101 protein-coding genes, 1 tRNA gene and 2 riboswitches (1 of these 104 only partly in view) are annotated in these 115343 nt (G+C 69.7%); of the genes, 54 read left to right on the top strand and 48 right to left on the bottom strand.

All coding sequences use genetic code 11. The features are described from left to right. Both AS029_RS04190 and AS029_RS04185 read left to right on the top strand, forming a co-directional pair. On the top strand, positions 1 to 367 hold the final stretch of the coding sequence (locus tag AS029_RS04190) for a hypothetical protein (RefSeq protein WP_058231347.1). It extends 569 nt beyond the left edge of the window; the window shows 367 of its 936 coding nt (coding positions 570-936); the start codon falls outside the window, past its left edge; its stop codon occupies positions 365 to 367. 71 nt (positions 368 to 438) lie between these two features. Next, positions 439 to 1779, top strand: a complete 1341-nt coding sequence (locus tag AS029_RS04185) for a maltokinase N-terminal cap-like domain-containing protein (protein ID WP_058231346.1) — start codon at positions 439 to 441, stop codon at positions 1777 to 1779. A 99-nt stretch (positions 1780 to 1878) separates the two neighbouring features. Here the strand turns inward: AS029_RS04185 and AS029_RS04180 are convergent, their stop codons facing one another. Then, on the bottom strand, positions 1879 to 3423 hold the full coding sequence (locus AS029_RS04180) for a S1C family serine protease (protein ID WP_058231345.1): 1545 nt from the start codon (positions 3421 to 3423) through the stop codon (positions 1879 to 1881). 148 nt (positions 3424 to 3571) lie between these two features. On the opposite strand from AS029_RS04180, the gene AS029_RS04175 reads away from it, so the two are divergent. The 3 genes from AS029_RS04175 (at position 3572) to AS029_RS04165 (ending at position 5535) form a co-directional block, all read left to right on the top strand. Next, entirely contained in the window at positions 3572 to 4777 is a 1206-nt protein-coding gene (locus AS029_RS04175; RefSeq protein WP_058231344.1) for an aminotransferase class I/II-fold pyridoxal phosphate-dependent enzyme, read from the top strand. Between the two features lie 122 nt (positions 4778 to 4899). After that, positions 4900 to 5205 (top strand): Pepco domain-containing protein, encoded by a 306-nt coding sequence (locus AS029_RS04170; protein ID WP_058231343.1) that lies wholly within the window; start codon positions 4900 to 4902, stop codon positions 5203 to 5205. Between the two features lie 102 nt (positions 5206 to 5307). After that, positions 5308 to 5535 carry a hypothetical protein gene (locus AS029_RS04165; protein WP_058231342.1) on the top strand — a complete coding sequence of 76 codons (228 nt, stop codon included), beginning with the start codon at positions 5308 to 5310 and terminating at the stop codon, positions 5533 to 5535. A 27-nt stretch (positions 5536 to 5562) separates the two neighbouring features. On the opposite strand, the gene AS029_RS04160 is transcribed toward AS029_RS04165, so the two are convergent. Together AS029_RS04160 and AS029_RS04155 are read right to left on the bottom strand one after the other, a co-directional pair. Then, positions 5563 to 6369: a carbon-nitrogen hydrolase family protein gene (locus AS029_RS04160; RefSeq protein WP_058231341.1), complete on the bottom strand. Its 807-nt coding sequence runs from the start codon at positions 6367 to 6369 to the stop codon at positions 5563 to 5565. Beyond that, on the bottom strand, positions 6366 to 6863 hold the full coding sequence (locus tag AS029_RS04155; protein WP_228375876.1) for a DUF6328 family protein: 498 nt from the start codon (positions 6861 to 6863) through the stop codon (positions 6366 to 6368). The genes AS029_RS04160 and AS029_RS04155 overlap by 4 nt, the downstream gene beginning before the upstream one ends. Before the next feature lie 83 nt (positions 6864 to 6946). Here AS029_RS04155 and AS029_RS04150 point away from each other — a divergent pair. Further along, a tRNA-Met gene (locus AS029_RS04150) sits at positions 6947 to 7020 on the top strand. 461 nt (positions 7021 to 7481) lie between these two features. After that, positions 7482 to 8555 (top strand): glycosyltransferase family 4 protein, encoded by a 1074-nt coding sequence (locus tag AS029_RS04145; protein WP_167345228.1) that lies wholly within the window; start codon positions 7482 to 7484, stop codon positions 8553 to 8555. A gap of 381 nt (positions 8556 to 8936) precedes the next feature. Here the strand turns inward: AS029_RS04145 and AS029_RS04140 are convergent, their stop codons facing one another. From AS029_RS04140 to AS029_RS04120, 5 genes are all read right to left on the bottom strand, one after another. Continuing rightward, positions 8937 to 9149, bottom strand: coding sequence for a hypothetical protein (locus AS029_RS04140; RefSeq protein WP_058231339.1), 213 nt, complete (start codon positions 9147 to 9149; stop codon positions 8937 to 8939). A gap of 545 nt (positions 9150 to 9694) precedes the next feature. Further along, positions 9695 to 9976: a Dabb family protein gene (locus tag AS029_RS04135; protein ID WP_058231338.1), complete on the bottom strand. Its 282-nt coding sequence runs from the start codon at positions 9974 to 9976 to the stop codon at positions 9695 to 9697. Beyond that, a complete protein-coding gene (locus AS029_RS04130) occupies positions 9977 to 10960 on the bottom strand; it encodes a GDP-L-fucose synthase family protein (protein ID WP_058231337.1) in 984 nt (327 codons plus the stop codon). Further along, complete coding sequence (gene gmd, locus AS029_RS04125; RefSeq protein ID WP_058231336.1) at positions 10957 to 12006, bottom strand: GDP-mannose 4,6-dehydratase; 1050 nt, start codon at positions 12004 to 12006, stop codon at positions 10957 to 10959. The genes AS029_RS04130 and gmd overlap by 4 nt, the downstream gene beginning before the upstream one ends. Before the next feature lie 31 nt (positions 12007 to 12037). After that, positions 12038 to 13294, bottom strand: coding sequence for a glycosyltransferase (locus tag AS029_RS04120; protein WP_058231335.1), 1257 nt, complete (start codon positions 13292 to 13294; stop codon positions 12038 to 12040). A 54-nt stretch (positions 13295 to 13348) separates the two neighbouring features. Between AS029_RS04120 and AS029_RS04115 the strand changes: the two genes are divergently transcribed. The 6 genes from AS029_RS04115 (at position 13349) to AS029_RS04090 (ending at position 19836) form a co-directional block, all read left to right on the top strand. Continuing rightward, on the top strand, positions 13349 to 13924 hold the full coding sequence (locus AS029_RS04115; RefSeq protein ID WP_228375875.1) for an LbetaH domain-containing protein: 576 nt from the start codon (positions 13349 to 13351) through the stop codon (positions 13922 to 13924). Between the two features lie 14 nt (positions 13925 to 13938). After that, on the top strand, positions 13939 to 15045 hold the full coding sequence (locus AS029_RS04110; protein WP_167345227.1) for a glycosyltransferase: 1107 nt from the start codon (positions 13939 to 13941) through the stop codon (positions 15043 to 15045). A gap of 67 nt (positions 15046 to 15112) precedes the next feature. Beyond that, positions 15113 to 16252: a glycosyltransferase family 4 protein gene (locus AS029_RS04105; RefSeq protein ID WP_058231332.1), complete on the top strand. Its 1140-nt coding sequence runs from the start codon at positions 15113 to 15115 to the stop codon at positions 16250 to 16252. Beyond that, positions 16249 to 17253, top strand: coding sequence for a hypothetical protein (locus tag AS029_RS04100; RefSeq protein ID WP_139168013.1), 1005 nt, complete (start codon positions 16249 to 16251; stop codon positions 17251 to 17253). The genes AS029_RS04105 and AS029_RS04100 overlap by 4 nt, the downstream gene beginning before the upstream one ends. 1 nt (position 17254) lies before the next feature. Continuing rightward, a complete protein-coding gene (locus AS029_RS04095) occupies positions 17255 to 18592 on the top strand; it encodes an oligosaccharide flippase family protein (RefSeq protein WP_058231330.1) in 1338 nt (445 codons plus the stop codon). Next, complete coding sequence (locus tag AS029_RS04090; protein ID WP_058231329.1) at positions 18589 to 19836, top strand: O-antigen ligase family protein; 1248 nt, start codon at positions 18589 to 18591, stop codon at positions 19834 to 19836. Before AS029_RS04095 ends, AS029_RS04090 begins: the two co-directional genes overlap by 4 nt. Positions 19837 to 20155: 319 nt before the next feature. Here AS029_RS04090 and AS029_RS04085 read toward each other — a convergent pair whose 3' ends face one another. Beyond that, positions 20156 to 20797, bottom strand: a complete 642-nt coding sequence (locus AS029_RS04085; RefSeq protein WP_058231328.1) for a CPBP family intramembrane glutamic endopeptidase — start codon at positions 20795 to 20797, stop codon at positions 20156 to 20158. A gap of 221 nt (positions 20798 to 21018) precedes the next feature. Between AS029_RS04085 and AS029_RS04080 the strand changes: the two genes are divergently transcribed. From AS029_RS04080 to AS029_RS04050, 8 genes are all read left to right on the top strand, one after another. Beyond that, complete coding sequence (locus tag AS029_RS04080) at positions 21019 to 21642, top strand: arsenate reductase/protein-tyrosine-phosphatase family protein (protein ID WP_280520948.1); 624 nt, start codon at positions 21019 to 21021, stop codon at positions 21640 to 21642. Positions 21643 to 21809: 167 nt separating this feature from the next. After that, on the top strand, positions 21810 to 23315 hold the full coding sequence (locus AS029_RS04075; protein ID WP_058231326.1) for a tyrosine-protein kinase domain-containing protein: 1506 nt from the start codon (positions 21810 to 21812) through the stop codon (positions 23313 to 23315). 49 nt (positions 23316 to 23364) lie between these two features. Further along, complete coding sequence (locus AS029_RS04070; RefSeq protein ID WP_058231325.1) at positions 23365 to 25167, top strand: DUF4012 domain-containing protein; 1803 nt, start codon at positions 23365 to 23367, stop codon at positions 25165 to 25167. 215 nt (positions 25168 to 25382) lie between these two features. Then, complete coding sequence (locus tag AS029_RS04065; RefSeq protein WP_058231324.1) at positions 25383 to 25964, top strand: LPXTG cell wall anchor domain-containing protein; 582 nt, start codon at positions 25383 to 25385, stop codon at positions 25962 to 25964. Positions 25965 to 26078: 114 nt separating this feature from the next. Further along, positions 26079 to 26567: a cupin domain-containing protein gene (locus AS029_RS04060; RefSeq protein WP_217630057.1), complete on the top strand. Its 489-nt coding sequence runs from the start codon at positions 26079 to 26081 to the stop codon at positions 26565 to 26567. 49 nt (positions 26568 to 26616) lie between these two features. Beyond that, complete coding sequence (locus AS029_RS04055; RefSeq protein ID WP_058231322.1) at positions 26617 to 27534, top strand: SMP-30/gluconolactonase/LRE family protein; 918 nt, start codon at positions 26617 to 26619, stop codon at positions 27532 to 27534. Positions 27535 to 27730: 196 nt separating this feature from the next. Further along, the gene (locus AS029_RS17505) at positions 27731 to 27868 is read left to right on the top strand and encodes a hypothetical protein (RefSeq protein WP_167345226.1); all 138 of its coding nucleotides are present in this window, start codon (positions 27731 to 27733) and stop codon (positions 27866 to 27868) included. A 647-nt stretch (positions 27869 to 28515) separates the two neighbouring features. Next, positions 28516 to 29160, top strand: coding sequence for a formylglycine-generating enzyme family protein (locus AS029_RS04050; RefSeq protein WP_058231321.1), 645 nt, complete (start codon positions 28516 to 28518; stop codon positions 29158 to 29160). Between the two features lie 188 nt (positions 29161 to 29348). Here AS029_RS04050 and AS029_RS04045 read toward each other — a convergent pair whose 3' ends face one another. Continuing rightward, positions 29349 to 29819, bottom strand: coding sequence for a MarR family winged helix-turn-helix transcriptional regulator (locus AS029_RS04045; protein ID WP_058231642.1), 471 nt, complete (start codon positions 29817 to 29819; stop codon positions 29349 to 29351). 72 nt (positions 29820 to 29891) lie between these two features. Here AS029_RS04045 and idi point away from each other — a divergent pair, with 72 nt between their 5' ends. The 7 genes from idi to AS029_RS04010 are packed head-to-tail and all read left to right on the top strand — an operon-like array spanning position 29892 to position 35584. Then, positions 29892 to 30443: an isopentenyl-diphosphate Delta-isomerase gene (gene idi / locus AS029_RS04040; RefSeq protein ID WP_058231320.1), complete on the top strand. Its 552-nt coding sequence runs from the start codon at positions 29892 to 29894 to the stop codon at positions 30441 to 30443. Beyond that, on the top strand, positions 30440 to 31510 hold the full coding sequence (locus AS029_RS04035; RefSeq protein ID WP_228375874.1) for a polyprenyl synthetase family protein: 1071 nt from the start codon (positions 30440 to 30442) through the stop codon (positions 31508 to 31510). Before idi ends, AS029_RS04035 begins: the two co-directional genes overlap by 4 nt. Continuing rightward, positions 31507 to 32376: a phytoene/squalene synthase family protein gene (locus AS029_RS04030; RefSeq protein ID WP_058231319.1), complete on the top strand. Its 870-nt coding sequence runs from the start codon at positions 31507 to 31509 to the stop codon at positions 32374 to 32376. The genes AS029_RS04035 and AS029_RS04030 overlap by 4 nt, the downstream gene beginning before the upstream one ends. Beyond that, the gene (gene crtI / locus AS029_RS04025; protein ID WP_058231318.1) at positions 32373 to 33929 is read left to right on the top strand and encodes a phytoene desaturase family protein; all 1557 of its coding nucleotides are present in this window, start codon (positions 32373 to 32375) and stop codon (positions 33927 to 33929) included. The genes AS029_RS04030 and crtI overlap by 4 nt, the downstream gene beginning before the upstream one ends. Position 33930: 1 nt before the next feature. Then, positions 33931 to 34383 (top strand): lycopene cyclase domain-containing protein, encoded by a 453-nt coding sequence (locus AS029_RS04020; RefSeq protein ID WP_139168012.1) that lies wholly within the window; start codon positions 33931 to 33933, stop codon positions 34381 to 34383. Continuing rightward, a complete protein-coding gene (locus AS029_RS04015) occupies positions 34380 to 34694 on the top strand; it encodes a lycopene cyclase domain-containing protein (protein WP_058231317.1) in 315 nt (104 codons plus the stop codon). The genes AS029_RS04020 and AS029_RS04015 overlap by 4 nt, the downstream gene beginning before the upstream one ends. Further along, entirely contained in the window at positions 34691 to 35584 is an 894-nt protein-coding gene (locus tag AS029_RS04010; RefSeq protein WP_058231316.1) for a prenyltransferase, read from the top strand. The genes AS029_RS04015 and AS029_RS04010 overlap by 4 nt, the downstream gene beginning before the upstream one ends. A 274-nt stretch (positions 35585 to 35858) precedes the next feature. Here AS029_RS04010 and AS029_RS04005 read toward each other — a convergent pair whose 3' ends face one another. Together AS029_RS04005 and AS029_RS04000 are read right to left on the bottom strand one after the other, a co-directional pair. Then, positions 35859 to 38807, bottom strand: a complete 2949-nt coding sequence (locus AS029_RS04005) for a UPF0182 family membrane protein (protein ID WP_058231315.1) — start codon at positions 38805 to 38807, stop codon at positions 35859 to 35861. A gap of 43 nt (positions 38808 to 38850) precedes the next feature. Then, positions 38851 to 39978 (bottom strand): YlbL family protein, encoded by a 1128-nt coding sequence (locus AS029_RS04000; RefSeq protein ID WP_058231314.1) that lies wholly within the window; start codon positions 39976 to 39978, stop codon positions 38851 to 38853. A 127-nt stretch (positions 39979 to 40105) separates the two neighbouring features. On the opposite strand from AS029_RS04000, the gene AS029_RS03995 reads away from it, so the two are divergent. Then, entirely contained in the window at positions 40106 to 41548 is a 1443-nt protein-coding gene (locus AS029_RS03995) for a zinc-dependent metalloprotease (RefSeq protein WP_058231313.1), read from the top strand. Positions 41549 to 42486: 938 nt separating this feature from the next. On the opposite strand, the gene AS029_RS03985 is transcribed toward AS029_RS03995, so the two are convergent. Together AS029_RS03985 and nudC are read right to left on the bottom strand one after the other, a co-directional pair. Then, a complete protein-coding gene (locus tag AS029_RS03985; RefSeq protein WP_058231311.1) occupies positions 42487 to 44238 on the bottom strand; it encodes an ATP-dependent helicase in 1752 nt (583 codons plus the stop codon). Further along, complete coding sequence (nudC, locus tag AS029_RS03980) at positions 44235 to 45272, bottom strand: NAD(+) diphosphatase (protein ID WP_058231310.1); 1038 nt, start codon at positions 45270 to 45272, stop codon at positions 44235 to 44237. The genes AS029_RS03985 and nudC overlap by 4 nt, the downstream gene beginning before the upstream one ends. 106 nt (positions 45273 to 45378) lie before the next feature. Between nudC and AS029_RS03975 the strand changes: the two genes are divergently transcribed. Beyond that, positions 45379 to 46881, top strand: coding sequence for a phosphotransferase (locus AS029_RS03975; protein WP_058231309.1), 1503 nt, complete (start codon positions 45379 to 45381; stop codon positions 46879 to 46881). 205 nt (positions 46882 to 47086) lie between these two features. On the opposite strand, the gene AS029_RS03970 is transcribed toward AS029_RS03975, so the two are convergent. Both AS029_RS03970 and AS029_RS03965 read right to left on the bottom strand, forming a co-directional pair. Continuing rightward, the gene (locus tag AS029_RS03970; protein ID WP_058231308.1) at positions 47087 to 50374 is read right to left on the bottom strand and encodes an ATP-dependent helicase; all 3288 of its coding nucleotides are present in this window, start codon (positions 50372 to 50374) and stop codon (positions 47087 to 47089) included. After that, a complete protein-coding gene (locus tag AS029_RS03965) occupies positions 50371 to 53517 on the bottom strand; it encodes an ATP-dependent helicase (RefSeq protein ID WP_228375873.1) in 3147 nt (1048 codons plus the stop codon). Before AS029_RS03965 ends, AS029_RS03970 begins: the two co-directional genes overlap by 4 nt. Positions 53518 to 53704: 187 nt before the next feature. Between AS029_RS03965 and AS029_RS03960 the strand changes: the two genes are divergently transcribed. Both AS029_RS03960 and AS029_RS03955 read left to right on the top strand, forming a co-directional pair. Next, positions 53705 to 53929, top strand: coding sequence for a DUF3107 domain-containing protein (locus AS029_RS03960; RefSeq protein ID WP_058231307.1), 225 nt, complete (start codon positions 53705 to 53707; stop codon positions 53927 to 53929). 10 nt (positions 53930 to 53939) lie between these two features. Further along, positions 53940 to 54227 (top strand): hypothetical protein, encoded by a 288-nt coding sequence (locus AS029_RS03955; protein ID WP_058231306.1) that lies wholly within the window; start codon positions 53940 to 53942, stop codon positions 54225 to 54227. 243 nt (positions 54228 to 54470) lie between these two features. On the opposite strand, the gene AS029_RS03950 is transcribed toward AS029_RS03955, so the two are convergent. Beyond that, complete coding sequence (locus tag AS029_RS03950) at positions 54471 to 55187, bottom strand: ferritin-like fold-containing protein (protein WP_058231305.1); 717 nt, start codon at positions 55185 to 55187, stop codon at positions 54471 to 54473. 149 nt (positions 55188 to 55336) lie between these two features. On the opposite strand from AS029_RS03950, the gene AS029_RS03945 reads away from it, so the two are divergent. Continuing rightward, positions 55337 to 56794 (top strand): DEAD/DEAH box helicase, encoded by a 1458-nt coding sequence (locus AS029_RS03945; RefSeq protein WP_058231304.1) that lies wholly within the window; start codon positions 55337 to 55339, stop codon positions 56792 to 56794. Positions 56795 to 56986: 192 nt separating this feature from the next. Here AS029_RS03945 and AS029_RS03940 read toward each other — a convergent pair whose 3' ends face one another. Continuing rightward, entirely contained in the window at positions 56987 to 57847 is an 861-nt protein-coding gene (locus tag AS029_RS03940; protein WP_058231303.1) for a PHP domain-containing protein, read from the bottom strand. Positions 57848 to 57963: 116 nt separating this feature from the next. Here AS029_RS03940 and AS029_RS03935 point away from each other — a divergent pair, with 116 nt between their 5' ends. From AS029_RS03935 to AS029_RS03905, 7 genes are all read left to right on the top strand, one after another. Beyond that, the gene (locus AS029_RS03935; protein ID WP_058231302.1) at positions 57964 to 58995 is read left to right on the top strand and encodes an endonuclease/exonuclease/phosphatase family protein; all 1032 of its coding nucleotides are present in this window, start codon (positions 57964 to 57966) and stop codon (positions 58993 to 58995) included. Between the two features lie 158 nt (positions 58996 to 59153). Continuing rightward, positions 59154 to 60587 (top strand): aminopeptidase P family protein, encoded by a 1434-nt coding sequence (locus tag AS029_RS03930; RefSeq protein WP_058231301.1) that lies wholly within the window; start codon positions 59154 to 59156, stop codon positions 60585 to 60587. Further along, complete coding sequence (locus tag AS029_RS03925; protein WP_058231300.1) at positions 60584 to 62359, top strand: gamma-glutamyltransferase family protein; 1776 nt, start codon at positions 60584 to 60586, stop codon at positions 62357 to 62359. Before AS029_RS03930 ends, AS029_RS03925 begins: the two co-directional genes overlap by 4 nt. Before the next feature lie 96 nt (positions 62360 to 62455). Further along, positions 62456 to 62803: a DUF6507 family protein gene (locus tag AS029_RS03920; protein ID WP_058231299.1), complete on the top strand. Its 348-nt coding sequence runs from the start codon at positions 62456 to 62458 to the stop codon at positions 62801 to 62803. Further along, a complete protein-coding gene (locus tag AS029_RS03915; protein WP_058231298.1) occupies positions 62800 to 64518 on the top strand; it encodes a PspA/IM30 family protein in 1719 nt (572 codons plus the stop codon). Before AS029_RS03920 ends, AS029_RS03915 begins: the two co-directional genes overlap by 4 nt. A 41-nt stretch (positions 64519 to 64559) precedes the next feature. Further along, positions 64560 to 65033 (top strand): hypothetical protein, encoded by a 474-nt coding sequence (locus AS029_RS03910; RefSeq protein ID WP_058231297.1) that lies wholly within the window; start codon positions 64560 to 64562, stop codon positions 65031 to 65033. 296 nt (positions 65034 to 65329) lie between these two features. Then, positions 65330 to 65842, top strand: coding sequence for a hypothetical protein (locus AS029_RS03905; protein WP_139168011.1), 513 nt, complete (start codon positions 65330 to 65332; stop codon positions 65840 to 65842). Positions 65843 to 65848: 6 nt separating this feature from the next. Here AS029_RS03905 and AS029_RS03900 read toward each other — a convergent pair whose 3' ends face one another. Together AS029_RS03900 and AS029_RS03895 are read right to left on the bottom strand one after the other, a co-directional pair. Then, entirely contained in the window at positions 65849 to 66517 is a 669-nt protein-coding gene (locus tag AS029_RS03900; protein WP_058231295.1) for an alpha/beta hydrolase family protein, read from the bottom strand. Continuing rightward, on the bottom strand, positions 66514 to 67221 hold the full coding sequence (locus AS029_RS03895; RefSeq protein ID WP_058231294.1) for a YflT domain-containing protein: 708 nt from the start codon (positions 67219 to 67221) through the stop codon (positions 66514 to 66516). Before AS029_RS03895 ends, AS029_RS03900 begins: the two co-directional genes overlap by 4 nt. A gap of 71 nt (positions 67222 to 67292) precedes the next feature. Here AS029_RS03895 and AS029_RS03890 point away from each other — a divergent pair, with 71 nt between their 5' ends. Genes AS029_RS03890 through AS029_RS03880 form a run of 3 tightly spaced genes read left to right on the top strand, consistent with a single transcriptional unit; the run spans position 67293 to position 70284 of the window. Then, positions 67293 to 68612: a magnesium transporter gene (locus AS029_RS03890; RefSeq protein WP_058231293.1), complete on the top strand. Its 1320-nt coding sequence runs from the start codon at positions 67293 to 67295 to the stop codon at positions 68610 to 68612. Continuing rightward, positions 68612 to 69139: a DUF1003 domain-containing protein gene (locus AS029_RS03885; RefSeq protein WP_058231292.1), complete on the top strand. Its 528-nt coding sequence runs from the start codon at positions 68612 to 68614 to the stop codon at positions 69137 to 69139. Before AS029_RS03890 ends, AS029_RS03885 begins: the two co-directional genes overlap by 1 nt. After that, entirely contained in the window at positions 69136 to 70284 is a 1149-nt protein-coding gene (locus tag AS029_RS03880) for an Mrp/NBP35 family ATP-binding protein (RefSeq protein ID WP_058231291.1), read from the top strand. Before AS029_RS03885 ends, AS029_RS03880 begins: the two co-directional genes overlap by 4 nt. A gap of 345 nt (positions 70285 to 70629) precedes the next feature. Here AS029_RS03880 and AS029_RS03875 read toward each other — a convergent pair whose 3' ends face one another. After that, entirely contained in the window at positions 70630 to 71001 is a 372-nt protein-coding gene (locus tag AS029_RS03875) for a twin-arginine translocase TatA/TatE family subunit (protein WP_058231290.1), read from the bottom strand. Between the two features lie 72 nt (positions 71002 to 71073). On the opposite strand from AS029_RS03875, the gene AS029_RS03870 reads away from it, so the two are divergent. Next, entirely contained in the window at positions 71074 to 71712 is a 639-nt protein-coding gene (locus AS029_RS03870; RefSeq protein ID WP_058231639.1) for an O-methyltransferase, read from the top strand. Positions 71713 to 71992: 280 nt separating this feature from the next. On the opposite strand, the gene AS029_RS16820 is transcribed toward AS029_RS03870, so the two are convergent. From AS029_RS16820 to dapE, 3 genes are all read right to left on the bottom strand, one after another. Next, positions 71993 to 72163 carry a DUF3117 domain-containing protein gene (locus AS029_RS16820; protein ID WP_074615842.1) on the bottom strand — a complete coding sequence of 57 codons (171 nt, stop codon included), beginning with the start codon at positions 72161 to 72163 and terminating at the stop codon, positions 71993 to 71995. Between the two features lie 89 nt (positions 72164 to 72252). Continuing rightward, positions 72253 to 73473, bottom strand: coding sequence for a hypothetical protein (locus tag AS029_RS03865; RefSeq protein WP_058231289.1), 1221 nt, complete (start codon positions 73471 to 73473; stop codon positions 72253 to 72255). Continuing rightward, positions 73470 to 74546: a succinyl-diaminopimelate desuccinylase gene (gene dapE / locus AS029_RS03860; protein WP_058231288.1), complete on the bottom strand. Its 1077-nt coding sequence runs from the start codon at positions 74544 to 74546 to the stop codon at positions 73470 to 73472. The genes AS029_RS03865 and dapE overlap by 4 nt, the downstream gene beginning before the upstream one ends. A 44-nt stretch (positions 74547 to 74590) precedes the next feature. Here dapE and dapD point away from each other — a divergent pair, with 44 nt between their 5' ends. Then, positions 74591 to 75508, top strand: a complete 918-nt coding sequence (gene dapD, locus AS029_RS03855; RefSeq protein ID WP_058231287.1) for a 2,3,4,5-tetrahydropyridine-2,6-dicarboxylate N-succinyltransferase — start codon at positions 74591 to 74593, stop codon at positions 75506 to 75508. Positions 75509 to 76001: 493 nt separating this feature from the next. Here the strand turns inward: dapD and AS029_RS03850 are convergent, their stop codons facing one another. The 6 genes from AS029_RS03850 to AS029_RS03825 all read right to left on the bottom strand — a co-directional run bounded on the left by AS029_RS03850 (position 76002) and on the right by AS029_RS03825 (position 80490). Further along, complete coding sequence (locus AS029_RS03850; RefSeq protein ID WP_074615841.1) at positions 76002 to 77297, bottom strand: citrate synthase; 1296 nt, start codon at positions 77295 to 77297, stop codon at positions 76002 to 76004. A gap of 225 nt (positions 77298 to 77522) precedes the next feature. Beyond that, positions 77523 to 78626, bottom strand: coding sequence for a succinyldiaminopimelate transaminase (dapC, locus tag AS029_RS03845; protein ID WP_058231286.1), 1104 nt, complete (start codon positions 78624 to 78626; stop codon positions 77523 to 77525). A 3-nt stretch (positions 78627 to 78629) separates the two neighbouring features. After that, positions 78630 to 78950 carry a ferredoxin gene (gene fdxA / locus AS029_RS03840; RefSeq protein ID WP_058231285.1) on the bottom strand — a complete coding sequence of 107 codons (321 nt, stop codon included), beginning with the start codon at positions 78948 to 78950 and terminating at the stop codon, positions 78630 to 78632. A gap of 52 nt (positions 78951 to 79002) precedes the next feature. Next, positions 79003 to 79401, bottom strand: coding sequence for a hypothetical protein (locus AS029_RS03835; RefSeq protein WP_058231284.1), 399 nt, complete (start codon positions 79399 to 79401; stop codon positions 79003 to 79005). A gap of 49 nt (positions 79402 to 79450) precedes the next feature. Continuing rightward, complete coding sequence (locus AS029_RS03830; protein WP_058231283.1) at positions 79451 to 79765, bottom strand: AzlD domain-containing protein; 315 nt, start codon at positions 79763 to 79765, stop codon at positions 79451 to 79453. Beyond that, positions 79762 to 80490 carry an AzlC family ABC transporter permease gene (locus tag AS029_RS03825; RefSeq protein WP_058231637.1) on the bottom strand — a complete coding sequence of 243 codons (729 nt, stop codon included), beginning with the start codon at positions 80488 to 80490 and terminating at the stop codon, positions 79762 to 79764. Before AS029_RS03825 ends, AS029_RS03830 begins: the two co-directional genes overlap by 4 nt. 65 nt (positions 80491 to 80555) lie before the next feature. On the opposite strand from AS029_RS03825, the gene AS029_RS03820 reads away from it, so the two are divergent. Beyond that, positions 80556 to 81107, top strand: a complete 552-nt coding sequence (locus tag AS029_RS03820; protein WP_058231282.1) for a helix-turn-helix domain-containing protein — start codon at positions 80556 to 80558, stop codon at positions 81105 to 81107. A gap of 262 nt (positions 81108 to 81369) precedes the next feature. Next, a complete protein-coding gene (locus AS029_RS03815) occupies positions 81370 to 81738 on the top strand; it encodes a DUF2200 domain-containing protein (protein WP_058231281.1) in 369 nt (122 codons plus the stop codon). A gap of 445 nt (positions 81739 to 82183) precedes the next feature. Here AS029_RS03815 and typA read toward each other — a convergent pair whose 3' ends face one another. The 10 genes from typA to AS029_RS03765 all read right to left on the bottom strand — a co-directional run bounded on the left by typA (position 82184) and on the right by AS029_RS03765 (position 96134). Next, positions 82184 to 84097 carry a translational GTPase TypA gene (typA, locus tag AS029_RS03810; RefSeq protein WP_058231280.1) on the bottom strand — a complete coding sequence of 638 codons (1914 nt, stop codon included), beginning with the start codon at positions 84095 to 84097 and terminating at the stop codon, positions 82184 to 82186. 160 nt (positions 84098 to 84257) lie between these two features. Next, positions 84258 to 85934 (bottom strand): ABC transporter family substrate-binding protein, encoded by a 1677-nt coding sequence (locus tag AS029_RS03805; RefSeq protein WP_058231279.1) that lies wholly within the window; start codon positions 85932 to 85934, stop codon positions 84258 to 84260. Positions 85935 to 85938: 4 nt separating this feature from the next. Beyond that, on the bottom strand, positions 85939 to 88131 hold the full coding sequence (locus tag AS029_RS03800) for an ABC transporter ATP-binding protein (RefSeq protein WP_082642143.1): 2193 nt from the start codon (positions 88129 to 88131) through the stop codon (positions 85939 to 85941). After that, a complete protein-coding gene (locus AS029_RS03795; RefSeq protein ID WP_058231278.1) occupies positions 88124 to 89047 on the bottom strand; it encodes an ABC transporter permease in 924 nt (307 codons plus the stop codon). Before AS029_RS03795 ends, AS029_RS03800 begins: the two co-directional genes overlap by 8 nt. Position 89048: 1 nt before the next feature. Then, positions 89049 to 90029 (bottom strand): ABC transporter permease, encoded by a 981-nt coding sequence (locus AS029_RS03790; RefSeq protein WP_058231277.1) that lies wholly within the window; start codon positions 90027 to 90029, stop codon positions 89049 to 89051. A 220-nt stretch (positions 90030 to 90249) separates the two neighbouring features. After that, positions 90250 to 90798 carry a PH domain-containing protein gene (locus tag AS029_RS03785; protein WP_058231276.1) on the bottom strand — a complete coding sequence of 183 codons (549 nt, stop codon included), beginning with the start codon at positions 90796 to 90798 and terminating at the stop codon, positions 90250 to 90252. Between the two features lie 38 nt (positions 90799 to 90836). Then, positions 90837 to 92501 carry a dipeptide ABC transporter ATP-binding protein gene (locus AS029_RS03780; protein ID WP_058231275.1) on the bottom strand — a complete coding sequence of 555 codons (1665 nt, stop codon included), beginning with the start codon at positions 92499 to 92501 and terminating at the stop codon, positions 90837 to 90839. Continuing rightward, a complete protein-coding gene (locus AS029_RS03775) occupies positions 92498 to 93448 on the bottom strand; it encodes an ABC transporter permease (protein ID WP_058231274.1) in 951 nt (316 codons plus the stop codon). Before AS029_RS03775 ends, AS029_RS03780 begins: the two co-directional genes overlap by 4 nt. Next, entirely contained in the window at positions 93438 to 94367 is a 930-nt protein-coding gene (locus tag AS029_RS03770; RefSeq protein ID WP_058231273.1) for an ABC transporter permease, read from the bottom strand. The genes AS029_RS03775 and AS029_RS03770 overlap by 11 nt, the downstream gene beginning before the upstream one ends. A 147-nt stretch (positions 94368 to 94514) precedes the next feature. After that, positions 94515 to 96134, bottom strand: coding sequence for a peptide ABC transporter substrate-binding protein (locus AS029_RS03765; RefSeq protein ID WP_058231272.1), 1620 nt, complete (start codon positions 96132 to 96134; stop codon positions 94515 to 94517). Between the two features lie 165 nt (positions 96135 to 96299). Between AS029_RS03765 and AS029_RS03760 the strand changes: the two genes are divergently transcribed. Then, positions 96300 to 97154 carry a CPBP family intramembrane glutamic endopeptidase gene (locus AS029_RS03760; protein ID WP_082642142.1) on the top strand — a complete coding sequence of 285 codons (855 nt, stop codon included), beginning with the start codon at positions 96300 to 96302 and terminating at the stop codon, positions 97152 to 97154. Between the two features lie 10 nt (positions 97155 to 97164). On the opposite strand, the gene AS029_RS03755 is transcribed toward AS029_RS03760, so the two are convergent. From AS029_RS03755 to AS029_RS03720, 8 genes are all read right to left on the bottom strand, one after another. Then, positions 97165 to 98910 carry an ABC transporter substrate-binding protein gene (locus AS029_RS03755; RefSeq protein ID WP_058231271.1) on the bottom strand — a complete coding sequence of 582 codons (1746 nt, stop codon included), beginning with the start codon at positions 98908 to 98910 and terminating at the stop codon, positions 97165 to 97167. A gap of 104 nt (positions 98911 to 99014) precedes the next feature. Beyond that, the gene (gene gcvP, locus AS029_RS03750) at positions 99015 to 101894 is read right to left on the bottom strand and encodes an aminomethyl-transferring glycine dehydrogenase (RefSeq protein WP_058231270.1); all 2880 of its coding nucleotides are present in this window, start codon (positions 101892 to 101894) and stop codon (positions 99015 to 99017) included. Beyond that, positions 101891 to 102265 (bottom strand): glycine cleavage system protein GcvH, encoded by a 375-nt coding sequence (gene gcvH / locus AS029_RS03745; protein WP_058231269.1) that lies wholly within the window; start codon positions 102263 to 102265, stop codon positions 101891 to 101893. Before gcvH ends, gcvP begins: the two co-directional genes overlap by 4 nt. Next, complete coding sequence (locus AS029_RS03740; protein WP_058231268.1) at positions 102262 to 103686, bottom strand: glycine cleavage system aminomethyltransferase GcvT; 1425 nt, start codon at positions 103684 to 103686, stop codon at positions 102262 to 102264. Before AS029_RS03740 ends, gcvH begins: the two co-directional genes overlap by 4 nt. A 48-nt stretch (positions 103687 to 103734) precedes the next feature. After that, a riboswitch (glycine riboswitch) is annotated at positions 103735 to 103837 on the bottom strand. Then, positions 103838 to 103932, bottom strand: a riboswitch (glycine riboswitch). Between the two features lie 106 nt (positions 103933 to 104038). Further along, complete coding sequence (locus AS029_RS03735) at positions 104039 to 104530, bottom strand: hypothetical protein (protein ID WP_139168010.1); 492 nt, start codon at positions 104528 to 104530, stop codon at positions 104039 to 104041. Next, positions 104527 to 106239, bottom strand: coding sequence for a serine/threonine-protein kinase (locus tag AS029_RS03730; RefSeq protein WP_058231266.1), 1713 nt, complete (start codon positions 106237 to 106239; stop codon positions 104527 to 104529). The genes AS029_RS03735 and AS029_RS03730 overlap by 4 nt, the downstream gene beginning before the upstream one ends. Further along, entirely contained in the window at positions 106236 to 106574 is a 339-nt protein-coding gene (locus AS029_RS03725) for a DUF6507 family protein (RefSeq protein WP_058231265.1), read from the bottom strand. The genes AS029_RS03730 and AS029_RS03725 overlap by 4 nt, the downstream gene beginning before the upstream one ends. Positions 106575 to 106651: 77 nt before the next feature. After that, positions 106652 to 107827 (bottom strand): MarP family serine protease, encoded by a 1176-nt coding sequence (locus tag AS029_RS03720; protein ID WP_058231264.1) that lies wholly within the window; start codon positions 107825 to 107827, stop codon positions 106652 to 106654. A gap of 248 nt (positions 107828 to 108075) precedes the next feature. On the opposite strand from AS029_RS03720, the gene AS029_RS03715 reads away from it, so the two are divergent. From AS029_RS03715 to AS029_RS03690, 6 genes are read left to right on the top strand one after another with little or no spacing between them, the layout of a single operon-like run. After that, positions 108076 to 108801: an NUDIX hydrolase gene (locus AS029_RS03715; protein ID WP_058231635.1), complete on the top strand. Its 726-nt coding sequence runs from the start codon at positions 108076 to 108078 to the stop codon at positions 108799 to 108801. Positions 108802 to 108812: 11 nt separating this feature from the next. After that, positions 108813 to 110144 (top strand): quinolinate synthase NadA, encoded by a 1332-nt coding sequence (nadA, locus tag AS029_RS03710; RefSeq protein ID WP_058231263.1) that lies wholly within the window; start codon positions 108813 to 108815, stop codon positions 110142 to 110144. After that, the gene (nadB, locus tag AS029_RS03705) at positions 110141 to 111934 is read left to right on the top strand and encodes an L-aspartate oxidase (RefSeq protein WP_217630056.1); all 1794 of its coding nucleotides are present in this window, start codon (positions 110141 to 110143) and stop codon (positions 111932 to 111934) included. The genes nadA and nadB overlap by 4 nt, the downstream gene beginning before the upstream one ends. Then, a complete protein-coding gene (nadC, locus tag AS029_RS03700; protein WP_058231262.1) occupies positions 111928 to 112785 on the top strand; it encodes a carboxylating nicotinate-nucleotide diphosphorylase in 858 nt (285 codons plus the stop codon). The genes nadB and nadC overlap by 7 nt, the downstream gene beginning before the upstream one ends. Then, entirely contained in the window at positions 112782 to 113912 is a 1131-nt protein-coding gene (locus tag AS029_RS03695) for a cysteine desulfurase family protein (protein ID WP_074615839.1), read from the top strand. Before nadC ends, AS029_RS03695 begins: the two co-directional genes overlap by 4 nt. Then, positions 113909 to 114805: a glycosyltransferase family 2 protein gene (locus AS029_RS03690; protein WP_058231261.1), complete on the top strand. Its 897-nt coding sequence runs from the start codon at positions 113909 to 113911 to the stop codon at positions 114803 to 114805. The genes AS029_RS03695 and AS029_RS03690 overlap by 4 nt, the downstream gene beginning before the upstream one ends. Positions 114806 to 115343 lie beyond the last annotated feature (538 nt).

Below are 115343 nucleotides of genomic sequence, written 5' to 3'. Positions count from 1 at the left end.
GAAGACCTCGTTCGTGCGGCAGTTCGCCACCCGCGGCGGCGCATCGTGGCTCGGCAAGGCGCTGCCCTTCGGCGTGGGTGCCGTCGTCGGGGGTACGGGCAATCACATCCTCGGCCGCCGCGTGCTGGTCAACGCCCGACGGGCGTTCGGTGCACCCCCGCTCACCCTCCCCGCCGATCTGGAGCCGCGCCCCGGCAGCGCACCGGTCGAGCGCAGCGCCGCCGACGGCGTGCGCCGGGCCTTCGGCGAGGCCGGGCGCCTCACGGGGTCGGTGGTCCGCAAAGCCCTCCCCCACCGGCGCACGCGCGACAGCGACGGGTCCCGCGAGAGCGGCGACGGTCACGGCGGCGCGCCCTCAGCATCCTGACTCTCTCTCATCGAGACGGCCCCGCGCGCAAGTCCCGCGCGATCGTCATGCGGGCGCGTTAGCCTCGCGGCATGGGCGACCTCCTCGATCTCCTCGCTGTCTGGATGCCGCGTCAGCGGTGGTACGGCACAAAGGGCCGCGACCCGCGTCTGACCGTCGTGGCCGACTGGCCGCTCGACGACGATGCCCGTCTGCTGCTCGTACGCGACGAAGCGGTGCAACCCGCCATCGTGTACCAGGTGCCGATCGTGCAGCGGCCCGAGGGGTCGGTGCCGCCCGGCAGCCTGATCGGCGCGTGCGGCGAGGGTCACGTGTGGGCGGATGCCACGACCGACGCCGGCTTCACCGATCAGCTCTACGCCTGGATCACCGAGGGCGGCGCGGTCGGGACGCCGGAGGACGGCTTCGTCGGCTTCACGCTCGCCCGACCGGCGGGCAAGACCCCGGCTCCGCGGGCGGTCGCGAGGGTGCTGAGCGGTGAGCAGTCGAATACGTCGCTCATCTTCCGCCCCGATGAGGGCGCCGACGGTGTGCCCGTCATCTGCAAGCTGTTCCGGCAGGTGAACCCCGGGATCAACCCCGACGTGGAGCTGCAGTCGGCGCTGGCCGCCGGTGGCGCGCAGTTCGTCCCCGCCGCGATCGGCGAGGTTCGGGGGGCGTGGATCACGCCCGAGGGCGTGCCGGTGAGCGGCTCGCTCGCCTTCGCCCAGGAGTTCTTCGAGGGTGTCGAGGACGCCTGGCGGGTCGCGCTCGACGCGGCCGCGGCGGGCGACGATTTCGCCGCACGCGCTCACGCGCTCGGCGCCAGCGTCGCCGGCATGCACGTCGCCCTGGCCGCGCAGTTCCCCACGCGCGATCCAGATGCCGACGACCGCGCGGCCGTCGTCGGCGCGTGGGATCGCCGGCTCGCCATCGCCCTCGCCGAGGTGCCGGCGCTCGCTCCCTACGCCGATCGCATCCGCGAGGTGTACGCCACCGCTGCCGCCGCGCCCTGGCCGGCGCTGCAGCGCGTGCACGGCGACCTGCATCTCGGGCAGGTGCTGCACACGCCGAGCAACGGCTGGGTGCTGCTCGACTTCGAGGGCGAACCCCTGCGTCCGATCGAGGAGCGACTGATGCCCGACGTGGCAGTGCGCGACGTCGCTGGCATGCTGCGCTCGTTCGACTACGTCTCGGGTGCCGTCGCTGACGACGACGGCGACGCCGTGCGCGCGTGGGTCATCGCGGCGCAGCAGGCGTTCCTCGCCGGCTACGCCGAGACCGCGGGCGCGCAGCGCACCGACGACGACCCGCTGCTCGCGGCCTTCGAGCTCGACAAGGCTGTGTACGAGGCGATTTACGAGACGCGCAACCGTCCGGACTGGATCGGCATCCCGCTCGCCGCGATCGGCCGTCTCGCGCCTCTGGACTGACCCCGTTCGCGAACGTGCCCGGCGCCGAGCCAGGCCCGCACACGCGAAGACGCCACCCCGCGATCCTGCGGGGTGGCGTCTTCGTCGTGAAGCGCGGGATCAGCTGGCGGGCATCGATCCCAGCGTGACCTCGGCGGTCTTCTGCTGACCGCCGCGCAGGTAGGTGACCTCGGCCTTCGCGCCCGCGGCGAGCGCGCGCACCTGGGCGGTGAGGTCGATGGAGTTCGTCACGGGGATGCCGTTGAACTCGGTGATGACGTCGCCCTTCGTCAGGCCCGCGGCCTGCGCGGCGCCGCCGCTGACGGCCTCGGCCACGAGAGCGCCGGTGGTGGTCGCACCCTGCTGGGCTGCGGCATCCTGAACCGACGCACCCAGCAGACCGTGCGTGGCGGAGCCGTTCTCGATGATCTCCGACGAGATGCGCTTGGCGATGTCGGAGGGGATCGAGAAGCCGACGCCGATGTTGCCCGACTGCCCGCCCGATGACGATCCGCCCGCGCTCGCGATGGCGACGTTGATGCCGATGAGCTTGCCCTGGTCGTCGACCAACGCGCCGCCGGAGTTGCCGGGGTTGATGGCGGCGTCGGTCTGGATGACGGCGATCTTGATGGTCTGGCTCGCCGACTGCGACTGCTGGCCCTGACCGAAGTCGAAGCGGAAGGGGCTCTCCTGCCCCGGCTCCTGCTGCTGCTCGTCGGAACCGTCGCTGGGGGCGGCCGATGAGGCGACCTGGATCGACCGGTTGAGCGCGCTGACGATACCCGTGGTGACCGTGTTCGGCAGGTCGAGCGGCGCACCCACGGCGACGGTGGCGTCGCCGACGTTGAGCTTCGACGAGTCGGCGAACTCGATGGGGGTCAGACCCGTCGCGTTCTGCAGCTTGATGACGGCGAGGTCGTAGGTGGGGTCGGTGCCGACGACGGTCGCGGCGTACACCTTGCCGTCGGAGGTCGTGACCGAGATCTTGGCGTTGCCGGTCTGCCCGTCGAGGGTGACGACGTGCGTGTTGGTGAGCACGTACCCGTCGTCGTTCAGCACGACGCCCGATCCGGTGCCGCCGCCCTGGGTGCCGGTGGCGCTGATGGTGACGACGCTCGGCACCACCTTCGAGGCGACCGCGGCGGTGGCGTTGACGTTCTGCGGGTCGTTGACGGTGATCGCGGTCGGGCCCGACACGCTCGACGCGTTCTCGCCGCCCCACAGGCTCAGACCCGCGTAGGTGCCGCCGAGGCCCGCTCCCCCACCGACGAGGGCCGCGGCCACGAGCAGCGCGGCGATGCGCGGTGCCGAGCTCTTCTTGCGGGGAGGGGTGGATGCCGACTCGGGCATCACGAGCGTGGGGTGTGCGCTCGTGGCGCCCGGGCCGAACGCCTGACCGCTGGGGGCGCTGGCGCCGGAGGGGGCGGAGGCGTACGCACCGTGGGTCGAGGGGCGGGGCTGCGGCGCGGCGGTGCCGGCGGCGGGCGGAGGCCAGGCGGCGGCGGCCGCGGCGGGCGAGCGCGTCGGCATCGGCGGCACGTCGGAACGCGGGGTCGAGGCGGGCGGCGTCTGCGCGGCCGGCGTGATGTTCTCGTGCTGCGGCGAAGGCTCGACGCGGTCGCTACGGTCGTTACCCTCGGGACGGTTGTCCGTGGTGTCGCTCATGGGATGCTCCTTCTTCCAGGCGCTTCTACGATGACCACGGTTGCTGTGGGTCACCTATGACAGAAGTGAGCCGCCTCTATGGGTCTAGCAGCAACGCACCGCGAAGCATTCCCCCTTGCCCTCGCGACACGTGCGGCATGCTGGGTGCATGCACCAGCTTCCCGGCGCTTGGCAGCGCGCGGCCCGCGGCGCGGGACTGCTCGCCCCTGACGGCACCTCCGTTCCCACGATCTTCGCCGAGATGAGCGCGCTCGCCGCCTCGACCGGCGCGCTGAACCTCGGTCAGGGCTTCCCCGACGAAGACGGTCCCGAGCCGGTTCTCGAGGCGGCTCGGGATGCCATCGCCCGCGGCGTCAACCAGTACGCACCCGGACGCGGCTTCCCCGACCTGCTGTCGGCCGTCGCCGAGCACCAGAAGCGCTTCTACGGCATCGAGCTCGACCCGCAGCGCGAGGTGCTGATCACGGTCGGCGCGACCGAGGCGCTGGCGGCGACGCTGCTCGCCCTCATCGACTCCCCCGACGACGAGGTCGTCGTCTTCGAGCCCCACTACGACTCCTACGCCGCGTGCGTCGCGCTGTCGGGCGCGAAGCTGGTGCCGGTGCCCCTGCGGTGGCCCGACTTCCAACCCGACCTCGAGCAGTTGGCATCCGCGGTCACCGATCGCACGCGCGTGATTCTCGTGAACGATCCGCACAATCCGACCGGCAGCGTGTTCTCGCGCGAGGTGCTCGACGAGGTGGTGCGTCTGGCCCACCGGCACGACGCGATCATCGTCACCGACGAGGTGTACGAGCACCTCGTCTTCGACGGCCCGCACGTGGCGATCGCCACACTGCCGGACGCGGCCGAGCGCACGCTGTCGATCTCGTCGGCGGGCAAGACGTTCTCACTCACCGGCTGGAAGACCGGATGGGTGACCGGCCCCGCCGACCTCGTCACCGCCGTGCTGGCCGTCAAGCAGTTCCTCACGTACGTGGGGGGCTCGCCGTTCCAGCCCGCGATCGCGGTGGGACTCCGCCTGCCCGAGGCGTTCTTCGCGTCGGTCGCATCGGAGATGGCCGCCAAGGCCGCCCTGCTGGGCACGGGGCTGCGTGCAGCCGGATTCGACGTGTCATCCCCAGGGGGGTCGTACTTCACGGTGGTGGATGCCGCTCCGCTCGGCGCCACCGACGCCGACGCGTTCTGCCGCGAGCTGCCCGCCCGCGCCGGAGTGGTCGGCATCCCGCTCACCGCCTTCGTCTCGCCCGCTCATCGCGCGCAGTACGCCACGCTGGTGCGCTTCGCGGCGTGCAAGCGCGTCGACGTGCTCGCCGAAGCCGCCCAGCGCCTCGCCGCGATGACGCCCGCCTGAGCCGCTGTTGAAAGGCGCGCACCGAGGTGGCTGAGCCCGTCGAAGCCACCGCACTCCGCACCGCAGCCCCAGGCGGCTGATCCCCTCGAAGTCATCGCACCCCACGACCGAAGGAGCCTCGCATGACCGACGACTGGACCGTGCAGATCCTCGTTCCCTCCGCCGAAGCCGGCGCCGGTGCGCCCGGTCTCCGCGACCGCGGCGGACGCGTCGTCGACGCCAGCGTCGAGACCCTGCGCGAGAACTGGCGCGAGACCGTGCAGAAGCTCATCGAGATCGGTGACGGGGTGCAGGATGCCGGGTCCGACTGGGGCGTGTCGGAGATCGAGGTGGGTCTCACCCTCAGCGCGAAGGGCCAGCTGCTCTTCATCGCGGAGGCGGGCGCCGAGGCGTCGGTCAAGATCACCCTGACGCGCCGTCGCCCCTGAGGCGCCCGCGCCGCGAGGATGCGGCCCGTTACATCAGCGTGATACTTTCGGCGCGGATCCCCCGAATCCGCCCGGCGTTCCGCCGCCGACCGAATGGGAAACATGTCTCGCCGACGTTTCGACCCTGCCGTTCGCCCTGCCCGCATTCTCGAGCTGTACGGCACAGATCTGCGCTGGACCGACGCCGAACGCGGCCTACGTCTCGACGCCGACACGGCGTCGCGTCTGCACGACGAGGGCTACACCATGGTGACGATCCGTACCGGCCCGTGGCGTACCGAGCGTGTGTCGCTCATCCGTTGGGCGCAGAGGGACTCCGCCGGACGCTGACCGGGTGACCCGCCCTGCGACGGCGCCTCAGCGCGGGGTCACGCGGAAGCGCCGCAGCTGCAGAGCAGGGTTGACGCGGCGCACGCGAGCGATGGCATCCGGATCGATGTGCGCGACGACGACATCGGTCGCGGTTCCGATCTGCGCGACCGTCACCCCCTGAGGGTCGATGACCATCGAATGCCCGACGCCGAGGGGCGGCGGGTGGTCGGCCGCGGCGACGAAGAACGTGTTCTCGATCGCGCGCGCCTGCAGCAGCGTGCGCCAGTGGTGCTCTTTGAGGGCGCCGCGCACCCACTCCGCGGGCACGAGGGCCACGTCGACACCCGCGTCGGCCAGCGTGCGCGCGACCTCGGGAAAGCGCAGGTCGTAGCAGGTCATCAGCCCGAAGCGCAGACCGCCCGCCTCGAACGTCTGCGGCGGGGCGATCTCGCCGGGTTCGACCCAGTCGGACTCCCTCTGGCCGAAGGCGTCGTACAGGTGCAGTTTGCGGTAGACCGATCGGATGCCCTCGGCGCCCACCGCGACGACCGCATTGCGCACTCGGCGGCCGTCATCGGCCTTCTCGAGCAGGCCCGCCACGATGACCATGTCGAGCTCGCCTGCGAGCTCGGTGAGCGCGCGCACGAACGGCCCGTCGAGATCTTCGGCGTTCTCGGCGAGCGTGTCGTCGAACGGGTCGACGAAGTAGCTCGAGTATTCCGGGAACACCGCCACACGGGCGCCGCGGGCAGCGGCGGTGCGGGCGGCAGCGGCGATGTCGACGAGGTTGTCGGCGCGGGAGGCGACGGGTGCGAACTGCGCGACGGCGATGCCGACGGTGTCATGACTCATCGAGAGCTCCTCCTGCCGCGGCGCCGGACGAACAGCGGCACCACGATCCACAGTACGAGGATGATGACGCCCAGCACGACACCGGCCGTCACGGCCGCCCCCAGACTTACCACGACGTCGAACACGAAGACGACGACGCCGACCAGGAGCAACGAGACCAGTGCCAGCGCTCCCCGCAAGGCCTCGTGCGCCACGCGAACGAGCTCGGGCTTCACCTGGCGACCGAAGACCGCGCGGTGCAGCGCCACGGGCGCCAGGGCGACCACGGCGCTCAGGGCGGAGAGCCCGATGAGCGTCAGATACAGCACACGCTGGCCACCGTCGAGGTCGGCGAACGAGGGCTGGAACGCCAGCGCGAGCAAGAAGCCGGTGAGGATCTGCGTGCCCGTCTGCAGCACGCGCAGTTCTTGCAGAATCTCGTTCCAGTTGCGATCGGCACGTTGCGCCGGCGTCTCGGGTCGTCCGTCATCGAGATCGTCGAAGGTGTTGCTCACCGGGATATTCTCTCGCGACACTCCCGGGCGGTGCGCCCGGATTTGCCATGTCGCCCATCTCGGCGTAATGTTTTCTCTTGTGCCGCGGGGTGGAGCAGCTCGGTAGCTCGCTGGGCTCATAACCCAGAGGTCGCAGGTTCAAATCCTGTCCCCGCAACAATAAGAAGGCCCCGGATCGCGAGATCCGGGGCCTTCTGCCTTCTGCCTCACCATGCGCGCCACCGCGTGCGGCCCGCAATATTGACAGGGCCGCCCGAACTCGTTTTGCGCACCGCCGGGCTACGCGCAGGCCCACCAGCGCGGCATCTCTCCGCAGACGCGCGGGCGCCCCTCGGCGTCCGCGCGTCACCTGATGCGCATCTCCGCTGGTACCGCAGGTGTCGCGCCGCCGTTGTTCCTAGACGCATCGTTTTGGCACGCCTTGAAACGCATTGGCGGTGAGGCGGGGGAGCATTCCCGTAATCTTCAAAGAGTGACCCGGTCTTTGTCTCAGCGTACTCGCGGTTCATATGGGCGCGATCAGTCCCATTTCGCCGAGGCGCCAATCGATTCTGCCAACGAATGCGGCACTGCCAACGGCGGTGGGTCATGACCAGGCTGTCTATCATTCAGCCGTACGTGCCCCAGTACCGAGTGCCCTTTTTCGAAGGTCTCCGGCGGGAGCTCGCCCTCGACGGCGTCGACCTCGAGGTGGTGTCCGGCCAAGCGACGGACGCGCAGAAATTGCGAGGGGACGCGGCGGATGCTCCCTGGATCACGGGCACTCGAACGCGCGAGTTCAGATTCGGGGCTCGAACGCTCTCGTTGACCTACTCGCGCCGACTATGGTCGGATTCTGATGCGGTCATCGTGCCGCATCAAGGCACCTCACTTGATGCGATGTCCGCGCTGGCGTTTCGGCGCGGCAAACGAGTCGGAGTTTGGGGACACATTGCCTCATACACATCGCCGCTGAACCCGGTGGACGGCGCGGTGGAGGACTGGCAGCTGCGCAGGGCCGACCACGTGTTCGCCTACGTACCCAGCGGCACGGAGTACGCACTGGAACGTGGGGTGTCGCCTCGCGAGGTGACGACGGTGATGAACACAATCGACACGACATCGCTGGAAGATGCTTTGACGAGCACGACGGCCGAGGAGATCGACCGGTTCAGACGCGAAAAAAGAATTCCCGATGGCCCATTCTTGGCGTACGTCGGGGGCCTCGACAGCAGCAAACGTGTTGATCTCCTGGCGGACGCACTCGACATCCTGCACTCGAGCGGAAGTCGCGCTCACATCGTCATCGCGGGCCGCGGCGAACAGGAGACTCTCCTCAAACCCGCGCTCGAACGGGGCCAGGTCACACTTATCGGCTACGCCTGGACGGGACGGAAGGCAATCCTTCTCAAGGGCGCGACAGCGATCGTCAATCCGGGGCGGGTCGGACTCATCGCTGTCGATGCGCTCGCGTCGAAGCGAATGCTCATCACGACAGATTGGCCGTGGCATGCGCCCGAAATCGAGTATCTGAAGCGTGGTGAGTCGTTGACCCAGAGCGGCAGCTCCGCCGAAGAATTCGCCCACGCATTGCAAACCGCGCTCGAAGAGCCGCCGCACACTGACCCCGCCGTGACGTGGCCCGAACCGCCACGATTGGATGCGATGATCGCCAATTACAAGGACGGCGTGATCACGATGCTGAACACCTGATGGCATGAGCCATGGTGGCCTGAAAGGTTTGCATCGAACTGGGCCGACCCGCAGAGTTGCGAGCGCCGGATCATTCCGACTCAGGGGTCGATCGCTCTGGTGCGAGGGCTTGACGACGTCGATGCGACACGTCGCAAAATGACCTCAGGATGCTATGCCGCTCCGCGCAACGTGGACCCTCGACAAACATCGACAAGGCCGACTCTACGCGAACAGCCCGAACTCAACTGCGTACCAGGCTCAGGCCCGTCTCTGTCGGCCCTGAGATCGGGAGAACCTGTCGGCGAGGGTGCGACCGGCTGATGAATTTGCACCCCTCTCGTTTGGGCGCCGGCGTCAGCATTGTGCGCTGAGCCAGCGCCCAAGCGAGGTGTAGAACCCTTAGTGGTAACTGCGGTAGCGGCTCGCGGCGGCCGCCGGAGCAGCCACGATGAGGGCGGCGACGAGGAGGAGGATCCCCGCGTCTCCGTGAGTGACGGTCATAACGGTGCCCGCCACCGCGAGCGCGACGACCGCCGTCCAGAGGACGACCGTCGCGAGAGGGCTCGCCCACACCGGCTGGTGGGCGACGGGATGCGCGTAGTGGTGTTGCATGGCTCCTCGCCTTCGAGTTGCTATGTAATGCCTGTCCAGGGGGTGCGACAGGATCGAGCCGGGGGATGACTCGACTGCGCTAATGGTATGACGTCTTTTCGTGTAATTGTCAACCGTTGCGCGCTGTGTCGCGCTTCCATAAGAATATTCGCCTACGACGGATCGCGAGCGTCCCACCGTCTTAGATAAACGCCCCCGCACCGGGGCGTCAACCCCGGTGATTTCTTCACGCGCTGTCGTTTTGGATAGGCGCATGGAATCGCGCCGCATCGGTACACGCGCTCTTCGTCTCCCCCGCTCGTCGTCACGACCGTCTGCACGGCCGGTGTCGCGCGTGAGGGCATTCCCGGCACCGTCCGTGCGCCTCGGGGCGATGACGGTTCCCCTGGAGCGTCTGAGCGTCGCTGCCGCGCACGTGGTGTTCGGCGGGTCGCGCGTGGCCTGCGAATGCTGCGGCGCAACGGAATTGGTGCAGGCGGCGGTATGGAGGGGGCGACGGCCGTACTGCTCCGCTGAGCACGAGCACGCCGACTTGCCCTAGATCATCAGGTGTGGTGGTCTCCCACCCACCAGTCGGCGATCTCCGCCATGCGGTCCGCGACCTTTCGATGGTGCTCGGAGGACCGCCAGTCGCGGAAGGATTCGGCGTCGGCGAAAGCACCGTCTTCGATGATGATCCGGCCTTTGCGCGTGTCTGTCGACAGCGCGACCGTCCATTCCACCACGGCGGAATGCTCCCCGAGTCGTCGAAGATCCGCCATTGCAGCGCCGATCCGCGCGTCTGTCACGTCATCCCACACGCGAAAGAGCACGATGTGCCGGAACATCTACCCGCGGATCGTCCCGACGTGGTCGCGGTACCACCGCACCGTGCGCTCCATGCCCTCCTCGAGGGAGATCTTCGCCCTCCAGCCCGCGTCGGCGAGTTTGGAGACGTCGAGCAACTTCTGGGGCGTTCCGTCGGGCTTCGAGGTGTCCCACCGCGTCTCCCCCGTGAAACCGGTGACGCGCGCGATGGTGTCGGCGATCTCACGGATGGTCACGTCGGAGCCCGTGCCGACGTTGACCTGATCAGGACCGTCGTAGTGCTCCATCAGGTGCAGGCACGCATCGGCCATGTCGTCGGCATGCAGGAACTCGCGACGCGGAGTGCCGGTTCCCCAGTTCGTGACGCTCTCGGCGCCCGACGTCGCCGCTTCGTCGTACCGGCGGATCAACGCGGGAAGCACGTGCGATCCAGTGGGTGAGAAGTTGTCGTTCGGACCATAGAGGTTGGTCGGCATTGCGCTGATCCACGGAAGCCCGTACTGGCGTCGCACGGCCTGCGTCTGCAGGATGCCGGCGATCTTCGCGATGGCGTACGCGTCGTTCGTCGGCTCGAGGTGGCCGGTGAGCAGCGAGTCCTCGCGGATCGGCTGCTCCGCGAACTTGGGGTAGATGCACGACGACCCGAGGAACAGCACGCGTTCGACGTCGTTGGCGAGCGCGGCATCCAACACGTTCACCTGGATGCGCATGTTGTCGCTCAGGAAGTCGACCGGGTAGGTCGAGTTGGCCAGGATGCCACCGACCTTCGCCGCGGCGAGCACGACGTACTTCGGCCGGGTCTCCCCCACGTAAGCGAAGACCGCGTCGCGGTCCTTCAGGTCGAGTTCGGCCGAGGTCTTGCCGACGACGTTGCCGAACCCCGACGCCTGCAGTTTGCGGACGATGGCGGATCCGACGAGTCCGCGGTGCCCCGCGACGTAGAAGGTGGCATCCCGGTCGAGCTCACCGGGCGTGTACTCGACCCCGTCGACGGCGGTGGTCACGCGTGCACGCCGAGGAGGTCGTGATTGCTCCAGCTGGGCAGAGTGACCGTGTCGATCCACTCGGAACCCTTTTCGAGCAGTGTGATGTCGGCATCCACCATGAGCTTGGCGAGCTCGCCGCTGTGCACCGAGGGCACCCAGCCGAGCTTGTCGGCTGCCTTGGAAGGATCGCCGATGAGTGCGTCGACCTCGGTCGGGCGCAGGTAGCGCTCGTCGAACTTGACGAACTCGGCCCAGTCGAGGCCGACGTGCCCGAACGACACCTCGAGGAAGTCCCTGATGGTGACGCCCACCCCGGTCGCGAGCACGAAGTCTTCGGGTGTGTCGGCCTGCAGCATGCGCCACATTCCCTCGACATACTCGGCGGCGTAGCCCCAGTCGCGGATGGAGTCGAGGTTGCCGAGGTAGAGGTCGTTCTGGAGTCCGGCCTTGATGCGTGCCACGGCGCGGGTGATCTTGCGCGTGACGAAGGTCTCACCGCGGCGGGGCGACTCGTGGTTGAACAGGATGCCGTTGACGGCGTACATGTCGTACGCCTCGCGGTAATTCTTGGTGATCCAGTAGCTGTAGAGCTTCGCGGCCGCGTAGGGAGAGCGCGGATAGAACGGCGTCTCTTCGTTCTGCGGGGGCGGCGTCGCCCCGTACAGCTCCGAGGTCGACGCCTGATAGAACTTCGTCTGGATGCCGGAAAGGCGGACCGCTTCGAGGAGCCGGATGGTGCCGGTGCCGGTGGTATCGGCGGTGTGTTCGGGCTCGTCGAACGAGACGCGCACATGGGACTGGGCGGCGAGGTTGTAGACCTCATCCGGATCGATCTGGCTGAGCAGGGTGACCATTCGCGCACCGTCGGACAGGTCGCCGTAGTGGAGGAAGAGCTTCGCTTCGGGGTCGTGCGGGTCGACGTAGAGGTGGTCGATGCGGTGCGTGTTGAACGTCGATGCGCGCCGGATGAGGCCGTGCACCTCGTAGCCCTTGGAGAGAAGGAGCTCGGCGAGGTAGGAACCGTCTTGTCCGGTGATGCCGGTGATGAGTGCGCGTTTGGTCACTGTGGTCGTGCCGATCTCGTTGGGGGGCAGATCAATGAACGCGCTCGACGCTCGCCGGCGCGGTCAGATTGTCGAGAAGACTATCGAACCGATCGATCGCGATTGTTTCGTCGAGAACCGTCTCTTTGTAACGTTTGCCGTTGCGGCCGAGTCTGTCGCATTGTTCGCGGTCGGCTGCGAGGCGTCTTGCGCCGTCGAGAATGGCCTCGGCGCGACCCGCTTCGACGACGATTCCCGCCTCGGCGGCGACGACTTCTTGCGCCGTGATGCCAGTCGCGTCCGTTGCCGCGAGAACCGGTCGTCCCGACGCGAAATACGACGTCAGCTTGCTGGGCACGGCCATTTCCGCGACGCCGGGAAGCTCATTCACTAACAACACGTCGGCGGCCTGGAGCACTTCAGCGAATTCTTTGTCCCCCAAAGGGGGGACAATTTGCGTCGTCGTCGGTGATTCGTCTATACGCCGCTGCAGTTCGTCGCGCTGCGCACCATTTCCGACGAGCACGAAACGTACACGCTCGCCACGCTCATGCGCGACACGGCCTGCGTCCACGACATGCTGCAACCCCTGCTTCACGCCCATGTTGCCGGTGTGGACGACGACCACCTCGTCATCGGCCCAGCCGTGCGCACGCCGGACAGCGCCGACGTCCGCCACCGGCATCGGCGGCAGGTGCGTCCAGTTGCGCACGACGGCGATGCGCTCGCGAGGGATTCCGAAGTCCTCGTGCACGCGGTCCGCGAAGCGGTCGTGGATGACGACAACGGTCGACGCAGACCGCAGCAACCAGGCTTCGATCCCCCGCAACGCGCGGGCTGCGGCGCCGCCGCCCTGCCCGGTCTCGACGACGCCGATGCCGTAGAGATCCTGGACCCAGACGACGAAGGGCGTGCCCCGGTGCGTGGCGAGCGAACGCAACCGCACGATGGCCGACGAGAGCAGCGCGGGCGACGCCGCGACGATGGCACAGGGCCGACCCCAGCGCGTGAGCGCCTGACGCAGTCCGAGGGTGACTTCCGCCAGCGCGCGCGGCACGAGGGTCGGACGCTCCGGGACGAAATGGCGAACACGGTGGACCATGACACCGTCTATTTTTTCGCGGAGCGACCACTGCCCGTAACCGGGCGAGATCTTCCATTCCGGATAATGTGGGTGCGCCACGACGGCGCGAACCTGACGCCCGCGCCGGGCGAGCCCGGTGGCCATCGCACCGGTGTACGGGGAGATTCCCGTAGTCTCCGGGGGGTAGTTCAAACCGAAGACGAGAGTTTGAGAAGATTGGCCCACAAGACCCAATCATATGGCCCGCACGAAATGACGAGCGACGAAGAAAGAGCCCGCATGAAAAGCACCCCGGTGATCGATCTTTCGAAAGCCCCCGGGGAACGCGCCGCATGGGACCAGCCGACCTGGAAGGTCTATCTGTGGGCGGTTTGCGAGCTCATCTTTGTGACCAACCCTTGGCAGATCAGTTCGGGCCTGCGCATTCGTGTGCTGCGAGCCTTCGGCGCGGAAATCGGCGATCGGGTCGTTTTCCGTCCCCGCACCCGGGTCAAGTTCCCATGGAAACTCCACCTCGGCGACCGTTCCTGGATCGGCGAAGGCGTCTGGTTCCATAATCAGGATCACATCTACATCGGCCACGACGTGGTGATCTCGCAGGAAACGTTCTTGACGACGGGATCGCACGCCCATCGGCGGGACATGGCGCTCATCACCCGCCCGATCACCATCGAACCGGGTGCGTGGGTGACCTCGAGGTGCGTCGTCCTCGGCGGGGCTCGAATCGGCCTGAATTGTCTCATCACACCACTCAGCGTCGTCGACGCCCGCGCGGTGCCCGACGGCGAGATCTGGGGCGGGAATCCCTTCGCCTTCGTCTCCGAGCGCATGCTCGATGGGAGTCGTCTCTCATGAGGATCGCGCACATCGTGACTTTCACCTCGACCGACGGCGCGTTCGGTGGTCCCACTCGCGTCGCTTTCGGTCAGGCCAAGGCGCTCGCTGCACTTGGCCACGACGTGACCGTCTTCGCGGGAACACCCGCCGGCGAAGAGACCGACACCGATCAAGATGGCTACCGTCTGCGCACCTTCCCCGTTCGCAGAATCGCTCCGTTCGGCGGTTTCGCCACGCTCTGGCCGCGGGGATTGCGGGCGGCACTCAAAGCCCAGGCACGCGAGTTCGACGTCGCTCACATCCACCTAGCACGCGATCTCGCCACCCTCCCGGCGGCGTTGCTGTTCGCACGGATCGGTGTGCCGTACGTCACGCAGAGCCACGGCATGATCGACCGCTCAGACAAGATGCTCGCCGCCGTCCTCGACCGCGTCGCCACGCGTCGCGCGCTCGCGGATTCTCAGAGCTGGCTGCTCCTCACGGCGGCGGAGCAGAAGGATCTCGCTGCGATTTCCTCTCCACGGCGTCTCACCTCGATACGCAATGGCGTCGAGGCGCGGGAAGCGACGCCGCTGGACGGCCGAGCGGACACGGTTTTGTTCCTGGCGCGGCTACAACAGCGAAAGCGACCGGTCGCTTTCGTCCGCATGGCACAGCTGCTCGCCGAGCGCCTCCCCGAGACCTCTTTCGTCCTCGTGGGGCCTGACGAGGGCGAGGCCGAGAACGTGACTCGCGCCATCGAGGAAGCGTCACTCGGCGACCGCATCCGGTGGGTCGGCGCGCTCCCCCCCTCCCAGACGCTCGCCGCCATGGAGGACGCTCGCGTGTACGTCCTGCCCGCCGTTGACGAGGTCTTCCCCATGTCGATTCTCGAGTCCTTCTCGGCGGGTACGCCGGTCGTCACGACGTCTTCACTCGGTATCGCGCCGGATTGCGAGCGGCACGGAGCTGCTCTCATCACGGATGGGAGCCCCGATCAGTTGGCCGAAGCCACTTTTCTCGCCCATCAGAGTCGGGAGACAGCCGAAGCGCTGCGCGAGGGCGGGCTCGCCTACATCCGCTCCGAGCTCGACGTGAGCGAGGTTGCCCGTGAGCTCGTGTCGGAGTACGGAGCTGCCGCCGAAGGGCGCGTCGCATGATCGTCGACGAGGTCCGAAGCCGGCCTACGATCTTTGGGCGCTCGACCGGAGTCTTCCTTTCGAAGAGGTGGGCGACGCGGTGATCGGGGCCGAATCACGCATCCTCATCCTCTCCCCGTGGGGCGCTTCGGGTGGCTACAGCGGACCATTGACTCTGATGAACCGCATGTGGTCGGAGGTGGTCACTCGCCACCCCGAAAAACGGGTCACCCTCATCTACCGGGATCGCGGCGAGGACACCGTCCCGAAGTGGGTAGAAGCCGCCATACCCGCGCTTCGGTCGCAAGGTTTCGGTCGGCTGGCTCAGCTGTGTTGGATGCTGTCGGCGGCTTTTTGGGTGGCGCGTCATCGCCGGTCGGCGGACATCGTCCACCTGCAGGGCGCCTACCTGACGAACCTCGTCCCCGCGCTAATCGCGCGGCGTGGAAGCGTCGTGATGCTGCCTGTCCTCGAGAACGGTGATCTCGGCGCGCTCCAACGCTCTGCGATCAAGCGGTGGGTTGCCCGCCGCGTCGGTGCCCACGCACGATCGGGGTTTGCGCTGTCCGATGGTATTGCGAGTGAACTCGAGGCCATCGGGCTGGCCCCTGGTCGTGTCACACGTCTGTCCAATCCCGTCGACCCGAGAATGATCGCGTGCGACCGGGCAGATCGTCGGCCGCGCGGTCCGGTACGGCTGGGCTTCGTCGGCAAGCTCGGTCCGCTGAAGAACCCGCACCTCCTGGTCGAAGTGGCAGCCGCCCTTCGCGACGCCGGTGAACCATGCGAGGTCCACTTCAACGGTCCTTTCGCATCGGCCGAGATGGAGACTCGCTTGCGCGGTCTCGTCAGCGACCTCGGGGTGGACGAGCTCGTCCGGTTCCACGGGTTCCAGAGCGACATCCTGCCGGCGTTCGGGCTGTTCGATATCTTCGTCCTGCCGTCGGCGCAGGAGGGGCTGCCCGGCTCGCTGATGGAAGCCTTCGCGATGGGCACACCCGTCATCGTCACCGATGTCGGTTCCATGGCGGAGTTCGTCCGCCTCGCCAACGCCGGTCGTGTCGTCCGCGCGGAGCGAGAAGAAATCGTTGCGGCGGTCCTCGACCTCCTTGTCGGAGGAACCTGGACGACCGCCAGCAGGAACGCCCGCCTCTTCGCCTCGGAACATCTTGACCCCAAGGTTGTTGCCGACCACTACGTTCGCCAGATTGAAGGACCGCTCCGATGAGCACGAAGCCGCCTACTCCTATCCACACCTCATTCCCGACACTGGGAGCCCTGACCGCCAGGCTGAGCGCCTGGACAGGAGCCCGCGCCGTCGTCGTCTCCATGGCCGACTCGGAGGGTCGTGCCCTGGGCAACAATGGCGACGACCTCATGCATGCGGTGTTCTACAAGATCCTCGAGCAGTTGGGCATCGTCGTCGTCGACGCCGACCCTGACGTCGTGATCGTCCCGCCCTCGGGCGCGCTCCTCGAGGTTTACGCCTTTCCCACGTACCTCGCGGAGCGTTTGAGAGGGTACGAGGACGTGCCACTCGTCATCTTTCCCTCGTCCGTCTTCTTCCCCGATCGCGACCCGAGTTTTATGTTTGAAGGGCGCGATGCACCGACGTTGCTCTTTCTCCGTGAGGATGAATCTCGAGCTCATCTCGCGGAGCGCTGGGCGGAGCCGCTTGCCAACGCCGGCGTGGAAATCGTCCTCGACCACGACGTCGTGGCTTCGGGTCACGCTTTCGTGCCAGCGATTCTCGGCGCGACCAAGCGACGCCCTGTGACGCGCCTCGTCGCGGCGCGCATCGACCGGGAGGCGTCACCCATGCGCGCTTCGGCCGCCCGTCAGGGCGCGACGCCCGCATCGCCCATCTTGCACGCCGTGGCATCCAGAATCCCGTACGGACCGGTGTACACGGCTGCTTCCAGGTACGCGCGCCGCGCGCGAAACCGCGCCGCAGCGGAGCGTCTGGCGTCTCGCGCCGCCTCCACGATCGACGACGCGGCATGCATCGACATCAGTGCGCGACAATTCGCGACCTTCCACGAATACCGCACAATGATCCTCCGCGCTCAGTCCGTGATCACCGACCGCCTGCACGTTGCTCTTCCCGCAGCGATCATGGGCAAGGATGTGACAATGGTCGAAGCGGGATATTTCAAGCTCGGCGGCGTGTACCGGCGCTCGCTCGCCGGAGTGGCCAACGTGCACCTGGTGAGTACGGCGGGCAACTGAGGTGCTGGGGGGAATCCTCCGCCTCTCGATCGGAACCGCGGTCGCCCGGGCTCTGGCCGCGATCGGGCAGCTTCTGCTGGCGGTCTGGCTCACGCCGACCGATTTCGGCTACTGGGCCGCCGCCACTTCGATCATCTCGGTCTTGACGGGCCTGGCGAACTTCGGCGAGGTGAACGGGTATCTGAGCGGGCAGGGCGGAACGTTCACCCAAGCGCGCCGTGCGATCCTGCGCGTCAACGCTGTGCTCGCGGGCAGTGGTGCGATCGTCGCGGCACTGTACTGGCTCGACGGCAACGTGATCGTCGCAGCCCTCGCCGCGATCTCGGCGCTGAGCATCCCACTCATTGGCGACGCCGAGTTGATGTACTCCACCGGTGTGAAATACAAGGCGTACGCTCGGGTCGTTGGGGCGCAGATTGTCGCAGCCGTAGCGAAGATCACCGTCGGTGTCCTGATCGCCGCGCTCTTCGCATCGCCGCTCGCATTCGCCGTGTCGACCGTCGTCTTCTATCTGCTGATGGACGCTCTCATCCTCCGCCGGGTGTCGTCGCTCACCGCCAGCGAAGTCGAGTTCGCTCGACACGTGTCCGCCCGCACACGGATCACCTGGGGCGTGAACTCCCTGTTCGTGACTCTGCCTATTCAGGTGGGGTTCATCGTGGCCCAGTTCGGTGCGAGCGCCGAGGTGCTCGGACTGTACTTCCTGGCCTATCAGGTCAGTCTCGGGCTCAGTGGTCTCGTGTCCGTTCCCCTGGCCCGCGTTGCGCTCAGCTCGCTCGCACGCGAAAACCCGGAGCAACGCGTCCAACTCAGCATGGAACTCTGCCGCCTCTTCGTCTTCGCGGTGTCGGGACTCGCCGCCCTCGTCTCACTGATCACTCCTTTCATCGGGACGGTGCTCGGGGACGAGTGGACCGCCGCAGCTCCGGCCGTCGTCATCTTGCTCGCGAGTCTGGCCGTGCGGATGATGAGCCCGATCCTTGACGGGCTGCAGCAGGCGAACAACCGTTGGTGGCAGAGCACCGCCTTTAACGCGGTGGACACCATCGGCACCGCCGCCGCGGCCCTCCTCTCGTTCACAGGCGATCTTCTCCTCCTCGTCAGCGCGGTGGCGCTGTGGAAGGTCCTGTTCGGTCTCGTCCGAGCTGCGTGGCTTCTGCGGTCCGCACGTCGAGGCCCCCTTCTCGCGACGCTCCTGCCTGCGCTGGTGATGAGCCTCCTCATCGGAGGGTCGTCGTTCTTCCCTCCGCCGGCCTCGACCATGATCCTCGTAGGTGCCGTGGCGATCTCCGCTATCGGCACCCTGATCATGGCGCGTGCTCGAGGGAGGCGCTCGTGAGAACCAACGGTCCGCTTCTGCGGGGGATCATCTTCACCGCCGGCTACGTCGTCGTGGTGCAAAATGCCGGCATCCCGGTCGCTCTGAAGCTGGCGTTCCTCGGACTCACCCTCGTCATCGCGGCGGTCAGTTGCGCCCGGCTCATCCGCGGATCGGACCGCGTTCCCTGGGGTATCGGGATGGGCGTCGCTCTATCCGTGACGGTGCTCGCCGTCGGGTTCATCTCGCTCGTGTGGACGCCTTCGACCGACCCGCAGGACTGGCTGCGCGACGCGCTGACCTACATCTTCTTCCCAGCTGCGGTGCTGATCGGGCTTGAATTCGGCCTCGCCGCCACACGCCGTCAGGTCTTCACGCTCCTGTGGGTGATCGGTGCCTTCGGTGCACTCGCCTTCACCGTCACGTGGCTGCAGCGACGCGGGGCCGAGGGTGTCGACATCGAGTCGTTCGGACTGGCCTCGAGCTTCGTCCCCATTCCGGCCATCGCTCTCGGTCTCGGCCTCTTCTGTACCTCCGTGAAGGTGCGTGTGCTGGCGCTGGTCGGTACCCTCGTGCTCTCCGGCGTGCTGGTCCTCTCCGGCGGACGGACGATCTGGGTGTACCTCGCGGTCGGCTTCTTCGTTGCCTGCAGCATCACCCTGCTGTACCGCGGGCGGGCGCTGCGAATCGGCGTCCTGCTCGCGACCGCTGTCGTCTCATCGATCGGGGCACTCACCCTCTCTGCCGGCCTCGCGGGGGGCATCGCCGCCAACCGAGTCCAGTGGTTCTCACGGGTCGTGGAGAACGGCTGGATGGCGTTCACCAACGACGGCTCCGCCATCGAACGGGTCCGAGCCCAGGAATGGGCTCATCAGCTCTGGATGGCGGACCCCGTGTGGGGCCGCGGGTGGGGCCAGCCGTTCCAGTCCGTCTCAACCGGCGTCGTGACGGGCTCGATCTTCACGCTTGATTCACCTTTGATCGTGCTGGTGAAGGTGGGGTTGGTCGGAACCATCCTCCTCGTCGCCGCACTCCTCATGGTGTTCGGATCCTCGGTACGTCTCGCTCGGACGGACCCTCAGATACGCGCGTCGTTGCTCATCGCCTTGGCGATGGCCCTCGTGCTGACACTGAATGGGTTCCCCCTCGAAAACCGGGGGTTCCCGATCTTCGTCTTCAGTCTCGCCGCGCAGGCGGCCGTCGCGTCACGGCAACAAGTGGAACTGTCCGCCCGTCCTCACCTCTTGGGAGCCTCGCCCGCATGACCACGACCCGGGGGCACTGGTCGTCAACGAGGCACTGGCGAGTGGCGTCCCTGTGATCGGCACCGACCGCGCTGGAGACATCCGCTGGCGCCTCGGGCCAGTCACGCGGTCGCGTCCTGCCCACGGACGCCCTCGAAAAATGGGCCACCGCCATCGTCGCGTATGCCGAAGACCGCGAACTCGTCGAACGGGAGTCTGCGGCGGCGGTGTCGTTCAGCAGAGGGCACGGGACCGAACGGTAGGTTCGGGAGCTCCATCAGTGGGTGCGACTGACTGCTCCGGAACGTGCTCGGGGGCGCTCGCGCTCCCGAGCATGAAGTCAGCTCGCGAAGCTGCCGATCAGGCCGAGTCCCAGAAAGGTCACGTTGTACACCACATGCGCCAAGACGGCACCCCAGATTCTTCCCGTCAGCAGCACGACCGCCGCGCACAGCGCACCGACCAACAGCAGCTGGACCGCCGCCGAAACGGACAGCGGCGCGAAAACCTGATGGATGAGCACGAAGCTGCCCGCGGAACACAGCAACGCCGCCACCGATGCCGCCACAGCTCCGGTCACGCGCCGCAACAGACGGTAGACCAACACGAGGATCACCGCACGGAAGAAGAACTCCTCCACCATTGGCCCGACGACGCCGGCGGCGAGGCCCTGCTCGATCCACCAGGCTCCCGAGAACGGCCCGCCGGCGGCGGAGACCGTCGGGAACGGCTGAAGGTCGGCTCGTTCCGATGCGCCTTGGATCAGGCGCAGCAGCAGGCCCAGGCCGAGACCCCACATGAGATCGGTCGCCCGGAATCGCACGATACCCGTCGGGCGGGCACGCGCGAGGAGCAGGGCGACCGGCGCGATCAGTCCCGCCCACAACGGGAGGAGGGATGCCACCGAGCCTGTGGACGGTACGAGTCGGGCGAGGAGGGCACCGGTGCTCGCCGCGATCACCGCGAAGGCCAGAAGCTGCACGTCACCCGCCCGGAGGGTGCGACCTCCCGATCGCCAGTCACCTTCGCGACGAGTCGTTCGTCGTCCGGCACTCGATCGGCCCGCCCCAGGAGCACTTGGCCCAGTGTTCGTCGAGGAGACGAAAATCGAGGGCGTCGAAAGGGGCGATCGGTCTGTCACATAGTCACGCTATCGAGCGGCCGGCATCTTCCCCACGCCCATCACCGATGAGAGGAGAAACCGTGCTGAGAATACTCACGGTCTGCACCGGCAACATCTGTCGCTCCCCGCTCGCCTCCACCGTTCTGGCATCACGGCTGACGGACGCCGATGTGCAGGTGGAGAGCGCCGGCACCCGCGCGCGCGACGGTATCCCCATGACAGAGGAGGCGATCGACCTCGCCGCGGAGCGCGGCGTGGACCGGTCGTTCGCGCTCGCCCACCGCGCTCGACTCCTGACCACCGCTCACCTCCGAGACGTCGATATGGTCGTCGCGATGACGCGGGAGCACCGCCGCGCCGTCGTCGAGCTGGATCCCGCTCGTCTGCGGATGACGTTCACCGCACGGGAACTCGTCCGGATCTTGCAGGACGTCGGCGAACCCGACCTCGCGGCCGTCGCCGCTGCGGGAGACGAGAGCCCGGACCCACCCCGTGCGCGATTCGCCGCGATGGTGGCGGCGCTTCGAGCACGACGCGGACTGGTGCCCTCCCCGTCCGAGCCCGACGAGGACGACGTCATCGACCCGTTCGGTAGGTCGGTGGCGACGTACCGGAAATCTGCAGCACAGCTCGATCCCGCTCTCGCCGCCGTGGAGCGGCTCGTCCGGCACGCCGCGCCGACACCCCGGGAAGTGAACGCGTAGCGCTACGGGCGCTCTCGCGAGATGGCGTCATCGTCGTTTGCGGGCGGTCCGTTCTCCGGAACATGGAACCGACGCGGAATGCGTCAGTTCGTAACATTCGATATGTCAGACTTGAGTCAATTGCGCAGGTTCTTACCCTGGGCCGAAACGCGTCTTCGAAAGGCATGATGGAGCTCAGCGACTACATCCGAATCCTCCGCAAGAATTGGCTCGTCATCCTCACGCTAACCCTCGTGGGCTTGTGCGCGACGACGGCATTCACGCTCACGCGGACGCCCGTCTACGAGTCCTCCAGCACCATCTTCGTGTCCACTCAGGCCGGAGGCACGGCAGCCGAACTGCAGCAGGGGTCGAGTTTCACGCAGGCCCGCATCAACACCTACGTCGGACTGGTGCGCACTCCCATCGTTCTCGAGCCGGTGATCGCGGAGCTCGGAAGCAGCACGACACCGGCGTCGCTTTCGGGACGGGTCAGCGCCACGGCGGCCCTGAACTCGACCCTCATCACCATCACGGTGTCCGATCCCGACCCGACTCGCGCGGCGTCGCTGGCGAATGCGATCGCCTCGAGCCTCTCGTCCGTGGTTCCCCAGCTCGAGCCCGAGGCGAACGACGGTTCCAGCCCCGTCCGCCTGAGCCGCGTCAGCGAAGCGCAGCCGGCCGTCGCCCCCTCCAGCCCGAACACGCCGCTCAACTTGGCGATCGGACTGATCGCCGGCTTGATCCTGGGCCTCGGTGTCGCCGCACTGCGCACCAGTCTCGACAACAAGGTGCGCACCCTGCGCGAAGCGGAGACCATCACCAAGGCCCCGGCGATCGGGGCGATCGCGTACGACGTGAAGGCACGGGAACGTCCGCTCATTGTCCACGCCGACCCGCTGAGCCCGCGCGCAGAATCGTTTCGCGCCCTGCGCACGAATCTGCAGTTCCTCGATATGGGCGGCCGCTCCAGCTTCGTCGTCACCAGTTCGATCGCGAGCGAAGGAAAGTCGACGACCACGATCAACCTCGCCATCGCTCTGGCCGACGCCGGCAAGCGCGTCGCGCTCGTCGACGCCGACCTTCGCAAACCCGCCGTGGCGAACTACCTGGGCATCGAGGGCGGTGCGGGTCTGACCGACGTCCTGATCGGGCGGGCGGCCGTCGATGATGTGATGCTCCCCTGGGGAGGCCGGAGCCTGTTCGTCCTCCCCGCCGGCAAGATTCCCCCCAACCCGAGCGAGCTGCTCGGCTCCCACAAGATGGGATCGTTCCTCGCCGCACTCGAAGAGGACTTCGATGTCGTGCTCTGCGACGCTCCTCCCCTGCTTCCGGTGACGGATGCCGCGATCCTGGCGCGGTTGACCAGTGGCGCCATCATGGTCGTCTCGGCCGGCCGCGCGACCAAGCATCAACTGGCCGGGTCGACGGAAGCGCTCAACACGGTCGGCGCGAAGCTCGCGGGGTTCGTCCTGTCGATGGTGCCCACTCGGGGTCCGGATTCCTACTACTCCGCCTACGGCTACGGATACGGCGGCTACGGCTCGGGCTACCGCCAGGAGCCCGTAAAGAAGAAGAAGGCGCCCCGTCGCGGCCCGTCGAGTCCCACCGCGCCGAAGCAGCGCGACGACGACGCCTACGACGGCGCTCCGTACTCCCGCCGGGCCACACGAGAAGCGCAGCGGGAAGAGTGAATTCGACGATCGTCCTTCGGGCGGCTCGTCAGCAGGGGGTACTCTCGTCGTGAGTGCGCGAGGCACCACCTTCTCCCCGCGGCGCGCGGGCAGGATCGCTGTGTGGGTCGTCGGGGCGCTTCTCGTCGTCGGGACGCTGATGGCCCTGTGGGTGGGAGTGCGCGGAGCGCTCGCGTATCAACACCTCTCCACGATCCGCTCCCTCGGGCCCGAGGCGGCATCCACGTTGGCCGCCGATCCCGCTGAGGCGACTTCCGTGATCGAACGGCTGGCCACCGAAGCGGATGCTGCGCACGACCTCACCTCCGACGTCGTCTGGTCGGTCGCAGAGCGCGCCCCGTGGATCGGCCCGCAGCTCGAAGCGCTCGGCACGATCGCCTCCGCGTCCGACCGCTTGTTCGGAGACAGTCTGCTCCCGCTGGCGACCGCAACCACGAGCGATTCGCTCAACGCGCTGCGGCCGAAGGACGGCCGCCTCGATACCGCCGCCTTGAGCCGCCTGGCCGCGCCCACCGAGTCGGCCGCCGCAGCTTCGGCCCTCGCCGCGCGCGACGTCGATGACCTCGACCCCACGCCTCTTCTGGGAACGGTCGCGTCCGCGGTCGACCAAGCCCAAGAACTGTTCACGACCTCCGCGCACGCCATCGACGCGCTGCACCGCGCCACGAAGCTCCTCCCCACGATGCTGGGCGAGAACGGCCCGCGCACCTACCTGCTCCTCGTTCAGAACAACGCCGAATGGCGCTCGCTGGGCGGCATCTCCGGCACCACGATTCTGCTCCGCGCGGAGGGAGGCGCGGTGTCCCTGTCGGCGACGCGGTCCGCCACGGAGCTCTCGCGCGGTCTGACGCAACCCGTCGTCGCCCTGCCTTCCGAGATCACCGAGATCTACGGGACCAGACCCGCGCAGTTCGTCCACAATCTGACAGAGATTCCCGACTTCACGGTCGACGGCCCCCTCGCCCAGGAGATGTACCGCGCACAGACCGGCGCGATGGTCGACGGGGTCATCGCGGTCGACCCGGTGGCGCTGTCGTACCTGCTGGCGGCCACCGGGCCCGTCGCCCTCCCGGACGGCGAATCCTTGGCATCCGACAACGCCGTACCGCTGCTCCTGAGCGCCGTCTACGAGCGCTTCCCCGACCCCGCGGCCCAGAACGCATACTTCGCGGGGGCCACCGGAGCCGTCTTCGAAGCGCTGATGGAGGGACGGGGCTCCACTCCCGGTCTGCTCGCGGCCCTTGCTCGCGCGACCGAGGAACGACGGATTCTCGCATGGTCGGCCGACGAGAGCGAACAGGCCCTCCTCGACGACACCGTGATGGCGGGGCGACTTCCCGTGACCGACGAGCACACCGCGCGATTCGGCGTGTACCTGAACGACGGCACGGGGTCGAAGATGAGCTATTACGTGGAACCGACGGTCACCCTCGACTGGGGATCCTGCGGCAGCGACGACCGGGAACTCTCGCTGACGGTGGAGCTGACCAATACCGCCGCCCAGGATGCCGCGACGACCCTGCCGACTTACGTGACCGGCAACGGCGTCTACGGCACGGCGCCGGGTGCCGCGACGGTCGTCGGCAACATCTACATGCCCGAGGGGTGGGATCTGGTGTCGGCGACGACCACCAGCGGCAACGGCTACACGCAGGCGACCCTCGAGGGGCGTCAGGTGCTCACCTTCGGTCCCGTGCTGCCGGCACAATCGTCGACGACCATCACCGTCACGGTCGCCTCCCGCTCCTCCGCGAGGGACGCCGAGGCCCTCGTCACCCCGACGGCGGACGCTTCCCTCCGGCCGACGGTGCAGGCGAGTTGCGTACTGAACGCACGTGCCGGCCTGCAGTGAACGCGCGCTCGGGTCTCGGACCGAAGAAATGGGCCGTATGGCGATATTTAACGTCCCAGAAACCCTTTCCGGTTTGCGTAAGGAATGCACCTAGGCGATACTCAGATTGTCTTAGTAGCACCCGCTTCAGCGTTGTCCTCCCCTTACATCACCGCCGGGATAGCACGAGCGCGGACCACCTCCCACCGGTAGCCCGGATTCGAAAGCAGGCATTCATGAAGCTCAACTTTGCAAAGGTCGGCGCCTCCGCCGTCCTCGCCGGCGCGCTGCTTCTCGCGGCGCCGCTCGCTGCGCAGGCAGATCCTCAGGAGTACGTCCCGACAAGCCCCGGCACGCAGTCCCGTGAGATCACAGAAGACGGCCCGCAGGGCTTCGGCGGCTACGCGCCGGGTAGCCCCGTCGACTTCACCCTGATCGGTGTCGGCGTGACCGGCTCGAACATCGCGACCGCGGGCCTCCCCGTCACCTCGGCGTCGGTGACGAAGTTCGCTGACGCGACCGGTGCCGCGACCGCCGTCATCACCCTCCCCGATCCGCAGGTCGGAACATACCTCCTCACCGCCTCGGGCACCTTGGCCGACGGAACTCCCGGCACCTCGACCACCGTCGTCGGTAGCGGCACGAGCACTGGCGGAACGAGCGCCGGCGGCACCACCGACGCGAGCGGCTCGCTGCCCGCCACCGGTATGGACGCGAACTCGCTCCTCGGCTTCTGGGTCGGCGGTGGCGCCCTCGTGCTCGCCGGCGCGACCGTCGCCGTCGTCGCCACGGCACGCCGCAACCGCAGCAAGGCCTGACGCACCGCGTCACGAAGGGCGTCGCCGACCAAAGTCGGCGGCGCCCTTCGTCGTCGTCGTCACCGCCACGTCAAGCCTCGGCTCCTGCTCGGCATGCGTCTGTTGACTCGACGCATGCACACCACAACGACCACCCCCGTTCGCAGTGACGGAAAAGACGCCGAGAATGCGCCGACTCTGCCCTTCGTCCACATGTGGACGGGGCTAGACGGAAAGAGCCGTCTCGACGAATCCGTCATGCGCGGCTTCGGCTTGCAGAGCGTCGGCGGCGGCGCCGATCCGCAATGGATGCGCCCATTCCCGGGCGAGGTCGCGGCGGTGCTTTTCGCCGTCCTCCCCGTCGACTGGGTGGGCGATTGGCATCCGTCTCCGCATCCGCAATGGGTCATCCCCCTCCGCGGACGATGGTTTCTTCAGACGCAAGACGGCTCACGCGTCGAGATGGGGCCCGGAGACATCCATTTCGGCCAAGACACCGAGACTGACGAGATCGACGGCGAGCACGGCCACCTTTCGGGGACGGTGGGCGACGAACCGTGCTGGCAGATGCTCATCCAGTTCGCCTCCTCCCCCGGCGCGCCCACATCCCACCCCTTCGGATGAAGGCGTCAACCCGCTCGGCGCCGACATACCGAGCCGTTTGACTGGAGACATGCCCCTCCCTCTCGACGGCCAGATCCTTCAGACCCCCCGCTCCCCCGAGGTCGTCGAGGTGTCACCGCCTCGCGTGTGGGACGAGCGCCTCGCTGCGGTTCTTCCCCCGATGTCGCGGTTGCTCTCGCTCTACGCCGACGCCACATGGGCGGAGGGACCCGTTTGGTGGCCCGAAGAGCGGTCGCTCATCTTCAGCGACGTCATCGGACGCCGCACGCTCGCCTGGCGTGAGGACGGCAGCATCGTCACCGTGCGTGACAGATCGAACTTCGCGAACGGCAACGCGATGGATGCCGACGGCCGCCTCGTGCAAGCCGAGCACGGGCGCCGCGGCATCAGCCGTACCGACGCCGACGGCACCGAACTTCTCGTCGACGCCTATGAGAGCGAACCGCTGAACTCGCCGAACGACCTCGTCGTTGCATCCGATGGGGCGATCTGGTTCACAGACCCCACATACGGCATCTCCGACCCGCGCGAGGGCTACCCGGCCGAGCCCGCACTCCCCCACCAGAGCGTGTACCGCTGGCGCGACGGCGAGGGCCTGCGGCGCATGATCGACCTCGACCAGCCGAACGGCCTCGCCTTCAGCCGCGACGAGAAGACGCTGTACGTCGCCGAATCGAACGCCGACGGGCTCCCCCGCGTCGTCGCCTGCCCCTGGGACGGCCACGCGCTCGGGGCCCCGCGAACCTTCGCCACGGTGGATGCCGGCATCCCCGACGGCTTCGTCGTCGACAGCCGCGACTGGCTGTGGATCTCGAGCGAAGCAGGTGTCGTCATCGTCGACGACCACGGGCGGCGACTCGGAGTCATCCCCACCCCGCACGTCGTCAGCAACTGCACCTTCGACGCCGACGAGAAACGTCTCTTCATCACCGGTGACAGCGACCTGTGGATGGTGGACCTCTCCTGAACTCCGCAACCGCGGGTACCCCTTCGTCGAACCCTGGAATCTCAAGATCACCCCAATAAACGGCAAGTCGCTTGTCCCCCATGTGGGGGACACGTAAGGTCGGACATCAAGCCCGCTCGATCCGGGGGTCACGAGCAACCGGGCTCTGTCTGTGGGGAGCACCATGAGGATCTTGCCGGCCCGTATTCGAAACGGCGTGAACACCTTCTTCTACGGCCGCGCCGTCGTCCGCTGCGAGACGTGCGGAACGGCCGTCCGTCCCAGCCGCGCTGTGTGGCGCGGCGCCCGTCCCTACTGCTCCGCGGCGCACGAGCACGCCGACTTCGCGATCTGACTCTTCTCCAGTCCCGCGTTCATCGCGGCCCTCGCGGTTCGCGCGCGACGCGGCGCACTGTGGTCGCTGCGTGTGGCGGGGACGCACCCCCGACCGTCCCGTCGCTCGTCTCGTCTGCAAGTTCCCGGCAAGTGAATGCGAAGACAACGACCCGAAACGCAAGATCCCGCGAGGACTCCCTGAAGCACGGTGTCCCCCACCCGGGGGACACGTATGGTCGGGAACCGAGCCGATCGCATCCGGAGGGTCCGGGGCCGGACGAGGAAGCAGGGGAACCCCATGAAGACCATGCCGAAGCGCGTTCGAGGCAGCGTCAGCTCTTTCCTCTACGGCCGGCCGACCGCCCGGTGCCAGACGTGCGGGTCGACCGTCCGGTCCAGTCGCGCCGTGTGGCGAGGCGCGCGGCCCTACTGCTCGGCGCGCCACGAGCACGCCGATCTCGTCGGCTGACCCTGCAGCGCTCGACAGTCGACACGTCATTCGGCGCAGCGGTCGTGCACCGTCACGGACCGTACGACGAGGCACGAATCGTCACCGTTGTCACCCCGGGCGCATAAGCCGCCGATGTCCGTCACTCTGGATCATCGAGTCTTCGCGCGGCCCATCGCCGCGCCCGGAGCTCCCTGACAGATGAGTGGTGACCACCGTTGAGTGACGTTGAGATGGCATCCATCCCCGCCGGCCGCGTGATGCGCGGCGATCTGCGAGGCGCGGAGCGGCGAGAGATCGTCGTCGACGCGTTCGAGATCGGCGTGTACCCCATCACCGAGGAACAGCTCGCCGAACTGCTCGGCATCCCGTCGCGTCATCCCCGTCGCCCGGCGACGCAGATCAGCTGGCTGCGCGCCATCCGCCTGTGCAACGCGCTCAGCGAATGGGAGGGACTCGATCCGGTGTACTCGTTCGACGGAGAAGTCGTCGAGGGGGATGCCGAGGCCGACGGCTTCCGCCTCCCCACCGAAGACGAGTGGGAGTACGCGTGCCGCGCGGGCTCGGTCTCGTCGGCGTACGGGCCGGTGCGCGAGGTCGCATGGACGGCCGCCGACGGCGTCGGTCACCCGTCCGACGTCGGCGCACGCCTGCCCAACCTGCACGGACTGTTCGACACCCTCGGCAACGTTTGGGAGTGGTGCATGGACCCTTTCGATGCCGACAGTGACGGCGACGCGCGCGTCTTCCGCGGCGGCGGTTGGTCGGACGCACCGGCTCTGGTGCGGGCGACGGCGCGGCGCGGCGGGCGGCCGCGAGATGCGTTCGACGACGTCGGGGTGCGGGTGGCGCGCACGCGGTGATTCGGCGGGGGTGACTGGCGGCGGATGGTCGGTGCCGGACCCTTCGACAGGCTCAGGGGCCTCGGCTGGCGCGGGCGAGAGTGAGGGGCGGGCCCTTCGGCAGACTCAGGGGCCTCGGCTGGCGCGGGAGAGAGCGGGGACCGGACCCCTCGACAGACTCAGGGTCCTCTGCGCGGGAGGCGGCGCGGTCAATCTTCGGTCGTGATGGCCTCGGTAAGCTCGTCCATGAAGCGCGTCACGGTCTCGAGCTCCGCGTCGTCGAAACGGTCTGCGATCTCGCGCATCGCGCTGAGGTGCACGCCGAAGTGCCGGAAGAACTCGCGGCGCGACTTGTCGGTGAGCACCACCACGCGTGCCCGGCCGTCGGAGGGATGCGGACGACGCTCGAGGTGACCCGACGCGACGAGGCGGTCGATGAGCTTCGTCGTCGACGCGGTCGAGATGCGCAGATGAGTGGCGACGTCGTGCGGACTCACCATCTGGCCGCGGTGTTCGCGGATCGTCAGCATGCGCAGTGTGGCGAGGTCGCTGGCGTTCATGTCCATGTCGCCCTTCATGCCGCTGTGCATGCGATCGAGGGCGTCGCTCAACGTCTGCACGGCGCGCAGCGACTGGGTCACGGCGGCACGCCTATCAAACGTCGATACGGGGTCTGCCACGGTGGACACCCTCTTTCCGCCTGGGTATAGTCAGGCTCACATCGCTAGCTAAACTAGCAAACAGGAGGCACGATGAGCGAGACCGAGTATGTCGTCCTCCTGGACGACTTCGGAAACGAAATCGGCACCGCGCCCAAGGCGAGTGTGCACGGCACCGAGACCCAGCTGCACCTCGCCTTCTCGTGTCACGTCGTGAACAGCGCCGGGCAGGTGCTCGTCACGCGCCGCGCGTTGCACAAGAAAACCTGGCCCGGCGTCTGGACCAACTCGTTCTGCGGACACCCCGCCCCCGCCGAGCCCGTGCTGGCCGCCGTGCACCGCCGCGCCGAGTTCGAGGTGGGCCTGCGCGTGCGCGACCTCGAGCTCGCCCTCCCCCTCTTCCGCTACCGCGCGGTGGATGCCAGCGGCATCGTCGAGCACGAGATCTGCCCCGTCTACGTCGCCCGCACCGACGACGAGCCGCAGCCCAACCCCGACGAGGTCGCCGAGTACCGCTGGGTCGACCCGCTCGACCTCGCCGCCTCGCTCGCCGCCACCCCGTGGGCGTTCAGCCCGTGGCTCGTGCTGCAGGCGCAACAGCTTCACCTGTTCGAGGCCCCACCCGCCGTGAGGAGAGCATCGTGATCGTCGCCGTCCCGTCCGCGCCCACCGCCCGGCAAGAGATCGAAGACGCGATCGAGACGGCCCTCGAACGCCTGGAGTACCGCGTCGTACCGCTCGGCGAAGGCGCCCGCGCCCTGGCATCCGCCATCCGCCGCGCGACCACCGGGGGCAAGCGCTTTCGCCCGCTGCTCGTGGCCGCGGCGTACGACACCCTCGACGGCGACGGCGTCGAGCTGTCCGCCCTCTGGCAGGTCGCGGCGGCCTTCGAGCTGCTGCACACCGCGTTCGTCGTGCACGACGACGTCATCGACCACGACCTCGAGCGCCGTGGCATCCCGAACATCGGCGGCGAGTTCCGCCAGCGTGGTCTCGAGAAGGGCGCCGATGAAGACGGTGCCGCCCTGCTCGGCAACGCCGCTGGGATCCTCGCCGGCGACATGCTGCTGCACGAAGCCGGACGCCTCGTCGCCCTCGCCGACGTGCCCGCCGCGATGCGCGCCGAGCTCATGCGACTCGTCGAGGACGCCGTGATCGTCTCGGCCGCGGGCGAGTTGGCCGACGTCGAGAACGCCGTCTCGGCCGGCGACGTCGACGTGATGACCGTGCTCAAGGCGACGCGCGACAAGACCGCCGTCTACTCGTTCTCGGCACCGCTCCAGGCAGGGGCCGTCATGGCCGGCGCGAGCGAGGCCGCGATGCACGCGCTGGAGCGCTTCGGCGAACGCCTCGGCCTCGCCTACCAGCTCATCGACGACCTCATCGGCGCGTTCGCCACGACCGCCGTGTCGGGCAAAGAAGAGGGATGCGACCTTCGCGAGGCGAAGAAGACGCACCTCATCTCCCTGGCTCGCGAGACCGCGGACTGGCCCGAGGTGAGCGTCGCCCTCGCCCAGGCGCACACCGGCCCTGTCGCCATCCGCGCCGCGCAAGCCGCACTCTCGGCATCCGGTGCCCGTAAAGCTCTCGAGCGCATGGTGTACGAGACGCTCGAAGAGGCGACGATGATCGTCGATGGCGCGATGCTGCCATCGGCCTGCAAGGCGATGCTGCTCGAGCTCGTCGACACGGTGGCGGAGCGCGTTCCGTGACCACCGCCCACACGGGACTCGAACTCTATTCGCAGACAGCCGATGACGTCGCCGCGGCCGTCATCAACCGCTACTCCACCTCGTTCGGCGTCGCCACGCGACTGCTCGGCGCGCGGCCGCGTCCGCACGTGCGAAACATCTATGCGCTCGTACGCGTGGCCGACGAGATCGTCGACGGTCCCGCCCACGACGCGGGGCTCACCCCCGAGAAGGAACGCGCGGTCCTCGACGCCCTCGAGGCCGAGGTGATGGATGCCATCGCCACCGGCTTCAGCGCCAACCTCGTCGTGCACGCCTTCGCGCGGACCGCCCGCGAGTGCGGCATCGGCGCCGACCTCATCGCCCCGTTCTTCGCTTCGATGCGCACCGACATCGACACCGCCGCCCACGACGACCTGTCGCACGACGCGTACGTCTACGGCTCGGCCGAGGTCGTCGGGCTGATGTGCCTGCAGGTGTTCCTCAACGCAGGACTCTCGGCCCCGGCCCGCCCCGCCGCCGATCTGGTCGACGGGGCGCGGCGACTGGGGGCGGCGTTCCAAGACGTCAACTTCCTCCGCGACCTCGCCGACGACGCCGACCGTCTCGGCCGCGACTACCTCGACGGCGCCGCCGACGACGACCGCCGCACCGAGGTGCTCGACCGGATCGATGCCGACCTCGCCGCCGCGGCATCCGTCATCCCGCACCTGCCGCCCGACTGCCGCGCCGCGGTCACCACGGCGCACGACCTGTTCGCCGAACTGTCGCGTAGGCTCCGCTCCTCCCCCGCCGGCGCTCCGCGCGTGCGGGTTCCCGACGGTGTCAAAGCCACCCTCGCCGCCCGCGCCCTCCTCGGGCGTCCACCGAAAGGTTCCCGCTCATGAGCGCCCAGCGCATCGTCGTCGTCGGAGGCGGAATCGCCGGTCTCGGCACTGCCGCACTGCTCGCCGATCGCGGACACGACGTCCACCTCTTCGAAGCCCGCGACGCCCTGGGCGGACGCGCCGGGTCGTGGGAGAGCGACGGATTCCGCTTCGACACCGGGCCCAGCTGGTACCTCATGCCCGAGGTGTTCGACCACTTCTTCCGGCTGCTGGGCACCAGCGCCGCCGAGCAGCTCGACCTCGTGCGCCTCGACCCGGCGTACCGTGTGTACGGCCCTCCCGGAAAGGGCGAGCCCATCGACATCGTCTCGGGCCGCGAGGCCGTGCGCGCACTGTTCGAGGAGCACGAGCCCGGCTCGGGCGACAACATCGACGCCTACCTCGACTCGGCGAAAGACGCCTACGAGCTGTCGACCTCGAAGTTCTTGTACGACCCGTACTCCTCCAGCAAGGGGCTTCGCGATCCCGCGCTCGTGAAGCGCCTGCCCACGCTCATCCCGCTGCTGACGCGAACCCTCTGGAACCGCGTCACCACCGACTTCAAGAACACCCGTCTGCAGCAGATCCTCGCGTACCCCGCGGTGTTCCTCGGCGGCTCCCCCTTCGAGGTGCCGAGCCTCTACCACCTCATGAGTCACCTCGACCTCGGCGACGGCGTGCTGTACCCCAAGGGCGGCATGACCGAGATCATCACGGCGATCGAGAAGCTCGCGCGCGAGCGCGGCGTGCAGATCGAGACCTCGTCGCCCGTGGACGCCATCATCACCGAGGCGGGTGTCGCGCGCGGCGTGCGCCTGGCCGACGGACGGGTGATCTCGGCGGATGCCGTGGTGTCGGGCGCCGACCTGCACCACACCGAGAACGAGCTGCTCGAGGCGAAGGACCGTCAGTACCCCGAGAAGTGGTGGAAGGACAAGGTGCCGAGCCCCGGCGCCCTGCTGCTGCTGCTCGGTGTGAAGGGCGAGCTGCCGCAACTCACCCACCACACGCTGCTGTTCACCGACGACTGGCACACGAACTTCGATGCGATCTTCGGCGAGAACAAGAAGATCCCCGACCCCGCATCGATCTACATCTGCCGCCCGAGCGCGTCCGACGACTCCGTCGCCCCCGCGGGCCACGAGAACCTCTTCGTGCTCGTCCCCGTGCCCGCCGACCCCGACAGCGGTCGAGGCGGAGTGTCGGGTGCCGGCGACGACCGCATCGAGAAGGCGGCCGACCGGGTGATCGCGCAGATCGCCGAGTGGACCGGCATCCCGGATCTCGCCGAACGCATCGTCGTGCGCAAGACCATCGCCCCGGAGGACTTCAAGGAAGACCTGCACGCGTGGCACGGCAACTCGCTCGGGCTCGCGCACACGCTCACCCAGAGCGCGATCTTCCGCCCCAAGAACCGGTCGCGCAAGGTCAAGAACCTCTACTACGCGGGCACGTCGGTGCTGCCGGGCATCGGCCTGCCGATGTGCCTCATCTCGGCGGAGCTCGTCGTGAAGCGCCTGACCGGCGACACCACCGCCGGCCCCCTGGCGGAGCCCGCACGCGCGGCGGTCTGAGGTGCCCGGGCTCTACCTGGGCGCGATCCTGTTCTCGATGGTCGGCATGATGCTGATCGACGGGAAATACTCGCTCGCGCTGCGGGTCGCTCCGTGGCGCACGGCGCTGACCGTCGTGGTGGGCACGGTGTTCTTCCTCGCGTGGGATCTCGTCGGGATCGTCACGGGCGTGTTCGTGAAGGGCGAGAGTCCGCTCTTCGTCGGCATCGTGCTCGCCCCGCACCTGCCGCTCGAGGAAGTGTTCTTCCTGCTGTTCCTGAGCTACCTGGCGGTGGTGATGTTCGCGGTGTTCGAGCGGCGTTCGCGTGCGCGGAGCCGGAACGCGGATGCCGCGGGCTCCGGCGCCGCGGGGCGCACGGGCTCCGCTGACGCGGGGCCGTCTGCCTCGGATGCCGCGGGGCGCACGGGCTCCCGTGCCGCGCGGCGTTCCGGTTCCGAGGGGCGGGGCGCGTGACGTACCCGCTCATCGTGCTGCCGTTCGTGGCGCTGACCGTCGTCGTCACCCTCTCGACGCTCACGCGCCCGCGGTTCCGCGAGCGCATGGCATCCTCGGGGCTCACCGCCCTGGTGCTGGTGGGCCTCACCCTCGTCTTCGACAACATCATGATCGCCGTCGATCTGTTCTCGTACCCTCAGGAGCACCTGAGCGGGCTCAAGCTCGGCCTCGCGCCGATCGAGGACTTCGCCTACCCCCTGTGCGCCGCGTTCCTCTTGCCCGCGCTGTACACATTGCTCACACCCCGGCCCTTGAAGGACACCGTATGACCACCCCCGCCGCCCTCACCCCCGGACGCGTGCTGCGGGAGCTGTTCGTGTCGTCGCGGCCGGTCAGCTGGATCAACACCGCGTTCCCGTTCGCCGCCGCCTACCTGCTGACCACGCGGCAGATCGACGCGACGCTGATCGTCGGCATCCTGTTCTTCCTCGTGCCGTACAACCTCGCGATGTACGGCGTGAACGACGTCTTCGACTACGAGAGCGACCTGCGCAACCCGCGTAAGGGCGGCACGCACGGCGCCGTGCTCGACAAGCGCATGCACCCGATCACGCTGTGGGCCTCGGCGCTGACGTGCGTGCCCTTCGTGGTGTACCTCGTGATCGTCGGGTCGCCGCTGTCGTGGCTCGTGCTGGCGCTGAGCCTGTTCTTCGTCGTGTTCTACTCCGCTCCGCCGCTGCGACTGAAGGAGCGGCCGTTCGCCGACTCGATGACGAGCAGCATCCACTTCTTCTCGCCCGCCGTGTACGGTCTCGTGCTCGCCGGGGCCACGTGGACGCCGCAGCTCGTGTTCGTCTTCGTCGCGTTCGCGCTGTGGGGCATCGCCTCGCACGCCTTCGGCGCCGTGCAAGACGTCGAAGCGGATCGCGCCGCCGACATCTCGTCGATCGCGACCGCCCGAGGCGCGCGGTGGACCGTGCGCTTCGCGCTCGTCGCCTACACGCTGGCGGGTGTCGCGATGCTGTTCACCGCGTGGCCGGGGCCGCTGGCCGCCGTGCTGGTCGTGCCGTATCTCGTCGTCTGCTGGCCGTACCGCAACGTGACCGATGCCGACTCGGACCGTGCCACGGCGGGCTGGAACCGTTTCTTGTGGCTGAACCAGATCGCCGGCTTCGGAACGACGATGCTGCTGATCTGGTGGTGGTTCCTCAGCGCGTAGCGCGGGGCGCGGGGTGCACGCCTGCACCGGCCCCGGTGGCTTCGACGGGCTCAGCCACCTCCACCGCGGCCCGAACCCAGGTCCCTGAGCCTGTCGAAGGGACCGGCACCCGCCGCGCGCGGGCACCACGCCGCCGGTGGCTTCCACGGGCTCAGCCACCTCGACCGCGGCCCGAACACAGGTCCCTGAGCCTGTCGAAGGGACCGGCACCCGCCGCGCGCAACGACGACGCCGGCGCCCCGCGGAAGCGGAGCGCCGGCGTCGGTGAAGGGTGTCAGCCCGCGGGCGTGGCCTCGGGCGTCGGGGCCGGGGTCGCGGTCGACCCGCCGCCCTGGCCCTCAGCCTCCAGGGCCAGCAGACGCTGGACCGCCGCCGTCAGGCGCGCGTCCTGTTGGGCGAACGCCGCCAGGTCGCCGCTGGTCAGCGCCGCCTGTCGGGCGGTGAGTGCGTCACCGGCTTCCTGCAGCGCCGCGGCGTAGTCACCGCTCGGGGCGACCGTGCCGCCGCCATCGGTGCTTCCGCCCTCGCCCTGGTCGCTCGGCGTGACGGTCTCGTCGCCCGTGTTCGCACCGGAATCACCGCCGAACAACGTGTCGAGCGCTTCGCTGAGGGTGTTCTCGAACGCGATCTCGTTACCGAAGGCCACCAGCACGCGCCGCAACTGCGGCAGCTGGGTGTCACCGGACGACTGCACGAACACCGGCTGCACGTACAGCAGACCACCGCCGACCGGCAGGGTCAGCAGGTTGCCGTTGAGCACCTCCGACTGTCCCTGCTGCAGGATGTTGATCTGCGAAGAGACCGCGGTGTCGGAGTCGAAGGTGTTCTGCACCTGACCGGGCCCGGGCACCGTCGTCGCCGAGTCGATCACGAGCATGCGCAATCGGCCGTAGTCGTCGCGCTTCGTGCCCTTCTCATTGCCCGCGTTCGAGTCCACCGCCAGGTAGCCGGTGAGCACGTTGCGTGCCTGACCGCCCTGCGACGCCGGGATGAAGCTCGTGAACATCGAGTACGTCGGGTCGTCCTGACTCGGCATCTTCATCGTCAGGTAGTACGGGGGCTGGAAGGTCGCCGGGTCCTGCGGGTCGTTCGGGGTGGTCCAGCGGTTGTCCTGCTGGAAGAACGAGCGCGGGTCGTCGACATGGTAGACGCCCAGCATCGAGCGCTGCACCTTCATGAGGTCGGTCGGGTAGCGCACGTGGCTCATCAGGTCGGCCGACATCTCGCTCCACGGCTGCAGCGACGACGGATACACCTTCTGCCAGGCCTGCAGCAGCGGATCTTCGTCGTCCCACGCGTAGAGGTCGACCGAGCCGTCGTACGCGTCGACCGTCGCCTTGACCGAGTTGCGGATGTAGTTGATGTCATCCAGCGCGTAGGTGGGAGCCGGGTTGTTCGAGTCGGCGATGGCACGCGAAAGCGAGACGCCCGTGGAGTAGGGGTAGTTCGCGCTCGTGGTGTAGCCGTCGATGACCCACTTGATGCGACCGTCGACCACCGTCGGGTAGGGGTCGCTGTCGAGCGTCAGGTACGGGGCGACCTTCTGCACGCGGTCCTTGGGGCTGCGTTCGTACAGGATCTGCGAGTCGGCGTTGACGCTGTCGGAGAAGAGGATCTGCTCCGACTGGAACTTCAGCGCGTAGATGAGGCGGTTGAAGACGTTGCCCACGCTGGGGCCGCCGTCGCCCGAGAACGTCGTGCGGGTGTCGGAGCCGCCGTCGGCACCCAACGGGTAGTCGAGCTCGATCGGGTCGGTGCCCTCGGGCGCCCCGACGATGGAGTACGTCGGCGACGTCTCGCCGAAGTAGACGCGCGGTTCGTACTTGAGGTCGGTGAGGAAGCCCGTGCCGGGGATGGCCTGCTCGAGGAAGACCGGGTCGCCGTCGGCGGTGCGCTCGTTGCCGGCGGCCGCCACCATGCCGTACCCGTGGGTGTAGACGAGGGTGGTGTTCTGCCACGACGCGGCATCGCCCAACTGGCTCATGTTGAGCTCGCGCAGCGACACGACGGTGTCCTGCGTCTGTCCGTTGATCGTGTACCGGTCGACGTCGAGGGGGTTCGTGAACTGGTAGTAGGCGCGGTACTGCTCGAGCTGTCGCACGGTGGGCCCGATGATCGCGGGGTCCATGATGCGCAGCTGGGCGGTGGACTCGGCGTCGTTGCGCAGCTGACCGGCCTCGGCCTCGGTGGTGGCCTGGAAGTTCTCTTTCTCGACCTTGTCGATGCCGTATGCGGCCTTCGTGCCCTCGAGGTTGCGCTCGAAGTACTGACTCTCGAGCTGCAGCTGGTTGGGGCGCACCTGGAAGGTGGTCACGGCCCACGGGATCGCCGCGCCCACCACGATCGCCGAGACGACGAGCAAGGCGGTTCCGATGAGGGGGTAGCGCCAGCGGCCGAGGAACGCGGTGACGAAGAACGCCAGAGCGACGATGACCGCCGCGATCGCGAGGATCGTCTGACCGGGGATGACGGCGTTCGCGCCGACGTATCCCGGACCGGTGATGCGCTCCGACGGCTCGACGAGGCTGCGGAAGCGGTCGAGCCACAGGCTCGCGCCCTGCAGCAGCAGGTAGATGCCCGCCAGGATCGCGAGCTGGATGCGCGCGGCCTTCGAGATGCGCAGCTCCCGCTGTCCGACTCGGACGGAGCCGTAGAGGTACGACACGACGCCGGTCAGCAACAGGCACACCAGCACCACGGCGGAGGCGAAGCCCAGCGCGGCGGCGTAGAAGGGCATGCCGAACAGGTAGAAGCCGGTGTCGAGACCGAACTGGGGGTCGGTCACCGAGGTGGCGACGCCGTTGACCCACAGCCACGTGGTCTCCCACTGCGCGGAGGCGGCGAAGCCGGCGAAGAAGCCGAAGAAGATCGGGATGCCCCACATCGCCAGGCGCCGCAGGGGCTCGACGACCTCCTGATAGCGGTCGAGCTGCGAGCTGAGACGCGCGTACACCGGGCGCAGGCGGTAGGCGAGCTGGATGACGCCCCACACCGGCACCGCCATCGCCAGGAACCCGACGACGAACATCACGCTGCGGCCGATCCACTGGGTGGTCAGCACACCGGTGAAGCCCAGCTGCGCGAACCACAGCCAGTCGGAGTACAAGTTGGCGAAGACGAAGAACGCCACGACGAGCGCTGCGATCACCGCCAGAGTGATGGAGACGATCCGTCGGGAGCGGTTAGGGGGCGTGGCCTGGTTCGGCGCTGAGGTCGTGGTCACCCCTTCATCCTAGGCGCGCCCTTCTCGGGGTTCGCCGTGAATGCTACGATCCCGAGCCACACGTGGGCAGGGCGTCGAGATCGCCCCCGTCACGCACCGTTTCGAGCACTGTCAGCGACTGCTCGAGCGTCGACGTCGAGAAGACGCGGATACCGTCGGGCACGTGGCCCACGACCTCGTTGCAGTTCGCCTCGGGAGCCAGGAAGTAGGTCGCACCGGCATCCCGTGCACCGTACAGCTTCTGACGGATGCCGCCGATCGGACCCACGTTGCCGTCGGCGTCGATCGTGCCCGTGCCGGCGAAGTGGTTGCCGCCGGTGAGGTCGCCCGGGGACATCTTGTCGATGATCCCCAGCGCGAACATCATCCCGGCGCTCGGACCGCCCACGTCGTTCAGCTGGATTGTCACGTCGACGGGCAGGTCGAACGAGATGCCCAGGCCCACGCCGAGCAGGTACTGCGTCTGACCGTCGGAGGAGGTCTCGCGCGGGGTGACCTGCACGGAATCCGGGATGCCGCTGCGCTCGAAGCCGACGGTGACCGGGGCCCCCGCGGCATCCTGGACCTTGGAACGGATGGATTCGACGCTGGTGACGTTCGCGCCGTCGACCGATGTGATGATGTCGCCCCGCTGCAGCAGACCGGCGGAGGCACCGGCGTCGTCGACCGTCGCGACCGAGATCTGCTGCGGGACGTCGTATCCGAGCTCGCGCAGCGCGGCGGCGCTGGCCTCGTTCTGCGAGTCGGTCATGAGAGCGGCGTTCTCACTGTTGCGCTGCTCGGTGCTCTGCCCGGCCGGGAAGATGCGGTCAATGGGCACCACGGCGCGCGAGCGGTCGAACCACGCCAGTGCGAGCTCGAGCCAGGTGGGCGTGCGTTCGCGGTTGCCGCTGACCTGCACCGTCAGCAGATCGAGCTGGCCGGTCGAGGTGGAGTCCTTCTCGTCGGGGACGGAGATGAGGGGGACCTCTTCACCGTCGGCGTTGGTCGAGGTGCCGAGGGTGTCGAACACCGGACCCGGCTGCTGGATGACGTACGCCGACGGCAGGAACGTCAAGGCGAACAGGATCAGGGCGGCGAGGGCGATCGACCACACCCCGACGACCGTGCTGCGGCGCCACGGCTGGCGAGGAGCGGGCTCGACGGAGACGTTCTCATCGAACAGGGTCACGGTGGGGAGTCCTTTGCCGGGTCGTTCGCGCGCGGCGTAAGCGGCACGGGGCCGGGCCGGTGGATGCGGGGAAGCGTGCGACTAGCGTAGGACTCGTTCCCCCAGACCTGGCTGAAAGGCGGCCGTAATGGCAGACGAGAACCGCGGGCCCGACGACCGGAGCCCCGAGGAGGAGTTCCAAGAACTCATGCGCCGCCTGATGTCGGGCGACACCAGCGGCATCGACCCCGAGCAGCTCTCGCGCCTGTCGGGTATGCAGATCGATCCGGCGATGCTGCAGCAGGTCATGAACCAGCTGCAGGGCGCCTTCGCCGGCACGCAGGAGGGCGTCGACTGGAGCCTGGCCGAACGGCAGGCCCTGCACATCGCCAACCAGGACGGATTGGGCGTGACCACCGGTCAGCGCACCGATCTCGACCAGGCCTTCACCCTCGCGGGGCTGTGGCTCGGCGAGGCCACCACCATCCCCGACCTGCCGCGGCCGGCTCGCGCCGTCACGCGCGGCGCCTGGGTGAGCGCGACGCTGCCGGTGTGGCAGGAGCTCGCCGAGCCCGTCGCCACGAGCATCGCCGACGCGCTCACCGCGGCTCTCGGCCAGCAGGCCCCCGACGACATGCAGGAGATGATCGCCGGCGCCGGTCGCCTCATGCGCACGGTGGGCGGGTCGCTGTTCGCCACGCAGCTGGGGCACGTCGTCGGTCGACTGTCGACCGAGGTCGTCGGCGGCGGAGACGTCGGCATCCCGGTCATGCCCGACGGCGAGGCGGCGATCCTGCCGCAGAACTTCGCCGACTTCGGTCGCGACCTCGAGATCCCCGACGACCAGCTGGCGCTCTACCTCGCAACGCGCGAGCTCGCGCACGCGCGCTTGTTCCGTCACGCGCGCTGGCTGCGCCTGCACGTCATCTCGCAGGTGCGCGACTTCGCCCACGGCATCCGGGTCGACACCGACGCCCTCGAAGACCTGGCGTCGCGGTTCGACCCGTCGCAGCCCGAAGAACTGCGCGGCGCGCTCGAGAGCGGCGCGCTGCTGCCGGAGCGCTCCGAGGAGCAGACGGCGGCCCTCACCCGCCTCGAGAACCTCCTCGCCACGATCGAGGGCTGGGTCGACGTCGTCACCGAAGACGCGACCTCGCGTCTTCCGGCCGCCGTCCGCATCGCCGAGGCCGTGCGACGCCGTCGCGCCGTCGGCGGGCCCGCCGAGCAGGCCCTCGGCTCGCTCGTCGGGTTGGAGCTGCGTCCGCGCCGCATGCGCGAAGCAGCGGCCCTCTGGCGCCAGGTGACCGACGCGGTCGGCGTCGAGGGGCGCGATGCGTTGTGGGACTACCCCGACCTGATGCCCACCGCCGACGACATCGACGACCCGGCCGCCCTGATCGCCCGCCTCACCGCCGCGTCCCGTGGCGAGGCGGCCCCCGCGGATGCCATGGACGACGCGCTCGCGCAGCTGCTCGCCGAAGAAGCGCAGGGCGGGCGCGGTGCGGATGCCGTCGAACCGGGCGCCGGCCGTCCGTCGGATGACGAGACGCCGGACGACGACGCCGCGCCGGGCGATCAGCGACCGGTCTGATACACGGCATGCGCGCCCGGGGTGGTGATCACCCCGGGCGCGTTCCTGTTCTCGGGCGGCTCTGTCGTGAGGGCGTTCGGATGACGGACGGCTCCTCGTCGGCGTCGCGGTGAGGGCTCGGATGGCGCCCTCGGACGGCTCCCGGGGTCACGGCGTAGGCGCGGGCAGCGGCGCCGCGGGGGCTGTGCGGGGTGATGGACCGCTCCTCCCCACCCGCGCATTCCGTGTCAGCGCTGGGGACAGTGGCATCCGGTGTCGGCGCGCCCGACATGATCGGGCGATGATCAAACTCGATCCCTCCGCTCCCCCGCTGTGGCACGACGACGGCCGCGTGCAGTTCGGCGCCCCCGCTGTGGCATCCGCCCCCGTCGTGGCCCCGTGGGTCGACGTCGTCGTCGCCGCGTTGGTGACCGGCACGACGCGCCCCGAAGTGCGCGCTCTCGCCCGCGTGCACGGCGCGGCCGCGGGCGAGAGCGACGCCCTGCTCGACGCCATCGCTCCCGCCCTCGCGAGAAGGAAGCAGCAGCCGCCCATCGCCGTGCAGGTCGCCGACGATCTCCCTGAGCGCGCCATCCGCGCCGTGCTCGCCGCGCTGCCCGCACGGGCGAGCGTCTATCCCTGGGCGGGTACCGCAGGCGCGAGTGTCCCGACCGGGACGCGTGTGATGATGCTCGCCGCGCACCGCGTCGACCCGCGGCGCGCGGCGGGTCTCGTCCGCGACGACGTCACACACGTGCCTCTCACCCTCGACGGTGGGAGCGCCACGATCGGGCCTGTCGTCGTGCCCGGCCGGACGGCCTGCCTGGCGTGTCTCGACGCGGCGCGCCGTCTCGACGATCCGCATTGGCCCACGATCGCCGCACAACTGCTGGGACGCCCCCGACCCCCGGTTGACGTCGCGCTCGCCGCCGAGGCCGGGCGCGCGGCCCGATTCCTCCTCAGCGCGCCGATCGCGGCGACGACGAGGTCGTTGCGCCTGCGCGCCGATTCGTTCCGGCGGGTCTGGGAGACGCATCGGCCGAGCGAAGACTGCCACTGCCGATCTCTCGGAGGAAGCGCGATGGCGAGCGTTCCGCTCGGCCGCGGCCCCGCGACCAGCTCACCGAGAGCGTCCGCGCCGCCCGCGTGACACCGACGTACGCGAGTCGACGCTCCTCGTCGACCGCCTCAAACGTCTTGGCATACGAGATGGGCAGCAGCCCCTCGCTCACCCCCACGAGGTACACGTGATCCCACTCCAGACCTTTCGCCGCGTGCAGCGTGGCCAGGGTCACCGTGCGCGTCGTCGGTTCGTGCTGATCGCGGGCGCGTGCCTGCAGGTCGTCCGTGAACGCGCGCAGGTCGGTGCCCGCCGGTGCCTCCTCCGCGAGACGCAGCAGAGCCGCCCGGGCCTCCCACGCCTCGCGGAGGGCGCCGCCCGCCTCGGGCGGATCGTCGGTCAGGCCGACCCCGCGCAGCACATCGCGCACCGTGGCGAGGAAGCCGGTCTCCATCGGTGCCACCGATGCGGCCCGGAGCGCCATGAGAGCCTGCCGCACCTCGGGCAGGTCGAAGAACTTGCGCCCGCCGAGCACCGACGCGGCCACGCCCACGGCCGACAGCGCCGTGAGCAGCGCGGCAGACTGCGCGTGCGAGCGGTACAGCACCGCGATGTCGTGCGGGTCGATCCCCCGGGCCAGCGAGTCGGCGACGGAGCCAGCGACGGCCGCCGCCTCCTCCTCGTCGTCGTCGAAGGCCCGAACGGTGGGAACGGGCGTGTCGAGGCTACTGGCCGCGACGAGCTCGAGAGCGCCGGCGCGGCCGCGCATGAGGTCGTTCGCTACCGCGAGCACGGGCGCCGTGGAGCGGTAGTTGCGTTCGAGTCGCACCACGCGAGCGTCTTCATGGGTACGCTCGAACTCGAGCAGGTAGCGAGCGTCGGCCCCGGTGAACGAGTACACCGTCTGACTCGCATCGCCCACGACGCAGAGGTCGCGACGGTCGCCCAACCACAGCTCGAGCACGCGGTTCTGTAGCGGCGAGACGTCTTGGTATTCGTCGACGGTGAAGTGTCGGTACTGCTCGCGCACGGCCGCCGCGACGCGCGGCTCGGCCTCGATCATGCCCGCGCACGTGAGCAGCACGTCTTCGAAGTCCATCTGGCGTCGCTCGTCTTTGAGCTTTTCGTACGCGCGCTGCAGTGCGACCACCTGATCCACGCCCAGCCGCCCCACCCCCTCGGGACGGTCCGCCGCGTACTGGTCGATGGAGCGCAGCGTCACCTTGCGCCACTCGATTGCGGCGGCGACATCGCGCAACGTCGCGGTGTCGGGCGCGAGTCCCACGCCGTCGGCCGCGTGCGCGAGCATGCGCACCTTATTGTCGATGATCGACGGGGCCTGATCGCCGGCGAGCGTGGGCCAGAAGTAGTTGACCTGCGCCAGCGCGGCCGCGTGGAAGGTCCGTGCCGACACCCCCGACACCCCGAGGGCGCGCAGACGGCCTCGCATCTCGCCCGCCGCCTTCGCGGTGAAGGTCACCGCCATGACGCGCTGCGGCGAGTAGGCCCCCGTGTCGACGCCGTGGGCGATCCGGCGCGTGATGACGCGCGTCTTGCCCGTCCCTGCTCCCGCCAGCACGCACACGGGACCGCGCAACGCGCGCGCCGCCTCGAGCTGATGGTCGTCGAGACCCTCGAGCGGGCCCGTCATGCGATACCCCGATACCACTCGTCGATGAGGCGTCGGGCGATGGATGCCGCCCCCGGCAACTGCACCTCGGCCTCGCCCCGCAGGGCCGCACCGATCTCGTCACGGGTGAACCAGCGCACCTCGACGATCTCCTCTCCGTCCGGGCGGGCGTCGTCGTCCGCCACGACCCTGGCCCGGAAACCGAGCATGAGCGAACGCGGATACGGCCACGCCTGCGAGTCCCGGTACGCGATGTCGCGCAGGCGCACACCCGCCTCCTCCTCGACTTCGCGGACGACCGCGTCTTCGAGCGACTCCCCCGCTTCGGCGAACCCGGCGAAGCAGGAGTACCGCTGGCCCGCCCACGCCGCGTTCGCGCCGAGCAGGATCCTGTCGTCGGACTCCGCCGAGGTGACCAGCACGATGACCGCCGGATCGGTGCGCGGGAAGTGCTCGCGTCCGCACGCAGGACAGTGCCGTGACCATCCGGCGTGGCGCAGCTGCGTGCGCGCACCGCACGCCGGGCAGAAGGGCGCGTCGCGCAGCCACCCGGCCAGAGCGACGGCGGTGGTGAGCAGTTCCGCCTCCACGTCGACGAGGTCGCCGCCCGCGGCGCGCAGAGGTGCCCAGGTGGCATCCGCGACGATGGCATCGGGAGCGTCGTCGGCGAGAACGGCGAGCACGATCGCCGCCCCCTCGCCGTCGCGTCCGAGGAACGCCCATTCCCGCACGTCGGAATGGGGGCCGACGCCGACGGTCGCCGTGGTCCCGGCCTCGCGGAGTTCATCGGCGCCGACGGTCGCCGCGGCCCCAGCGTCGCCGAGCTCGTCGGCGCCAGCGGGCGCCACGGTCCCCGCCTCGCGGAGCTCATCGACCCCGAGAAGCAGCAGGTGCCCGTCGGCGAGAGGTGTGGCGTCGCGGCGCACCGCGACGACCCGGGTGCGCGGGTCGGCCAGGACGCGATCCAGCAGCCGGTCGTCCTCACGTTCTGCGCCCGACCGGTCGAAATGCAGGACCGGGTCCGCTGCGGACGGCGAAGACGCGGGACGCGGCATCGAGCACCTCTCTGACGGGTCGGCGGGGCGGGCGGTTGCGCTCGACCTCCCCGCTCAAGGGCGTGGCGTGGAGGGCGGGGCGAGGGGCCCGCCTACCCTGGGGGGCATGGCACGCTCGCCCCTCATTTTAGCCGCGTCGGCGACGACGGCCCTGCCCGGCACCGTGTTCACCAGCGCTCGCGCGCTGACCGAGAACGCGGGCGGACGGTTCGACTCGGCCCTCGCGCGCACCGACGACGGCCGCGAGGTCGTCGTGCGCATGCCCGCCGGCGAGGAGGGGGCTCACGACCTCGCCGCCGAGTCTCGAGCGCTGCATGCCCTGACCGCCGGCGTGCGCGCGCTGCTGCCGTTCGCCGTCCCCGAGGTTCTGGGTGAGAGCGGCTCCGGCACGCAGCGCGTACTGGTGGTCGACCACCTCGACGGGTACCGCATCGACCCGGCGCACCTGCCGAAGGGACCGGGGTACGCCTCCGCCATCGGCGGCGCGCTCGCGGCGGTGCACGGCCTCCCGGCATCCATCGTGCGCACCGACGGGCTGCCCGTGCGCACGGCGGAGCAGGTGCGCGACGACGTTCGACGCCTTCTCGACCGTGCCGACGCGACCGGTCGTGTCAGCGACGATCTCATGCTGCGCTGGCGGCGCGCCGTCGATGTCGACGACCTCTGGCGCTTCGAGTCCGCGGTGGTCCTCGGTGGCGCGAGCAGCTCGTCGATCGTGCTCGTCGACGATGAAGACGGCGTGCCGCATGTCGTCGGCATCCTCGACTGGTCGGGGCTGAGCGTCGGTGACCCCGCCGTCGATCTGCGCTGGCTGGCCTCCGCGCCGGCCGCGGCCGACGACGTTCACGAGGGGTACGCCGCGGCGGGCGACCGCTCCCCCGATCCCCTCCTGCGCGAGCGTGCACGCCTGTACGCCGAGCTCGAGTTCGCCCGGTGGCTGGTCCACGGTCACGACGCCGGCGAGGCCGAGGTCGTCGCCGACGCGGTGGCCCTGCTCGACGCCCTCGCCGACGGTGTGCGCGGCGACCACATCGTGCCCGACACCCGCAGCGACATCGACGACGCGATGGCCCTCGTCGAGAGCGTGCCGCCGGTCACCGCGCCCGGTGGTGTCGACACGTCGATGCAGACCGACGCGTACGACCCCGAGGCGCTGTCGCTGTACGTCGCGGCCGAACGCGACCGCGCGGCGGCTGCAGAGGCGCTCGCTGCGGCGCTCGATGAGCGCACGAATCCGGATGCCGACACCGGCGCCATCCACGTGGACCAGCTCCCCCGACCCGACGACGTCGACCACGACGCCACCGCCCCGGTGGACCTGGACGGGTGGACGGCTCCGCCGTCGTCGATGCCGGATTCGGCGGAGAGTGCCCCCGGGGCTTCCCCCACAAGCGCGGAGCAGAACCCGTGGAGCCGCCGGCAGGCGCGATCAGGCGACGAGATCGACTCGTCGCGCGTCGACCAGCACCGCTCGGGAGACGATCGCTCGCACGACGATCGCTCACACGACGATCGCTCGCACGAGACGGTCATCGACGACGAAGAGGACGCCGCCCGCGCGAGTCGCGCCGCGCTCCGCCGGTGGGGCGTATCGGGCGACACCGCCTGAGCCGCTGAACGGGCGGAGCGCCGTGCCTCGCGCGGGCGGCACCGTCTGAGCCGCCCGTTGGGTGCGCGCCGCGTACAGGCGACGCCGGCTGAACCGCTCAGCCAGCGCCGCATCGCGCCGTACGCCGGCAACACCATCTGAGCCGCTCACCAAACGCCACGCCGTGCGCGGGCGACACGCAGGGCGCGGGCAACCCGCGCGCGGCTCAGCCCCGCAGCACGAGCTCGTCTCCGACGTAGAACAACGCCACGTCGATCAGGTCGAGGTCGACGCCGTGCTTTGCGTGATACGCCTCGCGGTACAGCTCGAGCTGCAGCATGCGCGCCCGACGGTCGGCCTCGGTCACGGGCGGGCGACCCGTCTTCCAGTCGACGATCTCGTAGCGATCGCCACGGCGGTACACGGCGTCGAGCTTGCAGATGACGACGTGCTCGCGCCCGTCGAGCCGTGTTGTCACGAAGTCGATCTCGGTCTCGACCTCGAGCGGCCGCAGACTCGCCCACTCGGACCGCTCGAAGCACTCCCGCAGGCGTTGCAACTCTGCCGCGTCTGCGGCCGAGGCGCCGAACTCGTCGTCATCCCACAGGCCGTCGTCGTCGAGGCCGACACCGGCACCCACCTGCCCCGACCGCTGTTCGACCCAGGCGTGGAACAGCGTGCCGAGCCTGGTCTGCCGGTAGGGCCGCTCGGGCATGGGCCGACGCAGGTCGTCGACCGCGCGAGCGTAATCGGCGACGAAATCCTTGAATCGCGACGCCGGGATCCGCGTCGGCGCCGGGGCGTGCGACGGTCGCAATCGGTCGGCGCGCTCGGCGAGCAGCAGCTCGAGGTCGGGATCGGCGCGTACCTCGTCGTCGGTGCGCGCCGTCTCGGCTGCGGCGACAGCCGCCATGATCGCCGGCCGGCGCGAACCGAGCGGATCGAGCGGCCAGTGCAGCAGCCGACGCTCGCCGTCGTAGGGATCGTCACCGGGCTCGCCGAGCGCGAGGTCGATCTGCAGGGCGTCGGCGGCCTCTTCGAGGAACACGCTCGGCCGCCGCGGGCGCTTGGTCCCCGACCAGCTCGAACCCGACAGCAACAGGTGATCGCGGGCGCGGGTGAACGCCACGTACGCCAGACGACGGTCCTCGTCGAGTTGACGCGCGCGGTTGTCGGCGACGAACGCCTCGATCGCCGCTTTCAGATCCTGCTGCGTCTCGGCGCCCCGCCACCCCAGAACGGGCAGCCAGGCCGAGTCCCCGCGGAACTCCGACGGCAGGATGCCGAAACCCAGCCAGCCCTTCGTGTCGCGCGGCAGGGACGGCAGCTCGTCGGTCACCAGTCGCACCACCGCCACGGCATCCCATTCGAGGCCCTTCGATCCGTGGATGGTGAGCAGCTGCACGACGTCGGCTTCGGGAGGTTCCGTGCGCGGCGCGAACTCGTCGGCCTGTTCGGCGTGGTCGAGCCACGCGAGCAGGCTGCTGACCGATCCCGATTCGTCGGCGGCGAGGAAGCCGCGGATTTCGTCGACGAACGCGCGAAGCTGTGCCGAGGCGATGCGGGCGGGCCCGCGGGACTCGTTCGCGGCGAGCTCGATGTCGAGCCGCAGCTCCGCCTCGATGAGCCTGATCACTTCGGGGATGGGCGCCCCGACGCTGCGACGCAGCCCCGCGAACACGGCCCCCGCTTCGCGCAGTCGGGCCCGCCCCTCGGGCGTGAAGTCGGTCAGCCACCCGTGACCGTCGGTCTGACGCGCGACGAAATCGAGGGCGTCGACCAGCGATGCTCGATCGGCGCCCGGTGTCGACCGCAAGCGATCCACCACCTCGGCACCGAGGGGCTGCAGGGCGACGTCGTGCGTGGCGAGGCGTCGAGCCAGTTGCGCGAGCGCGCGAAGGTCGGCGAGTCCGATCGCCCACCGCGGCCCCGACAACAGCCGGATGAGGGCGGACCCGGCCTCGGGATCGCTGATGACCCGCAGCGCCGACACCACGTCGACCACCTCAGGGGTCGTCAGCAGTCCGCCGAGACCGAGGATGCGGTGAGGGATGCCGCGTCGTCCCAGCGCGTCGCCGAAGCGCACCATGTGCTTCTTGCTGCGGAACAGCAGCGCCCCGGTCGTCGCGCGACCCTCGGCGGCCCGCGCGGCGCGCACGCCCACGAACCACGACGCGACGCGATCGGCCTCGGCGTCGAGGTCGTTCTCGAAGACCGTCTCGACGACGCCGACCGGCGCACCCGGTCGCGGGCGAAGCGCCTCGACGCTGACGGCCGCGCGGGCGGCGAGCGGCGCCAGCACCGCGTTCGCGGCATCCAGGACGCGCGAACTGTTGCGCCAGCTGGTCAGCAACGAGAAGTGTTGGCATCCACCGTCGGGCGCGAATGCCGCGGGAAACCCGCCGAGATTTCCCGCGCTCGCGCCGCGCCAGGCATAGATCGCCTGGTGCGGGTCGCCCACGGCCATGACCCCCGTGCCGCCGAAGAGGGTCGCCAGCAGGTCGGTCTGAACGACGGAGGTGTCTTGGTACTCGTCGAGCAGCACGACGCGGTACCGCGCCCGCAGTTCGTCGACGACGGCCGGGTGCTCCTGGGCGATGCGAAGCGCGCCGGCGACCTGGTCGGCGAAGTCCATGACGCCCAGCCGTGCTTTCTCACGGTCGTAGGCCGCCGCGAGGCTCGCGAGCAGTGACAGCGCCGATACCTTCGCCGCCGCGTCGCCGACCTCTTTGTAGACGTCGACCCGCGCCGACGTCGACGGGCGTTCGACGATGCGGCCGAACTCCTCGGGGAACGCGGCCAGCCGGTCGAGGTCGACGAGGTTGTCGACACCATCGCGGGCGATGCGAAGCGCCGCATCGATGAGCGTGCGCGGCGACTCCTGCCGCTCTTCCAGACGGGGGTCGTCGGAAGAGAAGACCACGCGCCGCATGAGCAGCCACGCCGCGGACTCCGACAGCACCGCGGACTCGGCATCACGACCGATCCGCAGCCCGTGCTCGCGCACGATCGAATCGGCGAAGCTGTTGTAGGTCGACACCGTGGGGCGGTGCAGCAGCTGATCAGCCTCGGACGCCTGCTCCGCGGTGACGCCGGCTTCGGCGGCGAGAGCGTCGAGCGCCTCTCGTCGGGCGGCGTCGCCGCGCGTGCCCTCCACCGATGCCAGCTCGGCGAAGACCGCCAGTCTTCCGGCGGCGTGGAGCGCGGGCAGCACGGGCAGCAGGCCTCGCGATTCGAACTCCGACAGCCGCTGCAGGCGCTTCTGGATGCGCTCGGCCAACTCGCCGGCCGCCTTGCGCGTGAAGGTAAGGCCGAGCACTTCGTCGCGCCGCACGTGCGCGTTCGCGACGAGCCACACGACACGGCCGGCCATCGTCTCGGTCTTGCCGCTGCCGGCCCCCGCCACCACCAGTGCGGGCGCGAGCGGCGCCTCGATGACCGCCGTCTGCTCGGCGGTGGGCGGGAACTGCCCGAGGGCGGCCGCGATGGTCGCGGCCGAGAGCACGCCGGTCACGAGGCGCTCACCGCCGACACCGTGTGGATGCGGCAGAGACCGTACGAGAACTCGTCGCGGCAGTGCACCTCGTAGGGTGCGGCGAAACGGGTGCCCCGCATGACGCCCACCGCGCGCTGCACCCGGCCGATGAACTCCTGCCGTTGCGCGTCGTCGAAGGGCTTCTGCGTGGGCTCGGCATAGTCTTTCTTCGCCGCGCTCGGCCTCAGCACGAGCAGCTTCGCGCCACCCGACGGCAAACCCGCCACCTGCTCGATGGCGCCCGACGAGAACGCGAGCTGATAGGCCGCGAGCTGCGGATTGTCGGCGACCTTCTGGTCGGTCTGGGGTTCGTTCTTCCCCGTCTTGAGATCGACGATCACGACCTCGCCCGACGGCGTGACCTCGACGCGGTCGATGTCTCCGCTGAGCACGGCTCCGTGCGAGCCGGCGTCGGGCAGCGGGATCGGCACCTCGAAGTGCCGCTCCGCGCCGATGAGCCTGCCTCCCGCGTCGTCGAACCGGCGCAGATAGGCAGCGAGCCGTCGCACGAGATCGCGCGCGCGTGCGCGCTCCGCCTTGTCGCGCCACACGGCGTCGAAGACGAGCTCGCCCCAGCGCTCCTCCACGACCGCCCACAGATCGTCTTCGGAGCCGGATGCCGCCGTCTCGAGCGCGGCGTGGATGATGGTGCCGATGCCGGCCGTCGTTCCCCCGCGGTCTCCCCCGAGGTCGGCGATCACCCAGTCGAGCTCGCACTCCTCGAGCGCGTGAAGACGCGACGGCGACACCCGCACGTCTTCTCGTTCGAGATCGCGCAGCGGTGCCGTCGAGGTGGGGGGTGCGACGCCGTACCACTGCTCGGTCGCGGCACCGGCGACCCCGGCGGCGGCCAGCAGCGCGAGCTGGCCGGCCGCGTGCGCGCGTTCCGCGGCGGCCGCGCGCGGCGCGGTCAGCGAGCGACGGTGCCGGGCGACGAGTCCTCGCAGCGACAGCGGATGCTCGGGAATGTGTGCCGCGGGCTCCGGAGTCGGGAGCATCTCGAACAGCACACTCGGACCGGTGTCGTCGTCGTCGACCGCGGTGACGATCAACATGTTCTCGGCGCGGCTCAGCGCACGCACGAACAGCCGCAGCTCGTCGTGCATCGCCGCCCGCCGACGGTCGAGCATTCCCGCGGCCGGCAGGTCGGGGTTCTGCACGACGTCGGCGAGGCGCCAGGTCTCGAGCAACCCGCCGCGCAGGCGCGTGTTCGGCCAGACCCCCTCTTGCACGCCCGCGATGATCACGGTGTCGAATGCCGTGCCGGCGGCGGCCGCCGGGGTGAGGACGCGTACCGTGTCGACGACGGCCGGCTGCTCGATGCGGTCTTCGGCGACGTCGCTGTCGAGGACGGCGCGCAGGAACGTGGACGCCTCGCCGTCGGGCTCGCGCTCGGTGTACCGCTTCGCCGCCTGGAACAGCGCGACGACGGCATCCAGGTCGCGATCCGCCTGCTCGGCGAGGGGTCCGTGCCCGCGCGACGCTTCGCGCCAGGTGCGGGCGAGGGAGCTGCGTTCCCACGCCGTCCACAACATCTCATGTGCGGTGGCGCGCGAGCGCGCCTGCGCGTGAAGGGCCGCGAGGGTCTCGCCGAGCCGAACCGCCCGCCGCGCCTCGCGACTGTCGACCCCGGCGAGTTCGAGGGGGAACCGCACACCCGACACCAGGAGCTCCGTCGCCGAGCGCATGCCGCCGTCGGACACCTCCGCGTGTCGCAGGGCGGTGCGCAGCCGGCGCAGCTCGATCGGGTCGAGGCCTCCGAAGGTCCCCAGCAGTGCGTCGACGACGAGGTCGGGCGACCACTCGGCGGGGTCGATCATGCCCAGCTCCACCAGCCGCACCAGGTCTCGGACGGGCCGTTGCGCGCCCAGCGCCAGGCCGGGTCCGCTGGCGCGAGCAGGGACCTCGCGCGCCGCCAGCTCGGCCTCGAGCATGGCGACCTGTCGGGAGTCGTGCGCGATCACTGCGCACGAGCTCCACGGCACACCCTCGAGCACGTGGCGTTCGCGCAGCAGGCGCGAGATCGCGTCGACCTCTTCGGCGGGTGACCGGAGCAGGTAGGTGCGCACCGAGCCCATCGCCGGCGCACCGACCGGGGCGCGACGGTGCGCCACGACGCCGGCGGCACCGATACGGGAGGCCACTCGCCGCACGAGGTCGACCTGCTCGGGTGTTCCCCGGTGCGGCGTTCCGAGCGCGACCGTCGTGCCGAGCTCGCGCGTCAGACGAGCGAAGTTCTCGGGCGTCGCGCCGCGGAACGCCCCCGAGCCCACGTCGGGGTCTCCGAAGGCGACCACACCGATGCCGAGCGCACGACACGCCCCCAGAAGGTCGATGCCGCCCGGGGTCAACTCCTGCGCGTCGTCGACGAGGATGCACCGCAGGTCGGCGAACCGGCCGAGCATGTCTCGATCGGCTCGTGCGTCGTCGAGCACCGCTCCGGCCTCCCGGGCGAGATCGGCGGCGTCGCGGTGCGCGCCGCGCATGGCCGCACGCACCGCGCGGTACTCGTCGGAGAAAGACGCCAGCGAGGCCCAGACAGGAAGGTCGAGGTGCTGCGCCAGGTCGGCGAGATCCGCCGATGACACCCCGAGATCGGTGCACTCGGCGAGGAACGCACGAAGATCGCCGCGGAAGCCGCGCGTCGCCCGGATGGCCGGACTCAACCACTCGGGCCAGCGCGAGACGCCGCCGACCTCGTCGAGGGCGTCGCCCTCGAGCAGATCGCGGATGATCTGGTCTTCGTCGCCGCCGGTGAGCAGCTGAGGGGGCTCGGCACCGCGCCGCACCTCTGCACCGCGGACGAGCTGGAACGCGAACGATGCGACCGAGCGAGCGAGAGCACCCGAGGTCGCACGCCCCACGGCGAGGGCGAGCGGATCGCGCAACGCCGTCGCAGCCGGGCGCGTAGGGGTGAGCACCAAGACGTGATCGGGGTCGACCCCGGATGCCACGAGCTCCCTCACCCGAGACAGCAGGGTCGTGGTCTTGCCGGAGCCCGGCGCACCGACGACGACGCCGCTCGCCTCTGCCGCCCAGGCGACCACCGCCTGCTGATCGCCGTCGAGCGCGGCCCCGAGCAGGGGGGACGCCTCGGCGGTCATGGCATCCGGATTCTGCATGGCTCCACGCTAAACCGGACCTCCGACATCGCCTCCCCACCCCTCCGAAAGCCGCGATCTCGAACGGCTGGGGAGGAGCGTTCGCCATCCGCGAAGCGCCGCCCTCGCCGGGTCGGGGCGCCGCGCGCCTGCCCTAGAGTCGAAGGACGCGCCGGGCCGACCGCGGCCCGCGGGGAAAGGACGCATCGTGGAGATCCGCATCGGCATCACCAACACCGGCCGCGAACTCAACTTCGAGACGAACGAGAGCTCCGACGCCGTCAAGACCGCCGTCGCAACGGCGCTCGACAACTCGGCCAGCCACGTCACCTTCACCGATGTGAAGGGCAACTCCTACCTCGTCCCGACCGCCAACCTCGCGTTCGTCGAGCTCGGCACCGAAGAGTCGCGTCGCGTCGGCTTCGTCGCCTGAGCCCACGACCGTGCAGATCCTGCTCGGCCTGATCCTCGGCGCCGTCATCGGTATCGCTGCGCACTTCTCCCTGCCCCACCGCGAGGTGCGCGGAGCGGCGCTGGCGCCACTCGCCGGCGCGGCGGCCGCGGCCGTCGTGTGGACGGCGCTCACCTGGATGGGCTTCGGTGTCGACGCGCCGATCCTGTGGCTCGTGGCGGTGCTCGCTCCGGCCGCGACGGTCTTCACGCTCGTGCCGCTTCTCACCCGCTCGCGCCTCGCCCGCGACGCCGCCGATCGCAAACGCCTCGGCTTCTGATCGCTCCGCGTCCGCAGCTACGGACGTCAACCGGTCCTCCGCGAGCCGTGCCCCACTGACCCCGCGCGCGGGCCGGATGCCACTCACTCCGGCGCCGGCCGGATGCCACGAACTCGGCACACGGGCGGATGCCACTGCCTCCGGCGCCGGCCGGATGGCTCTGAGTTCGGCGCGGGCCGAATACCGCTCACTCCGCACACCGGCCGGATGCCACGAACTCGGCACACGGGCGGATGCTGCTGACTAGGCCGCGAGCCCCATGGCATCCATGCGCCGTGCGTGCGCGCCCATCAGCTCGCTGAACACGGGTTCGACCTTCGCCTCTTCGGCGCGGTCGAGGTGTCCGTGGCGCAGGGCCGTGCGGGCGACCAGCAGCGTGTCGCCGACCAGGCGTCGACCCCACAGGGCGAGCAGCCAGCGCCACTCCTCGTCGCTGTCGATGGCCGCCGCGAGGATGTCGACGATGGCCTGACGGTCGTCGTCGGCCTGCAGGATGCGCGCGACACGGCGTCCGGTGTCACCGTAGCTCGACGACAGCGCGAGGTAGAAGTCGTCGAGCAGGCCCGCCGTGATGTGCACCGTGAGCATCGTCTCCTGCGGGCGCACCCCGTGGGTGTTGCGCCGGAAGGCGTCGAGCGACTCGCGGAACGGGAGCATGAGCTGTGTCGGATCGGCACCGCGATCGCGGATCAGCGCGACGAGCTCCTGATGCTTGATGAGCGCCGCACCGGCGGCGCGCGACAGCGACTCCTTCTCGGCGAGCTCGGGTGTGAGGGCGATCAGCTCGCTGAGCGTCTCGAAGAAGCCCAGCTGCAGGTACGCCGCCTGACCGAGGAAGGTCTCGACGTCAGGGGCGAGTTCGGCGAAATCGACGCGCATCGCCTCGCCGAGGTCACCGCGCGAGCGCAATTGGAGCGTGCGGCCCACCGGGCGCTGACGACGACGGAACCACGCGAACACGTACGACAGCCTAGGCGTCGGGGGCTTCCGAGACACGCCGGGTAGAGTGGACAGGTCCCGGCGACGGATCGGGACCCCGCGCCTGTGGACGAGTGAGGGCGTGGATTCGACTCCCCAGGCGGTCTCTCGCCGCCGGAACAGGCACGCTCATGACGACATTCGCCGAGCTCGGCATCGACCAGGACATCGTCGATGCCCTGGCATCCAAGGGCATCACCGAAGCCTTCCCCATCCAGGAGCAGACGATCCCCCTCGGCCTTCCCGGCCAGGACATCATCGGCCAGGCCAAGACGGGTACCGGCAAGACCTTCGGCTTCGGCATCCCGGTCGTCCAGCGTCTCGGCCTCGACCCCGAGCCCGGCGTGAAGGCGCTCATCGTCGTTCCGACGCGCGAGCTGGCCGTCCAGGTCTACGAAGACATGGACATGCTCACCTCGAACCGGTCCACGAGCGTCGTCGCCATCTACGGCGGCAAGGCGTACGAGGGCCAGATCGACCAGCTCAAGGCCGGCGCGCAAATCGTCGTCGGAACGCCGGGACGCCTCATCGACCTCGCCAACCAGCGTCTGCTCGACCTGTCGCACGCGACCGAGGTCGTGCTCGACGAGGCCGACAAGATGCTCGACCTCGGCTTCCTCGCCGACATCGAGAAGATCTTCTCGAAGGTCCCCGCCGTGCGGCACACGCAGCTGTTCTCGGCCACCATGCCCGGGCCGATCGTCGCTCTTGCGCGCCGGTTCATGTCGAACCCCATCCACATGCGCGCCAACGATCCCGACGAGGGCCTGACGCAGGCGAACATCAAGCACCTCGTCTACCGCGCGCACTCGCTCGACAAAGACGAGGTCATCGCCCGCATCCTGCAGTCCGAGGGCCGCGAGAAGGCCGTCATCTTCACCCGCACCAAGCGTGCGGCGCAGAAGCTCGTCGACGAGCTCGGCGACCGTGGCTTCAACGCCGCCGCCGTCCACGGCGACATGAGCCAGGAGGCGCGCGAGCGTTCGATGGCCGCGTTCAAGGCCGGCAAGAAAGACGTGCTGATCGCCACCGACGTCGCCGCCCGCGGCATCGACGTCAACGACGTCACGCACGTCATCAACCACACGATCCCCGACGACGAGAAGACCTACCTGCACCGCGCGGGACGCACCGGCCGCGCGGGCCGCACCGGCATCGCCGTCACCTTCGTCGACTGGGACGACGTGCACAAGTGGGCTCTCATCAACCGCGCCCTCGAGTTCGGCCAGCCCGAGCCCACCGAGACCTACTCGTCGAGCCCGCACCTCTACACCGACCTCAACATCCCCGAGGGCACCAAGGGCCGTCTCGTCACCGCCCCGAAGGCCGTCGCGCCCCGCGCCGAGAAGAAGAGCGAGGGTCAGGATGCCGAGGGCACCCGCGCCCCGCGTCGTCGCCGCCGCGGCGGCGGCTCCTCGTCGTCCGAGTCCACCGCACCCGCCGGTGACGCCACCCCGCGCGACGAGGGTGGCGCCGGCACGCACGACGGTGCCGGCAAGGAGCACCACGACGGCAATGCGGCCCCGCGTCGCCGCCGTCGTCGCCGCGGCAGCGGCAGCTCGGGTACGCCGACGGCACCCGTGGCCTGACACGAAGACGCTAAGACGGCGCCGATCCCTGCGGGGGTCGGCGTCGTTTCTTCGTCCCGGCCGCGGGAACACGATGCAGGAGTTCGCGAGCACCTTCGGCACAATTGCGCGGTCACCCGCCGCCGACCGCCGCGGCCTCCTGCGTTGTGCATCCACCTGCGCCGGCGACCAGCGCGGATCGGTCGACCGCCGCTACGGGAAGACCGGCGCCGTGCCACGCCCGAGCGCGAAGATGCGCTCCACCATGGCATCCGTCGTGGTGTTCTCCCCCGGCACGTTCGGTTTGCCGAGGCCGTGATAATCGCTGGATCCCGTGACGATGAGGTCGCGCTCGGCAGCCAGTTCGGCCAGCAGCGCGGTCGGCTCCGGCAGGTTCTCGCGGTGAGCGAGCTCGAAGCCCGCGAGCCCGGCCGCCAGCATGGCCTCGAGCACGCTCTCGGGCAGCAACGCCCGACCCGCGGGATGCGCCACGATCGGCACGCCGCCGGCGCCGACCACCAACTCCACCGCGGTGACGGGGTCGGGCGCGTACAGCGCCACGTAATAATCGCCGGACGGGTGCAGGATGCCGGCGAAGGCCTCGGTGCGGTCGGCGACGATCCCCCGCGCGACGAGCGCGTCGGCGATGTGCGGGCGCCCGACCGTCGCGCCGTCGGTGGTCTGAGCGACGATGTCGTCCCAGGCGATGTCGTAGTCGTGCGAGATGCGTTCCGCCATGATCTGCGCGCGGTCCAGACGCGACGAGCGGATGCGATCGGTCATCGCCCGCAGCCCCTCGTGGTCGGGGTCGACCAGGTAGGCGAGCAGATGGACGCTGCGCCACCGGTGCCGCGCCGAGAGCTCCATGCCCGGCACGAACGTCATTCCCAGTGACGTCGCCGCCTCCGCCGCCTCCGCCCACCCCGACGTGGTGTCGTGGTCGGTGAGCGCCGCGGTGTGCAGACCGTGCCGGTGCGCCGCCGCCATCACCTCGGCCGGCGGCTCCGTCCCGTCGGAGTGCGACGAGTGCAGGTGCAGGTCGCTCGGCCCGGTGAATCGACGAACGTGCGGCACCCGTCGAGCGTAGCGCTCCCGTCCCCCGGCCGGACGGCGCTCACCCGGTTGGCTATGCAGGCGGCATCCGGTCGATGTCCGTCGATCTCACAGACGTCTGACCTAAGGTCGGGTGCGTGCGTCGACTGCTCGGTACCCTCGTCGCGCTCGCCGTCGCGGCGGGCGCCGCGGTGCTCACGTGGCCCTCGGCATTCGGCGTCGAGCGAGTGTTTCCCGTGGCGCAGGTCATCTCCTTCCGCGCGCCGCTGGCGGCCGTGCTGCTCGCGTCGACGCTGCTCATGCTGCTGTTCGCCCTCATCCGGCCCCTGCGGGCGTTGGCTCTGGTGCTCGCCCTCATCCTGGGGGTGTCGGGCGGCATCAACGTCGCGGTCCTCTCGCAGCGCGGGCTCGGATCCGAGGATCTTCCCGAGAAGACCGCGACGAGTCTGCGCGTCATGACGTGGAACACAGCGGGTTCGGCCACGTCCGCCGAGTCGATCGCCCGTTTTGCGGTCGGCATGCAGGCCGACGTGGTGACGCTCCCAGAGACCACGATCGACACCGGCGCCGAGGTGGCCGAGATGATGCGCGACATGGGTCAGCCGATGTGGGCGCATCACGCGGAGTACGGCGAGTACGGCGTCACCGGCTGGGATGCCACCTCCACGACCGTGCTGATCCGTCCGGAGCTCGGCGACTACTCCGTCATCCAGTCGTCGCTCGACGGCTCCAGCAACACCTCGACCGTGCCGAGCGCAGTGGCCATGCCGACCTCCGGCGACGGGCCGATCATCGTCGCAGCCCACGCGGTCGCACCCCGTCAGGGCTACATGACCGAGTGGCGCAGCGATCTGCAGTGGCTGGCCGACCAGTGCACCACCGACAACGTCATCCTCGCCGGCGATTTCAACGCGACCCTCGATCACATGACCGGGATGGGCGTCGACGACGGCACCCTCGGACGCTGCCACGACGCGGCCTCCGAGAGCGGCAACGGCGGGGTCGGCACGTGGCCGACCGACGCGCCGGCGATGCTCGGCGCCCCCATCGACCACGTGATGGCGACGCCCGACTGGACCGTGTCGGGTTCGGTCGTGATGCGCTCGCTCGACGGCTCGGGCAGCGATCACCGTCCGATCGTCGTGCAGCTCGAGCGCGCCGCCGGCTGACCCCGCCCCTGGGCCGGGCACGGCGCCCGCGCCGTGTGCTCGTGTGTCGGGTGCGAGTGCCGGGCGCGCCCACCGCCGTGCGCGCGACGTCCGACGCAGCCGCCCCGCACCGCGCCCACCACCGTGCGCGCGACGTCCGACGGTGCGAGACTGGAACGATGGATGCCCCCTCGACCAGCGACACGACCGCGCAAACCGCCGAGCCCCAGGCCGAGCAGACCGAGCTCGACGCCCCCAGCAACCGCAAGGCGCCGTTCCCCCGCGGCTTCCTCGACACCATCTCGACCGGCTGGGCCGAGCACCCCGCGACCCTCCCCGAGCCGCGCGAGCAGGCGGCGTGGGCGGCACGGCGCCGCGAACGCGTGTCGCGGGCCTTCCCCGGTCAGCGCGTCGTCGTGCCGGCCGGTGGGCTCAAGCAGCGCAGCAACGACACCGACTACCCCTTCCGCGCGCACTCCGCGTTCTCGCACCTGACGGGCTGGGGCAGTGACGCCGAGCCCGATGCCGTCCTCGTCTTCGAACCGCGCGACGAGGGCCACGAGGCCGTGCTCTACTTCCGCGAGCGCGCCGACCGCACGACGGCCGAGTTCTATTCGGATGCCACGATCGGCGAGTTCTGGATCGGCCCCCGCCCGGCACTCGACGGTGTCGCCGCCGACCTGGCGATCGCGACGGCCCATCTCGATGACTTCGCCGCAGCCGACGACGACCGCACGGTCGGCGACGACGACGAGCTCACCCGCTTCGTCTCCGAACTGCGACTGGTCAAAGACGAGTACGAACTCGCCGAGCTGGCCCTCGCCGTCGAGGTCACGGGGCGCGGCTTCGACGACATCGTCGCCGAGCTCCCCCGCATCATCGAGCACCCGCGCGGCGAGCGCGTCGTCGAGGGCGTGTTCCATCAGCGTGCCCGTTCCGACGGCAACAGCGTCGGCTACGACACGATCGCCGCCTCCGGCCCGCACGCCTGCTATCTGCACTGGACACGCAACGACGGCGCGGTCAAGCCGGGCGACCTCATCCTCGTCGACGCCGGCGTCGAAGTCGACAGCCTCTACACGGCCGACATCACCCGCACCCTGCCCGTCTCGGGAACGTTCACCGACATCCAGCGCCGCATCTACGAGACCGTCCGCGAGGCCGCCGACGCGTCGTTCGCCGCGGCGAAGGTCGGCGTGCCGTTCCGGCGCCTGCACGAGGCCGCGATGGAGGTCATCGCCGCCCGCGTCGCCGAGTGGGGTCTGCTCCCGGTGACCGCCGAAGAGGCGCTGCATGCCGATTCCGGCGGCCAGCACCGTCGCTACATGGTGCACGGCACCAGCCACCACCTCGGCATCGACGTGCACGACTGCGCGCAGGCGCGACGCGACATGTACTACGACGGCCTGCTCGAGCCGGGCATGGTCTTCACGATCGAGCCGGGGCTCTACTTCCAGATCGACGATCTCACCGTGCCCGAGGAGTACCGCGGCATCGGGGCACGTATCGAGGACGACATCGTCATGACGGCCGACGGCCCGGTCAACCTGTCGGCTGGGATCCCGCGCACCGCCGACGAGGTCGAGGAGTGGATCGCCCGGCTCTCGCGATGAGCTTCACGCCGCCGGCAGAGTTCACGACACGGCCGACCCTTCGGGGCACGTTCGGCATGGCCGCCTCCACGCACTGGACGGCGACCGCCACCGCGCAGGCGGTGCTCGAGCGCGGCGGCAACGCGTTCGACGCCGCCGTCGCGGGGGCGTTCGTGCTGCACGTGGTCGAGCCGCACCTGAACGGACCCGGTGGCGATCTCGTTGCGCTGATCCGACCGGCCGGCGCGCCCCGACCCGTCGTCGTGATGGGCCAGGGACCGGCGCCGGCGGGCGCGACCATCGAGCACTTCCTCTCGCGTGGTCTCGATCTCGTGCCGGGCGCCGGAGGGCTGGCCGCCGCCATTCCCGGAGCGGTCGATGCCTGGTTGCTCCTCCTGCGCGACCACGGCACCTGGGACCTCGCCGACGTGCTCGCCTACGCCATCGGCTACGCCCGCGACGGTCATCCGCTCGTCGCCGGGGCCGCCGCCACGATCGCGCGGGTCGCCGACCTGTTCGCGCGCCACTGGCCGACGTCGGCGGAGCGATGGATGCCAGACGGCTCGCCGCCCCCGCCCGACACTCTCGTGCGCAACCCCGAGTGGGCCGACGTGCTCGAGGGTCTGATCGGCGCGGGCGGCGCCGACCGCGAGGCGCGGATCGACGCGGCACGGACGCGGTGGATGACCGAGGTGCTGCCCGAGGCCGCGGCGTTCATCCGGCGGCCGCATCGGCACGCCGACGGCGGCGACCACGCCGGCATCCTGACCGCGGACGACCTGGCATCCTGGCGCGCGGACTACGAAGCGGCCGAGTCGGTGACCTTCCGCGGGTGGGACGTCTTCAAGGCCGGCCCCTGGTCGCAGGGGCCCGCGTTGCTGCAGACGCTGCGGCTGATCGAGAACGCCGACGACGAGCAGCTCGACCCCGCGACCGCGGAGGGCGCACACCTGCTGCTCGAGGCGCAGAAGCTCGCCTACGCCGACCGCGACGCCTGGTTCGGCGACGGCGACGGGGCCGTCTCGACCGACGCGCTGCTCGCCGATGACTACATCGCCCAGCGGCGGACACTCATCGGCCCCGCGGCGTCGGCGGAACTCCGCCCCGGCTCGCCGGACGGTCGCGCCCCGCAGCTCCCGCCGCTGCGCACCGACGCGGCCGTCGCCGACGGGTCGACCGGTGAACCCACCGTCGATCGGTCGGGGCAGACGCGCGGCGACACGTGCCACATCGATGTGATCGACCGCTGGGGAAACGCCATCTCCGCCACCCCGTCCGGCGGATGGCTGCAATCCTCGCCGACGGTGCCCACCCTCGGGTTCTGCCTCGGCACGCGGCTGCAGGCGACGTGGCTGGTCCCCGGCCATCCGGCATCCCTCCTCCCCGGGCGTCGCCCCCGCACGACGCTCACGCCCACGCTTCTCACGCGCGGCTCCGAGGTCGTCGCGGTGGGCTCGCCAGGCGGCGACCAACAGGACCAATGGCAGCTGCCCGTGATCCTGCGGATTCTGGTCGGCGGATACTCCGGCCAGCAGGCGATCGACGCCCCCACCCTCAACACGACCGCGCTCATCGACTCCTTCTGGCCGCGCACTTGGACCCCCGCGGGCGTGACCGTCGAAGACCGAATGGATGCCGATGTGCTCGCCGCCCTCGAGGCGCGGGGTCACCGTGTGCGTCGGACGGGCGACTGGTCGCTCGGACGAGTCACCGCCGTCGGACGGGACGGCGACGGCATTTTGTGGGCCGCGGCGAATCCGCGAGGCGCCCAGGGGTACGCCGCCGGGCGCTGATCGTCTGACGACCCGCAGGCGAATGCACTGGTGAAGTTCAGAGCCTTATCCACAGGGTGAAAACGACCCTGGCGGTGCATTCATTAGCATCCCCGCATGTCGTTTTCCGTCCAGCCCGATGAGGTTGTCGGCATCGCCGAACGTGTCCGTCTCGCCCTCGACGACACCCTGGATCGTTCGGCGGCGCTGCGCGAAGCGGTCGACGCGCTGACCGACGCACTGTCCGGGCTGCCGTCCGCGCGCGCGGCGTTCGACGACGTCGCCCGCGCCCGGGTCGACCTGTCGCGGGGCATCGCGTCGCGAGGCCGATCGGCGCTTGCGGCCCTCCGGGCGGTCGTCATCGCCTACGTGGCAGCCGACGACGAGATGGCGGCCACGACGACCCGGTCCGGTGCAGACGCCGCGCTGTTCGACCCGTCACGATTCGGTCGGTGGCCCCTATGACTCTCTCACTCAGCGACATCCCTCCGTGCCCGGCCGACCCCGAAGAGCTCCGCCGACTCGCGGCGTCCCTCGAGACCGCGAGTTCTGCCACGCGTCTGGCAACCGATCACGTGCTCTTCACGTGGGGATTGCTGCCCGGCGTCTACCACGCCCCTGAGGCTTCCGAGTTGCAACAGAGCCTGCGCCAGCTCGGCCCTGCCTCCGCCGAGATCGATGCAGGCCTGCGCAACGCCCGTGCAGCGATCGAGACCCTGGCTGACGATCTCGAGGCAGCTGATCGTCGACGTGACGCCCTGATCGCACGACTTCGCGAGCACGAGGCCACCGCCAGCCTCGCCTTCCCCGAAGCAAGCGACCCTCTTGGCCGCCGTCTCGCCGATGTCGAGCGCGGCGACCGCGAGCTCGCGTTCCGTCGAGAGTATGCCGCGCTCGTCGAGGACTGGGATGCCGCAGCTCGCGCGTGCGCCGCGGCGCTCCGCGCGATCCCCGACGTCTCGTGGACACTCGCTCGCGATCTCCCCGCCGAGGAGACCGTACTCGCCAACCCGTCGACGTCCGTCCTCGATGAAGCAGCTCTCCCCCTGCTCCACCGACTCGCTCGACGAGACGGTGCGGATGCGGCGCGCCTGCTGCGCCAGAACCCCCAGTGGGCCGACATCATCCGGCGCGGCCAGCCCGACGCGGTGGCGACGTGGTGGGCGAGCCTGTCCCCGACCACCGCCGCCGCACTCGTTGCGGGCGTTCCCGCCCTCATCGGCAATCTCGACGGCGTCGCTCTCGCCGACCGCGTCGCCGCCAACCGCGCTCGCGCGGCGGGTCATCTGGCCGACCTCCGTGCGAAGCGCGACCGCGCCCTCGGTCTCCACGGTCCTGCCGGCGCACCTCGGGCGCGTGTCGTGCCGTCCGCGAACGTGAACCGGATAGACCGCGAGATCGCATACTTCCAGGCGGTGGCCGCGGGACGAAAGCTGCTCTACGCGTGGGATCCCAGCCACGGTTCCCTCATCGAGATGTCGGGCGACCCGTCTACGGCAAAGGCCGCGCTGTTCGTCGTGCCGGGCACGAACACGACGGCCGACTCTTTCTACGTCGAGGAACCGATTACACGGTTCGCGAATTGGCAGGTACGGGGTGGCCGTGAGAGTGTCGTCGCCTTCACTGTGATGACCGGCCCGATGCCGCAACTCGATGAAATTCTTTCCGGGGGTGGTCCGCAGTGGAACCACTACGCCGAGGACCGCGCACCCGAGTACGCCCAATTCGTGAAAGGTGTGCAGGCGGCGGATCCCTCCTTGTGGACGATGAGCTATGAACACTCATACGGAGGTGGTGTGGGCAGCGCGGCGGAAGCATATGGCGGGACGGTGAATGCCCGCTTCCTTGCCGCATCCGTCGGAGCCGCAGACGATTACACACCCTCGGCGGATACGGCTTACTTCTCAGCTCAGGGCCCGGATGACATCAATCGGTACTACGCCGGTCTGCAGCTGGGGCCATTCGGCTTCGGTACCCGACCTGAGTCGATAAGCGACGTCAACATCGTCGCTTCGGGACTACCAGGTGTCGATCCGTTGAACGTCGCCCTTGGCGCGCCCTTCGTAATCGCCGCAAGCGTCGATCACCACAACAGGTTGATGAGCGATGACGAAGAAGTGAATGGAACGGTCTTGAATACGGTTAATCAAATTCTGAATGAGTCGAGGGCAGAAGAATGAGAGTCGGCGTACTTGTAGCGAGTCTCTGTCTAACTGCCGCGATGCTCGTCGGCTGCTCACCCAACCTGCCGACGTACGCGGAAGTACGAGCGGAGACGCTCGATGTTCTGCAGAACGTGGCAGATTTCGTGCCCAGCAGGCAAGCGGTGTTGGTGACCCCCGAGTTCGAACCATATTCGTGTGACGACGGTCTGGCGCTGCAAAAAGGACACGGCGCGTTTTTCACGGGGCAATGGGCCGTCTTCGTGAGCGACGACTTCGACATTCGAGGCTTCATCGACGACGTGCCGCAACGGCTGGGCGCTGAGTGGCGGGTCGAGGAACTTGGGGTACCCGTCAGCTTCGCCGAGGTCTACCTCGTGCGTGAGTCACCAAGGATGACGCTGAAGGTCGAGGAAGCGACGATCGATGGACGGAAAGCCATCGATCTCCTCGCCGTATCCCGTTGCGGCAAGATCACTGATGAAGAGCGGGACGCGACATTCCCGCCGCCGATCCCGCATCCGACCCCGTGAAGCGACGCGTTGCGGCTCTCAGCAGCCGCCACCGACAGCACTACCCGGTTCTCACACCCCGCGCGCAAACGCCGCCACCACGCCCGCCAACCCCGCACCAATCTCCTCCGCCGGCCGCCGCGCGCCCTTCACCTCGAACGAATGATTACCGCTGGCGACCCAATGCACCCGGGCGTCCTGACGCGACACCACCGCCTCGTCGAATTGCCTACGAACATTGACGAACGGGTCATTCCCCCCTCGACGAACAGTCGCGGCCCCGACCGGGTTCGAGAGCTCCTAAGGGAGGGCGGCAAGTGACAGCAAGGTTCCTGCAGGCGATAGCACTAGTGCTTATCCCGTTGACGACGGGAGGCTGCGCGCTGAATCAACCTTCCTACGATACGGTCAGGGCTGAGGCCGTCGCCGCTCTCGATGAGATCGCGGCGCTCGTTCCGCCTCCGCACGAGGTCTCGCCCGAACCGGACGACGAACCCTATTCCTGTTCCGATCCCCTGCTTTCTTCGAGGCGCGGGGGCGCTTTCTACACAGGTCAATGGGCTGTCTACGTTTCCGACGGATTCGACTTCGACACCTTCATCGCCGACCTGCCCGGTCGCCTCGGCGACGGCTGGGAAGAGCGGGACCTCGGCATCGCGGTCCCTTTTGCTTCGGTCTATCTCGTGAATCATGAACACGAGCTGTCCGTCACGGTGGACGAGGCTGAGATTGACGGACGCCCTGCGCTCGATCTCATCGTGATCTCGCGGTGTGGCATCCTGCCAACCGATGACAAGCCCCGCCGATCGCCCGGCGGACGAGGTGTTTGACGGCCATCACACCCCGCGCGCAAACGCCGCCACCGCGCCTGCCAACCCCGCACCGATCTCCTGTGCCGGCCGCCGCGCGCCCTTCACCTCGAACGAATGATTGCCGCCGGCGACCCAGTGCACCCGGGCGTCCTGACAAGCGGCGACGACTTCGTCGAACTGTTCGCGCGGGTCGATGAACGGGTCGTTCTCCCCCTCGACGAACAACTGCGGCACCGCGATCGCGGGCAGATGCCCGCTGCGGGGCTTGTCCGACCGCCCGGGCGGATGCAGCGGATACCCCAGGTACACGAGCGCGGCCGGCGCGATGACCTCATCGGCACAGGCGACGGATGCCATCCGCCCGCCGTACGACTTGCCCGCCGCGATCCATGCACCCGGCGCCGCCGTCGCGAGCCACGTCTGCACGCCGCTCCACGTCGCCACGGCGTGCGCCGCGGGTCCCGGCATGCGTCGTCCGGCCTCGACGTACGGGAACACGAAGCGCAACACGGACACCTCCTCCGCGACCAGCGCATCGGCGAGCCCTTCGAGGAACGGGTGACTCATCCCCGCGCCGGCACCGTGCGCCAACGCGATCGTCGCCCGCGCCGAGGGCACCGGCGACCACAGTCCCGACATCTCCGACAGACCCGCCGGCAGGTCGACGGTGATGCGAACCGGCTGGGCGCTCACGAACCGGTCGGTGGGTTCTCCGACCCGTCGCGAGACTCGTCGTCGCCGCGCGGAGCGGGGGTCGGCGTGATCCGCTCGCCGTAGCGGGGCGGCTCCTGGTCGACGGGAGGCGCAGCCGGAACCGGCGGTCGCGGCGGCACGGCCGGCGTCTCGGAGCCGGGGGCCACACGCTCGCCGTAGCGCGGAGGCGCGGTCTCGGCCGGCGCGGGGCGCGACACGACGGTACGCTGAGCCCCCGAGGGGCCGACGATGCCGCGGGCCTTCTGAACGCTGGTCGCGGCGACGCACACGTCGTAGTGGTCGGCGGCGACCTGCATCACCGACGCGAAGTCGCGACGGCGCCGCACGATCGAGTACGTGCCGAGGCTCAGCAGCATCCCGAGCGCCATACCGACCAGCAGCACGCCGATGAACGCCGAGATCTGCACTGTCGGTGTGCCGAGCACGAAGATGAAGGCGAACAGCAGACCGAGCATGAGGCCGTTCAGCGCTCCGGAGCGGGCGGCGGTGGCGTACCCGAGCTTGCCGGTGATGCGCTCGATCGAACGCAGCCCCGAGCCGACGATGGCGATGTCGCGCGCGGGCACCTCACCGGCGATCAGGGACGACACGGCCTTCTGCGCCTGCTCGTAGGTCGGGAACGACGCGACCTTCTCGCCGACCTCGTCGCGACCGGCTCCCGGTCTCTGCGCGAACATACTCATTTCACCATCCTGTCACGCACATCTGAGGGGTTCCGAGGTGTTGCGCATGAGCCGCGGACTACGCTGGTCCAGTGAGCACGCAGAGGGTTTTCGTCGCCCGCTTGGCGGGCTGCACGGTGTTCGACCCGGCGGGCGACCGCCTGGGCAAGGTGCGCGACGTCGTGGTGATCTACCGCGCATCCGCCGCACCGCGCGTCGTGGGCCTCGTCGTCGAGATCCCCGGGCGTCGACATGTGTTCGTGTCCATCGGGCGCGTGACATCCATCCAGGCCGGCCAGGTCATCACCACCGGTCTCATCAACGTCCGCCGCTTCCAACAGCGCGGCGGCGAGGTGCGGGTCATGGCCGAGATGCTCGGCCGCCGCGTGAGCCTCGTCGACGGCTCGGGCAGCGCCGTCATCGAAGACGTCGCCATCGAACGCAACCGCCTCGGCGAATGGGACGTGGGCCAGCTCTTCCTCCGCCGCCCCCGCACGAGCGCGTCGCCGTTCGCGAAGGGCGCGACGACCTTCGCCGCCTGGAGCGCCGTCCGCGAGAACCAGACGCCCGGCGAGGCCCAGTCCGCCGAGCAGCTCGTCGCGACCTACTCCGAGCTGAAGCCCGCAGACCTCGCCAACACCCTGCTCGACCTGCCCGAGGAGCGCTTGATCGAGGTCGCCGAGGAGCTCAGCGACGACCGCCTCGCCGACGCCCTCGAGGAGATGCCCGAAGACGAGCAGGTGCACATTCTCGAGCAGCTCGGCGACGAGCGCGCCGCCGACATCCTGGATGCCATGGAGCCCGACGATGCGGCCGACCTCCTCGGTCAGCTGCCCGAGTCCCGCTCCGAGCAGCTCCTCGAGCTGATGGAGCCCGAGGAAGCCGACGACGTGCGCGCGCTGCTGCAGTACGGACCCGACACCGCGGGTGGTCTGATGACGCCCGAGCCGATCGTGCTCTCGGCGGATGCCACGGTGGCCGAGGCCCTGGCCCTCATCCGTCGCCACGAACTGCACCCCGCGCTCGCGGCATCCGTGTTCATCACCTTGCCGCCGTACGAGACGCCGACGGGCCGCCTGCTCGGCACGGTGCACTTCCAACGGATGCTGCGCTACCCGCCGCACGAGCGTCTGGGCACGATCATCGACGACACGCTCGAGCCGGTGCCCGCCGACGCCACCGCCGCCGAGGTGGCGCGCCTGCTCGCCAGCTACAACCTCGTCTCTCTGCCGGTGGTCGATCAGGCGCATCGCCTCGTCGGCTGCGTCAGCGTCGACGACGTGCTCGACTACCTGCTGCCCGACGACTGGCGCACGCACGACAGCGATGATCCCCATCCGAAGGCCACGGTCAGACCGACCTTGACGCAGAGCATCCCCACGCAGATCCCGCAGACCCCGAGGAGGCGCTGATGGCACGCAACAACAAGACGCCCGCCCTCGACGCACCCCGCGGGCGCACCGGCGTGCTCGCCCCGCGCGCACCGCAGCCCTCGCGCGACCGCTTCGGACGCTTCACCGAGTGGGTGGCCCGCGCGATGGGGACGCCGACGTTCCTGCTGTCGCTGACGCTCTTCTGCGTGCTCTGGATGGGGTGGAACTCGATCGCCCCCGACGACTGGCGCTTCGACTCCGCCGCGATCGGCTTCACCGCGCTGACGCTGGTGCTCTCGTTGCAGGCGTCGTACGCCGCGCCCCTCATCCTCCTCGCGCAGAACCGCCAAGACGACCGCGACCGCGTGCAGATCGAGCAGGACCGCCAGCGCGCGGAACGCAACCTCGCCGACACCGAGTACCTCGCTCGAGAGATCGTCGCGCTGCGCATGGCCGTGCGCGACCTGACCGACGAGGTCATCACGAAAGACACCCTGCGCAGCGAGCTCAAGGCTGCTCTCGAGCGTCTCGACGAGAGCGACGAGCACAGCCGGGCGACCTCGTGACCGCCGAGCTCGCCGAGCGCGTGCGCGCAGCCGTCGCCGCCGTGACCGACCCCGAGCTCCGTCGGCCCCTCGGCGAGCTCGATATGGTGCGCGCCGTCGACGTGCACGGCTCGACCGCCGACGTCGCGATCGCCCTGACGATCGTCGGGTGCCCCGCCGCGGACCGCATCGAGCGCGATGTACGGGATGCCGCGGCCTCGGTCGCCGGGGTCGACGCGGTCGACGTGCGGGTCGGCGTGATGTCGCCCGACGAGCGCAAGGCGCTCACCGAGAAGCTCCGGGGCGGCCGCGCGAAACGCGAGATGCCCTTCGGCCCCGATTCGCTCACCCGCGTCATCGCGGTGACCAGCGGCAAGGGCGGCGTCGGCAAGTCGACCGTCACGGCCAATCTCGCGGTCGCACTCGCGACGCGCGGGCTGCGCGTCGGACTCGTGGATGCCGACGTGCACGGCTTCTCGATCCCGGGTCTGCTGGGGCTCGTCGACGCCGACGGACTGCCCCCGGCGCCGACGAAGCTCGACGACCTCATCCTCCCGCCGGTCGCCTACGGTGTGAAGGTCATCTCCATCGGTATGTTCCTGCGCCGCCCGGGAGAGGATGCCGCGGGCGCGGTGGCGTGGCGCGGACCGATGCTGCACCGCACCGTGCAGCAGTTCCTCACCGACGTGTTCTTCGGCGATCTCGACGTGCTCCTTCTCGACATGCCGCCGGGCACCGGCGACGTGGCGATCTCGGTCGGGCAACTGCTCCCCCACGCCGACGTGCTGGTCGTGACGACACCGCAGGCGGCCGCCGCCGAGGTGGCCGTACGGTCGGGGCTCGTCGCACGCCAGACCGGACAGAAGCCGATCGGCGTGATCGAGAACATGGCCGCCATGACCCTCCCCGATGGGACGGTGCTCGACCTTTTCGGCGCGGGTGGCGGCGAAGAGGTGGCCCGCGCCCTGTCGAGCGAGGGCAACGCGGTGCCGCTGCTGGCATCCGTTCCCCTGAGCCCCGCCCTGCGCACGGGCGGCGACGACGGACGCCCGGTGGTCATCGCGCAGCCCGACGACCCGGCCGCCCGGGCGATCGACGCCGCCGCGGCCGCGCTGGCCGTTCGTCCCCGCGGTCTCTCGGGCAAGCCGCTGCGCCTCAGCATCTGACGGGGGCTCGCCGCGCCCCCCGTCACCAGAACAGGACGTTGCATCGAGGACAGGCCGCGGCGGGCCCGATCGTCCTGTTCCCGTGACATCCCCTGTTTCGGTGACACCGGGAGCGACGCCCCCACGGCATCCGAGCTCGCGCCGCCACCGTCACCAGAACAGGACCTTGCATCGAGAACAGGCCGCGGCGAGCCCGATCGCCCTGTTCCCGTGGCACCCCCTGTTGCCGTGACACCACGAGCGACGCACCCACGGCATCCGAGCTCGCCGTGCCGCCCGTCACGCTGCGGCTGCGACCGGCCGAGGTCCTGCCCCGTCGGCAACCTCGTTCCGCCGGGAGTCGGGTCAGGTCGCTTCGTCGTCGAAGGGCGGACGATCCCCCGCAACGAACGGCGTCGTCTCGGGCTTCTCGCGCGCCGCGAGAGCCGCTGCGCCGGCCGCGCGCATCGTCGCGGTGGGGGTGTCTTCGAGCAGCGCTTCGCGGATGATGCGACGCGGGTCGTACTGACGCGGATCGAGCTTCTTCCAGTCGACGTCGTCGAACTCGGGGCCCATCTCGTCGCGCATCCGGGATCGTGCGCCCTGCAGCGTCTCTTTCGCGCGCTTGGTGAACTTCGCGAGGGCCTCCGCGTAGCGCGGCAGACGCTCGGGTCCGATGAGTACCGCGGCGATCACGCCGATCAGCATCAGCTTCTCGATCGTGAGGCCGAAGAACATGGCTTTAGATTACCGGCCGCGCCTGGGGGTCCCGCACCGGTCGGCCGTCTAGCCTGAAGGATGGAGGTCCACGTGAGCGGTCAGCAGGCGAACGAACGGTTCGTGCAGGAGTCGACGGTCGAGCCCGAGCACATCGCTCGTGCCCGGGCGCACGCCCTCGAACTCGGAGCCGCGCCGATCAGCGCGGCGGTCGGCGCGCAGACGGCCGTCATCGCCGCGGCATCCCGTGCCCTGAACATCGTCGAGGTGGGCACCGGTGGCGGCGTGTCCGGTCTGTGGCTCTTGCACGGTTCTCCGCGCGCCACCCTCACGACGATCGACAACGAGCCCGAGCACCTCGGCGCCGCCCGTTCCGCCTTCATCGATGCGCGCATCCCCGCGGCGCGGGCACGTTTCATCACCGGCCGGGCGTCGCACGTTCTGCCGCGGATGAATGAGGCGTCGTACGACATCGTCTTCATCGATGCCGACCCCGAGGGCGTGATCGAGTACGTCGAGCACGGCCTGCGCCTCGTCCGTGCGGGCGGCACGGTGCTCATCCCGCGTGTGCTGGCCAATGGCGCGGTGGCGGACCCCGTGCGTCGCGACGCCGTGACGACGGCGTATCGCTCGCTCATCCAGGAGATCCAGTCGTCGCCCGCGGTCATCGGTGCGCTCTCGACGACGGGCGAAGGCCTCTTGCAGCTCACCACGCGCCCCACCGACGCCTGACCGCGAAGAACCACCCCTGCACGGCTCGCTCGACCGGGCCCGCGCGCCCGTCTTCGCCGGCGACGCTGAGTCTGCCCGCGCCGCGGTGGTGGGCGCCCGCGCTCGGCGCAGGGTCCTATGCCTCGGGGTGACGCAGCCCGCGCGCCCGCGCTCGGCGCAGGATCCGACGCCTCGGGGCGACGCAGCCCGCCGGTCGCCCCACCGTGCACGAGCCCGCGAATCGTCCGGAAACACGGAAGGCCGACCCCTGTCGGAGCCGGCCTTCGCACGTTGATGGTCGTCAGGCGGTGACGACGCCACCGAGGACGTCGTAAAGTTCCTTCGCTTCGGCGTCGTTGACAGAGACGACGAGTCGGCCCCCACCTTCGAGCGGCACCCGCACGATGATCAACCGACCCTCCTTCACGGCCTCCATCGGTCCGTCACCGGTACGCGGCTTCATGGCTGCCATCGCGGCCCCCTTCTCGTGATTGCTGTCACCTAGTTTAGTCGGTCGTCGGCGCGACCCGCCGTCACGGGTGACCAGTCGGAGGTCACGGGTCAGGGAATCTGCCAGTACGTGTTGCCCAACGCGTACATGTTGTAGATCCACCACCACTGCCCGACGAGGGCAAGCGCGAGCACACCGAGGCGCCACGGGAGCGATCGCGCGACGGCGAACGCCCCCCAGAGCGGTGACACCGGGACGAGCAGACGGAAGACACTCGACTGCGGGAAGAACACCAGCAGCAGGTAAACGAGATAGCTCGCCGACCACAGGCGCACCTCGATGCCGAGCTTCTTCACCTGCGGCAGCAGCAACAGCGCCGCCGCCACCCCGACCACCAGGAGGAAGAGGGAGATGTAGCCCATCTCCGGCCCGAGGCCCCACTGGGTGAACCAGAACCCCGCGGCCTTGGCGAATCCGTCGACCGGGACGAAGCCGGTCTCGCCGCCGAGCCAATTGCGACGCCAGGCCAGCTCGGTGGCGAGGTAGGCCCCCGGGTTGCCGGTCACGGCGCCGGCGATCCACTGCCACGAGAATCCGACGAGCGTGGCCAGCGCGCCCAGGGCCACGATGTGCACCACGTCGCGCCGTGGCAGTGCTTCTCGGCGTCGCCGGAGGAAGCGATGGATGCCGTAGAGGCCGAGGAACAGCGCGAACGCCAGAATGCCGGGGCGGGTGTAGCCCATCGCGGGCACCAGCAGGTACAGCCATCCCCACCGCCGCTGCTGCACGCACAGGATCGCCAGGAAGAGCAGGAAGAGGAAGAGCGTCTCGGCGTAGCCGACCTGGAAGAGGGCCGCCAGCGGACCGCAGGAGAAGAAGACCACGGCCCACATCGCTGCGCCCGTGCCGATGCGCTCGCGCAGCATGGCGTGCAGCACCACGCAGGCGCCGTAGCCCGAGACGAGGGAGATCACGACGGCTCCCGCGCCCCACGACCCGAGGAAGAAGCCCACTCCGGCGGAGAGGAACGAGTAGAGCGGCATGAACGCCCAGGCGTTCTCGGCCACGTGGCCCGCGTCGGCGAGCGGCAGCTGCGACGGGTAGCCCGAGACGGCCACGGTCCAGTACCACTGCGCGTCCCACCCGATCGCGAGATCCGGCAGCGAGGGAGCCACGCCGAAGCGCGACCCCTCCGCCGAGAGCGCGGCGGCGAAGAGGAAGAACGCGGTCGTGATGACACGCGCGATCACGTAGACGACGGCGATCCGCGCGGCGACGGGCAGTCGCGTCCAGCCACGCTCGACGGTGAAGGCGGTGGCGGGGGCGGTCACGACGCGCTCAGCCAGGCGCGGAGCCCGCGCTCGACGTCGTCGATCTGCGAGATCGGCACGCGCTCTTCGTCGTGGTGCGCGAGGTGCGGGTCGCCGGGGCCGTAGTTGACGGCCGGGATGCCGAGTGCCGAGAAGCGCGCCACATCGGTCCAGCCGTACTTCGGCTTGGGCGTGGCGCCGACGGCATCCACGAATTCCTTCGCCAGCGGGGCGTCGAGACCGGGGCGCGCCCCCTCGGCGATGTCGACGATGTCGATCTCGAAACCGGTGAACACGTCGTGGACGACCCGCGAGGCGCCGGCCGCATCACGGCTCGGGGCGAAGCGGTAATTCACCTCGACCTCGCAGGCATCCGGGATGACGTTGCCCGCCACTCCGCCGGTGATGCGGACGGCATTGAGCCCCTCGCGGTAGACGAGCCCCTCGACCTCGATCTCTCGAGCACGGTACTCGGCGAGGCGCGCGAGGATGGGCGCGGCCTTGTGAATGGCGTTCTCACCAATCCACGACCGCGCGCTGTGCGCACGGACGCCGTCGGTGCGGATCAACGCGCGGAGCGTGCCGTTGCAGCCGCCCTCGACCTCGCCGTTGCTGGGTTCGCCCAGGATGGCGAAGTCGCCCGCGAACAGGTCGGGGCGGTTGCGCGAGAGCCGACCGAGACCGTTCAGCGACGAGTCGACCTCTTCGTGGTCGTACCACATCCAGGTGATGTCGACCGCGGGGTCGGTCAGCTCGGCGGCGAGCTTGAGCTGCACGGCGACACCGGCCTTCATGTCGACCGTGCCGCGGCCCCAGAGGAACTTCTGCCCGTCGATCTCGCGGTCTTCGACGGGTAGATTGCGATTGATGGGAACCGTGTCGATGTGGCCCGCGATGACCACCCGTCGGCTGCGGCCCAGCGACGTGCGCGCCACCACGGTGTCGCCGTCGCGGATGACTTCGAGGTGGTCATAGGCAGAGACGGCGGCCTCGATGGCATCCGCGAGAAGCGTCTCGTCGTCGGACTCGCTGTGGATGTCGCAGATCGCCCGGGTGAGGTCGACGGACGAGGAGGTGAGGTCGAGCGCGGGCATGCCCCGATCATTCCACACGCGCCCGCGCCGGTAGCCTGAAGGGTGTGAGCAACGAACGACGCATCAGCGCTGCCGGCCTCTCCACCCGCACGACCGACGGGACGGCGCTCGACGCCTGGTTCCCGAAGCCGGTGCTCGGCACCGCCGATCTGGAAGCCGAGCAGGCGGCTCTCGAGTCCTCCGCCGGTCCCGATGAGCGTCGCGGCGTCGTCGTCGAGACGGTGTCGCTGACGATCGACGCCGACGCCGCGCCCGCCTCCACCGTCGACGCGTACCTGCGCCTGCACGCGTTGTCGCACCTGCTGGTGCGTCCCAACGAGATCAACCTCGACGGCATCTTCGGCCACTTGCCCAATGTCGCGTGGACGAACGCCGGGCCCGTTCACCCTGACGATGCGGCGCGTCTTCTGCCGCAGCTGAAGCATCACGGCATCGAGTTGCAGGGTCTCGACAAGTTCCCGCGCCTCACTGACTACGTCCTCCCCGCGGGGGTGCGCATCGCCGACGCGTCGCGCGTGCGCCTCGGCGCCCACCTCTCCCCCGGCACCACCGTCATGCACGAGGGCTTCGTCAACTTCAACGCGGGCACCCTCGGCGCGTCGATGATCGAGGGTCGCGTGTCGCAGGGCGTCGTCATCGGCGACGGCACCGACATCGGCGGCGGCGCGTCGATCATGGGCACCCTCTCGGGCGGCGGCACGCACCGCGTCTCGATCGGAGCGCGTACCCTCCTGGGTGCGAACGCCGGCATCGGCATCTCGCTCGGCGACGACTGCGTGGTCGAGGCGGGCCTCTACGTGACCGCCGGCACCAAGGTGAAGGTCGGCGACGAGACGGTCAAGGCCGGCGAGCTGTCGGGCCGCAACGGCATCCTGTTCCGTCGCAACTCACTCACGGGCGCCGTCGAGGCGTCCGCGCGGGCGGGCGTCGGCGTGACGCTGAACGAGGCGCTGCACGCCTGAGCCTCCTCCGCGGCGAGCTGCTGCGGAGCCACTTCCCCGAGAAACGCCATCCCGAGCGAAACACGCCCCGACGCGCCGTGTCTCACACGCCGGAGCGTTTCTCGACGCCGGTGTGCCCGAATCCGTGTTGGGGTGGCCCGCCCCTCCTCCGCGAAAAACACCAACGTGAGCGAAACACGCCACGACGCGCCGTGTCTCACACGCCGGAGCGTTTCTCGGTGCCCGGGCGGCCGGCCCTTTCCGCGAGAAACACCATCCCGAACGAGACGCAACCCGACGCGCCGTGTCTCACACACCGAAGCGTTTCTCGACGTCGGCGCGTTCTGCATCGGGGCGGGGTGGCCGGCCGTCCCTCGCGAGAAACGCCATCCCGAGCGAAACACGCCCCGACGCGCCGTGTCTCACCCGCGAAAGCGTTTCTCGAGAACGAAAGCCGTCGCGCAAGGCGAACGCCCCGCCCCTCGCGAGAGGGACGAGGCGTTCCGTGCGGGGGTCAGACCCCGGGGTAGTTGCGCTCGGCGGCGCCCGTGTAGAGCTGCTGCGGGCGGCCGATCTTTGTCTGCGGGTCGGTGATGGCCTCGCGCCACTGGGCGAGCCAGCCGGGCAGACGACCGATCGCGAACAGCACGGTGAACATGCGCGTCGGGAAGCCCATCGCCTTGTAGATCACGCCGGTGTAGAAGTCGACGTTCGGGTACAGACGACGCTCCTTGAAGTAGTCGTCTTCGAGCGCGATCTGCTCGAGCTCCTTGGCGAGGTCGAGCAGCGGGTCGCTGACGCCCAGGGCATCGAGCACCTCGTCGGCCGACTCTTTCACGAGCTTCGCGCGCGGGTCGTAGTTCTTGTAGACCCGGTGGCCGAAGCCCATGAGCTTGACGCCCTGCTCCTTGTTCTTGACCCGCTCCACGAAGCGCTCGACGCTCTCGCCCGAGTCGCGGATGCGGCCGAGCATCTGCAGCACGGCCTCGTTCGCGCCGCCGTGCAGGGGGCCGGAGAGGGCCTGGATGCCGGCGGAGATCGACGCGAACTGGTTGGCACCGGTCGATCCGACGAGGCGGACGGTCGAGGTGGACGCGTTCTGCTCGTGGTCGGCGTGCAGCATGAGCAGCAGGTCGAGCGCCTTGGTCATCACCGGGTTGACCTGGTAGATCTCGCTCAGCACGCCGAAGTTGAGCTTCAGGAAGTTGTCGACGAAGCCGAGGGAGTTGTCGGGGTAGAGGAACGCCTGCCCGATGCTCTTCTTGTGCGCGTAGGCCGCGATCACGGGGAGCTTGGCGAGCATGCGCACGGTGTTGAGCTCGACGTGCTCGGGGTTGTGCGGGTCGGACTCGGCCTCGTAGTACGTCGACAGCGCGGCGGTCGCGGCCGACAGCACCGACATGGGGTGCGCGGTCGGGGGCAGCGACGAGAAGAAGCGCTTGAGGTCTTCGTGCAGCAACGTGTGACGGCGGATCCGCTCGTCGAACGAGGCCAGCTCGGATGCCGAGGGCAGCTCGCCGTAGATGAGAAGCCAGGCCACCTCGAGGTAGGTGCTGTTCTTCGCGAGCTGCTCGATCGGGTACCCGCGGTAACGCAGGATGCCCTGATCGCCGTCGATGTACGTGATGTCCGACTTCGTCGACGCCGTGTTCACGAACCCGTAGTCGAGGGTCGTGTGCCCGGTCTGCTTCGTCAGCGAGGCGATGTCGATGCTCGGCACGCCGTCGGTACCTCGCAGGATCGGGAATTCGGCGGTCTTATCCCCCACCGAGAGGGTGGCCTTGTCCTGCTGCGTACCCGCGTCGCTCACCGCGCCTCCTTGCGATTCTCGTCGCCCGTGTGGTCGATCGCGGGTCTGATGCTCCCGCGGCACTCGACCGTTGGATGCCACGGGTGTGCCATCCGGGTCGGCACGCGCGCGGATGTGGCCCGAGCGCATGCTTTTACAGCCTAGTAGTCACGAAGACGTACAGATGACACCGCCAAAGGATGCCCCCTTCGAATGGAGGGAACCTCCTGACGGACACCCGCGACGTCAGGCCATCAGCCGCTCCGCCGCCGCCGCGATCCGCTCGTCGGTGGCGGTCAGCGAGAACCGCACGTGGTTCGGGAAGTGCGTGCCGTAGAAGTGGCCGGGGCCGACCAGGATGCCGAGGTCGGCCAGGCGCCCCACGCTCTCCCACGCGTCGCGCCCCTCGGTCGCCCACAGATACAGCCCTGCTTCGCTCCGGTCGATCGTGAAACCCGCGGCCTCGACGGCGGGCTTGAGGATCGCCCGGCGGCGGGCATAACGCTCGCGCTGCGCCGTCACGTGCGCGTCGTCGCCGAGGGCGACGGTCATCGCCCGCTGCACCGGTGCGGGCGGCATGAGCCCCAGGTGCTTGCGCCCGGTGAGCAGGCGCGCGACGAGCTGTTCGTCACCGGCCAGGAACGCGGCGCGGTAGCCCGCGAGGTTGGACTGCTTGCTCAGCGAGTACACCGACAGCACACCGGTGAGGTCGTCGCCCACGACCGCCGGGTCGAGCACGCTGGGCACCCGCTCCGCATCCCAGGGCGCGTCCCACCCGAGCTCGGCGTAGCACTCGTCGGACGCGAGGACGGCTCCGAGTTCGCGAGCGCGAGTCACGGCATCCGTCATCTCTGCGACCGAGAGCACGCGACCGTCGGGGTTTCCGGGCGAGTTGACCCACACGAGCCTGGTGCTCTCGGGCCACTCGGCCGGATCGTCGGATGCCACGGGCTCCGCGCCGACGAGACGGGCGCCCACTTCGTAGGTGGGGTAGGCCGCGCGGGGGTGCACGACGGCGTCGCCGGGGCCGAGGCCGAGGAGCAGCGGCAGGAGCGCCACCAGCTCTTTCGAGCCGACGGTCGGCAGGACGTTCGCGGCGGTCAGACCGGGTACGCCGCGGCGACGGGCGTACCAGGCGGCGATCGCCTCGCGCAGCGCGGGGGTGCCGGCCGTCGCAGGGTACGCGTGCGCATCGGTCGCGTCAGCCAGAGCGGTGGCGACGACGTCGGGCGTCGGATCGACCGGCGAGCCGATCGACAGGTCGACGATGCCGGCGGGGTGGCGTCGCGCGCGCTCCGCGTAGGGGGCGACGGCATCCCAGGGGTAGTCGGCGAGATCGGCGACGCCCACGGGTCAGTGGCTCTGCGGGGGGAGCTCTGCGACGACGGGGTGGTCCTTGGCGATCACGCCGACCTTGGCGGCGCCGCCGGGCGAGCCGATGTCGTCGAAGAATTCGACGTTCGCCTTGTAGTAGTCGGCCCACTCCTCGGGCAGGTCGTCTTCGTAATAGATGGCCTCGACGGGGCAGACGGGCTCGCAGGCGCCGCAGTCCACGCATTCGTCGGGGTGGATGTAGAGCGAGCGCTCACCCTCGTAGATGCAGTCGACGGGGCACTCGTCGATGCAGGCGCGGTCCTTCACATCGACGCACGGGAGGGCGATCACGTAAGTCACGCTCCCAGTCTAATCGCGCCGGGGCGTCCGGCCCTGCCGCGGCGGCACGGGCCTATGATCCGGCGGGTCGCTGAGCCGCGCTCATCTTCGAGAAATCCGGCCACAGTGCCACCAGCACCATGAGCGCCGGACCCACCACCGTCCACACCAGCGGAATCCACTCGGTCCCCGCCGTCGGTGCCGCCACGATCGCCGATCCGCCCGGTCCGACCTGCGAGAACAGGTAGGTCGCCGCGGTGATGCCGAGCCCGCCGGCGAGGGCGTTCACCCGGTCGCCGGTCAGCGTCCTCAGCGCGATGAGGAGCGCCGCGCAACCGACGGTGGCGAGGATGAGCCCGACCGGGATCGGCCCGAGAAGATACGCCTGACCGACCGTACCCGCCGTGCCGTAGAACACACCGATCGAGAGGGCGACGGCCCAGCCGACCACGCGCAGGATGCCAGAACTCACCGCGTCAGTGTACGGGCGGCGGCGATGGCCGGGCTGTGAGCGGTTCCGTTCACGCCGCCCAGCCCCACGACCGCAGCAGCGCAGCTGTCACGGCCGCCGCCGCGACGACGACGAGGAACGGCGCCCGCGCCCAGAGCAGCAGCGCTGCGACGCCCACCGCCGGCACCCGTGCATCGACCACGATCGCGGGGCCGGCGGCCAGCGTCTGCACCACCACGAGGGCCGCCAGGAGCGCGACCGTGAGCAGGTCGGCGATCCGCGCGGGGCGCGGGGCCTCGAGCCACCGCGCGGGGAGCAGGTAGCCCACCGCCTTCAGTGCGACGCAGATGACGGACGCCAGCAGCACCGCATTCCACAGGGTCATGGCATCCCCTTCTCTTCGAGCGTGCCGGAAACGGCGGGCGAGGGCCGACGCGGATCGAACAATCCGACGGCGACGGCGACGCCGGCCGCGGCGATGACCGGGATGCCGGGCATGAGCACGGGCGTGAGCAGCGCCGCGACGACAGCGGCGCCGGCCGCGACCGCGAGCGGCTGACGCCCCCGCAGGCGGGGCCAGAGCAACGCCAGGAACGCCGCGGCCGCCGCCGCGTCGAGGCCGTAGGCCCGCGGGTCGCCGAGCACGTCGCCGAGCAGTGCGCCGACCAGTGTCGACAGGTTCCAGCCGACCCAGATCGCGACGCCCGTGACCCAGAAGCCTGCTCGACGGGCGCGCGAGGTGTGCTGCGAGAGGCCCACGGCGACCGACTCGTCGATGGTGAACTGCGTCGCCGCAGCTTTCCGCCAGAACCCGCCGGCGATCACCGGCGCCATCCGCATCGCGTAGGCGGCGTTGCGCACGCCGAGCAGCGCCGCCGACGCGATGGCCGCGGGTGCCGCGGCAAGACCGCCCGCCGCGATGACGCCGACGAAGGCGAACTGCGAGCCGCCGGTGAACATGAGCAGACTCAGGACGCAGGTCTGCCAGACGTCGAGGCCGGATGCCACCGCCAGCGCGCCGAACGAGATCCCGTAGGCGCTGGTCGCGAGGGCGACGGCGAGCCCCTGTCGGGAGGCGACACCCTCAGGTGTTCGGTAGAACGAACGCATGGTCATCATCGTGAACGACTGTGGGGCGTTCGTCAAGTCGAACGAACGGTGAGCATAATGAACGCATGACGGACCTCGGAGATCGGATCGCCGCGACCCTCCGGCGCGAACGCGAGCGCCGCGATCTCAGCGTCTCGGAACTCGCGCGGAGAGCCGGAGTTGCCAAGGCGACCGTCTCCCAGCTCGAGAACGGTGGCGGCAACCCGAGCGTGGAAACGCTCTGGGCTCTGGCGAGCGCGCTGGAGATCCCGTTCGCTGTCCTGGTCGATGAGGGTGTGCGCTCCCCCACCCTGATCCGCGCGGGCGAGGCCGCCACGGCGGTGCCGTCGTCGGCATCCGACTATCTCGCCGTGCTGCTGTCGGCGAGCCCGCCGCACGCACGGCGCGACATCTACCTGCTGAGCGCCGAGCCGGGCTCGCCACGGCTGTCGGACCCCCACCCGCGCGGCACGGTCGAGCACCTCGTGATGGTCACGGGTCGCGGCCGGGTCGGCCCGGCCGACGACCCGTACGAGCTGTCCCCCGGCGACTACCTGTCGTATCCCGGCGACGCGCCGCACGTCTTCGAGGCACTCACAGCCGGCATGAGCGCGGTGTGCGTGGTCGAGTCGCACTGACGGCCGGCGGGATTTCCCGCCGGTCCGCGGCGCTCGGACACGACGCGGGAGAAACGTCAGCAGACGGCCTCGACGAACGGGCCGGGCGCTGCTCTGGTCCTAGAACCCGTGCGATGTGTCCGGTGCACGGTGCACAGCTCGTGCAGAGGTGTCGCCATGCCCGCGTCTTGCGCACCGCGCGACGAATCTGCAGGAGTCGTGCACGCTGCCGCCGGCGAGGCCCGTATCGACGCGGCCTCGAGGGCCGACTATCGTGCGGAGCATGTCCCGCGTCTTCGACATGCCCTTCTCGTCGGTCTACCCGCTGTACCTCGCCAAGGTGGAGCGCAAGGGGCGCACGAAGGACGAACTGGATGCCGCCATCCGCTGGCTCACCGGCTTCGACGACGCGACGCTCGCCGCGCACGCCGAGGGCACCTCCACCTTTCGCGATTTCTTCGACGCGGCGACGCTGAACCCGAACGTCAGTCTGGTGACCGGGGTGGTGTGCGGTATCCGGGTCGAGAACATCGAGGAACCGCTGATGTACCGCATCCGCGTGCTCGACAAGCTCGTCGACGAGCTGGCGAAGGGGCGACCGCTCGCGAAGGTGCTGCGGGAGCCGGCACCCGCCACCGTCGCGAAGGGCTGAAGTCGCGTCACCCGACCGGCTGAGCGGAGGTCCCTGAGCTTGTCGAAGGGACCGGTGGCTTCGACAGGCTCAGCCACCTGCGCCACGGCACCCTGACCTAGACGCGACGACCGGTGGCTTCAGCGGGCTCAGCTGCCTGGGGCGGGCTGCGCGCAGGGACCCGTGACTTCCGCCGAAGGGACCGGGGGCTTCGACAGGCTCAGCCACCTCGCGCGCGGAGGTCCCTGGGTCGCCGCCGGGACCGGTGGCTTCGACAGGCTCAGCCACCTCCCGCGCGGAGGTCCCTGGTTCACCGCCGGGACCGGTGGCTTCGACAGGCTCAGCCACCTCGCGCGCAGTCACCGCCGCGGCGGGGGGCTCCGACGGGCCGGCCACCGCGCGCGGCGGGAACGCGGAACGGCCCCGCCGAGCGTGGGCTCGACGGGGCCGTTACAGGCGGTAACGCTTACGCGTTGGCATCCTGACGCTTCAGGCGCGAGGCGGCGCGGCCGCGCTCGGTCGCGTCGAGCACGACCTTGCGGATGCGCACCTTCTCGGGCGTGACCTCGACGCATTCGTCGTCGCGGGCGAACTCGAGCGACTCCTCGAGCGTGAGCACGCGCGGGGGCGTCATCGACTCGAAGGAGTCGGAGGTCGACGAACGCATGTTCGTGAGCTTCTTCTCCTTGGTGATGTTGACGTCCATGTCGTCGGCGCGCGAGTTCTCGCCGATGACCATGCCCTCGTAGACCTCTTCGGTCGGCTGCACGAAGAAGCTCATGCGCTCCTGCAGGGCGATCATGGCGAACGGGGTGACGACGCCCATGCGGTCGGCGACGATCGAGCCGTTCTGGCGGGTCGTGATCGAGCCCGCCCAGTCGTCGTAGCCGTGCGAGATGGCGTTGGCGATGCCGGTGCCGCGCGTGATCGTGAGGAACTCGCTGCGGAAGCCGATGAGGCCGCGGGAAGGCACGACGAACTCCATGCGCACCCAGCCGGTGCCGTGGTTGGTCATGTTGTCCATGCGGCCCTTGCGAGCGGCCATGAGCTGCGTGATCGCGCCGAGGTGCTCTTCGGGAGCGTCGATGGTCAGGTGCTCGAAGGGCTCCTTGAGCTTGCCGTCGTCGCCGCGCTTGGTGACCACCTGGGGCTTGCCGACGGTGAGTTCGAAGCCCTCGCGGCGCATGTTCTCGACGAGGATCGCGAGCGCGAGCTCACCGCGGCCCTGGACCTCCCAGGCATCCGGGCGTCCGATGTCGACGACCTTCAGCGAGACGTTGCCGATGAGCTCGCGGTCGAGGCGGTCCTTCACCATGCGGGCTGTGAGCTTGTGGCCCTTCACCTTGCCCATGAGCGGCGAGGTGTTGGTGCCGATCGTCATCGAGATCGCGGGGTCGTCGACCGTGATGGCCGGGAGCGCACGCACGTCTTCGGGGTCGGCGATGGTCTCACCGATCGTGATGTCGGGGAAACCGGCGATGGCGACGATGTCGCCGGGGCCGGCGTCTTCGGCGGGGAAGCGCTCGAGCGCGCGGGTCTTGAGCAGCTCGGTCACGCGGGCGTTGCTGGTGGTGCCATCGGCACGGACCCAGGCCACGGTCTGGCCCTTCTTCAGGGTGCCGTTGAACACCCGCAGCAGCGCGAGGCGGCCGAGGAACGGCGAGGAGTCGAGGTTGGTGACCCACGCCTGCAGCGGCGCCTCGTCGTCGTAGGCCGGAGCCGGGACGTGCTCGAGGATCGCGCCGAAGAGCGGCTCGAGGTCGTCGTTGTCGGGCAGCGCGCCGTTGGCGGGACGGTTGAGGGATGCCGCGCCCGCACGACCCGAGGCGTAGACCACCGGCACGTCGAGCAGGGCGTCGACGTCGAGGTCGGGCACGTCGTCGACGAGATCGGACGCCAGACCCAGCAGCAGGTCGTGCGCCTCTTCTTCGACCTCGGCGATGCGGGCGTCGGGGCGGTCGGTCTTGTTGACGAGCAGGATGACGGGGAGCTTCGCCTCGAGGGCCTTGCGCAGCACGAAGCGGGTCTGGGGCAGCGGGCCCTCAGACGCGTCGACGAGCAGCACGACGCCGTCGACCATCGACAGCCCGCGCTCGACCTCGCCACCGAAGTCGGCGTGGCCGGGGGTGTCGATCACGTTGATCGTGACGGGCACGTCGGTGTGGGCACCGTTGTACTCGATCGCCGTGTTCTTGGCGAGGATCGTGATGCCCTTCTCGCGCTCGAGGTCGTTGGAGTCCATCGCGCGCTCCTCGACGTGCGCGTGGTCGCCGAACGAGCCGGTCTGGCGGAGCATGGCGTCGACGAGAGTCGTCTTGCCGTGGTCGACGTGCGCGACGATCGCGACGTTACGGAGGTCAGGACGAAGGGCGTGCGCCATGGAGGGTCTCCAGGAAAATTCGGGGTGGCGCCCGGAATCGGGCTGACCCAGTCTACCGGGCGCCCGCGCCGCTCCCGGGCAGGGGACGCTCAGGAACGGCCCGGGCACGCGAAAGGGGCGGGATCCCGCAGGATCCCGCCCCTTCCTCGTGCGTCCGGGCTTACGCGTTGGCGAAGCCCACGATCGTCCAGTCGATGGTCTCGAACTGGCGCGCGCCCCAGTTCACCAAACCCTCGGACACGGCGTAGACCTCGGGCAGGGGTGCGATCGGGATGATCGGCACGTACTCCCACAGCACCTTGTCGATCTCCTCGGCGGTCTGCAGGCGCGCCTCGGGGTCGAGCTCGGTGTTGGCCTCTTCCCAGAGACCGGCGAGGCGGTCGTCGGTGATGCCGGTGTAGTTCTGCGCCGAGTCGACGGGCGAGAACAGCGACTCGCTCGACGAGATCGGGTAGGCCGTACCGCGCCACGAGAAGGTCACCATCTGGAAGTCACCGGGGATGACGTACTCGCTGAAGTACCCGCCCACGGGCACGGCGGTCAGCTCGACGGGGATGCCCGCCTCGCCGAGGTCGGCCTGGATCTGCTCGGCACGCTGCACGTTCGTCGCGGTGTCGGCGGGGACGGTCACGGTCAGCGTCAGCGGCGTTCCGTCCTTCACCCAGGAGTCGCCGTCCTTGGTGTAGCCGGCGTCCTCGAGGTACTGCGCTCCCGCGTCGACGTCGTAGGGCAGCGCCTCGTCGGTGTAGCCGTCCTGACCGGGCATGAAGACGTAGCTGCCCTGCGTGATGGCGGGCACGCCCACGGGCGAGTTCGCCGTGTTGGCGATCTGTTCGCGGTTCACGATGGATGCCACGGCCTTGCGGACGTTGACGTCGGCGAGCGGGCCGTCCGAGGCGCGCATGGTGATGTGCGTCCAGGTCAGACCGTTGGATGCCTGGATCTGCGCGCCCGCGACGTTCTGCGCCGTCTGGTACAGGTCGGCGTTGGCCGAGATGTTCAGGGCGTCGATCTCGCCGTTGCTGAACGACGTTCCCTGCTGGTCCTGGCTCACGGCGCGGAAGACGACGGTCTCGAGCTTGGGGGTCGCACCCCACCAGTTCGGGTTGCGATCGAGCGTGGCGATGCCCGCGGTGCTGTCGAGCGAGGCGAGCTTGAACGGCCCGGACGAGGGCAGGGCCTTCGTGAGGTAGGCCGTGTTGAAGGTCGTCGGGTCGTTGCCCACACTGGCGGGCAGGATCTGGCTGAGCAGGCCCTGCCAGTCGGCGTACACCGACGAGAAGGTGATGACGACGTCGAACTCGTTCTCACCCTGCTCCACGGAGGCGATCTGGTCCCACCCGGTGGTCGAGATGACGACGTAGTCGGGGTTGGTGCCGTTGTTGGCCTTCCAGGTCGCCTGGTAGTCGGCCACCGTGATGGGCGTGCCGTCCTCCCACTTGGCATCCGGGTTCAGCTTGATCTCGACGGTCTGGGGGCTCTCGTTGGTCAGCTCGACCGAGGAGGCATAGTTCTCGTCGACGACGGGCTTGCCGGACTCGTCGATCTTGATGGGCCCACCCTGCATCGCCGCGACGATGTCGTTGGTGTTGGCCTCGTTGCCGTCGATGTGGAAGTTGTTCCAGTTGACCGGGAGGGAGTCGACGGCGAGCGTCAGGCTGCCCCCGTCCTGCACGTCGGCCGCGTCGGCGCGCTGCCACGCGGTCGAGGGCAGGGAGTTCTGATCCTCGGGGTTGGCCGAGGGGGCTGCGGTGTTGCCCGGTGCGCAGCCGGCGATCGCCAGGGCGGCGGCACCCAGCAACGCGAGCGCGCTGAGACCCTTCGCTTTACGGATCATGTGATCATTCCTCTCGTTGGTGATCGGTGAGGGCCCCCGGCGACGTGGTGCCGTCGGTCGGGGACGTTCGGGGAGATGCGGCCGTCGCCGTCTCGAAGACGAGGTCGGACCGTTCGGCGTAGTGACACGCCACCCGCGAGTGCGCTTGCAGGCGCAGCCCCGGGTCGTCGGAGTCGCACCGGCGCCGGTCGGCGTCGGGCAGCAGGCGGTACAACGGGCACCGCGTGCGGAAGCGGCATCCCGAGATCTCCTGCGTGGGGCTCGGCAGGTCGCCGTCGAGCAGGATGCGGGTGCGCCCCCGTTCGATGCGCGGGTCGGGGATGGGCGCGGCCGAGATGAGCGCCTTGGTGTACGGATGCCGGGGGTCGTCGAACACCGCGTCGACCGGACCCTGCTCGACGATGCGTCCGAGGTACATGACCGAGACGTCGTCGGCGATCTGGCGCACGACGGCCAGGTCGTGCGCGACGAAGAGGAACGACAGCCCGAGGCGTTCTTTGAGGTCTTCGAGCAGGTTGATGACACCGGCCTGGATCGACACGTCGAGGGCCGAGACCGGCTCGTCGAGGATGACGACGGCGGGATCGGTCGCCAGCGCCCGGGCGATGCCGATGCGCTGACGCTGACCGCCCGAGAACTCATGCGGGTAGCGGTCGGCCATCGCCGGGTCGAGGCCGACGAGTTCGAGCAGCTCCGTCGTCTTGCGGTCGCGCTCGGCGCGCGGCACGCCCTGTACCAGCAGCGGTTCGGTGATGACCTCGCCCACGGGCAGGCGCGGGTCGATGGCGCCCATGGGGTCTTGGAAGACGATCTGGATGCCACGCCGCAGAGCGGCCTTCTCTTTACGGCCGACGCCGGCGACGTCGGTGCCGTTGATGCGGATCGAGCCGCCCTGAGGGGCGATCATCTCCATGATCTCGAGAATCGTCGTGGTCTTGCCGCAGCCGGACTCCCCCACCAGGCCCATGGTGCGCCCGGGCTGGATGGAGAACGAGATGCCGTCGACCGCGCGGACGGTGCCGATGCGCCGCGGGAAGACGGCGCCCTTCATGAGCGGGAAGTGCTTCGTGAGGTCGGTGACCTCGACCGCGGGCGTCACGTCGGGCCGCGGCGGCGGCACCTCGCCGAGCGCCTCGGGACGCGGGAAGATCTCGGGCCGGGCGAGGGCGCCGGAGGCGATCTCGTCGGCGCGGATGCAGGCGGCGACGTGGTCGGACGACACGCCGTGCGTCACGAGCTCGGGCTCGATCTCGCGGCACGCGTCGATCGCGATCGGGCAACGGGCGGCGAAGGGGCAGCCCTTGGGCAGGGCGGCCAAAGACGGCGGTCGACCCTCAAGGGGGACGAGGCGGTGCGAGCCCGCGGTGCGCATGTTCGGCACCGAGCGCAGCAGTCCCACGGTGTAGGGCATGTGCGGGTCGTGGAAGATCTCATCGACCGAGCCCCGCTCGACGAGCTTGCCGGCGTACATGACGCCGACGCGGTCGGCGTGACCGGCGACGACGCCGAGGTCGTGCGTGATCAGCACGACGGCCGCTCCCGTGACCTCGCGGGCCTTCTGGAGCACCTCGAGGATCTGCGCCTGGATCGTGACGTCGAGGGCGGTCGTGGGCTCGTCGGCGATGATCACGCGCGGGTCGTTGGCGATCGCCATGGCGATCATGGCCCGCTGGCGCATGCCGCCCGAGAACTCGTGCGGGTACGCCCGCGCCCGCCGCTCGGCATCCGGGATTCCGACGAGTTTGAGCAACTCGACGCTGCGCGCGTGAGCGGCCTGCGCGCTCAGAGCGCGGTCGTGAAGACGCAGCCCCTCGGAGATCTGCTCGCCGACGGTGTAGACCGGGGTCAGCGCCGACAGGGGGTCCTGGAAGACCATGGCCAGTTCCGCGCCGCGGATCTTCGACAGCTGCGCGTCGTTCATCGACAGCAGCGACCGGCCGTCGTAGAGGATGTCGCCCTCGACGCGGGCGTTCGACGGCAGCAGGCCCATGACCGCGAGCGACGACACGCTCTTGCCCGAGCCGGACTCGCCGACGATGCCGAGGAACTCCCCCTCGTGCACGTCGTACGAGATGCCCCGCACGGCGCGGACGTCGCCGCCCTCGCGCTGCGGGAAGGTGACGCTGAGGTCGCGGACCGAGAGCAGCGGAGTGCGTCCGGTCGACGACAGGAGAGTGGCGGATCGAGTGTCAGTCACGGTTCGCTCCCGAGGTGGGGTCGATGGCGTCGCGCAGGGCGTCGCCGATGAGGCTGATGGCCAGGAGCAGCACGATCAGCACGCCGGCGGGATAGACGAACAGCCACGGGCGGGTCACGGCGGCCGATGTCCCCGCCGAGAGCAGCGTGCCCAGCGACACGTCGGGCGCCTGCACGCCGAAGCCGAAGTAGCTGAGCGAGGTCTCGGCCATGATCGCCGCGACGATGCCGAGGGTCGCGTCGATGATCAGCAGCGACGCGATGTTCGGAATGATGTGCTTCGCCAGGATCTTGCGGGTCGGCATCCCCATGTACCGCGCGGCGCGCACGAAGTCGCGGTTGCGCAGGGAGCGAGTCTGATTGCGCACGACCTGCGCCAGGATCATCCAGCTGAACACCGCGAGGAAGAACGTCAGGGCCAGCCACGACAGGCCGCGCGTCAGCGGGCTCAGCAGCACGAGGATGAAGAACGACGGGATGACGAGCAGCAGGTGGATGATCCAGCCGATGACGGCGTCGACCTTGCCGCCGACATACCCGGCGAGCGACCCCACGGCGGCGGCGATGAGCGTGGCGCCGACACCGGCGAGGGCACCGATGATGAGCGACTTCTGCAGGCCGACCAGGGTCTGGGCGTAGATGTCCTGCCCGATGCCGTTGGTGCCGAACCAGTGCAGCTGCGTCGGTCCGAGACCGACGTTGAGGAAGTCTCGCTGCGTGGCGTCGTAGGGGTAGAGCAGCGGGCCGATGAAGGCCCACAGCACGATGAACACCAGGATGCCGGCGCCCACCCAGAAGCGCGGCATCTTCTTGAGGCGCGCCCGGACGAGGGCTCCGCGCGACAGCGGCTTGCGCTCGCGGGTGACGGGGCTGGTCGCGACGAGCGTGCCGTCGAGAGCCTCTTCTTGCATTGTCATGTCAGCTCCGGACCCTCGGGTCGAGGGTGGCGTAGAGGATCTCCGACAGCGTCGAAGAAATGAGCACGAGGATGGCGACGAACAATGTCGACCCCGCCACGGCGTTGATGTCCTGCTGCGTCACCGCTTGCAATTGGAATTGCCCCATGCCGCGCCACGAGAAGACGATCTCGAGCATCGCGGATCCGGCGATCAGCGTGCCGAAGCTGTAGGCGAAGAACGTCGACATCGGGATGAGGGCGATGCGCACGCCGTGGCGGAAGAGCGCCTGCGTGCGGGGCAGGCCCTTCGCGCGCGCGGTGCGGATGTAGTCGGCGCCGAGCACGTCGAGCATCATGCTGCGCTGGTACCGCGAGAACGATGCGGCGCTGACCAGGACGAGCGCGATGGTGGGCAGCAGCAGGTGCACGGCCCGGTCGGCCAGCATCGGCCAGAACCCGTCGATTCCGGCGGTGTACTCGCCGGTGAAGCGGATGACCTGCGTTCCGAGCACGTTGTTGAAAGACGTCGCGCCGATCATCAGCAGGACGCCGATGACGAAGGTCGGCGTCGCGAAGATGAGGTACGACGAGTAGGTCGTGATCTGGTCGCTCGCGCGGTACTGCCGCACGGCACCGAGCACGCCGATCAGCACGCCGAGGATGGCGCCCAGGATCGAGCCGATCAGCAAGAGGCGCAGGCTCGTGCCGGCGCGCACGGCGATCTCGGACATCACGTCCTGACCGCCGATGGTGGTGCCGAGCGAGAACTTCGTGAACAGGTTCACGAGCCAGTTCCACAGGCGCACGAGGATCGGCACGTCGGGGTTGGCGCCCAGCGCGTCGAGGCTGGCGATGATCGACTCCTCCGGCGGGCGCGGGTTCATGCCGTAGAAGCGATCCTGGGGACGCAGCAGTGCGCTGCCCAGCACGTAGGCGAGGCAGGTGGCCAGCAGGCTCAGGACGGCGTAGTTCAGGAACCGTCGCAGAACGTACAGCGTCATGAGGGGCGCGAGCTCGTCCGCGTGGTGTCGGTGTTCTGCTTCATGGTGGTCCTCTCGCCGTCGAGACCCCCGCCGATTGTTTCGCCTGGCTAAGGATCTCCAGAGACCCTACGTCGCCTTCTTCGCGATCATGCGCCGGGGGGACACACTTTTCACGACCGTAACAAAGCCCTTACATGGCGCTTTGTCTTACGCGGTGAGGTCGAGCGCAGCACTGCGCTCAGCGGACACCGCCAGAACTGAACAAAGCGATAATAGCCCAGCAGATGAGCACGAGCAGGGAAACCGCTGAGGGAATGTCCCAGAAACGACGAACACCCCCGCTCGCGGGCGCGGTGTCGCGCGCCGCCTCCCAGGCATCCTGGATGACGACGAGATCGCGGATCGCGGGCGGCTCGCGCCTGTCGCGCTCGGCATCGCGACGCAGCGGCGGACGGCCGGGGCGTCCGGCGACCGGACCCCCGAACGCCTTGTACACGCGCGGCTCGTCGGTCGTGACCCTCAGCTGCCACTGCAGGTCGATGTCGCGAACGCGCGCCCAGGCGACGGCGGTCACGCGAAGAGGATTGTGGATGCGGATGCCCTCGCCGTCGATCCGCACGTGCGGCGCGAAGAGGAAGGCGTAGACCACCCACAGAGCCAGCAGCACCCAGGGCGCCAGCAGCAGCATCTCGCCGACGCCGGCGCGCAGCGCGGCATCCCCCAAGAGGACGACGGCCAGCGCCACCGCCACGACGAGCCCGACGACCGAGGACGGGGCGCGGAACACCCGAGGATGCTCCGCGCCCCGAAAGCGCTCGTCGCGCGTCACGCGCCGCCCAGCGACAGCGAGGCGCCGGGGATGGCGTCGAGCAGACGGCGGGTGTACTGCTCGGACGGCTGGGCGAAGATCTCGTCGACCGTGCCCTGCTCGACGAGCTTGCCGCGCTCCATGACGCACACCAGGTCGGCGGCGACGCGGACGACGGCGAGGTCGTGCGTGATGAACAGGTACGTCAGACCGAGCTCGCCCTGCAGCTCCGCGAGCAGCTGCAGGATCTGCGCCTGCACGAGCACGTCGAGAGCCGACACGGCCTCGTCGAGCACGAGGATGTCGGGCTTGAGGGCCAGAGCGCGAGCGATGGCGACGCGCTGACGCTGTCCGCCGGACAGCTCGTTCGGGTACCGCGAGGCGAGCTCCTGCGGCAGCGCGACCTGCTCCAGCAGCTCCTTCACACGCGCCCGGCGCGAGGCCGTGTCGCCCACCTTGTGGATGCTGAGCGGCTCCGAGATGAGCGCGCCGATGCTGCGCAGCGGGTCGAGCGATCCGTAGGGGTCCTGGAACACCGGCTGCATGCGGCGGCGAAGCGCGAAAGTGTCTTTCGCGCTGAGCGTGCCGGTGTCGACGCCGTCGACCTCGATGGTGCCCGTGGTCGGGTCCTCGAGCTTGAGCAGCATCTTCGCGATCGTGGACTTGCCCGATCCCGACTCCCCCACGAGCGCCAGCGTCTTGCCGCGCGGGATCTCGAACGAGACACCGTCGACGGCGCGGAACCGCTCGCTGCGGAAGCCGCCCTGGCGGATCTTGTACTCCTTGACGAGGTCGGTGACCTTCACCGTCGCGGGAGCCGAGATGTCGGACTCGTGCAGGATGCCGCGATCTTCGACCCGCGCCTGGATGCGCTTCGAGGCGATGCTGGGCGCGGCGGCGACGAGACGCTGCGTGTACGGGTGCTGCGGGTTCTCGAGGATCTCGCGGCTCGGACCCGACTCGACGATCTCGCCCTGGTTCATCACGACGATGGTGTCGGCGCGCTCGGCGGCCAGCCCCAGGTCGTGCGTGATGAGCAGCACCGAGGTGCCTCGCTCCCGGGTGAGGGATGCCATGTGGTCGAGGATGACCCGCTGCACGGTGACGTCGAGGGCCGAGGTCGGCTCGTCGGCGATCAGCAGCTTCGGATCGGCGGCCAGGCCGATGCCGATGAGCGCGCGCTGACGCATACCGCCGGAGAACTGGTGCGGGAACTGGTGCAGACGCCGCTCGGCGTCGGCGAGACCGGCCTGCTTCAGCACCTCGACGGCGCGCTGCTCGACCTCTTTGCGGCCCGTGGCGATGCCGTTGGCGCGGATCGCCTCCTTGACCTGGAAGCCGATGCTCCACACCGGGTTGAGGTTGGACATCGGGTCCTGCGGCACGTAGCCGATCTCGCGACCGCGGACGGACTCCATCTGCGCGATGGAGAGATCGGTGAGCTCGCGCCCCTCGAGGGTGATCGATCCGCCCGTGACGTGACCGGTGCCCGGCAGGAGGTTGATGATCGCCGAGGCGGTGGTCGACTTGCCCGAGCCCGACTCGCCCACGATGGCGAGCGTCTCGCCGGGGTGGATGTCGAGGCTCACGCCGTGCAGCACCTGTCGCGAGGTCTTGCCGGCGTCGAAGGCGACCGTCAGGTCGCGGATGCTGAGCAGCGGTGCGGTGGTGGACGCGTTCATCGACGAGCCCTCGCCTTCGGGTCGAGGGCGTCGCGCAGCAGCTCGCCCAGGATGATGAACGCCAGGACCGTGACGGTCAGGGCGATCGAGGGGTAGATGAGCGCCATCGGCGCCACACGCAGCGACGACTGCGCCTGACCGATGTCGAGACCCCACGACATGACCTGGCTGCCCAGGCCGAGACCCAGGAACGACAGCGTCGCCTCGGCGGAGATGGCCGCGCCGAGGGTGATGGTCGTGACGACGATGACCGGCGCCAGCGCGTTCGGCAGCGCGTGCGACAGCAACGTGCGGAACCGGGACAGTCCGAGCGAGCGGCTGGCGGTGATGTAGTCCGCCTGGCGCACGCGCAGGATCTCGGCGCGCACCACGCGGGCCGTCGACGCCCACGCGAACCCGCCGATGGCGAAGGCCAGCACGAGCGGCGTGCGGTTCTGCGAGAACACGCTCATCACGACGATGGCCGCGAGCACGTAGGGGATGGTGAAGAAGATGTCACCGACGCGCGACAGCAGCGAGTCGAGCCATCCGCCGTAGAACCCGGCGAACGAGCCCATGATCGTGCCGATGATCGTGCCGATCGCGGTTGCCAGGAACCCGACGAGCAGCGACGTGCGCGCGCCCCACACGATGCGGGAGTAGATGTCGCAGCCCTGCAGCGTGAAGCCGAGCGGATGCCCCGCGGCGGGACCGGCGTTGCTGTTCGACAGCGCACAACCAGCACCCGAGGGCTCGACCTGCGTGAAGAGCGTCGGGAACAGTGCCATCAGCACCACGACGAAGACGACCGCCGAGGTGACCCAGAAGGTCGGACGGCGGCGCATGTCACGCCACGCGTCGGCCCAGAGGCTCCGCGGCTTGTCGTCGACGCGGACGGCGTCGACAGTCACGACGGCGTCGCGTACGGGCGCGACGTAGTGCGGGGTGGGGAAGCGGTTACTTGGCATAGCGGATCCTCGGATCGAGCAGACCGTAAAGCAGATCGACGACCAGGTTGATCAGCACGTAGAAGACGACGAAGACCGTCACGAACGACACGACGGTCGGGCCCTCCTGACGGATGGTCGCCTGGTAGAGCGTGCCGCCGACACCCGGGATGTTGAAGATGCCTTCGGTCACGGTGGCACCGACCATCAGCACACCGAAGTTCGTGGCGCTGTTGGTGATGACCGGGATGAGCGAGTTGCGCAGCACGTGCACGGGGATGACGCGTCGACGCGGCAGGCCCTTGCTGTAGGCGGTGCGCACCCAGTCCTGGTTCAGCGTGTCGATCACCGACGCGCGAGTGAGGCGCATGCTCGTGGCGTACAGGCTGAAGCCCAGCACGAGCGCCGGCAGCCACAGGTCGCCCCAGTTGTTCTGCCCGCCGACGGTGGCGCGGAACCAGCCGAACTGGATGGCGAGGAAGTACTGCGCGATGAACGCCAGCACGAACACGGGGACGGCGACGAAGAGCAGGGCGATGACCAACGAGACGTTGTCGAACACGCCCCCCTTGCGCAGGGCCGACACCGTTCCGATGATGATGGCGAGCGCCAGCTCGATGGCGATCGCCATGACCGCCAGGCGCAGGGTGACCGGAATGGCGCGCACCAGGATGTCGTTGACCGGCTGCCCCGAGAAGCTGATGCCGAAGTCGCCCTGGAGCACACCGGTGATGTAGTAGAAGTACTGAACGATGAACGGGTCGTTCAGGTGGTACTGCTCGCGGATCTGCTCGAGCAGCGCCGGGTTCGGGGTGCGATCGCCGAACAGGGCGAGGATCGGGTCGCCCGGCATGGCGAAGACCATGAAGTAGATCAGCAGCGTCGCCCCGAAGAACACGGGTATGACCTGCAGGAGTCTTCTGAGGATGTAATAGCCCACCCTCGTCTCCCTTCGGGAATGAATGGATGCCGCGGATGTGGCACCGCACGAAAGCCGTGCGCCGCCGATGAGCAGCGCACGGCCGGAACACACCACACGAGGCGGTGACGTATCGTCACCGCCTCGCGGGTGAGTGATCAGGCGATGTTAGCCGACCTTGGTGATCTCGTGGAACAGCGGCACCGAGTTCCAGCCGAACTCGACGTTCTGGACGGTGTCGGCGTAGCCACCGGTCACGTTCGAGTACCACAGCGGGATGGCGGGCAGGTCCTGGAAGAGGACGGTCTGCGCCTCGCCGAAGAGGCGGTTCGCCTCGGTGAGGTCGGTCGAGGAGATGCCCTCGGCCAGCAGACGGTCGAACTCGGCGCTGGAGTAGTCGCCGTCGTTCGAGCCCGCGTTGGTCGCGTACAGCGGTCCGAGGAAGTTGTACAGACCGGGGTAGTCGGCCTGCCATCCGCTGCGGAACGCGGTGGGGATCGAGCGGTTGTTCACCTGCGCGCGCAGCTCGGCGAAGGTCGGGTAGGGAGCACCCGAAGCGTCGATGCCGAGGTTGGTGGCGAGCTGGTTCGAGATGGCGTCGACCCACTGGTCGTGGCCGCCGTCCGCGTTGTACGCGATCTGGAACGAGCCGCTCCACGGCGAGATGGCGTCAGCCTGAGCCCACAGCTCCTTCGCCTTCGCGGCGTCGAACTCGAGCACGTCCGAACCCTCGAGGGAGTCCGACCAGCCGTCGATGACGGGCGAGGTGAAGTCGGTCGCGGGAGTGCGCGTCTTCTGGAAGATCGTCGAGGTGATCTCTTCGCGGTTGATCGCGTGCGAGATCGCGGCGCGACGGAGCTTGCCCTCTTCGCCCGAGAAGTGCTCGAGGCGGGCCGGGATCGTGAACGACTGGAACACGGCCGCGGGCTGGTTCACCGCACGCTCGCCGAGGTCGGCCTCGAAGGTCGCCAGCGCGGACGGCGGGACGGCGTCGAGCACGTCGAGCTGACCGCCCTGGAGGGCCGCGTAGGCGGCATCCTGAGACGCGTAGAACGAGATGGTCAGGCCACCGTTCTGCGCCTGACGGACGCCCTGGTAGTCCTCGTTCTTGACGAGGTCGATCTGCACGTTGTGCTGCCAGGCGCCCTCGCTCGCGAGCTTGTAGGGGCCGTTGCCGACGGGGTTCTCACCGAAGGCCTCGATGTCGTCGAAGGCGACGTCGGGCAGCGGGTAGTACGCCGAGTAGCCCAGGCGCAGTGCGAAGTCGGAGGCCGGCTTGTTCAGCGCGATCGTGAACGTGTAGTCGTCGACCTGCTGCAGACCCGTGAGCTCGGTGTCGGCGTCGTAGCTGAAGCCCTCGATGTCTTCGAAGAAGTAGCTGTTGTACTGCTCGTTCGACGCCTTTGCACCGTAGTTCCACGCCTTGATGAAGTTGTCGGCGGTGACCTCTTCACCATCGCTGAAGGTCTGACCCTCCTTCAGCTTCACGGTGAGGTTCTGCGGGTCGTTGACCGTGATCTCTTCGGCCATGTCGTTGACGGGGGCGCCGTCGGCCTCGTACGACACCAGTCCGGCGAAGATGGCGTCGAGGATCTTGCCGCCGCCGACCTCGTTCGTCGAGGTGGGGATCAGCGGGTTCTCGGGCTCGGAGCCGTTGGTGGTGATGACCGCCGAGGCGTCGGCCGAGCCGGTGTCGCCCGCGTCGTCGCCACCGGCGCAGCCGGCGAGCGTGAGCCCGACGACACCCAGCAGGGCGAGACTGGAGAGGGCAATCTTGTTGCGCTTCACAGTTCCTCCAGGGAAGTGATGAATGGGCCCGAACGGAACGCTCAGACGGTTCATACGCGCGTGATCGTATCCGGGGGGCAGGATAGGAACACCCTAGGCATGTTGAACGACGTGCTCCCCATCGGGCGACCAAACGTTACAAAGGCTTTACTCGCGAGGCTGTGAATGGCGCAATCTGATCCGAACCCGACGCTGACCGTCGGGCCCTTCCCCCGTGCCCTGGCACGCTCCGACGGCTACGCGCGCCGGCGGTTGGCGTGGGAGATCGTCATCGTGCTCCTCGTGAGCGTCGGTCAGTCTGCGATCTACTCCGTCGTGTCGTTCGTCCGCGCGACGACCCGCGCCCCCATCTCTCAGCAGCAGACGCAGCTCAACCCCTCTCGCAGCGCGGAGCCGCTCTGGGATGCGGTGTACCAGTTCCTCGACATCTTCTTCTCGCTGATGCTGGTGGCGCTCGCGATCTACCTGCTGTGGGAGCCGGCGAACAACGCCCTCCGGCGGATCGGTCTCGATTTCCGCCGCTTCGGATCCGACGCGCTCCGCGGGATCGCCCTCGTGCTGCTCATCGGTGTTCCGGGCATCGGGGTGTACGCCGTCGGCCGGGCCATCGGGCAGAGCATCACGGTCGTTCCCGCACCGCTGGATTCGTCGTGGTGGGTGATCGCGTTGCTCGTGCTCGCCGCGCTGCGCGCGGGGTTGACCGAGGAGGTCATCTTCCTCGGATTCCTCTTCGACCGCCTTCGGCGCCTCGGATGGTCGTGGACGGGCGTCATCGTCTCGACCGCCTTGCTGCGCGGCAGCTATCACCTGTACCAGGGGTGGCCGTCGGCGCTCGGCAACGTCGTCATGGGCCTGGTGTTCGGCTGGTGCTACAAGCGATGGGGCCGCGTCATGCCGCTGGTCGTGGCGCACACCGTCATCGACATCATCGCCTTCGTCGGGTATCCGCTCGCGGCCGCGTGGTGGCCCGGGATCTTCGCCCCGCCCACGCCGTCGCCGACGCCCACCGGCACGCCGTAGCGACCGAGCGTCAGGACTGCGGTGCCGTCCAGGCCCAGAACGCCGGCGGCACACCGTCGGGCTCGGACGTGTAATCCACTCCCCCGACGCCGTCCGCCGTGACCACGGCGCCCGTGCGCTCGAGCAGCGGCAGGCCCGCGAACGCGGTGAAGAGCGAGCGGTCGATCTCCTTCGCCTCCGAGAGCACGTCGACCGGATCGGTATGGACCGTGAGATCGGCGAACAGCTCGTCGGTGTTCGCACCGTCGATGCCCTCCGCGAGGCGGTCGCGCGCCGAGCGGTAGAGGCTCTCGTCTTCGCCGACCCACGCGAGGGTGGCATCCGGGGTGTCCTCCGCGGTGGCGGCACGCACGGCGATCCCCGCCCGCGCGCCCATCGACACCAGACGCGGGAAGACCTGCGACGACACCTCGTCGGTGGAGTCGTAGGCGACGCGCAGAACGGCGGCACGGTCGCCGAGCGCGGCGCGCGCGGCATCCACGTCGCTCCCCGTGCCCGGTGCACCGTTGCCCGCGATGAGGTCGGAGTACAGCTGCCCCATCGCCGTCGACGACAGGAACGACTGCAGCGGCTGCGCATCGGAGCGCAGCGGGCCGAGCACGTCGCGCACGATGGACGACCGGTCGATCGCCAGGGTCATGGCTTGGCGGAGATCGGATGCCGTGTCGTCGGCGTAGCGCAGGTGGAGCGTCTGCGTCGTCGGGCCGACCTGCACCTGGTAGCCGGCCTCGGTGAGCGTCGCCCGCTCCGCCACGTCGAGATCGCCCACGTTCGCGATGTCGACGACGCCCGCCTCGATCGCCGACAGCTGCGCGGCGCGGTCGGGGAAGAAGCGGACGGTGAGGCCTTCGAGGGCGGGGAAGTGCGCACCCTGGTAGCTGTCGCGGCGCGTCAGTGTGAGGGAGTCGGCGGCCGACTCGGTGACCGTCCACGGTCCGGCCGAGACAACGCTCGCCGGGTCGACGGGGGTGCCGGGCGCCACGTCGAAACCGGTGTTCCACGCCTGCGCCGCCGCGGCGAGCACGGCGTTCGGCTCGACCGGCGCGGAGGGGTTGCCCTCGGGGACGGTGAGGATCGCGGTGAGCAGGTCTTTCACGCTGACGCCCGCTCGTTCGGCGACGACGTGCACCGGTCGATCGAGCAGCCACTGGCGGTTCCAGTCGGCGAATGGCTCGTCGTAGGTGAGCGTGAGGGTGTCGTCGGCCCGGTCGAGGCTCGGGCGCGAGGTGCGCGCGTTGGGGTCGGCGGGCATCGCGGTGTCGAAGTATCGCGTGCCCGAGACGATCTGGCCGGCCGCGTCGTAGGTGGCGTCGTCGAAGAAGTGCGACGACACCGCCCACCCGAACAGCAGGTCGTCGAGGGTGACGGGGGTGCCGTCCGACCAGACCCGGTCGGGGAACAGCTCGTAGCTGACCTTGAGCGGGTCTCCCTGCACGCGGGTGATGCGGCCGAGTCCATCGTTCGGGACCACCTGCAGGTCGCCGTCGAGCGAGCCCAGTTTCTCGTCGAGCAACGCGGCCACGGCGCGGTTCGCGGCGGTGTCGCCCGCGGCGCTGGACGCGTTGAAGCTCGTGAGCGAGCCGACGACGCCGACCGTCAGGGTGGTGGGCGGCGCCTCCTGCTCGGTCTCGGGCGCGGGCTCCGGCGCCGAGCACCCGGCGAGCACGACCGCCGCGGCGGCGACGAGGGCGATCAGACGCCCCGCGCCCCGGCGTCGTCGAGTGGGGCGAGGGTCCTCGTTCAAGCCGTGGTGCACGAGGGGAACCTTACTAAACGCCCGCTGTGCGAATCCGGGGTGGGCACGCGCCGAAGCGCCGTGGCGACCGCTCGCGAGGAACGGTCGCCACGGGCGACTGCGTCTCAGGCGAACGCCTCGGGAGGCGGGCACGAGCAGACCAGGTTGCGGTCGCCGTACGCCTGGTCGATGCGTCGCACCGGCGGCCAGTACTTGCCGCGGATCAGCGAGCGCACGGGGTACACCGCCGTCTCGCGGGAGTAGGGGTGCCCCCACTTCCCCACGACCACCGTCTCGGCAGTGTGCGGGGCGTTCACGAGGGGATTGTCGTCGGCGGGCCACTCTCCCGCGGCGACGGCGAGGGCCTCGCGCTTGATCGCGATCATGGCATCCACGAACCGGTCGAGCTCGGCGAGGTCCTCGCTCTCGGTGGGCTCGACCATGAGGGTGCCGGCCACCGGGAACGACATCGTCGGGGCGTGGAAGCCGTAGTCGATGAGACGCTTTGCGACGTCGTCGACGGTGACGCCGGTCTGCTCCTTGAGCGGACGCAGGTCGAGGATGCACTCGTGCGCGACGAGCCCGCCCTCCCCGGCGTACAGCACCGGGTAGTGCTCGCGCAGACGCACGGCGATGTAGTTGGCCGAGAGCACGGCCGCGGCGGTCGCCTGGCGCAGGCCCTCCGCGCCCATCATGCGCACGTAGGCCCACGAGATGGGCAGGATGCCGGCGGAGCCGTGCGGAGCCGCCGACACGGGACCACCGTCGAACGTGCCGCCCGCGTGGTCGGCGCGCTGCGAGAACGGGTGCGACGGCAGGTACGGCGCGAGATGCGCCTTGGCCGCGACGGGACCGACACCGGGGCCGCCGCCACCGTGCGGGATCGCGAACGTCTTGTGCAGGTTGAGGTGCGACACGTCGCCGCCCAGGTCGCCGAAGCGGGCGAAGCCGAGCAGAGCGTTGAGGTTCGCGCCGTCGACGTACACCTGTCCGCCGGCGTCGTGCACGGCCTGCGTGATCTCGAGCACGTCGTGCTCGTACACCCCGTGCGTCGAGGGGTAGGTGATCATCAGGGCCGACAGCGCATCGGCGTGCTGCGCGATCTTCGCGCGCAGGTCGCCGAGGTCGACGTTGCCGGCTTCGTCGCACGCGACGACGACGACCTTCATCCCGGCGAGGATGGCCGATGCGGCGTTGGTGCCGTGCGCCGACGACGGGATGAGACACACCGTGCGCTCGATGTCGCCGTTCGCGAGGTGGTAGCCACGGATCGCGAGAAGCCCCGCCAGCTCGCCCTGCGAACCGGCATTCGGCTGCAGCGACACCGCGTCGTAACCGGTCACTTCGGCGAGCCAGCGCTCGAGCTGGTCGATCATCTCGAGGTAGCCGTGCACGTCGGCCTCGGGGGCGAAGGGGTGCACGCGCGAGAACTCCGGCCACGACACCGCCGCCATCTCGGTCGCCGCGTTGAGCTTCATCGTGCACGAGCCCAGCGGGATCATGCCGCGGTCGAGCGCGTAGTCGCGGTCGGCGAGCGACTTGAGGTAGCGCATCATCGCCGTCTCGCTGCGGTGCGCGTGGAAGACCGGGTGGGTGAGGTACTCGTCGTCCCGGTGCAGGGCGCCGTCGACGCCGCGCAGCGCCTCGCCCTCGCCGAGCTCGACGTTCGACAGGCCGAACGCGTCCAGAACGGCCGCGATGTCGGCATCCGTCGTCGTCTCGTCGACCGAGACGCCCACGGTCACGTCGTCGACCCAGAGCAACTGGTATCCGCGCTCGCGGGCACGGTCGACCACGTCGTGCGCGCGGCCGGGGACGTGCACGCGCACGGTGTCGAAGAACGCGTCGCTCGCAAGCGTCAGATCGTACGAACGCAGAGCGGATGCCAGGGCGTCGGCCTTCTGTGCGACCCGCGTCGCGATCGCGCGCAGCCCGTCGGGCCCGTGGTACACGGCGTACATCGCGGCTATAACGGCCAGCAGCACCTGGGCGGTGCAGATGTTGGACGTGGCCTTCTCCCGGCGGATGTGCTGCTCACGCGTCTGCAGCGACAGGCGGTAGGCGGGGGCGCCGACGGCATCCTGAGACACACCGACCAGACGCCCCGGCAGCTGACGTTCGAGACCCGCGCGCACGGCCATGTAGCCCGCGTGCGGACCGCCGAAGCCGAGCGGGACGCCGAAGCGCTGGGTCGTGCCCACCGCGACGTCGGCGCCGAGCGCGCCGGGCGAGCGCAGCAGGGTCAGCGCGAGCAGGTCGGCGGCGGCCACGACGAGACCGCCCGCGGCGTGCACCGCCTCGGCGACGGCCGAGAAGTCCCACACGCGACCGGTGGCGCCGGGGTACTGCACGAAGGCGCCGAACGCCTCGGGCAGGTCGCCGGCGAACGAGGTCTCTTCGATCCGGATGCCGACGGCCGCCGCGCGGTGGTGCAGCAGCGCCTTGGTCTGGGGCAGGGCGTCGACGTCGACGAGGAAGACGTCGGTCTTCGCCTTCGACGCCCGGCGGGCGACGAGCATGCCCTCGACGACCGCGGTGGACTCGTCGAGCATCGAGGCGTTCGCCGTGGCGAGACCCGTGAGGTCGGTGACCATCGTCTGGAAGTTGATGAGCGCCTCGAGCCGGCCCTGCGAGATCTCTGGCTGGTAGGGCGTGTACGCGGTGTACCACGACGGGTTCTCGAGCACGTTCCGCGCGATCACCGACGGCGTGAACGTGTCGTAGTAGCCGAGGCCGATCAGGGGTCGCGCCGAGCGGTTGGCGGTCGCGAGCTCGCGGAGTTCGGCGAGCGCCTCGGCCTCGGTCGCCGCGGGAGGGATCGAGCTCGTCGCGCGGGGCTGGACGTGGATGGATGCCGGGACGGCGGTCTCGACGAGCGCCTCGACGCTGTCGTACCCGACGACCTCGAGCATGCGCGCCTGGGCGTCGGGACCGATGCCGATGTGGCGGTCGGTGAACGCCGCCGGAACCGCGGCCGCGGTGCGCGGAGGAAGGACGGAGGTCATGCGGTGAGGTCCTCGTATGCGGCACGGTCGAGCAGGTCGGTGGGCAGGTCGCCCTCGACGCGGATCTTGATGAGCCACCCGCCGGCGAAGGGCTCGGCGTTGACCAGGGAAGGGTCGTCGACGACCGCGTCGTTGACCTCGACGATCGTGCCGGTGAGCGGGGCGTACAGCTCACCGACCGACTTCGTCGACTCGATCTCGCCGCAGACGTCGCCCGCGGTGACCGCGGAGTCGGCACCGGGAAGCTCGACGAAGACGACGTCGCCGAGCTTCTCGGCGGCGAAGTCGGTGATCCCCACGGTGGCGATGTCGCCGTCGACGGCGATCCACTCGTGCTCGGAGGTGTAGCTGAGGGCGGTGAGGTCGGTCATGCGTTTCTCCGGTAGAAGGGAAGGGCGGTGACGGTCGCGGGAATGCGGGTTCCGCGCACGTCGATGGTCAGTTCGGTTCCGGGGTCGGATGCCGCGGGGGCGACGAACGCCATCGCGACAGGGTGGCCGAGGGTGGGGCTGAGGGCGCCGCTCGTGATCCCGCCGACGACGTCGTCGCCGTGCAGCACGGCATAGCCGGCGCGGCCGGCGCGGCGTCCCTGCGCGACGAGACCGACGAGCACGGGGGCATCGCCCGGTGCGGACGAGAGGCCGTCCTTTCCGACGAACGCCGGCTTGTCGACGGCGACGACGCGACCGAGGCCGGCCTGCGCGGGGACGATGTCACGCGAGAGCTCGTGGCCGTAGAGCGGCATCCCGGCCTCGAGGCGCAGCGTGTCGCGCGCGGCGAGACCGCACGGCACGAGACCCGCGTCCCTCCCGCTCGCGAGGACGGCATCCCACAGGGCGCCGGCCTGCGCGGTGGGGATCATCAGCTCGTAGCCGTCTTCGCCGGTGTACCCGGTGCGGGCGACGAACAGCGAGGCACCCTCGAACACACCCTCGGTCCACGCGTAGTACCCGAGCTCGTCGAGCGGGGTGCCGGTGATCTCGACCCCCGGAATGGAGCCCAGGATGCCGCGGGCCTCAGGCCCCTGCAGGGCGATGAGGGCGTACGAGTCGGTGACGTCTTCGACGCGGAGGCCGGTGGAGCCGGCGACGACGGCGAAGGAGCGGGGCGAGGTCCCTTCGACGGGCTCAGGGACCGCGGCCGCGGCGTCAGCAGAGGTGGCGTGAGCAGCGGCGGTGGCGGGGGCGGAGGTCGCTGAGCCTGTCGAAGCGTCGGCGGAGGAGGCGACGGTCGCTGAGCCTGTCGAAGCGGCGGCGGCGGAAGCGGCGGTCGCTGAGCCTGTCGAAGCGTCGGCGGCGGAAGCGGCGGTCGCTGAGCCTGTCGAAGCGGCGGCGGCGGAAGCGGCGGTCGCTGAGCCTGTCGAAGCGTCCGACGCCGGTGCCCACGTGCGCTGCGCCGCGCCGAGCGCCGCCGCCACGGCATCCCGGTTCCCGGCGTTCGAGATGACCAGGAAGCTCTGCGGCCCCGTGCGGTAGACGATGACGTCGTCGACGATGCCGCCGCTCGCCGCCAGCACGAGCGAGTACTTCGCCTTGCCGACCTTCATCGTCGACAGGCGGCCGGCGAGCACGTAGTCGAGGAATGCCGCGGCCCGCGGGCCGGCGACGACGAACTCGGCCATGTGCGAGATGTCGAACAGGCCGGCGGTTTCGCGCACGGCGCGGTGCTCGGCGAGGTCGGAGGTGTAGCGCACGGGCATGTTCCAGCCGCCGAAGTCGGTGAACGAGGCACCGAGGGCTTCGTGCCTGTCGTGCAGCGGCGACGTGCGCGGTGGAGCGGGGGTTTCGGTCATGAGTTCTGCCGTTCGCGATGACGGACAGACGCCGGTCGACGCCTGAAGAACTCCCCCTCTGTCATGGGCCTGAGAGTTTCGCCGCGTTCTCACGCGGCTTTCACCGTCGGCGGATCGGGCGCTGTGCACCCGGATCACTTTCCAGAGTGGCCCGATCGACGCGGTACGCGTACCTGAGAGATTGGCGGGGAGGCTTGCTCCTTCGGTGCCCGGCTGCGTGCGCCGGAGCTCTCCCGCATCGATCATGGGGCCGGTGTGGACTTGTGCGGTCAGCCTACCGGAGCGCTGGGTGGGGCACAGCCCCGGGGGACAGCGATGTCGAGATCGCGCGACAGATCGTCCACCTCCATACCTAGTAGGTGTCGCCGCGCCATACGCCCTCGGGCAGACGAATGCACGGAGAGAACGACGAAACGTGCACTTCCTCACGGTCGGGTGCGTAACGAACGATCCACGATGACTGATGCAGACCGACGATCTCGACGATGTCATCACCGTCACGCTGCCATCGCTGGGATGACATGTCTTTCTCGGCCTCGAACTCCTTGCTAACAGGTTCGAGGAGCTGCTCAGCCGACGCACCTGCTTGAACCCGTGCCGTGAGACCGCCGGCCCACTGTTCCCCTCCGTCGCTAGTGCACGAGAGAAATGAGCCCGTCTCGTTCTGATCAATTGAAACGACGAGGTCGCCCGGCAACGCATCGGCGATCTGACGTTCGACGGCCTGCGTGCGCGCTTTCGCGTCCGGCAGCGATAGGTCTTCGTCGACGTTGTTCGCGCCAATGAAGCACCCCGACAGGGATAGCGGAAGGATGACGGTCAAACCAATGCGGGCGATTTTCACTTCTTCGTCTCCAGTACCGCGTCGCGGATATCGTCGAGCGCGAGCCGGTTCTCCGCTCGATCGGACACGATCAGTTGGTGATTCTCGAACGGAGTCGTTGAGATTCGCAAGGACGGTCCGTTCGGATCGAGGAACGGCGCAAGCTCGCTGCCGAGGCGCACGTCATAGTCGCCGGGCCGATCGTAGATACGGCTTACGAATCCGGGCGTCACGTCGGGATTGCGGCCGCTCCCAACCAAACCCGCGTCCTGCGCCATCGATAGGAAGTCGGTGTAGCTCCAATGGGAGTATGTCGTCACGCCGTTGGCGACCCATCCCTCCGGCACCCAGGCCCCCGCGAATGAATGAACAGCGTCGTAGTGGGCGCCGGCGAGTTCCGAGCTTGTGACTGGCACGAGGCCCCAGCTGTAACCGCCCGCAATCTGACGTGCTGCCGCGATAGGGGGGTCGATCCGCATCTCCTGCACGAACCGTGCGAGGCGCTCACCGGCGTCACGAGCACGTTGCTGATCATTGGCCTCCAGGATTCCGACCGCCTGCTCAGTCGGCCCTGAATCACCGTCGTCGCCCGGGAAGTCCGCGCCTTTCCATACGAATGCGACTGTGCCGCGGTCTTGTGTGAAGAGCCATTGAGCGAGGTCCTGCGCTCCGCCCTCGTAGAAACTCTCCACCGACGTAAACGTCCCCGGCACGTACGTCAGCACTCGACGGGTGTCGGCGCCCGGGGTGCCGATCATCTCGGCGATGCGGTTCTCGTCCGGCTGGTACAGCACGAGTTGCACGTCGCCCGCCACGACGCGTCGAAGGTAGTCGCGTTCGGCGTTCAGGCGGTCGAGCGCGCTTCGACGTTCTGCCTGCAACGTGGCCGTCGCGCCCTCCGACAACAGCGCGTCGAGACGCTCGATCTCTCGGCGGACGGTCGGCAGTCGATCCTGAGCGACGACGCGGTTCGCCGCGACACGGTCGAGAGGCGGCACGCCCCCGAGAGCGCCGACCACGCCGGCGGCGCCGTGTGTCAGGGCGGACCGCGTCTCCGGAGGAAGGGCGGCCCACCAGTCACGAACGGCGCGCGCTGCGGGAGGACGCTGACGGATGCGCTCTGCCCACTCCGGGTGCGCGGCGAGGATGGCTCTCACCCGACCGGCGCCGCCGCGGGCGGCCTCGACCAGCGGGGCGAGCAGCACCTCGCTCGCGGCCTGCTCCGTTCGCATCTGCCAGGTGACCCGAGGACCGACGGGCACGACTGCGCCCCCGTCGGCGGCCAGGGGCAGGGGTGGCGGTGCTGCGAGACCTCCGAGGTCGCGACAGGTCTGGTCGAGCACTTCGGCGATGTCTGCGCGCAGGCGCGCAATCGACAGCTCGACGCCCGCGGACTCTCCGCCGGCCATCGCCGACTCGCTGTCGTCGACGACGGCCGCCCGGCGTTTCTCGAGCAGGCGCAGCGCGTCGATGAGTTCGTCCAGTACCTCACCCACGCGAGTGAACGCCTCACTCGTTTGGGCGCTGCCCTTTTCGACGATCGCCATCCGCTCGACGAGATCCGCCGCCTCTGGTGCGTCGTACCGTGATCGCAGGTCTGACCAGCCCACGACGACCTGCTGGGCCGCGGGCGCGACAGCCCACGCCCGACCGCGTAAGCGATGGGATGCGTCGTCGAGGTCGTCGGCACGGACAGGAACCTCGGGCACCTCGATGCGAGCGTCGATCACGACACCCTCCAGCGCCCGTGGCCCCGCGTCTGCGCGGCACGCTCGGTGTCGATGGCCATCGCGGCGTCGGCGCGGACGTACTCGGCGACGGCGCGCTCGGCTGCGGCCAGCACGGCTCCCCCGTGCTCCGCCAAGGCCGTTGCACGCTCGACCCACGAATCGACCGCTCTGGCGAATGCGCGGGCGAGATCGGGTGCCGGCGCCATGGCATCCTGAATCTCCCGTACGACGGACAGAACGCCGAAGACGGCCTCGGTCAACGTGTCCATACGTTGGGCCGTCCGCGCGGCGAGGTCGAGGAAGCCGGTCACATCGATCGCGTATCGCTCAGCCATGCGCCGACGATAGAGAAACGCGCCCGCGGACCTCGAAAACTATCCACAGGCCGCACCGGGGTGAAGCCGGGAAGGGCTCAACGCCGCGTGCAGCTTCCGGATGCCACCGGCGCCGACAGGGCATCGATCTGCGCCATGACCGGCTCCAGCTCGACCGGTGTCATGGCGTATCCGACGTTGTCGTCGGTGTCGGAGCGGGCGAAGACGAGACCGGCGACCTCGCCGCTCGTCGTGAGCAGCGGCCCGCCGGAGTTCCCCGGTCGCACGATCGCGGCGAGCGCGTAGATGTCGCGCGCCGACGACGACGAGTCGTAGATGTCGGGAACGGGCACGGTTCCTTCCGACAGCACCTGCGCGCTCCCCGAGGTGAAGGGGCCACCGCCGGGATATCCCTGCACCACGGCGGACGATCCCACGCCGAGGGTCGACACGACCGGGAGGGCTGCGGCATCCAGTCCGTCCACCGCCACCACGGCGATGTCGTCGGTGGGGTCGAAGTAGACGACGCGTCCCTCGCGGGCGGGGCGTCCGGGCAGTTCGACGACGGGGGTGTCGACACCGGCGACGACGTGCGCGTTGGTGACCACGCGGTCGGATGCCACCACGAAGCCCGACCCGCTCGAGGTGACACCGCACGCGTAGGCGGTGCCCGAGATGCGTGCGACCGACTGCGCCGCCTGCGTCAGCGCAGGGTCGTCGAGTGCGATCTCGGGCGTGCTCGGCACAGGGCCGATCTGGATCAGCTGCCCGAGGCGGGGAATGCCCTCGGCGAAGACGGAACCGCGCAGATCGGCGAGCGCCCCGCGCACGGGAGCGGGCGTGAGGTCGTCGATGGTGCGCACGACGGCGGACGATCCCAGCGCCGCCGAGACGACGGGAACGCCCGCGGGGGTCAGCGACCCGGCGACGAAAGAGATGGCGAGCGCGGCGGCGGCGGTGTTGACGAGCCCGCCGAGCAGCCGCTCGGGCACGCGGAGCTTGATGCGGTCGGCACCGCGACGGAAGACTCCGCCGACGGCCGTCCCCAGTCCCGACCCGATCAACAGGAGCAGGATGCCGGTGACGATCATCGCGGGGCCGCGCCACGACGGCGAGGTGACCCACTGCCCGACGAACGGGGTGGCCCAGTACGCGGCGACGGCGCCCAGGGCGAGGCCGGCGAAGAAGCCGATCGTGGCGAGAAACCCGCGCGAGAGACCCGTGATGAGCGCGATCACCAACAGGGCGATCAGAACGATGTCGATGATCGGCATCCGACCTCCTGAATCCGATCCCCACGCTAGGCCGCGCGTCTGGGAGAACCCTTTCGACGCGCTGACCGCGGCGGCTCCCGCGCGTTCGACGGTTCGGGGCGGATTCCGCACCTCGGGGCGGGCCATTCCCGCCCCAACCGGCCGAATCCGCACCAAACCCCGGGGCGCACCACGAACCCGGCGATCCGCACCGGATTCGTCCTTCGGGTCGGAGTGACACTAAGATCGATTCCAGAGATATGGTCACCATGACACGAACCCCTCAGCCCGAGTCCCGCGACGCCGACGTGCGCGTCGCGGTGTCGACCGTCATCTTCAGCGTCCGCCGCGACGCGCACGACGAGCCGGTGCTGTCGCTCCCCCTCGTCCGCCGCACGCGCGACCCGTTCGACGGACGGTGGGCGCTCCCCGGCGGCTGGCTCGACGCGACCGAGGAGCTCGACGTCGCGGCATCCCGCACCCTCGCCGAGACCACCGGACTCACACCGAGCTACCTCGAGCAGCTCTACGCCTTCGGCGCCGTCGACCGCTCCCCCACGCGCGTCGTGTCGATCGTGTACTGGGCGCTGCTGCGCTCCGACGAGGTCGACGCGCAGGTCGCGGCGCACGCGCGCAGCGGCGACGCCCCCGAGAACGTCGAGTGGTTCGACGCGACCGACCTTCCGCGGCTGGCCTTCGACCACAACGACATCGTCGAGTACACGCTGTGGCGCCTGCGCAACAAGGTCGGCTACAGCCGCATCGCCCACGGCCTGCTGCCTGACGAGTTCACCCTCGCCGACCTGCGCGAAGTGAACGAGACGATCCTCGGCAAGCGCCTCGACCCGGCGAACTTCCGCCGCCAGGTCGACACGTCCGACACGCTCATCCCGACGGACCGCTTCCGCACCGGGAGCCACCGCCCCGCACGTCTCTACCGTTACAACCGCGATGTGGAGCTCGCCGACCGCGGCCCGCTCCCCACCCGTCACTGATCGGAACGCCCATGGCCGCCACACCCCTCACCCTGCAGCCCCGTCCGGCGATCGACCCCAGCGTCGACCACGCCATCCAGGCGATCGTCGCCGGTGCCTCGACCGACGCCACCTGCACCACCGACCTCGCCGTCGGCCCCTGGGACTTCGACACCCGCCCCGGCTACGGCCCGGGCTCGTCGATGGGTGACGTCATCCCCACCGGCGCGCCCCGCCAGGGCGAGCTGCCGCAGGAGTACCGCGACGCGTCCGACGACGAGCTCGACGCGCGCATCCGCGCCGCCAAGGCCGCGCTCGGTGACCGCGTCGTGGTGCTCGGGCACTTCTACCAGCGCGAAGAGGTGGTGCGTCACGCCGATTACGTCGGCGACTCGTTCCAGCTCGCCAACGCCGCACTCGAGCACCCCCAGGCCGAGGCCATCGTCTTCTGCGGGGTGCACTTCATGGCCGAGACCGCCGACCTGCTGTCGACGCCCGATCAGGCCGTCATCCTGCCCAACCTCGCCGCGGGCTGCTCGATGGCCGACATGGCCGACATCGACCAGGTCGAGGAGTGCTGGGAACAGCTCGCCGACGTGCTCGGCGACCTCGAGACCCCGGATGCCGAGGGCCTCGTGCCCGTCATTCCGGTGACGTACATGAACTCCAGCGCCGCCATCAAGGGCTTCGTCGGCCGCCACGGCGGCATCGTCTGCACCTCGTCCAACGCGCGCACGGTGCTCGAGTGGGCGTTCGCACGCGGGCGTCGCGTACTGTTCTTCCCCGACCAGCACCTCGGCCGCAACACCGCGAAGGCGATGGGCGTGCCGCTGGAGCAGATGCCGATGTGGAACCCCCGCAAGCCGCTCGGCGGCTCGACCGACGCGCAGATCGCCGACAGCCGCGTCATCCTGTGGCACGGGTTCTGCTCGGTGCACCGCCGCTTCTCCGTCGACCAGATCGACAGGGCGCGGGCAGAGCACCCGGGCGTCCGTGTCATCGTGCACCCGGAGTGCCCGATGGACGTAGTGGATGCCGCCGACGAGGCGGGATCGACCGACCTCATCCGCAAGGCGATCGCCGCCGCGACCGAGCCCACGACCTTCGCGATCGGCACCGAGATCAACCTCGTGCAGCGCCTGGCCGCACAGTACCCGCAGCACGAGATCTTCTGCCTCGACCCCGTCGTGTGCCCCTGCTCCACGATGTACCGCATCCACCCCGGCTACCTCGCGTGGGTGCTGGAGTCGCTCGTCGCGGGCGAGGTCGTCAACCGCATCACGGTGCCGGCCGATGTCGCCGACCCCGCCCGGGTCGCCCTCGAGCGCATGCTCGCGGCCAAGCCGAGCGGCGCCGTGAAATGACCACCGTCGTCGTGGTGGGCAGCGGTATCGCCGGTCTCACGGCGGCGTTGCACGCGGCGGAGAACGGATGCCGCGTCACGGTCGTGACGAAGGGCGCGCTGTCCGACACCAACACCCGCTGGGCACAGGGCGGCGTCGCCGCGGTGACCGACCCCTCCGACACCGTCGCCTCGCACGCGAACGACACGATGACCGCCGGCGCGGGGCTCAACGACCCCGCCGCCGTGAACGTGCTGGTGGGTGAGGGCCCCCGGCGCATCGCCGAGCTCGTCGCGCGAGGCGTCGCGTTCGACCGCGCGGCCGACGGTGACTTCGCGCGCGGTCTCGAAGCCGCCCACGCCGTCGCCCGCGTGCTGCATGCCGGGGGCGATGCGACCGGCGCGGAGATCCAGGCAGCGCTCGGCATGGCGGTGCGCTCGGCCGGAATCGTCGTGCGCGAGCACGCGCTGCTGCGCGATCTCGTGCTGCGCAACGGGCGGGTCGTCGGTGTCGAGCTCGACGGCGGCGAGCGCCTCGACACCGACGCCGTCATCCTCGCGACCGGCGGTGCCGGGCAGCTCTACGCCCACACGACCAACCCCGCGGGGGCGACCGGCGACGGGATCGCCGCCGCCCTGCGCGCCGGCGCGGCCGTCGCCGATCTGGAGTTCGTGCAGTTCCACCCCACCGCGCTCGCGGTCGGTGCGGCGTTCCTGGTGTCGGAGGCGGTGCGGGGTGAGGGCGCGACGCTCGTCGACGACGCGGGGCGCCGCTTCTGCTTCGACGCGCACCCCGACGGCGAGCTCGCCCCGCGCGACGTCGTCGCCCGTGCGAACGCGCGCGCCATGGCCGCCCAAGGCGGACGACCGGTGCGCCTCGATGCCACCGCGCTGGGCCCGGAACGTCTCGGCGAACGCTTCCCCACGATCGACGCCGCCGTGCGCGAGCGCGGTCTCGACTGGGCGCGCGAGCCGATCCCGGTGACCCCGGCGGCGCACTACCTGATGGGCGGTGTCGTGACCGACCTCGTCGGGCAGACCACGGTGCCGGGACTGTACGCGGTCGGTGAGACGGCGCGCACGGGTGTGCACGGCGCGAACCGACTGGCATCCAATTCCCTGCTCGAGGGTGCGGTCTTCGGCGCACGAGCGGGCGATGCGGTGGCGAGCGGGGGCGTCTGGCCCACCGGCGCCGTCTCACCGGGCACCGGCGTCTCACCGGCCACCGGCGGCGTCTCACGGCCCACCGGCGATGCAGAGCGCGCGGACGCGAACGGTCGAGCCGCGGGCGCTCCGGCCACGGGCGACGCCCCGGCGTTCTCGCGCGCGGCGCTGCAGCAGCTCATGTGGGCCGAAGCGGGCCTCGTACGCGACGCCGCCGGGCTCGCCCGAGCCGCCGGCGTGCTCGCCGCCTGGAGCGCCGAATCCGCTCCCCGCTCGATCGAGGACGAGAACCTGCTCCTCGTCGCCACCCATGTCGTCGCCGCCGCCCGCGCGCGCACGGTCTCGGTCGGGGCGCACTTCCGCTCTGATGCGCCGGATGCCGCGACCTCGACCGTTCTGACACGGGCCGGCGCCGCGGCATCCGGTGCACCTTCCCCCGATGCGGCCGGCTCACCCGTCGCCGACGCCGTGGCATCTGGTGCCCTTTCCCCTGACCCGGTCCGCTCACCCGTCACCGGCGCCCTGGCATCCGGTGCACATTCGACGCCCGACGCGGCAGGTCCACCCGTCGCCGACGCGCTTCCCGACGCCGCCCGCGCCGTCGCCCCGGCATTCACCCCCGCGCCCGAGGAGGCCCTCGCATGCTGACCCGTGCCGCCATCGACCGTGTCGTCTCCGCCGCCCTCGAGGAGGACGCACCGTGGGGCGATCTCACCAGCGAGACACTCATCCCCGCGTCGGCCACGGCGCGCGCCGCGCTCGTCGCGCGGGTCGGCGGCGTCTTCAGTGGGGCGGCGGTCTTCGCCGCGGCCTTCACCCTCACCGACCCGTCAATCGTCGTGGAGCAGCGGGTCGCCGACGGTGAACGCTTCGCACTCGGCGACACGCTGGCCGTTGTCACCGGACCCGCCCGGGCGGTGCTGACGGCCGAGCGCATCGGCCTGAACTTCGTGCAGCGCATGTCGGGCATCGCCACGCTGACGAGCCGCTATGTCGCCGAGGTCGCCCACACCGGCGCCCGCATCGTCGACACGCGGAAGACGACGCCGGGGCTTCGAGCGATCGAGCGGCAGGCCGTGCGCGACGGCGGCGGCCACAATCACCGCTTCTCGCTGTCGGACGCCGTGATGGCCAAAGACAACCACCTCGCCGTGCTGACCGCTCAGGGCATGTCGGTCACGCAGGCGCTCGAAAGCGCGATCGCGCGGCTCCCCCACACCACGCACGTCGAGGTCGAGGTCGACCGCCTCGACCAGATCGACGCGGTGCTCGCCGCCGGAGTCGGCACGATCATGCTCGACAACTTCTCGCTCGACGACCTGCGCGCGGGCGTGTCGCGCATCGCCGGAGCCGCGCAGGTGGAAGCGTCGGGCGGTGTCACACTCGACACGGTGCGCGCGATCGCCGAGACCGGCGTCGACGTCATCTCGGTCGGTGCGCTCACGCACTCGGCGCCCTCTCTCGACCTGGGACTCGACATCCGCATCGAGACGGCGTGACCCTCTACCTCGACAACGCCGCCACCACCCCCGTGCGCCCCGAGGTGCTCGAGGCGATGGCGCCGTACCTCACACGGTTCTTCGGCAACCCGTCGAGCCATCACGAGGTGGGCGAGGCCGCGGCATCCGCCCTCGACGATGCACGGGCGCGCATCGCCCTGGTGCTCGGGATGCGCGCGGGAGACGTCATGTTCACCTCCGGCGGCACGGAGTCGAACAACGCGGCGATCAAGGGGTTGGTGCTCGGCTCACGCCGGAGACACCTCGTCACCACTGCGATCGAGCACGAATCGGTACTCGCCTCGGCCGACTACCTCGCGCGGCTGCACGACGTGTCGGTCACGCACGCCCCCGTCGACCACACCGGCGCACTCGCCCCCGCGGCCCTGCGCGATGCGCTGGACGACGACACGGCGCTCGTGAGCATCGGATACGCCAACAACGAGGTCGGCACGATCCAGGATGCCGTCGCCCTCGCGGCCGTCGCCCACGAGCGCGGCGTGCCGCTGCACCTCGACGCGGTACAGGCAGCCGGATGGCTTCCCCTCGCCGGCCTGGGAGCGGATGCCATCACCGTCGCCGGACACAAGATCGGCGCCCCGAAAGGCACCGGCATCCTGGCCGTGCGGGGTCGCCTGCCGTTCGAGCCGCTGCTGCACGGCGGCGGGCAGGAACGCGGGCGCCGCTCGGGCACGCCCGATGTCGCCGGGGCCGTGGCCATCGCCCGCGCTCTCGAACTCGCCGAGGCGGAGCGGGTCGACGAGGCGGCGCGCGTCTCGATGCTCCGCGACGCCTTCATCGCGCGCGTGCTCGCCCTCGTCCCCGGTGCGCGGATCACCGGCCACCCGACGCGTCGACTGCCGGGCACGGCGAGCTTCGTCTTCCCCGGCACGAACGGCGAGACCGTGCTGCTCGAGCTCGAGCGACGCGGCATCGTCTCCTCGAGCGGGTCGGCGTGCGCCGCGGGCAGCGACGCGGCGTCGCACGTGCTCCTCGCCCTCGGTGTCAGCCCCGACGACGCACGCACGGCAGTGCGCTTCACGCTGCCGCACGGCATCACGGTATCCCTCGATCCGGTCGCCGACGCCGTCGCGGACGCCGTTTCGGCCGTAGGATCGCGCGGGTGAGTTCGCGCGCGGTCACCGTCATCGTCCCCGGCTTCGACGTCGCCGACTACGTCTCGGAGGCGCTCGACTCCCTCCGCGCGCAGACGCACCCCGACTGGGCGGCGGTGCTCGTCGACGACGCGTCGACCGATGAGACCGCCCGGATCTTCGCCGATGCCGCGGCCGCCGACTCACGGTTCCGCGTTGTGCGACACGACTCGCAGCGCGGTCTCGGCGCCGCCCGCAACACGGGCCTGGCGCTCGTCGACACCCCCTACATCGCCTTCCTCGACGCCGACGACCGCATGCGGCCCGACGCCCTCGCGCGGCTCACCGCCACCCTCGATCGCACGGGCAGCGACTTCGTGGTCGGCGCCTATGTGCGTCTGCGACCGGATGCCGAGGGCCCGGGGTACACCGCCGGCGACGTGCAGCCGTGGGTCGCCGCCGCCACCGACCCCGCCCGTGAGCGGACGACCCTGGCAGTGCACCCAGCGGCATCCGGGAACATCGTCGCGTGGTCGAAGGTGAGCCGAAGCGATTTTTGGCGACGGCACGACCTGCGCTTCCCCGAGGGGCGCTACTACGAAGACCAGGTGCTCGCGCAGCGCATGTACACGCTCGCGACGACCTTCGACGCGGTGCCCGACGTGGTCGTCGAGTGGCGGCAGCGCCGCGACGGGGGGTCCATCACCCAGCGCCTCGCCGAACTGGAGGTGCTGCGCGACTACCTCGACGCCCTCGGCGAGGGCATCGCCCTGCTGCGCGCGGCCGGAGCCGACGCGGCGGTGCAGGAACGCGGGGCGCTCATCCGCACGCTCGACCTGCCTCCACTCCTGCGCATCGCCGAGACGCACCCCGACCCGGCGTACCGCATCGCGCTCGAGGCGTTCGTCGAGACGCTGCCCGCCTGAGGACCCCCCCTCCCCGGGGCCCGGTCCCCCGGCCCTCGGCCCTCCGGCTGTTATTTGCGGCCTATGCCGGCCCCGCCAACCCCCGCGCGACTACTTCCCGCAACTCAACGCACACCCAACCCCGACACACCCACCCCGACCCGGATGACATGACTGGCGGCCCGTGCCCACCGCACCAGCCCCCGCGCGAGCACTTGCCGCAACTCAACGCGCGCCCACCCCGATGACTCGCGGCCTGTGCACACCCTCCCAGCCCCCGCGCGAACACGCCCCGCAACTCAACGCACACCCACCCCGACGCCGATGACATGACTCGCAGCCCGTGCACGCCCACCCAGCCCCCGCGCGAACACGCCCCGCAACTCAACGCACACCCACCCCGACGCCGATGACATGACTTGCGGCCTGTGCACGCCCACCCAGCCCCCGCGCGAACACTCCCCGCAACTCAACGCACACCCACCCCGACGCCGATGACATGACTTGCGGCCTGTGCACGCCCACCCAGCCCTCGCGCGAACACTTCCCGCAACTCAAC

Source organism: Microbacterium enclense, assembly GCF_001456955.1.
Taxonomy (GTDB): domain Bacteria; phylum Actinomycetota; class Actinomycetes; order Actinomycetales; family Microbacteriaceae; genus Microbacterium; species Microbacterium enclense.
Note: the sequence above shows the minus strand (reverse complement) of the source record. Positions and strands in the feature narration are given on the sequence as shown.

Excerpts from the sequence above, each read along its gene's own strand:
- AS029_RS03925 (WP_058231300.1), top strand. The coding sequence starts at position 60,584 with ATGAGCTTCACGCCGCCGGCAGAGTTCACGACACGGCCGACCCTTCGG.
- AS029_RS04135 (WP_058231338.1), bottom strand. The coding sequence starts at position 9,976 with ATGTTCCGGCACATCGTGCTCTTTCGCGTGTGGGATGACGTGACAGAC.
- crtI (WP_058231318.1), top strand. The coding sequence starts at position 32,373 with ATGAGCGCCCAGCGCATCGTCGTCGTCGGAGGCGGAATCGCCGGTCTC.
- AS029_RS03885 (WP_058231292.1), top strand. The coding sequence starts at position 68,612 with ATGGCACGCAACAACAAGACGCCCGCCCTCGACGCACCCCGCGGGCGC.
- AS029_RS04170 (WP_058231343.1), top strand. The coding sequence starts at position 4,900 with ATGACCGACGACTGGACCGTGCAGATCCTCGTTCCCTCCGCCGAAGCC.
- AS029_RS03760 (WP_082642142.1), top strand. The coding sequence starts at position 96,300 with ATGGCGCAATCTGATCCGAACCCGACGCTGACCGTCGGGCCCTTCCCC.
- AS029_RS03995 (WP_058231313.1), top strand. The coding sequence starts at position 40,106 with ATGGCAGACGAGAACCGCGGGCCCGACGACCGGAGCCCCGAGGAGGAG.
- AS029_RS04115 (WP_228375875.1), top strand. The coding sequence starts at position 13,349 with ATGAAAAGCACCCCGGTGATCGATCTTTCGAAAGCCCCCGGGGAACGC.
- AS029_RS03820 (WP_058231282.1), top strand. The coding sequence starts at position 80,556 with ATGACGGACCTCGGAGATCGGATCGCCGCGACCCTCCGGCGCGAACGC.
- AS029_RS03740 (WP_058231268.1), bottom strand. The coding sequence starts at position 103,686 with ATGACCGAAACCCCCGCTCCACCGCGCACGTCGCCGCTGCACGACAGG.
- AS029_RS03915 (WP_058231298.1), top strand. The coding sequence starts at position 62,800 with ATGACTCTCTCACTCAGCGACATCCCTCCGTGCCCGGCCGACCCCGAA.
- AS029_RS04180 (WP_058231345.1), bottom strand. The coding sequence starts at position 3,423 with ATGAGCGACACCACGGACAACCGTCCCGAGGGTAACGACCGTAGCGAC.
- AS029_RS03775 (WP_058231274.1), bottom strand. The coding sequence starts at position 93,448 with ATGCCAAGTAACCGCTTCCCCACCCCGCACTACGTCGCGCCCGTACGC.
- AS029_RS03805 (WP_058231279.1), bottom strand. The coding sequence starts at position 85,934 with ATGATCCGTAAAGCGAAGGGTCTCAGCGCGCTCGCGTTGCTGGGTGCC.
- AS029_RS04065 (WP_058231324.1), top strand. The coding sequence starts at position 25,383 with ATGAAGCTCAACTTTGCAAAGGTCGGCGCCTCCGCCGTCCTCGCCGGC.
- AS029_RS03975 (WP_058231309.1), top strand. The coding sequence starts at position 45,379 with ATGGCACGCTCGCCCCTCATTTTAGCCGCGTCGGCGACGACGGCCCTG.
- AS029_RS04140 (WP_058231339.1), bottom strand. The coding sequence starts at position 9,149 with ATGCAACACCACTACGCGCATCCCGTCGCCCACCAGCCGGTGTGGGCG.
- AS029_RS03780 (WP_058231275.1), bottom strand. The coding sequence starts at position 92,501 with ATGAACGCGTCCACCACCGCACCGCTGCTCAGCATCCGCGACCTGACG.
- AS029_RS03720 (WP_058231264.1), bottom strand. The coding sequence starts at position 107,827 with ATGCCGATCATCGACATCGTTCTGATCGCCCTGTTGGTGATCGCGCTC.
- AS029_RS04185 (WP_058231346.1), top strand. The coding sequence starts at position 439 with ATGGGCGACCTCCTCGATCTCCTCGCTGTCTGGATGCCGCGTCAGCGG.
- AS029_RS03985 (WP_058231311.1), bottom strand. The coding sequence starts at position 44,238 with ATGACGGGCCCGCTCGAGGGTCTCGACGACCATCAGCTCGAGGCGGCG.
- AS029_RS03725 (WP_058231265.1), bottom strand. The coding sequence starts at position 106,574 with ATGGCTGAGCGATACGCGATCGATGTGACCGGCTTCCTCGACCTCGCC.
- AS029_RS04175 (WP_058231344.1), top strand. The coding sequence starts at position 3,572 with ATGCACCAGCTTCCCGGCGCTTGGCAGCGCGCGGCCCGCGGCGCGGGA.
- nadB (WP_217630056.1), top strand. The coding sequence starts at position 110,141 with ATGACCACCGTCGTCGTGGTGGGCAGCGGTATCGCCGGTCTCACGGCG.
- AS029_RS16820 (WP_074615842.1), bottom strand. The coding sequence starts at position 72,163 with ATGGCAGCCATGAAGCCGCGTACCGGTGACGGACCGATGGAGGCCGTG.
- AS029_RS04010 (WP_058231316.1), top strand. The coding sequence starts at position 34,691 with ATGACCACCCCCGCCGCCCTCACCCCCGGACGCGTGCTGCGGGAGCTG.
- AS029_RS03920 (WP_058231299.1), top strand. The coding sequence starts at position 62,456 with ATGTCGTTTTCCGTCCAGCCCGATGAGGTTGTCGGCATCGCCGAACGT.
- AS029_RS04075 (WP_058231326.1), top strand. The coding sequence starts at position 21,810 with ATGGAGCTCAGCGACTACATCCGAATCCTCCGCAAGAATTGGCTCGTC.
- AS029_RS03895 (WP_058231294.1), bottom strand. The coding sequence starts at position 67,221 with ATGAGTATGTTCGCGCAGAGACCGGGAGCCGGTCGCGACGAGGTCGGC.
- AS029_RS04055 (WP_058231322.1), top strand. The coding sequence starts at position 26,617 with ATGCCCCTCCCTCTCGACGGCCAGATCCTTCAGACCCCCCGCTCCCCC.
- nudC (WP_058231310.1), bottom strand. The coding sequence starts at position 45,272 with ATGCCGCGTCCCGCGTCTTCGCCGTCCGCAGCGGACCCGGTCCTGCAT.
- AS029_RS03875 (WP_058231290.1), bottom strand. The coding sequence starts at position 71,001 with ATGTTCTTCGGCCTCACGATCGAGAAGCTGATGCTGATCGGCGTGATC.
- AS029_RS03945 (WP_058231304.1), top strand. The coding sequence starts at position 55,337 with ATGACGACATTCGCCGAGCTCGGCATCGACCAGGACATCGTCGATGCC.
- AS029_RS03930 (WP_058231301.1), top strand. The coding sequence starts at position 59,154 with ATGGATGCCCCCTCGACCAGCGACACGACCGCGCAAACCGCCGAGCCC.
- AS029_RS03795 (WP_058231278.1), bottom strand. The coding sequence starts at position 89,047 with ATGACAATGCAAGAAGAGGCTCTCGACGGCACGCTCGTCGCGACCAGC.
- AS029_RS03815 (WP_058231281.1), top strand. The coding sequence starts at position 81,370 with ATGTCCCGCGTCTTCGACATGCCCTTCTCGTCGGTCTACCCGCTGTAC.
- gcvH (WP_058231269.1), bottom strand. The coding sequence starts at position 102,265 with ATGACCGACCTCACCGCCCTCAGCTACACCTCCGAGCACGAGTGGATC.
- AS029_RS03910 (WP_058231297.1), top strand. The coding sequence starts at position 64,560 with ATGCTCGTCGGCTGCTCACCCAACCTGCCGACGTACGCGGAAGTACGA.
- gcvP (WP_058231270.1), bottom strand. The coding sequence starts at position 101,894 with ATGACCTCCGTCCTTCCTCCGCGCACCGCGGCCGCGGTTCCGGCGGCG.
- idi (WP_058231320.1), top strand. The coding sequence starts at position 29,892 with ATGAGCGAGACCGAGTATGTCGTCCTCCTGGACGACTTCGGAAACGAA.
- dapE (WP_058231288.1), bottom strand. The coding sequence starts at position 74,546 with ATGCCCGCGCTCGACCTCACCTCCTCGTCCGTCGACCTCACCCGGGCG.
- nadC (WP_058231262.1), top strand. The coding sequence starts at position 111,928 with ATGCTGACCCGTGCCGCCATCGACCGTGTCGTCTCCGCCGCCCTCGAG.
- AS029_RS04060 (WP_217630057.1), top strand. The coding sequence starts at position 26,079 with ATGCACACCACAACGACCACCCCCGTTCGCAGTGACGGAAAAGACGCC.
- AS029_RS03830 (WP_058231283.1), bottom strand. The coding sequence starts at position 79,765 with ATGACCCTGTGGAATGCGGTGCTGCTGGCGTCCGTCATCTGCGTCGCA.
- AS029_RS04165 (WP_058231342.1), top strand. The coding sequence starts at position 5,308 with ATGTCTCGCCGACGTTTCGACCCTGCCGTTCGCCCTGCCCGCATTCTC.
- AS029_RS04100 (WP_139168013.1), top strand. The coding sequence starts at position 16,249 with ATGAGCACGAAGCCGCCTACTCCTATCCACACCTCATTCCCGACACTG.
- AS029_RS04160 (WP_058231341.1), bottom strand. The coding sequence starts at position 6,369 with ATGAGTCATGACACCGTCGGCATCGCCGTCGCGCAGTTCGCACCCGTC.
- AS029_RS03965 (WP_228375873.1), bottom strand. The coding sequence starts at position 53,517 with ATGCAGAATCCGGATGCCATGACCGCCGAGGCGTCCCCCCTGCTCGGG.
- nadA (WP_058231263.1), top strand. The coding sequence starts at position 108,813 with ATGGCCGCCACACCCCTCACCCTGCAGCCCCGTCCGGCGATCGACCCC.
- AS029_RS03715 (WP_058231635.1), top strand. The coding sequence starts at position 108,076 with ATGACACGAACCCCTCAGCCCGAGTCCCGCGACGCCGACGTGCGCGTC.
- AS029_RS03790 (WP_058231277.1), bottom strand. The coding sequence starts at position 90,029 with ATGACGCTGTACGTTCTGCGACGGTTCCTGAACTACGCCGTCCTGAGC.
- typA (WP_058231280.1), bottom strand. The coding sequence starts at position 84,097 with ATGGCGCACGCCCTTCGTCCTGACCTCCGTAACGTCGCGATCGTCGCG.
- AS029_RS03825 (WP_058231637.1), bottom strand. The coding sequence starts at position 80,490 with ATGCGTTCGTTCTACCGAACACCTGAGGGTGTCGCCTCCCGACAGGGG.